The 111187-nt window shown below is 69.2% G+C and carries 113 protein-coding genes (1 of these 113 running past the window's edge); 50 read left to right on the top strand and 63 right to left on the bottom strand.

Annotation, left to right across the window (positions count from 1 at the left end; all coding sequences use genetic code 11):
* On the top strand, positions 1-224 hold the 3' portion of the coding sequence (locus ACIA58_RS26180) for a nuclear transport factor 2 family protein (protein WP_396406395.1). It extends 592 nt beyond the left edge of the window; the window shows 224 of its 816 coding nt (coding positions 593-816); its start codon lies beyond the left edge, outside the window; the stop codon is at positions 222-224.
* Between the two features lie 3 nt (positions 225-227).
* Here the strand turns inward: ACIA58_RS26180 and ACIA58_RS26175 are convergent, their stop codons facing one another.
* Both ACIA58_RS26175 and ACIA58_RS26170 read right to left on the bottom strand, forming a co-directional pair.
* Positions 228-797 carry a redoxin domain-containing protein gene (locus ACIA58_RS26175; protein ID WP_396406394.1) on the bottom strand — a complete coding sequence of 190 codons (570 nt, stop codon included), beginning with the start codon at positions 795-797 and terminating at the stop codon, positions 228-230.
* Positions 703-1935, bottom strand: a complete 1233-nt coding sequence (locus ACIA58_RS26170; RefSeq protein WP_396406393.1) for a sensor histidine kinase — start codon at positions 1933-1935, stop codon at positions 703-705. The genes ACIA58_RS26175 and ACIA58_RS26170 overlap by 95 nt, the downstream gene beginning before the upstream one ends.
* A gap of 179 nt (positions 1936-2114) precedes the next feature.
* On the opposite strand from ACIA58_RS26170, the gene ACIA58_RS26165 reads away from it, so the two are divergent.
* The gene (locus ACIA58_RS26165) at positions 2115-2366 is read left to right on the top strand and encodes a hypothetical protein (RefSeq protein ID WP_396406392.1); all 252 of its coding nucleotides are present in this window, start codon (positions 2115-2117) and stop codon (positions 2364-2366) included.
* Here the strand turns inward: ACIA58_RS26165 and ACIA58_RS26160 are convergent.
* The 3 genes from ACIA58_RS26160 to ACIA58_RS26150 are packed head-to-tail and all read right to left on the bottom strand — an operon-like array spanning position 2329 to position 4750.
* Complete coding sequence (locus ACIA58_RS26160) at positions 2329-3333, bottom strand: Gfo/Idh/MocA family protein (protein WP_396406391.1); 1005 nt, start codon at positions 3331-3333, stop codon at positions 2329-2331. The two genes, ACIA58_RS26165 and ACIA58_RS26160, sit on opposite strands and share 38 nt — an antisense overlap.
* On the bottom strand, positions 3333-4091 hold the full coding sequence (locus ACIA58_RS26155) for an SDR family NAD(P)-dependent oxidoreductase (protein ID WP_396406390.1): 759 nt from the start codon (positions 4089-4091) through the stop codon (positions 3333-3335). Before ACIA58_RS26155 ends, ACIA58_RS26160 begins: the two co-directional genes overlap by 1 nt.
* A gap of 29 nt (positions 4092-4120) precedes the next feature.
* Complete coding sequence (locus ACIA58_RS26150) at positions 4121-4750, bottom strand: TetR/AcrR family transcriptional regulator (RefSeq protein ID WP_396406389.1); 630 nt, start codon at positions 4748-4750, stop codon at positions 4121-4123.
* Positions 4751-4813: 63 nt separating this feature from the next.
* On the opposite strand from ACIA58_RS26150, the gene ACIA58_RS26145 reads away from it, so the two are divergent.
* Positions 4814-6199, top strand: coding sequence for an FAD-dependent oxidoreductase (locus ACIA58_RS26145; RefSeq protein ID WP_396406388.1), 1386 nt, complete (start codon positions 4814-4816; stop codon positions 6197-6199).
* Here the strand turns inward: ACIA58_RS26145 and ACIA58_RS26140 are convergent.
* The 4 genes from ACIA58_RS26140 to vanH form a co-directional block, all read right to left on the bottom strand.
* Positions 6165-7472 (bottom strand): serine hydrolase domain-containing protein, encoded by a 1308-nt coding sequence (locus ACIA58_RS26140; RefSeq protein ID WP_396406387.1) that lies wholly within the window; start codon positions 7470-7472, stop codon positions 6165-6167. The genes ACIA58_RS26145 and ACIA58_RS26140 overlap by 35 nt on opposite strands.
* A gap of 1 nt (position 7473) precedes the next feature.
* A complete protein-coding gene (locus tag ACIA58_RS26135) occupies positions 7474-8211 on the bottom strand; it encodes a VOC family protein (RefSeq protein WP_396406386.1) in 738 nt (245 codons plus the stop codon).
* Between the two features lie 197 nt (positions 8212-8408).
* Positions 8409-9434 carry a D-alanine--(R)-lactate ligase gene (gene vanA, locus ACIA58_RS26130; RefSeq protein WP_396406385.1) on the bottom strand — a complete coding sequence of 342 codons (1026 nt, stop codon included), beginning with the start codon at positions 9432-9434 and terminating at the stop codon, positions 8409-8411.
* On the bottom strand, positions 9431-10387 hold the full coding sequence (gene vanH, locus ACIA58_RS26125) for a D-lactate dehydrogenase VanH (RefSeq protein ID WP_396406519.1): 957 nt from the start codon (positions 10385-10387) through the stop codon (positions 9431-9433). The genes vanA and vanH overlap by 4 nt, the downstream gene beginning before the upstream one ends.
* 161 nt (positions 10388-10548) lie before the next feature.
* Here vanH and murF point away from each other — a divergent pair, with 161 nt between their 5' ends.
* Complete coding sequence (gene murF / locus ACIA58_RS26120) at positions 10549-11892, top strand: UDP-N-acetylmuramoyl-tripeptide--D-alanyl-D-alanine ligase (protein ID WP_396406384.1); 1344 nt, start codon at positions 10549-10551, stop codon at positions 11890-11892.
* Here murF and ACIA58_RS26115 read toward each other — a convergent pair.
* Genes ACIA58_RS26115 through ACIA58_RS26105 form a run of 3 tightly spaced genes read right to left on the bottom strand, consistent with a single transcriptional unit; the run spans position 11885 to position 13874 of the window.
* Positions 11885-12337, bottom strand: a complete 453-nt coding sequence (locus ACIA58_RS26115; protein ID WP_396406383.1) for a GNAT family N-acetyltransferase — start codon at positions 12335-12337, stop codon at positions 11885-11887. The two genes, murF and ACIA58_RS26115, sit on opposite strands and share 8 nt — an antisense overlap.
* Positions 12334-13410, bottom strand: a complete 1077-nt coding sequence (locus tag ACIA58_RS26110) for a lipid II:glycine glycyltransferase FemX (protein ID WP_396406382.1) — start codon at positions 13408-13410, stop codon at positions 12334-12336. The genes ACIA58_RS26115 and ACIA58_RS26110 overlap by 4 nt, the downstream gene beginning before the upstream one ends.
* Entirely contained in the window at positions 13407-13874 is a 468-nt protein-coding gene (locus ACIA58_RS26105; protein ID WP_396406381.1) for a M15 family metallopeptidase, read from the bottom strand. The genes ACIA58_RS26110 and ACIA58_RS26105 overlap by 4 nt, the downstream gene beginning before the upstream one ends.
* 87 nt (positions 13875-13961) lie before the next feature.
* On the opposite strand from ACIA58_RS26105, the gene ACIA58_RS26100 reads away from it, so the two are divergent.
* Both ACIA58_RS26100 and ACIA58_RS26095 read left to right on the top strand, forming a co-directional pair.
* A complete protein-coding gene (locus ACIA58_RS26100) occupies positions 13962-14657 on the top strand; it encodes a response regulator transcription factor (protein WP_396406380.1) in 696 nt (231 codons plus the stop codon).
* 10 nt (positions 14658-14667) lie between these two features.
* Positions 14668-15741, top strand: a complete 1074-nt coding sequence (locus tag ACIA58_RS26095) for a sensor histidine kinase (RefSeq protein ID WP_396406379.1) — start codon at positions 14668-14670, stop codon at positions 15739-15741.
* A gap of 24 nt (positions 15742-15765) precedes the next feature.
* Here the strand turns inward: ACIA58_RS26095 and ACIA58_RS26090 are convergent, their stop codons facing one another.
* The 3 genes from ACIA58_RS26090 to ACIA58_RS26080 form a co-directional block, all read right to left on the bottom strand.
* On the bottom strand, positions 15766-17901 hold the full coding sequence (locus ACIA58_RS26090; RefSeq protein WP_396406378.1) for an MMPL family transporter: 2136 nt from the start codon (positions 17899-17901) through the stop codon (positions 15766-15768).
* A gap of 146 nt (positions 17902-18047) precedes the next feature.
* Complete coding sequence (locus ACIA58_RS26085) at positions 18048-18809, bottom strand: ABC transporter permease (protein WP_396406377.1); 762 nt, start codon at positions 18807-18809, stop codon at positions 18048-18050.
* A 9-nt stretch (positions 18810-18818) separates the two neighbouring features.
* On the bottom strand, positions 18819-19577 hold the full coding sequence (locus tag ACIA58_RS26080) for an ABC transporter ATP-binding protein (protein ID WP_396406376.1): 759 nt from the start codon (positions 19575-19577) through the stop codon (positions 18819-18821).
* Between the two features lie 94 nt (positions 19578-19671).
* On the opposite strand from ACIA58_RS26080, the gene ACIA58_RS26075 reads away from it, so the two are divergent.
* Together ACIA58_RS26075 and ACIA58_RS26070 are read left to right on the top strand one after the other, a co-directional pair.
* Positions 19672-21348: a SulP family inorganic anion transporter gene (locus tag ACIA58_RS26075; protein ID WP_396406375.1), complete on the top strand. Its 1677-nt coding sequence runs from the start codon at positions 19672-19674 to the stop codon at positions 21346-21348.
* Between the two features lie 34 nt (positions 21349-21382).
* On the top strand, positions 21383-21571 hold the full coding sequence (locus tag ACIA58_RS26070; protein WP_396406374.1) for a hypothetical protein: 189 nt from the start codon (positions 21383-21385) through the stop codon (positions 21569-21571).
* On the opposite strand, the gene ACIA58_RS26065 is transcribed toward ACIA58_RS26070, so the two are convergent.
* Positions 21568-22482: an alpha/beta fold hydrolase gene (locus ACIA58_RS26065; RefSeq protein ID WP_396406373.1), complete on the bottom strand. Its 915-nt coding sequence runs from the start codon at positions 22480-22482 to the stop codon at positions 21568-21570. The two genes, ACIA58_RS26070 and ACIA58_RS26065, sit on opposite strands and share 4 nt — an antisense overlap.
* Positions 22483-22631: 149 nt before the next feature.
* On the opposite strand from ACIA58_RS26065, the gene ACIA58_RS26060 reads away from it, so the two are divergent.
* Positions 22632-23807, top strand: a complete 1176-nt coding sequence (locus ACIA58_RS26060) for a heavy-metal-associated domain-containing protein (RefSeq protein ID WP_396406372.1) — start codon at positions 22632-22634, stop codon at positions 23805-23807.
* 1 nt (position 23808) lies between these two features.
* Here the strand turns inward: ACIA58_RS26060 and ACIA58_RS26055 are convergent, their stop codons facing one another.
* Together ACIA58_RS26055 and ACIA58_RS26050 are read right to left on the bottom strand one after the other, a co-directional pair.
* A complete protein-coding gene (locus ACIA58_RS26055) occupies positions 23809-25968 on the bottom strand; it encodes a heavy metal translocating P-type ATPase (protein WP_396406518.1) in 2160 nt (719 codons plus the stop codon).
* A 47-nt stretch (positions 25969-26015) separates the two neighbouring features.
* Positions 26016-28025 carry a cytochrome c oxidase assembly protein gene (locus ACIA58_RS26050; protein WP_396406371.1) on the bottom strand — a complete coding sequence of 670 codons (2010 nt, stop codon included), beginning with the start codon at positions 28023-28025 and terminating at the stop codon, positions 26016-26018.
* 113 nt (positions 28026-28138) lie between these two features.
* Here ACIA58_RS26050 and ACIA58_RS26045 point away from each other — a divergent pair, with 113 nt between their 5' ends.
* Complete coding sequence (locus ACIA58_RS26045) at positions 28139-28657, top strand: DUF5134 domain-containing protein (protein WP_396406370.1); 519 nt, start codon at positions 28139-28141, stop codon at positions 28655-28657.
* Here ACIA58_RS26045 and ACIA58_RS26040 read toward each other — a convergent pair.
* Positions 28643-29977, bottom strand: a complete 1335-nt coding sequence (locus ACIA58_RS26040; RefSeq protein ID WP_396406369.1) for a dihydrolipoyl dehydrogenase family protein — start codon at positions 29975-29977, stop codon at positions 28643-28645. The two genes, ACIA58_RS26045 and ACIA58_RS26040, sit on opposite strands and share 15 nt — an antisense overlap.
* Before the next feature lie 194 nt (positions 29978-30171).
* On the opposite strand from ACIA58_RS26040, the gene ACIA58_RS26035 reads away from it, so the two are divergent.
* Positions 30172-30909, top strand: coding sequence for an SDR family oxidoreductase (locus ACIA58_RS26035; protein WP_396406368.1), 738 nt, complete (start codon positions 30172-30174; stop codon positions 30907-30909).
* On the opposite strand, the gene ACIA58_RS26030 is transcribed toward ACIA58_RS26035, so the two are convergent.
* A complete protein-coding gene (locus ACIA58_RS26030; RefSeq protein ID WP_396406367.1) occupies positions 30906-33671 on the bottom strand; it encodes an ATP-binding protein in 2766 nt (921 codons plus the stop codon). The two genes, ACIA58_RS26035 and ACIA58_RS26030, sit on opposite strands and share 4 nt — an antisense overlap.
* A 168-nt stretch (positions 33672-33839) precedes the next feature.
* Entirely contained in the window at positions 33840-35924 is a 2085-nt protein-coding gene (locus ACIA58_RS26025) for a glycoside hydrolase family 2 protein (RefSeq protein WP_396406366.1), read from the bottom strand.
* A 72-nt stretch (positions 35925-35996) separates the two neighbouring features.
* On the opposite strand from ACIA58_RS26025, the gene lhgO reads away from it, so the two are divergent.
* Positions 35997-37193, top strand: a complete 1197-nt coding sequence (gene lhgO, locus ACIA58_RS26020) for an L-2-hydroxyglutarate oxidase (protein WP_396406365.1) — start codon at positions 35997-35999, stop codon at positions 37191-37193.
* Positions 37194-37214: 21 nt separating this feature from the next.
* A complete protein-coding gene (locus ACIA58_RS26015) occupies positions 37215-38081 on the top strand; it encodes a P1 family peptidase (RefSeq protein WP_396406364.1) in 867 nt (288 codons plus the stop codon).
* Positions 38082-38087: 6 nt separating this feature from the next.
* On the opposite strand, the gene ACIA58_RS26010 is transcribed toward ACIA58_RS26015, so the two are convergent.
* Genes ACIA58_RS26010 through ACIA58_RS26000 form a run of 3 tightly spaced genes read right to left on the bottom strand, consistent with a single transcriptional unit; the run spans position 38088 to position 41983 of the window.
* Complete coding sequence (locus ACIA58_RS26010; RefSeq protein WP_396406363.1) at positions 38088-39275, bottom strand: acetate/propionate family kinase; 1188 nt, start codon at positions 39273-39275, stop codon at positions 38088-38090.
* Entirely contained in the window at positions 39272-41347 is a 2076-nt protein-coding gene (gene pta, locus ACIA58_RS26005) for a phosphate acetyltransferase (protein WP_396406362.1), read from the bottom strand. The genes ACIA58_RS26010 and pta overlap by 4 nt, the downstream gene beginning before the upstream one ends.
* A 12-nt stretch (positions 41348-41359) precedes the next feature.
* On the bottom strand, positions 41360-41983 hold the full coding sequence (locus tag ACIA58_RS26000) for a TetR/AcrR family transcriptional regulator (RefSeq protein WP_396406361.1): 624 nt from the start codon (positions 41981-41983) through the stop codon (positions 41360-41362).
* 90 nt (positions 41984-42073) lie between these two features.
* Here ACIA58_RS26000 and ACIA58_RS25995 point away from each other — a divergent pair, with 90 nt between their 5' ends.
* A complete protein-coding gene (locus ACIA58_RS25995) occupies positions 42074-42823 on the top strand; it encodes an SDR family NAD(P)-dependent oxidoreductase (RefSeq protein ID WP_396406360.1) in 750 nt (249 codons plus the stop codon).
* A gap of 168 nt (positions 42824-42991) precedes the next feature.
* Here ACIA58_RS25995 and ACIA58_RS25990 read toward each other — a convergent pair whose 3' ends face one another.
* The gene (locus ACIA58_RS25990) at positions 42992-43618 is read right to left on the bottom strand and encodes a VOC family protein (RefSeq protein ID WP_396406359.1); all 627 of its coding nucleotides are present in this window, start codon (positions 43616-43618) and stop codon (positions 42992-42994) included.
* 126 nt (positions 43619-43744) lie between these two features.
* On the opposite strand from ACIA58_RS25990, the gene ACIA58_RS25985 reads away from it, so the two are divergent.
* Positions 43745-45460: a cation:proton antiporter gene (locus ACIA58_RS25985; protein ID WP_396406358.1), complete on the top strand. Its 1716-nt coding sequence runs from the start codon at positions 43745-43747 to the stop codon at positions 45458-45460.
* On the opposite strand, the gene ACIA58_RS25980 is transcribed toward ACIA58_RS25985, so the two are convergent.
* Both ACIA58_RS25980 and ACIA58_RS25975 read right to left on the bottom strand, forming a co-directional pair.
* On the bottom strand, positions 45457-46206 hold the full coding sequence (locus ACIA58_RS25980) for a dienelactone hydrolase family protein (protein WP_396406357.1): 750 nt from the start codon (positions 46204-46206) through the stop codon (positions 45457-45459). The genes ACIA58_RS25985 and ACIA58_RS25980 overlap by 4 nt on opposite strands.
* A 184-nt stretch (positions 46207-46390) precedes the next feature.
* Positions 46391-47791, bottom strand: coding sequence for a sulfatase (locus tag ACIA58_RS25975; RefSeq protein ID WP_396406356.1), 1401 nt, complete (start codon positions 47789-47791; stop codon positions 46391-46393).
* A 64-nt stretch (positions 47792-47855) separates the two neighbouring features.
* On the opposite strand from ACIA58_RS25975, the gene ACIA58_RS25970 reads away from it, so the two are divergent.
* Genes ACIA58_RS25970 through ACIA58_RS25960 form a run of 3 tightly spaced genes read left to right on the top strand, consistent with a single transcriptional unit; the run spans position 47856 to position 52044 of the window.
* Entirely contained in the window at positions 47856-49010 is a 1155-nt protein-coding gene (locus ACIA58_RS25970; protein ID WP_396406355.1) for an ROK family protein, read from the top strand.
* Complete coding sequence (locus ACIA58_RS25965) at positions 48986-50458, top strand: sulfatase-like hydrolase/transferase (RefSeq protein WP_396406354.1); 1473 nt, start codon at positions 48986-48988, stop codon at positions 50456-50458. The genes ACIA58_RS25970 and ACIA58_RS25965 overlap by 25 nt, the downstream gene beginning before the upstream one ends.
* Entirely contained in the window at positions 50455-52044 is a 1590-nt protein-coding gene (locus tag ACIA58_RS25960; RefSeq protein ID WP_396406353.1) for an alpha-L-arabinofuranosidase C-terminal domain-containing protein, read from the top strand. The genes ACIA58_RS25965 and ACIA58_RS25960 overlap by 4 nt, the downstream gene beginning before the upstream one ends.
* Here the strand turns inward: ACIA58_RS25960 and ACIA58_RS25955 are convergent.
* The 6 genes from ACIA58_RS25955 to ACIA58_RS25930 all read right to left on the bottom strand — a co-directional run bounded on the left by ACIA58_RS25955 (position 52034) and on the right by ACIA58_RS25930 (position 57033).
* Entirely contained in the window at positions 52034-52609 is a 576-nt protein-coding gene (locus ACIA58_RS25955) for a GNAT family N-acetyltransferase (protein ID WP_396406352.1), read from the bottom strand. The genes ACIA58_RS25960 and ACIA58_RS25955 overlap by 11 nt on opposite strands.
* Positions 52606-54198, bottom strand: a complete 1593-nt coding sequence (locus tag ACIA58_RS25950) for a RecQ family ATP-dependent DNA helicase (RefSeq protein WP_396406351.1) — start codon at positions 54196-54198, stop codon at positions 52606-52608. The genes ACIA58_RS25955 and ACIA58_RS25950 overlap by 4 nt, the downstream gene beginning before the upstream one ends.
* Before the next feature lie 29 nt (positions 54199-54227).
* Positions 54228-54899 (bottom strand): DNA-3-methyladenine glycosylase family protein, encoded by a 672-nt coding sequence (locus ACIA58_RS25945; RefSeq protein ID WP_396406350.1) that lies wholly within the window; start codon positions 54897-54899, stop codon positions 54228-54230.
* A 63-nt stretch (positions 54900-54962) separates the two neighbouring features.
* Positions 54963-55538, bottom strand: coding sequence for a dihydrofolate reductase family protein (locus ACIA58_RS25940; RefSeq protein ID WP_396406349.1), 576 nt, complete (start codon positions 55536-55538; stop codon positions 54963-54965).
* A gap of 84 nt (positions 55539-55622) precedes the next feature.
* Positions 55623-56342: a class I SAM-dependent methyltransferase gene (locus ACIA58_RS25935; protein ID WP_396406348.1), complete on the bottom strand. Its 720-nt coding sequence runs from the start codon at positions 56340-56342 to the stop codon at positions 55623-55625.
* A gap of 43 nt (positions 56343-56385) precedes the next feature.
* Positions 56386-57033: a VOC family protein gene (locus ACIA58_RS25930; RefSeq protein WP_396406347.1), complete on the bottom strand. Its 648-nt coding sequence runs from the start codon at positions 57031-57033 to the stop codon at positions 56386-56388.
* 153 nt (positions 57034-57186) lie between these two features.
* Between ACIA58_RS25930 and ACIA58_RS25925 the strand changes: the two genes are divergently transcribed.
* Entirely contained in the window at positions 57187-58125 is a 939-nt protein-coding gene (locus ACIA58_RS25925) for a helix-turn-helix domain-containing protein (RefSeq protein ID WP_396406346.1), read from the top strand.
* Positions 58126-58127: 2 nt separating this feature from the next.
* On the opposite strand, the gene ACIA58_RS25920 is transcribed toward ACIA58_RS25925, so the two are convergent.
* Positions 58128-58817, bottom strand: a complete 690-nt coding sequence (locus ACIA58_RS25920) for a GAF and ANTAR domain-containing protein (RefSeq protein ID WP_396406345.1) — start codon at positions 58815-58817, stop codon at positions 58128-58130.
* 172 nt (positions 58818-58989) lie between these two features.
* Here ACIA58_RS25920 and ACIA58_RS25915 point away from each other — a divergent pair, with 172 nt between their 5' ends.
* Both ACIA58_RS25915 and ACIA58_RS25910 read left to right on the top strand, forming a co-directional pair.
* Positions 58990-59649: a transglycosylase SLT domain-containing protein gene (locus tag ACIA58_RS25915; protein ID WP_396406344.1), complete on the top strand. Its 660-nt coding sequence runs from the start codon at positions 58990-58992 to the stop codon at positions 59647-59649.
* Between the two features lie 11 nt (positions 59650-59660).
* Complete coding sequence (locus ACIA58_RS25910; protein ID WP_396406343.1) at positions 59661-60290, top strand: DUF1684 domain-containing protein; 630 nt, start codon at positions 59661-59663, stop codon at positions 60288-60290.
* On the opposite strand, the gene ACIA58_RS25905 is transcribed toward ACIA58_RS25910, so the two are convergent.
* Positions 60270-60686: a hypothetical protein gene (locus ACIA58_RS25905; RefSeq protein WP_396406342.1), complete on the bottom strand. Its 417-nt coding sequence runs from the start codon at positions 60684-60686 to the stop codon at positions 60270-60272. The two genes, ACIA58_RS25910 and ACIA58_RS25905, sit on opposite strands and share 21 nt — an antisense overlap.
* A gap of 1 nt (position 60687) precedes the next feature.
* Positions 60688-61197: a DUF2231 domain-containing protein gene (locus tag ACIA58_RS25900; RefSeq protein WP_396406341.1), complete on the bottom strand. Its 510-nt coding sequence runs from the start codon at positions 61195-61197 to the stop codon at positions 60688-60690.
* Positions 61198-61284: 87 nt separating this feature from the next.
* Between ACIA58_RS25900 and ACIA58_RS25895 the strand changes: the two genes are divergently transcribed.
* Positions 61285-61992 (top strand): helix-turn-helix transcriptional regulator, encoded by a 708-nt coding sequence (locus tag ACIA58_RS25895; RefSeq protein ID WP_396406340.1) that lies wholly within the window; start codon positions 61285-61287, stop codon positions 61990-61992.
* A gap of 1 nt (position 61993) precedes the next feature.
* Here ACIA58_RS25895 and ACIA58_RS25890 read toward each other — a convergent pair whose 3' ends face one another.
* The 5 genes from ACIA58_RS25890 to ACIA58_RS25870 form a co-directional block, all read right to left on the bottom strand.
* Positions 61994-64033, bottom strand: coding sequence for a DEAD/DEAH box helicase (locus ACIA58_RS25890; RefSeq protein ID WP_396406339.1), 2040 nt, complete (start codon positions 64031-64033; stop codon positions 61994-61996).
* 334 nt (positions 64034-64367) lie between these two features.
* The gene (locus tag ACIA58_RS25885) at positions 64368-64856 is read right to left on the bottom strand and encodes an SRPBCC family protein (protein WP_396406338.1); all 489 of its coding nucleotides are present in this window, start codon (positions 64854-64856) and stop codon (positions 64368-64370) included.
* Positions 64849-65826, bottom strand: a complete 978-nt coding sequence (locus tag ACIA58_RS25880; RefSeq protein WP_396406337.1) for a TIGR03557 family F420-dependent LLM class oxidoreductase — start codon at positions 65824-65826, stop codon at positions 64849-64851. Before ACIA58_RS25880 ends, ACIA58_RS25885 begins: the two co-directional genes overlap by 8 nt.
* A 96-nt stretch (positions 65827-65922) precedes the next feature.
* Positions 65923-66912, bottom strand: a complete 990-nt coding sequence (locus tag ACIA58_RS25875; protein WP_396406336.1) for an SDR family oxidoreductase — start codon at positions 66910-66912, stop codon at positions 65923-65925.
* Between the two features lie 11 nt (positions 66913-66923).
* Entirely contained in the window at positions 66924-68483 is a 1560-nt protein-coding gene (locus tag ACIA58_RS25870) for a sugar porter family MFS transporter (protein ID WP_396406335.1), read from the bottom strand.
* Positions 68484-68496: 13 nt separating this feature from the next.
* On the opposite strand from ACIA58_RS25870, the gene ACIA58_RS25865 reads away from it, so the two are divergent.
* Entirely contained in the window at positions 68497-70287 is a 1791-nt protein-coding gene (locus ACIA58_RS25865) for a thiamine pyrophosphate-requiring protein (RefSeq protein ID WP_396406334.1), read from the top strand.
* Positions 70288-70292: 5 nt separating this feature from the next.
* Here ACIA58_RS25865 and ACIA58_RS25860 read toward each other — a convergent pair whose 3' ends face one another.
* Positions 70293-70646 carry a hypothetical protein gene (locus ACIA58_RS25860; protein ID WP_396406333.1) on the bottom strand — a complete coding sequence of 118 codons (354 nt, stop codon included), beginning with the start codon at positions 70644-70646 and terminating at the stop codon, positions 70293-70295.
* A gap of 77 nt (positions 70647-70723) precedes the next feature.
* Between ACIA58_RS25860 and ACIA58_RS25855 the strand changes: the two genes are divergently transcribed.
* From ACIA58_RS25855 to ACIA58_RS25840, 4 genes are all read left to right on the top strand, one after another.
* The gene (locus tag ACIA58_RS25855) at positions 70724-71158 is read left to right on the top strand and encodes an SRPBCC family protein (protein WP_396406332.1); all 435 of its coding nucleotides are present in this window, start codon (positions 70724-70726) and stop codon (positions 71156-71158) included.
* Between the two features lie 61 nt (positions 71159-71219).
* Positions 71220-71567, top strand: a complete 348-nt coding sequence (locus ACIA58_RS25850) for a TraR/DksA family transcriptional regulator (RefSeq protein WP_396406331.1) — start codon at positions 71220-71222, stop codon at positions 71565-71567.
* Between the two features lie 11 nt (positions 71568-71578).
* On the top strand, positions 71579-72025 hold the full coding sequence (locus tag ACIA58_RS25845) for a hypothetical protein (protein ID WP_396406330.1): 447 nt from the start codon (positions 71579-71581) through the stop codon (positions 72023-72025).
* A gap of 3 nt (positions 72026-72028) precedes the next feature.
* Positions 72029-73102 carry a YbdK family carboxylate-amine ligase gene (locus ACIA58_RS25840; RefSeq protein WP_396406329.1) on the top strand — a complete coding sequence of 358 codons (1074 nt, stop codon included), beginning with the start codon at positions 72029-72031 and terminating at the stop codon, positions 73100-73102.
* On the opposite strand, the gene ACIA58_RS25835 is transcribed toward ACIA58_RS25840, so the two are convergent.
* The gene (locus tag ACIA58_RS25835; RefSeq protein WP_396406328.1) at positions 73089-73271 is read right to left on the bottom strand and encodes a CDGSH iron-sulfur domain-containing protein; all 183 of its coding nucleotides are present in this window, start codon (positions 73269-73271) and stop codon (positions 73089-73091) included. The genes ACIA58_RS25840 and ACIA58_RS25835 overlap by 14 nt on opposite strands.
* A 53-nt stretch (positions 73272-73324) precedes the next feature.
* Here ACIA58_RS25835 and ACIA58_RS25830 point away from each other — a divergent pair, with 53 nt between their 5' ends.
* A complete protein-coding gene (locus tag ACIA58_RS25830) occupies positions 73325-74320 on the top strand; it encodes an iron-containing redox enzyme family protein (RefSeq protein ID WP_396406327.1) in 996 nt (331 codons plus the stop codon).
* 13 nt (positions 74321-74333) lie between these two features.
* Here ACIA58_RS25830 and ACIA58_RS25825 read toward each other — a convergent pair whose 3' ends face one another.
* Positions 74334-75029, bottom strand: a complete 696-nt coding sequence (locus ACIA58_RS25825) for an ANTAR domain-containing protein (protein ID WP_396406326.1) — start codon at positions 75027-75029, stop codon at positions 74334-74336.
* 72 nt (positions 75030-75101) lie between these two features.
* Here ACIA58_RS25825 and ACIA58_RS25820 point away from each other — a divergent pair, with 72 nt between their 5' ends.
* The gene (locus ACIA58_RS25820) at positions 75102-75542 is read left to right on the top strand and encodes a hypothetical protein (protein ID WP_396406325.1); all 441 of its coding nucleotides are present in this window, start codon (positions 75102-75104) and stop codon (positions 75540-75542) included.
* Between the two features lie 133 nt (positions 75543-75675).
* Here the strand turns inward: ACIA58_RS25820 and ACIA58_RS25815 are convergent, their stop codons facing one another.
* The 4 genes from ACIA58_RS25815 to ACIA58_RS25800 all read right to left on the bottom strand — a co-directional run bounded on the left by ACIA58_RS25815 (position 75676) and on the right by ACIA58_RS25800 (position 77816).
* Positions 75676-75879 (bottom strand): hypothetical protein, encoded by a 204-nt coding sequence (locus tag ACIA58_RS25815; RefSeq protein ID WP_396406324.1) that lies wholly within the window; start codon positions 75877-75879, stop codon positions 75676-75678.
* A 74-nt stretch (positions 75880-75953) separates the two neighbouring features.
* Complete coding sequence (locus ACIA58_RS25810) at positions 75954-76817, bottom strand: NAD(P)-dependent oxidoreductase (protein ID WP_396406323.1); 864 nt, start codon at positions 76815-76817, stop codon at positions 75954-75956.
* Between the two features lie 10 nt (positions 76818-76827).
* Positions 76828-77205, bottom strand: coding sequence for a VOC family protein (locus ACIA58_RS25805; protein ID WP_396406322.1), 378 nt, complete (start codon positions 77203-77205; stop codon positions 76828-76830).
* Positions 77202-77816, bottom strand: coding sequence for a flavodoxin family protein (locus ACIA58_RS25800; RefSeq protein WP_396406321.1), 615 nt, complete (start codon positions 77814-77816; stop codon positions 77202-77204). The genes ACIA58_RS25805 and ACIA58_RS25800 overlap by 4 nt, the downstream gene beginning before the upstream one ends.
* Positions 77817-77902: 86 nt before the next feature.
* On the opposite strand from ACIA58_RS25800, the gene ACIA58_RS25795 reads away from it, so the two are divergent.
* Both ACIA58_RS25795 and ACIA58_RS25790 read left to right on the top strand, forming a co-directional pair.
* Positions 77903-78289, top strand: a complete 387-nt coding sequence (locus ACIA58_RS25795; protein ID WP_396406320.1) for an ester cyclase — start codon at positions 77903-77905, stop codon at positions 78287-78289.
* A gap of 160 nt (positions 78290-78449) precedes the next feature.
* Entirely contained in the window at positions 78450-79145 is a 696-nt protein-coding gene (locus tag ACIA58_RS25790; protein ID WP_396406319.1) for an ANTAR domain-containing protein, read from the top strand.
* A gap of 6 nt (positions 79146-79151) precedes the next feature.
* Here the strand turns inward: ACIA58_RS25790 and ACIA58_RS25785 are convergent, their stop codons facing one another.
* On the bottom strand, positions 79152-80450 hold the full coding sequence (locus tag ACIA58_RS25785) for a cytochrome P450 (RefSeq protein WP_396406318.1): 1299 nt from the start codon (positions 80448-80450) through the stop codon (positions 79152-79154).
* 92 nt (positions 80451-80542) lie between these two features.
* On the opposite strand from ACIA58_RS25785, the gene ACIA58_RS25780 reads away from it, so the two are divergent.
* Both ACIA58_RS25780 and ACIA58_RS25775 read left to right on the top strand, forming a co-directional pair.
* On the top strand, positions 80543-80866 hold the full coding sequence (locus ACIA58_RS25780) for a plasmid stabilization protein (RefSeq protein WP_396406317.1): 324 nt from the start codon (positions 80543-80545) through the stop codon (positions 80864-80866).
* Positions 80867-80881: 15 nt separating this feature from the next.
* The gene (locus ACIA58_RS25775) at positions 80882-83251 is read left to right on the top strand and encodes a phosphoketolase (protein WP_396406316.1); all 2370 of its coding nucleotides are present in this window, start codon (positions 80882-80884) and stop codon (positions 83249-83251) included.
* Here the strand turns inward: ACIA58_RS25775 and ACIA58_RS25770 are convergent.
* From ACIA58_RS25770 to ACIA58_RS25760, 3 genes are read right to left on the bottom strand one after another with little or no spacing between them, the layout of a single operon-like run.
* Positions 83248-83862 (bottom strand): UdgX family uracil-DNA binding protein, encoded by a 615-nt coding sequence (locus ACIA58_RS25770; RefSeq protein ID WP_396406315.1) that lies wholly within the window; start codon positions 83860-83862, stop codon positions 83248-83250. The genes ACIA58_RS25775 and ACIA58_RS25770 overlap by 4 nt on opposite strands.
* Positions 83863-83891: 29 nt before the next feature.
* On the bottom strand, positions 83892-84374 hold the full coding sequence (locus tag ACIA58_RS25765; RefSeq protein ID WP_396406314.1) for a vitamin K epoxide reductase family protein: 483 nt from the start codon (positions 84372-84374) through the stop codon (positions 83892-83894).
* A gap of 2 nt (positions 84375-84376) precedes the next feature.
* Positions 84377-85285, bottom strand: coding sequence for a DUF929 family protein (locus tag ACIA58_RS25760; protein WP_396406313.1), 909 nt, complete (start codon positions 85283-85285; stop codon positions 84377-84379).
* A 151-nt stretch (positions 85286-85436) separates the two neighbouring features.
* On the opposite strand from ACIA58_RS25760, the gene ACIA58_RS25755 reads away from it, so the two are divergent.
* Positions 85437-86063: an SAM-dependent methyltransferase gene (locus tag ACIA58_RS25755; RefSeq protein ID WP_396406312.1), complete on the top strand. Its 627-nt coding sequence runs from the start codon at positions 85437-85439 to the stop codon at positions 86061-86063.
* Here the strand turns inward: ACIA58_RS25755 and ACIA58_RS25750 are convergent.
* Positions 86038-87162 carry an MFS transporter gene (locus tag ACIA58_RS25750; RefSeq protein ID WP_396406517.1) on the bottom strand — a complete coding sequence of 375 codons (1125 nt, stop codon included), beginning with the start codon at positions 87160-87162 and terminating at the stop codon, positions 86038-86040. The two genes, ACIA58_RS25755 and ACIA58_RS25750, sit on opposite strands and share 26 nt — an antisense overlap.
* A 101-nt stretch (positions 87163-87263) precedes the next feature.
* Here ACIA58_RS25750 and ACIA58_RS25745 point away from each other — a divergent pair, with 101 nt between their 5' ends.
* Both ACIA58_RS25745 and ACIA58_RS25740 read left to right on the top strand, forming a co-directional pair.
* Complete coding sequence (locus tag ACIA58_RS25745) at positions 87264-88130, top strand: diiron oxygenase (RefSeq protein ID WP_396406311.1); 867 nt, start codon at positions 87264-87266, stop codon at positions 88128-88130.
* Complete coding sequence (locus tag ACIA58_RS25740; protein WP_396406310.1) at positions 88127-89395, top strand: FAD-dependent oxidoreductase; 1269 nt, start codon at positions 88127-88129, stop codon at positions 89393-89395. The genes ACIA58_RS25745 and ACIA58_RS25740 overlap by 4 nt, the downstream gene beginning before the upstream one ends.
* Here ACIA58_RS25740 and sigJ read toward each other — a convergent pair.
* Entirely contained in the window at positions 89358-90257 is a 900-nt protein-coding gene (gene sigJ, locus ACIA58_RS25735; RefSeq protein WP_396406309.1) for an RNA polymerase sigma factor SigJ, read from the bottom strand. The two genes, ACIA58_RS25740 and sigJ, sit on opposite strands and share 38 nt — an antisense overlap.
* Before the next feature lie 93 nt (positions 90258-90350).
* On the opposite strand from sigJ, the gene ACIA58_RS25730 reads away from it, so the two are divergent.
* Complete coding sequence (locus ACIA58_RS25730) at positions 90351-90791, top strand: YybH family protein (protein WP_396406308.1); 441 nt, start codon at positions 90351-90353, stop codon at positions 90789-90791.
* Here ACIA58_RS25730 and ACIA58_RS25725 read toward each other — a convergent pair.
* Positions 90781-91548 (bottom strand): serine/threonine-protein kinase, encoded by a 768-nt coding sequence (locus ACIA58_RS25725; RefSeq protein ID WP_396406307.1) that lies wholly within the window; start codon positions 91546-91548, stop codon positions 90781-90783. The genes ACIA58_RS25730 and ACIA58_RS25725 overlap by 11 nt on opposite strands.
* A gap of 169 nt (positions 91549-91717) precedes the next feature.
* Positions 91718-93412, bottom strand: a complete 1695-nt coding sequence (locus tag ACIA58_RS25720; protein ID WP_396406306.1) for an ABC transporter ATP-binding protein — start codon at positions 93410-93412, stop codon at positions 91718-91720.
* A gap of 105 nt (positions 93413-93517) precedes the next feature.
* On the opposite strand from ACIA58_RS25720, the gene ACIA58_RS25715 reads away from it, so the two are divergent.
* Genes ACIA58_RS25715 through ACIA58_RS25705 form a run of 3 tightly spaced genes read left to right on the top strand, consistent with a single transcriptional unit; the run spans position 93518 to position 96053 of the window.
* Positions 93518-94831, top strand: a complete 1314-nt coding sequence (locus ACIA58_RS25715; protein WP_396406305.1) for a sensor histidine kinase — start codon at positions 93518-93520, stop codon at positions 94829-94831.
* Positions 94828-95451 carry a response regulator gene (locus ACIA58_RS25710; protein WP_396406304.1) on the top strand — a complete coding sequence of 208 codons (624 nt, stop codon included), beginning with the start codon at positions 94828-94830 and terminating at the stop codon, positions 95449-95451. The genes ACIA58_RS25715 and ACIA58_RS25710 overlap by 4 nt, the downstream gene beginning before the upstream one ends.
* A 56-nt stretch (positions 95452-95507) precedes the next feature.
* Positions 95508-96053: a hypothetical protein gene (locus ACIA58_RS25705; protein WP_396406303.1), complete on the top strand. Its 546-nt coding sequence runs from the start codon at positions 95508-95510 to the stop codon at positions 96051-96053.
* Positions 96054-96055: 2 nt separating this feature from the next.
* On the opposite strand, the gene ACIA58_RS25700 is transcribed toward ACIA58_RS25705, so the two are convergent.
* Positions 96056-96676, bottom strand: coding sequence for a class I SAM-dependent methyltransferase (locus tag ACIA58_RS25700; RefSeq protein ID WP_396406302.1), 621 nt, complete (start codon positions 96674-96676; stop codon positions 96056-96058).
* A 78-nt stretch (positions 96677-96754) separates the two neighbouring features.
* Here ACIA58_RS25700 and ACIA58_RS25695 point away from each other — a divergent pair, with 78 nt between their 5' ends.
* The 4 genes from ACIA58_RS25695 to ACIA58_RS25680 are packed head-to-tail and all read left to right on the top strand — an operon-like array spanning position 96755 to position 99214.
* Positions 96755-97153, top strand: a complete 399-nt coding sequence (locus tag ACIA58_RS25695) for a VOC family protein (RefSeq protein WP_396406301.1) — start codon at positions 96755-96757, stop codon at positions 97151-97153.
* A gap of 28 nt (positions 97154-97181) precedes the next feature.
* Positions 97182-97529 carry a YciI family protein gene (locus ACIA58_RS25690; RefSeq protein WP_396406300.1) on the top strand — a complete coding sequence of 116 codons (348 nt, stop codon included), beginning with the start codon at positions 97182-97184 and terminating at the stop codon, positions 97527-97529.
* On the top strand, positions 97526-98764 hold the full coding sequence (locus ACIA58_RS25685; protein WP_396406299.1) for an RNA polymerase sigma factor: 1239 nt from the start codon (positions 97526-97528) through the stop codon (positions 98762-98764). The genes ACIA58_RS25690 and ACIA58_RS25685 overlap by 4 nt, the downstream gene beginning before the upstream one ends.
* A gap of 12 nt (positions 98765-98776) precedes the next feature.
* A complete protein-coding gene (locus ACIA58_RS25680; RefSeq protein ID WP_396406298.1) occupies positions 98777-99214 on the top strand; it encodes an SRPBCC family protein in 438 nt (145 codons plus the stop codon).
* Here ACIA58_RS25680 and lexA read toward each other — a convergent pair.
* Positions 99211-99864, bottom strand: coding sequence for a transcriptional repressor LexA (gene lexA / locus ACIA58_RS25675; protein ID WP_396406297.1), 654 nt, complete (start codon positions 99862-99864; stop codon positions 99211-99213). The genes ACIA58_RS25680 and lexA overlap by 4 nt on opposite strands.
* Before the next feature lie 69 nt (positions 99865-99933).
* Here lexA and ACIA58_RS25670 point away from each other — a divergent pair, with 69 nt between their 5' ends.
* Positions 99934-100731, top strand: a complete 798-nt coding sequence (locus tag ACIA58_RS25670) for a TIGR02569 family protein (protein WP_396406296.1) — start codon at positions 99934-99936, stop codon at positions 100729-100731.
* On the opposite strand, the gene ACIA58_RS25665 is transcribed toward ACIA58_RS25670, so the two are convergent.
* A complete protein-coding gene (locus tag ACIA58_RS25665) occupies positions 100689-101867 on the bottom strand; it encodes a Cmx/CmrA family chloramphenicol efflux MFS transporter (RefSeq protein ID WP_396406295.1) in 1179 nt (392 codons plus the stop codon). The two genes, ACIA58_RS25670 and ACIA58_RS25665, sit on opposite strands and share 43 nt — an antisense overlap.
* A gap of 35 nt (positions 101868-101902) precedes the next feature.
* Complete coding sequence (locus ACIA58_RS25660; protein WP_396406294.1) at positions 101903-102478, bottom strand: TetR/AcrR family transcriptional regulator; 576 nt, start codon at positions 102476-102478, stop codon at positions 101903-101905.
* A 174-nt stretch (positions 102479-102652) separates the two neighbouring features.
* Between ACIA58_RS25660 and ACIA58_RS25655 the strand changes: the two genes are divergently transcribed.
* Positions 102653-104668, top strand: a complete 2016-nt coding sequence (locus ACIA58_RS25655) for a glycoside hydrolase domain-containing protein (RefSeq protein ID WP_396406293.1) — start codon at positions 102653-102655, stop codon at positions 104666-104668.
* Here the strand turns inward: ACIA58_RS25655 and ACIA58_RS25650 are convergent.
* Positions 104665-105537 carry a LysR family transcriptional regulator gene (locus ACIA58_RS25650; RefSeq protein WP_396406292.1) on the bottom strand — a complete coding sequence of 291 codons (873 nt, stop codon included), beginning with the start codon at positions 105535-105537 and terminating at the stop codon, positions 104665-104667. The genes ACIA58_RS25655 and ACIA58_RS25650 overlap by 4 nt on opposite strands.
* Before the next feature lie 85 nt (positions 105538-105622).
* Here ACIA58_RS25650 and ACIA58_RS25645 point away from each other — a divergent pair, with 85 nt between their 5' ends.
* The 4 genes from ACIA58_RS25645 to ctaD all read left to right on the top strand — a co-directional run bounded on the left by ACIA58_RS25645 (position 105623) and on the right by ctaD (position 109648).
* A complete protein-coding gene (locus ACIA58_RS25645) occupies positions 105623-106432 on the top strand; it encodes an alpha/beta fold hydrolase (RefSeq protein ID WP_396406291.1) in 810 nt (269 codons plus the stop codon).
* Positions 106429-107229, top strand: a complete 801-nt coding sequence (locus ACIA58_RS25640; protein WP_396406290.1) for an LLM class flavin-dependent oxidoreductase — start codon at positions 106429-106431, stop codon at positions 107227-107229. Before ACIA58_RS25645 ends, ACIA58_RS25640 begins: the two co-directional genes overlap by 4 nt.
* 77 nt (positions 107230-107306) lie before the next feature.
* A complete protein-coding gene (locus tag ACIA58_RS25635) occupies positions 107307-107834 on the top strand; it encodes a type 1 glutamine amidotransferase domain-containing protein (RefSeq protein WP_396406289.1) in 528 nt (175 codons plus the stop codon).
* A 206-nt stretch (positions 107835-108040) separates the two neighbouring features.
* The gene (gene ctaD, locus ACIA58_RS25630; protein ID WP_396406516.1) at positions 108041-109648 is read left to right on the top strand and encodes a cytochrome c oxidase subunit I; all 1608 of its coding nucleotides are present in this window, start codon (positions 108041-108043) and stop codon (positions 109646-109648) included.
* Here ctaD and ACIA58_RS25625 read toward each other — a convergent pair whose 3' ends face one another.
* Both ACIA58_RS25625 and ACIA58_RS25620 read right to left on the bottom strand, forming a co-directional pair.
* Positions 109649-110521: a helix-turn-helix domain-containing protein gene (locus ACIA58_RS25625; RefSeq protein ID WP_396406288.1), complete on the bottom strand. Its 873-nt coding sequence runs from the start codon at positions 110519-110521 to the stop codon at positions 109649-109651. It lies immediately after the preceding gene.
* A 44-nt stretch (positions 110522-110565) separates the two neighbouring features.
* Complete coding sequence (locus tag ACIA58_RS25620) at positions 110566-111090, bottom strand: O-methyltransferase (protein ID WP_396406287.1); 525 nt, start codon at positions 111088-111090, stop codon at positions 110566-110568.
* Positions 111091-111187: the final 97 nt, after the last annotated feature.

The raw sequence follows: 111187 nt of genomic DNA, 5'->3' as shown, positions 1-111187 counted from the left end.
CGGCCGAGCTCCGCGCGTTCTACGCCGAATCGCTCAGCGCCGGCGGGTTCGACGTACAGCCGTGTGCCGGGACGGACGACGGAGCGAGCTGCGCGCTCGAGTACAACCTTGTCGGCTGGGGGAGCGCACCACCTCAGGCGGCTCTCGCGATCTTCGAGCGCGGCACGGACGGCCTGCTCGCCGCGGTCCGCCTGTACGACGACGTCACTCGGCCGGCGAGCTAGCGGCTATTTCTTGCTCCACCCGTGGAAGGCGCTGTGGTCGCCGCTGTCCCACGCCTCCCGCAATCCCGGCTTGCTGAGATCCCAGTCCGGACGTACTTCGCTGCTCGCCGTCCGAAGGTCCTGCCACAGTTCGGAGATCGACGGCCGGCCCCAGAACCAGTAGCCGTTGTAGACGCTGTGCACGACGAGCCCGGGCTTGAGCACGAGCGTGTACGGGATCATCGGGTCGTTGTCGGGATCGGTGTACTCCTGGATGTCGAGATCCCGCTGCACGATCCGCCCCGGATCGGACAGGAACGGCCATTGCGCTCCGACCGACGCGCGGAACTCCTGCAACGTGTGGTGCTCGTCGGTCGCGATCGTCACGATCTTGGTGTAGCTGACCGCGATCTTCGGGTAGAACGCCGCAAGCTCGAGGTGTTGCTGATGCTCCTTCGGGCAGTAGTGCCCGCGCGCGAGCGTGAGAATCATCGGATCCTCACCCTGCAGGTCGCTCAGCTTCCGCGGCACGTCGTCCTGGTCGGGAAGCTCGTAGTCCGGAAAGTCGGCACCGGGCACGATGGCAGCTCGCATGATCGATTCCTTCCGTCGCAGTTGAGACCGCGCTCGGCGGCCACTCTAGCTCCCGGTAGGGCAGCTGGACGGTGACCTGAAGGCCGCCGCCCAGGCGGGGGATCAGGTTGAGGGTGCCGTTGTGGGCCTCGGTGATGCTCTTGACGATTGCCAGGCCCAGGCCGACGCCGGGCTGATGGGTGCGGGTGCCGCGCTGGAAGGGTTCTGTGAGGGTGGAGACGAGTTGCCGGCCGAGGATCTCGCCGGTGTTCTCCACGGTCAGTACGACGGTGTTGAAGCGCACCGCGGTGGTGACGCAGATGGTGCCGTGAGCGGGCAGGTTGTGGACGATCGCGTTGTGGACGAGGTTCGTGGCCAGCTGGAGCAGGAGCGCGTGCGAGCCGGTGGTCGGGGTCAGCTCGCTTGAGGTCTCGATGGTGATGCCGCGCTTGTCCGCGAAGGGGAGGAGAGTCTCGGTGGCTTCTTCCGCGATCAGCGAGAGGTCGACCCGTTCTTCGGTGAAGGAGCGTTGATCGGCGCGGCTCAGCAGCAGGAGTGCTTCGGTGAGGTTGATTGCCCGGGTGTTGATGGCGCGGAGGCGTTCGTCGAGATCGCCGCTGTCGCGGTCCGGATCGTTGATCGCAACGTCGAGCAGGGTCTGGGTTATCGCCAGCGGAGTGCGCAGTTCGTGCGAGGCGTTGGCGGCGAATCTCTGGTGCTGCGCGACGTGTTCCTGCAGTTGCGCGAGCATGCGGTCGAAGCCGTCGGCGAGTTCGCGGAATTCGTCGGTGGGGCCTTCGAGTTCGATCCGGTGGGACAGGGATCCGTTCTCGGCCAGGCGGGTGGCGTTGGTGATGCGGGTCAGCGGCGCGAGCATCCGCCCGGCGAGGATCCATCCGCCGAGCAGGCCGAACGCCAGCAGCAACACGAACACCCCGGCTGCCCGCGGAGCGAACACGTCGAGCAGGCGGGACCGGACGGGGAAGACCCCACCGCTGGTCGTCGCCTCATCGGGCACGACCAGCACCGCACGCTCAGGCACGTAGCGCAGCAGGAACACCCACACGGCGGCGAGCAGCAGGGTGCCCGCGAGCGTCAGGAATGCGGCATAGCTGAGGGTGAGCTTGAGGCGGACGCTCATCCCGGGCTGCCTACCCATGACCTTCTTCCCCCGCGAGCAGCACATACATACACACGACGCTACCGGGCGGCGCATATCGTTCGCGTATCCAAAACCGCATACGTTCCGGCAACAGCACGTTGCCTTCACTGGAGGCCGGCACAGACGGAGGTAGCGCGATCATCAGAGGGTGGCACTGGGTCGACACGTTCACCGGCGTGGCTTTCCTGGCGGTGCTCGCACTGCCATTGGCCGCACTTGCGGTGCTCATCCTGGTACTCCGCGGACGCGCGTGGCGGACGTCGGTGGCCGAGGTCGGCATGGTCTACGGGACAGTGCCTTGGGTCTGGTCCTCGGTGGACGACGTGCTGCTCAACACCGCCGGCGCCGGACTGGCCGCCTTGGCGTCGCGTCGCTGGTGGCTGACCAGCTCTAGGCAGACGCCAGCCGAACAGTCTGTCCGGTGCTGAGCGACTCCTCGACCGCGCAGATGATCTCCGTGACAAGTACGCCGTCGTCGATGCCCGGACCGAGCTCGCCGCCGTCCGCGAGCCCTGCCGCGAAGTCCTGAACCATCCACACCGCGGGTCCGACCTGCGACCGTCCGATCCGGCCGGCGACCGGCCAGGCCGACCGATACTTGTCACTGACCACGGTCAGCCCCTGGTGTGACAGGTCTGCGGTCACCGACCCCTCGGTGCCGACCACCTGGAACCGGAAGTCGACGATCCCGTCGCCGGCATCGGGAAGCGTCCACGCCGAGGAGAGCGTCGCGGTCGATCCGTCCTCGAAGCCGACCAAGGCGTGGACGACGTCCCAGGTGTCGATGCCGCGCTTGGCGAGGACTCCACGCGATCCCATCGCGCTGACCGACACAGGCCTCCGGCCGGTCAGCCACAGGATCAGATCGACGGTGTGCGGCATCAGGAACCAGGCCGGCGACGACTGGGCCGCCCAGGACAGCATGGTGGTCGGCACGAAGAGGGAGTTGCTCAAGGTCGCCGACGCCGTGATCGGATCGCCGACGGAGTCCATCGCCGCCTTGGCCTGCACGACGTGCGGGTTCCAGCGGTTCTCGAACCCGACGAGGCACCGGACGCCCGAACGACGAACCGCCGAGGCGATGGCATGCGCGTCGTCCAGATTGGTGGCAACCGGCTTCTCGATCAGCAGATGCTTGCCTGCCTCGGCAACGTCGACCGCGATCTCGCGGTGCGCGAAGTCGGGCGTCGCCACGATCACGGCGTCCGGATCGAAGGTCTCGAGCAACTCGCGGTGCGACGAGGTGACCGGTAGGCCGGTGGCGCTCCGGGCCCCCTCGGCGACCTTGGGCGAGGGTTCCGCGAGGCCGACGACTGTGACGTCGGGCTGGGAGGCCAGTGCCTCGGCGAACAGTCTCCCGCGGAGTCCCGCGCCGACGATACCTATGGTGACCATCAGAACAGTGTGAAGCCGCCGTCGACCTTGACGACAGACCCAGTCATGAAGCTGGACGCCTCACTCGCCAGGAAGATGGCCACCGGCCCAAGCTCCGGCGGCAGACCGTACCGCTTCATGGCCGCCGGATCGACGCACCACTGCTTGAACTCCGGCTGGTCGACCGGCGACATCTCGGTCAGGAAGTACCCCGGCGCCATCGCGTTCACCCGGATCCCGTGCGGTGCCCACTCGGCCGCCAGCGCCTTGGTCAGCTGGTGGACGGCGGCCTTCGACGAGAGGTACGACGCCTGCCAGCGGGGCTGGTTCACGATCTCGGCCGACATCGACCCGACGTTCACGATCGTGCCGCCGCCGCGCTCGGCCATCCGGCGGGCGACCGCGCGGCTGCAGTACCAGAGGCCGTCGACGTTCACCGAGAACACCTCGTGCCACGCGGTGTCCGGCGTCTCGAACGCCCGCCCGGCGACGCCGATGCCGGCGTTGTTCAGCAGTACGTCGATGTCGCCGAACTCGGTGGTCACCTGCTCGACCGCGCGCTCGACGTCCTCGACATCGGACACCTCGAGCTGTACGCCGTACGCGCGGATGCCGAGCGCACCGAGCTCCGCGGCGGCGGCTTCCGCGGCAGCGAGCGTTCGTGCGCTGACCGCGACCGCGGCGCCCGCATCGCCGAGCGCCTCGGCCATCGCGCGGCCGAGGCCACGGTTGCCACCGGTGACGAGAGCAACCTTGCCCTCGAGGGAGAACTTCTGCATTGCGTTCATGGTGACCCTTCTGTGGTGCCTCAGGTGGAGGGCCAGAGGGGCGTCAGGCCGGAGGAGAGCAGGGCGAAGGCTTGGTTGGCTGCTTTGACTGCGGCGGGTAGAGCCCTCGGGGCGGAGGTGCCGGAGGCGCAGCGGTCGAAGTTCGTCATGGCCAGGGCCCAGTGGACCGAGCTGATCTGGGCAGCCGCCAGGCGGGCGGTGAGTTCGGGAGTGTTCGCGGTCTCGTGCAGCGCCGCGGCGAGCTCCCGTTCGGAAGTCTCGTTGAACTGGAGCATACGGGCCATCAGTGCGGGCGTACTCCGGAGCAGCCGGTAGAGGGCGAGCACGCCGGGGTGATCGGTCAGACCGGTGAACGGATCGTGGGCGCGCAGTCGCTCGACGAAGTGGGTATGCAGGGCGACCAGCGGTGACTGGCCGGCCGGGCGGGCCCGGACGACGCGGGCCGGCTCGTCCTCGTGGTCGGCGAACCGGTGGACGACCAGGTCCTCCTTGGTGGGGAAGTAGGCGAAGAGGGTCCGCCGGGAGACGTCCGCGGCCTCGGCGACCTGGGTGATCGACACCTGGTCGAAACCGTGCTCGATGAACAGGTCGATCGCCGCGGTCGAGATCGCCTCCCGGGTGCGGACCTTCTTCCGCTCACGCAATGCCATGGCCAGATCGTAGCACCGAGTGCTAATCTGCACTTAGTCTACTTTTGCACTGAGGAGAGTTTCATGGACGTACTGATCGCGGGAGCCGGGCCGACGGGGCTGATGCTGGCCTACGAGCTGGCACTGGCCGGCGTCGACGTGACCGTTCTCGAACGGCTCGACGCACGGATCGAACAGACGAAGGGCGGGTCGCTGCAGGCCCGCACGGCCGAGGTGCTGGAGATGCGCGGGCTGCTCGGGCCGATCCAGGCTCGCGAGTTGCCGCGCGAGCAGGTCGGCGGGCATTTCGCCGGGCTTCCGGTCCCGCTGGACGCCTCGCCGTGGAACACGCGGCACCAGTACCCGATCTCCGTACCGCAGTGGATCGTCGAGGAGGAACTCGAGCGGGCGGCCGTGGCGCGCGGCGTCCGGGTACGCCGCGGTGTCGAGGTCAGCGCGGTCTCGCCGGACTCGGACGGCGTGACTGTTACCGCCGGCGCTGAGACCTTTCGGGCGCGTTATCTGGTCGCGTGCGACGGCGCGCACAGCACGGTCCGCAAGCTGCTCGACGCACCGTTTCCAGGTCGGGCGGGGACGTTCCGCGCGGTGCTCACCGACGTACGGCTGTCTTCGGTGTCCGACGAAGTGCCGGCGAGCGTCGGTCATTTCAGCACGATGACGAAGCACGCCGGTGACTACTGGGGCATGCTCGTGCCGGTCGGCGAGGGGAAGTACCGGTTCACCTTCGGGCGTGACGGAGTCGCTTCGCCGGACGAGACGCAGTCCGCGCTGACCGTCCTGTACGGCTCGGAAACCAGGGTGGGGGAGGTTCTCAGTTCGTCGGAGTTCGGTGACGCCACAAGGCAGTTGGAGTCGTACCGGTACGGGCGGATCCTGGTCGCCGGGGACGCCGCGCACATCCACCCGCCGTTCGGTGGGCAGGGGCTCAACCTCGGTGTGCAGGACGCGTTCAACCTCGGCTGGAAGCTCGCGGCCGCGGTGCGCGGTACGGCGGAGCTGCTCGACACGTATCAGGAGGAGCGGCATCCGGTGGCGGCGCGCGTACTGCGCCACACCGCGGCGCAACGCGTCTTCGCCCTCCCCGGACCGAGCGAGGACGTCGTCGAACTGCGCGAGATCTTCACCGACCTGATGCGCCTGCCGGACACCAACCGCTACCTCGCCGGCATGATGTCCGGTCTCGACGCCCCGGATCGCATCCCCGACTTCGAGCTGATCACCGACGACGGTCCGACCTGGCTGTCGACCCTTCTGCACCCCGGCCGCGGTCTGCTACTCGACTTCGCCGACCGCACCTGGCCCGCGGGCTGGTCCGACCGCGTCGACGTCGTACGGGCCAAGCCGGACGGCGAACACGACGCCCTGCTGATCCGCCCCGACGGCCTGCTGTGCTGGTCGGGCGGCAAGGATGTCGCTACTGCTCTGACGAAGTGGTTCGGTGGAGCCTGATGTTGGCGTAGGTCGGCGGCGTGCGGGTGAGGTCGAGCATCTCGCCGGTCGACGACAGGTACAGGCCCGGGACGTGTTCGCGGAGGCGGACCGTCTCGCCATGCCAGTGGTCGAAGTACAGCTGTCCGTTCTCCTTCCGTGGCCTGGCGGTCCCGACGCGTACCCCGGAAGCCCGCACGACGTAGTCCCTGTTCCACGGTCCGTCGGGCTTGGCCGGCTGGGGCTTCGGCAAGGCGTCATCGCCAGACTTGGCCGGCGTCGGTGTGCTGCGGGCAGGATGGTCGGGGATGAGGTCTTGGAGGATCTCGCCGGCGAGTTCAAATTGCAGCGGGTGGTCGGTCGAGTTCGTCAGTACGACAACCCCGAGGCCTGCGTGGGGCGCCCAGTACATGTCGGACAGGAAGCCGAAGCCGCCCCCGCCATGACCTCGGACCGGAATACCGCCCGCGTGGGCGAGAGCCAGACCGAGGCCGTAGCCCTCGTCGGTGTCCGGTGCTCCGTACATCTCGCTGAGCAGCGTGGGATCGATCAGACCGGCACCGTCGTTGAGGTGGAGCTGGATGTACCGGATTGCGTCGTTGACGCTCGTGTACAGGCCGCCGGCGGCAACCATCGGGACCCGGACCGGCAACCGTGCATGGCCGGCTGAGTGACCGATCGCCCGACCGGGAGCACGCATGATCTCCCGCGAGTCGAACGTCGTCTGCTTCATCCCGAGCGGCGCCAGCAACTCCCGGCGTACGAACTCGTGGAACGGCGTGCCGCTGATCCGCTGCAGGATGTATCCCGCCAGGTCGATGCCGAGGTTGGAGTACTGGTCGTGGTCTCCCACGGGGAAGCGCAACCACGTGTCGGCGATGCTCTCGCAGTGCGCCTGGAAGGACTCCCGGCCGACCAGGTAGTTGGAGCCGACCGGCGCCTCGTGCGTGAACCCGGCAGTGTGACTGAGGAGATGGCGCAAGGTGATCAGCCGCTCGGGATGCTCCTCGAACGTGCTGTTGACGCGGAACTCAGGCAGGTACTGCGTGATGGGGACGTCCAACTCGACCAGGCCCCGTTGTACGGCGAGAAGCACGGCCGTCGCGGTGTACATCTTCGAACACGACTGCACGCTGAACATGGTGTCTGCCGTGATCGGCTCGCCCCCGCCGGCCCGGGTGGTCCCGAAGCCGGCCGACCACCTGACCGAGCTCGGATCGCAGACGCCGATCGCCACACCTGGGATCAAATGCTTGTCCAGCCGTCGCTGGATCTCGTCGCGGGTGAGTGCCATGTCAGCGTGCGGTGAGGAGGCAGAACTCGTTGCCTTCCGGGTCGGCCAGCACGGTCCAGGGGACGTCGCCCTGACCGATATCGAGATCGGTGGCGCCGAGGGCTCGTAGCCGGGCTGCCTCTGCCTCGTGGTCATCGCCCAAGTACGGGCGCAGGTCTAGATGGATGCGGTCCTGTCCCGTCTTCGGGTCGGTGGAGCGGAGGAACTCGAGGTACGGGCCGACGCCCTTGGACGAGCGCAACGACGCGAAGTCGTCGGTCACCTCGTGCAGGGTCCAGTCCGTCGCCTGGCTCCAGAACTGGGCCATGGCGCGCGGATCCACGCAGTCGACGGCCACCGCGGCGATCGGGCCGGGGTCGCTGTAGACCGGGCGCGGCTCCAGTACGCAGAACTCGTTGCCCTCCGGGTCGGCCAGGACCGTCCACAGGACGTCGCCCTGGCCGATGTCGACAGGCGTCGCGCCGAGCGTCCGGAGGTGCGCGATCAGCTCTTCCTGGTGAGTCGTCGAGGTGGTGGCGAGGTCGAGGTGGACGCGGTTCTTCACCGTCTTGGGCCGGGCACCAGGGACCAGGTCGATGACGATCGCGCTGGGGTCGGGGTAGGTGACGCCCTCAGGCTCGACGTTGGTCTCTTCCGGTTTGTCGCCGGTGACCTTCCACCCGAGCGCCTCCGCCCAGAACCGCCCGACAGCGGAGTTGTCCCGAGCCTGGATCACAACCTGTACAAGTCGCGTCGCCATGTCCCGATCCTAAGCGCAGCTGGGTCGACTTCACGGCGATGCGACCGGGGCCGGCGACGGGATCGGAGACACCGACGGCGGTGCGATCGGCGAGGTCGAGGGCGCCGGCGAGTGCAACTTGAGTACGCCGATCAGCACCGCACTCGCAACCACGACAACCGCAAGCACACTCGACCGAGGCCGGCCGCGCGGCTCGTTCACACCCGAGCCAGTGCCAGCGAGATCATCCGGTCGATCACCTCGGTGCGGGACAGGCCGGTGGCGTCCATCATCCGGGGATAGCGGCTGTACGACGTCAGGCCGGGAAGGGTGTTGACCTCGTTGAGTACGACGGTGCCGTCCGCCTTGAGAAACATGTCCACCCGGGACACCCCTCGGCAGCCCAATGCCCGATAGATGGCCTTGGCCGTCTTCTGGACGAGTGCGCGCGACGCGGCCGGAATGTCCGCCGGCACGATCACCGTCGAGTTGTCGGAGCCGCTTTCCGGCCTACTCTCCTGGTGGATCTTGAAGAAGCCGTGCGACAAAGCGATCTGATCGACTTCGCCGGCGAGCAGGTCAGGGTCGTTGCCCAGGATGGCGCAGCCGATCTCGGTGCCGGCGACCGGCTCCTCGATCAACACCTTCGAGTCGAACTGCCTCGCGACGTCCACCGCTGCCGGCAGGTCCGACGCGTTGGCGACCTTGCTGACGCCGAAGGACGAGCCCGAGCGGGCCGGCTTGACGAAGATCGGATAGGCGAACCGATCGGGGTCGATGTTCTCGTCCGGCGCGAACGTCCAGAACTTCGGCGTCGCGATTCCCGCGCTGCCGGCAACGACGTACGCGAGGGACTTGTCCATGCACAGCACCGAGCTCTGGATGTCGCAGCCGACGTACGGAAGGCCGGACAGCTCGAGCAGACCCTGGATCGCGCCGTCCTCGCCGAACTTGCCGTGCAGGACCGGAAAGAGCACGTCCAGGCCGATCGTCTCGTACTTCCCGTCGTCCAGCACCAGGAGGCCCGGGGCCGTCGCGTCCGGTGACAGCATGACCGGTCGGCAGGCGCCGTTCTCCCAGTCCGGGGAAGGGCCGTCGCACAGCTTCCAGGCGCCGTCGGCGGTGATCCCGAGGTAGAACGGTTCGTGCTTCGCGGTGTCGATGTTGTCCGCGACCTGTTGCGCGGACTTGACCGAGATGGGGTGTTCCTCGGAGCGGCCGCCGAAGATGATTCCGATTCTCATATCCACTGCTGCTTTCTGTTCTCGAATTTCCGGCAGTTGATGATCGAGTTCTCGACCGTGTCACTCAGGGCGTGGTCGGTGTAGTAGGCGGTGTGCGGGCTGACGATCACATTCGGCAGTTCCTGTAGTCGCAGGACCTGTTTGCTCTCGATGGGTTTGTTGCTGCAGTCGGCGTAGAAGACTCCGTCTTCGCCTTCGACGACATCCAGCGCCGCACCGCCCAATCTGCCGCTGTCCAGCGCCGTCAGCAGCGCCTCGGTGTCGATGAGCGGGCCGCGACCGGTGTTCACGATGAACGCACCGGGCTTCAGCTGCTCCATACGTTGCCGATCGAGCAGATGGTGCGTGTCCGCGGTGAGTGGCGTGTGCAGCGTGACGAGGTCGCTCACGCGGAGCAACTCATCGAGCGGCACGTAGTCGGCCGAAGTCGCCGGATGGTTGTCATAGGCAACGGTGCGGCAACCGAAGCCGCGCAGGCGGTCGATCACCGCTGCGCCGATGCGACCCGTTCCGATGACGCCGACGGTGAGATCGCGCAGTTCTTTCCCGCGTACGTCGTTCAGTCGGTAGTCGTGAATATCGGCCCGGCGGATCATGGACTTCGCGCTGCGGACCGCCATCAACATGAGCATCAGGGTGTAGTCGGCCACGCTGTCGGGGGAGTAGGCAACGTTCTCGACGGTGATGCCGACGTTCTGCGCGTACTCGACGTCAAGGTGGTTGTAGCCGATGCTCCGGGTGGAGATGTACGCGATGCCGGCCCGGGCGAGGGCCAGCAGCGTCGGGTTGCTGATCCCGGTCTTGTGCCCGACGCTGACGCAATGATTGCCCAGGGCAAGCTCGACGGTGGACTCGGACACCGCTGCCTGGGTGATGGTCGGTACGACGCCGAAGCGGGGAGCGAGCTCCCGGAACAGAACCGCCTCGTCCGGCTCGCACCCGTAGATCGTCATCCCGACCTCGGGGGCGGTCGCGGAGGACAACCAGGCCGCCAGCGATCGGGTACGGCGGGGTTGGCTGTAGGTCATGCCTCCAGTGAAGAAGACGTGGTGTTGCCAGTCTGTATGCGCTTTTCGATATGCCGACGATATGCCGCGCTTCGTTGACTGGGGTGATGATTCCCCTCAATCTCGATGAGATCGCCGTGGTCGTTGGCGGCACGGTTGCCGGTGACGGCGCGGTGAAGGTGACCGCGCCGGCGGTGCTCGATGGCAGGGAGGCCGAGCCGGGCGGCTTGTTCGTCGCCGTCGCCGGTGAGCAGGTCGACGGGCACGAGTACGCCGGGCAGGCCGCGCAAGCTGGAGCGGTGGCTGTGCTCGGCTCCCGGCCCACGGCGCTGCCGACCGTCGTCGTCAGGGACGCCCAGGCCGCGCTGCAGACGCTTGCCGCCCACGTCACCGCACAACTGCGTGACGGGTTGACCGTTGTCGGGCTCACGGGATCCCAGGGAAAGACGAGCACCAAGGATCTGCTGACGGCGGTGCTCGCCACCCTGGGCCCGACCGTTGCCACGATCGGTTCGCTCAACAACGAACTCGGCGTACCGATGACGATGCTGCGTGCCGACGCGACCACCAAGTACCTCGTCATCGAGATGGGCGCGCGCCGGATGGGCGACATCGCCCGCCTCGCCGGACTGGCCCCGCCGGACGTCGCCGTCGTACTCAATGTCGGGCAGGCGCACCTCGGGGAGTTCGGCTCGCGGGCCGCGATCGCCACGGCCAAGGGAGAGCTTGTGCAGGGACTGGCGCCGGGCGGGTCCGCGGTACTCAACGCCGACGATCCACGCGTTGTCGCGATGCGCGCCCTGACCGATGGCCCAGTGCTCACGTTCGGTCGGGCAGAGCACGCTGATGTGCGGCTTCTCGATCTGGCGCTGGATCGGCTCGGGCGGCCGTCGTTCACGCTGCGAACCGCCGACGCGTCGGCTTCCGTCGTACTGCCGCTGGTGGGTGCCCATCAGGCTTTCAACGCCGCGGCTGCGACAGCCGCCGCGTTGGCGATCGGCGTACCGCTCGACGTGACCGCGGCGGGGTTGGAGAACGTGTCGCTGTCGAAGTGGCGGATGGAGCTGTGCGAGCTGCCTGGTGGTGTGACGCTGCTGAACGACTCGTTCAACGCCAACCCCGACTCGGCCCGTGCGGCGCTGGACGCGTTGGCGGTGGTCGAGGGCGGGCGGCGCATCGCCGTACTCGGCGAGATGCTCGAGCTGGGCCAGGAGAGCGAGGCCGAGCACCGGATCATCGGCGAGTACGCCGCCGCACGCGCAGACGTGGTGATCGCGGTCGGCGAAGGCGCTTGGGCGATCGCCGACGGCGCGGGGGAGTGGGCCGTGAGACTGGTCGACAACAACGCAGCCGTCGACTGGCTCCGCCGTGCGCTCGCCGCCGGCGACATCGTCCTCGTCAAGGCATCCCGGGAAGCCCGCCTCGACGAGGTCGCCGCCGCGCTCACCTAGCCGTGGCCGTCGGTAAGGTCCGTAGGAAGCGAGACGAGCTGCCGGCCTGGTTGGTGTAGCCGCGGTTCTCGTAGAAGGCGTGGGCGTCGCTGCGGTGGTCGGCGCTGTTCAGATCGATGCGGACACAGCCGTGCGCGGTGGCGAAGGATTCGGCGGCATCCATGAGTCGCGATGCGACGCCGCGGCGCCGGGCCCGGTCTGCGACGACGAGGGCCACGATCCGTGCCCAGGAGCCGTCGCGCTGGAAGAACGGCCCGACGTGGACGGCGATGACGCCGAGTACGGCGTTGTCGGCTTCCGCGACATAAGCAGCGATGGACGGATCGTCGGCCCAGCGCTGGATCCGATCGGCTGTCGCGGCCTGATCGTCTTGTGGATATCCGAGTTGCGAGAGCAGCTCGTTGACGGCCGGAGCATCGGCCCGGTCTGCAGTGCGGATGTTCATCGACGCCGCCGTTTCATGTAGAGGTCGAATGCGCGGTACACCATCGGCCGCAGTGGCAGATCCCATTCGCCGACGTACCGGACCGCCTGCCCGCCGGTGCCGACCTTGAACTGGATCAGCCCGACATGCGGATCGCCGGCGTCGAGGGTGGGCGTGATCCCGCGCAGGTCGTACACGTCGCAACCGTCCGCCAGCGAGTCGCGGATCATCGCCCACTGGCACGCGTTCGACCCGCGGACCTCACGCTTCGAGGTGGACGAGGCGCCGTACAAGTACCAGGCGTGCGCGCCGACCCGGACGAGGATCGTCGCCGCGACCAGCTCGCCCTGATGGTGCGCCAGGTAGAGCCTGGCGGAGCTCATCGCCGCGAACAGGGTCTCGAAGTACCGCAGCGGCCGCGGCGTGAAGCGATCCCGCTCGGCGGTGTGGACGTACAGGCCGTGAAACGCCTTCAGATCCGATCCGACCGTGACCTCCACACCCTCCTTGGCTGCCTTCTTGATATTGCGTCGCCACTGCTGATTCATCCCCCGCAGTACGTCGTCCTCGGTCCGCCCTGCCAGCGGAAGCTCATAGGTGTACTGCGGCTGTCCGTCTCCGAAGCCGTCCTCGGGACTCCGCGGCAGCCACCCGGCATTCGCGAGCCAACTCGTCACGCGATCGCCGCCCGCGGCAGCGAGCCGCTTGGTACTCGGGTCGGCGATGCCCTCCTTGACTTGCGCGGCGCTCCATGTGTCCGTCCGCACGGGCGGACCGAGCCGGATCGCGAACGCGCCCTGCGCCTTGAGATAGTCGGCCAACGGGTCGAGCCATCTACCGAGCGGGCCGGTCCAGTCGATGATCGGGCCTTGCGGCAGGTACGCCAGCGTGAAGCGCTCCAGTCGCGGCACCGGCCGATGCAGCACGAGCCCGGCGCCGACGAGCTGCCGGCCGTCGTACCAGCCGACGGACTCGCTGCGCCACTCGGTCTTGACGTCACCCCACTCCGGGATCTGTAAGAAGCTGACCGATCGCTGCGCGTCCACGAACGCCTGATGTTCCGTGGCGCCGAGAGCGGCGACAGTCAGGGTCACCGCTGCAGCCTCGGATCGTGCGTCGGATCGGCGTACATCTGCGGGCAACCGTCAGGACGCAGCTCGTAGTGCCACGGCTCGTTGCGGTAGATCTGGCACAGGCCGTATGCCGCCCCGTGCTCGGACAGCCACGCCTTCGCGTCGGAGTGCCCGATGTCGACCGCCTCCCCGCGCACATGACGGGAGGTCTCGGGAGTGGCGACCCAGCGAGCCGCCTCCTCCTCGGACCCGTACTTCAACACGGCGTCGCCAAGCAGCTCGTTCTGGTACGCAGGGGAACGCCACCCGCTGTTGACGTAGAACGTGACCCCGTCGTCCAACGCGTCCGTGGCGGCCTTGCGGAGCGCCCCGAGCAAGGCCGGGTCGAGGTTGGCGACAGCGGGGTACTCGTCGTCGAAGACGGTCACGCCGGCCGGGACCGCTCCGTCGTCCTTGCTGGGCGCACCAATTGCGGCTCGAGTCATGCCCCCAGTCAAGGCAGCGCGGTGTTGCCGGTACGTATGGGGATTTCGATATACGGACGATACGGTCGATCTCGTAGCATCGGGAGTATGCGGGTGCTGCTGGTCGAGGACGAGCCCGAGATGGCGGGCGCGATCCGGGACGGGTTGCGCCTGGAGGCGATCGCGGCCGACATCGCCGGTGACGGTGACACCGCGCTGGAGCTGCTGAGCATCAACAGCTACGACATCGCCGTCCTGGACCGCGACATTCCCGGTCCGTCGGGAGACGAGATCGCCAAGCGGATCGTTGCCTCCGGCAGCGGTATGCCGATCCTGATGCTGACCGCGGCCGACCGGCTGGACGACAAGGCGTCCGGGTTCGAGCTCGGCGCTGACGACTACCTCACCAAGCCCTTCGCGCTCCAGGAGCTGGTACTGCGTCTGCGGGCGCTGGATCGGCGGCGCGGCCACAACCGGCCGCCCGTGCGCGAGATCGCGGGGCTGCGGGTGGATCCGTTCCGCCGGGAGGTGTACCGGGACGGCCGGTACGTCGCGCTGACCCGCAAGCAGTTCGCCGTACTCGAAGTGCTCGTGGGTGCCGAAGGTGGTGTTGTCAGCGCCGAGGAGTTGCTGGAGCGGGCGTGGGACGAGAACGCCGACCCGTTCACCAACGCCGTACGCATCACGGTCTCCGCGCTGCGCAAACGCCTCGGCGAGCCGTGGATCATCGCCACCGTGGCGGGAGTCGGATACCGCATCGACGCGGCGCCACCGGACGCTGACGTGGCAGGTGACCGTGGATAGGCTGCCCGGGATGAGCGTGCGTCTCAAGCTCACCCTCAGCTATGCCGGGGTGCTGATGCTCGCCGGCTTCTCGCTGCTCGCGGTCGTGTGGGTGTTCCTGCTGCGCTACGTGCCCGACACGCTCGCGCCGTCGCCGATGACGATCCCGGACCGGCACGATCTGCTGGTTGCCTTCGTCCCGAAGGCGGCCCTCATGCTGGCGTTGCTGCTGATCGCCAGTCTCGTGGGCGGCTGGATCCTGGCCGGCAGCATGCTTGCTCCGCTGACCCGCATCACGAACGCCGCCCGCCTCGCCACCAACGGATCGCTCTCGCACCGGATCCAGCTGGAAGGTCGCCAGGACGAGTTCCGTGAGCTGGCCGACGCCTTCGACACGATGCTCGAGCGGCTCGAAGCGCACGATGCCGAGCAGCAGAGGTTCGCGGCCAACGCGTCGCACGAGCTCCGTACTCCGTTGGCGATCACGCAGACCCTCCTCGACGTGGCTCGCAAGGATCCCAGCCGCGATCCCGCCGAGCTCGTCGACCGGCTCGACTACGTCAACACCCGCGCGATCGACCTGACCGAGTCCCTGCTGCTGCTCAGCCGCGCGAACCAGCGGACCTTCACCCGCGGCGACGTCGACCTGTCCCTCGTCGCCGAAGAGGCCGCCGAAACCCTGCTCCCACTCGCGGAGCAGCGCGGCCTGACGATCGAGACCTCCGGCGACCTGGCCCCGACCGTCGGCTCACACGCACTCCTCCTGCAGCTGACCACGAACCTCGTGCACAACGCGATCGTCCACAACCTGCCCACCGAGGGCTCCGTGTGGGTCACCACGACCGTGCATCCCAGGACGGTGGTGCTGACGGTGGAGAACACCGGCGAGCAGCTGTCCGCAGCCGTGGTGTCCACGCTGACCGAGCCTTTCCAGCGCGGCAACGGGCGCGTCCGCACCGATCACGCCGGCGTGGGCCTGGGCCTGGCCATCGTCAACAGCATCACCCAGGCCCACGACGGCATCCTCATCCTCGCTGCCCGCCCAGCCGGCGGCCTCCGCGTCACGGTCCAACTTCCCGCCGTACGCCGATCTACGACGGTGTGACGAGCCGATCAGCCGACGTCAGCCTCACACGGAGGTCAGTTCTTCCTTCCGCTCGGTCCGGTCCGGCTCGCCGCGGGTGTCGGCGTGGCCCGGCCACCAGGCGCGGTGACCGATGAGGGCCGTCAGGGCGGGGGTGAAGAACATCGCCATCACGAACGCCGCGATCGCGATGCCGACGGAGATGGCGAAGCCCATCTGGGACAGCACCGTGTTGCCGGCCAGCATCATCGAGGCGAACGTGCCTGCCAGGATGACGCCCGCCGCGGCAATGGTCGGGCCGGTGTGGTGCAGGGCCAGTGCCGCGGCCCGTTTCGGGTCGTTGCCTTCTCGCGCCTCCTCGCGTAACCGGGCCACCATCAGGATGTTGTAGTCGGTGCCGAGGGCAACCACGAACAGGTACATGATCACCGGGAGGGTGAAGATCAGTCCGGAGTTGTGCTGGAAGTGCTGGAACACGACCACGGACGAGCCCAGCGTGGCCCCGAAGCCGAGGAACACCGACGCCATCAGGTACCACGGTGCGACCAGACTGCGCAGCAGCAACGCGAGCACGATCATGATCAGGATCGCCGCGACCGGGAACACGACCTTGTAGTCGTGGTTCATCGCGTCCTGGAAGTCGACGAACACCGAGGTCAGGCCGCCGACGATCGCGGTGGTCCCGGCCGGCGCGGCCGTGTGGGCCGCGTCGCGGAGCGGACCGCGGACGGTGGCGATGGCCTGGTCGGACTCCGGCGCGGCCTTCAGGGTGACCTTGAAGTCGGCGACCGTGCTGTCCGGAGACAGCGTGGGCTGTGAGACGTCGCCGACCCCGTCGACCTTGGTCAGCGCGGTGCGGTACGTGTCCAGCTGGTCCTTGCTCAGCGGATCCGACGACCGCAGCAGTACGTCGGACGGCTGGGTGACGCCCGCGGGCAGGCTCTTGAGCAGTTCCTTGCTGTAGACGGTGGACTCGGACGTGTCGGACGTCGAGCCCGAGGTGAGGTCGAACGTCGGGTTGAACCCGATCGCGAACGCGCTCAGGACGACGAGCAGTCCGCCGGCGGCGAAGGCGAAGACAGCCGGACGACGCCCGAGGCCGCGACCCATCGCTGCGAACTTGGCGCCCTTCGGCTCCACCTTCCACGCCTTCGACGGCCAGAACACCTTCGTGCCCAGCAGCGAGACGATCGCCGGTACCAGCGTCAGTCCGGCCAGCAGCGCCACCGCCACCGAGATCGCCAGCGCCGGACCCATCGCGCGGAACATCCCGAGCGTCGACAGGGTCAGCGCCATGAAGGCGATGATCACCGCACCGGCCGCGGAGGCGATCGCCTCACCGACCCGGGTGACGGCGCTGACCATCGCGGTCTTGGCGTCCTCGCCGGCCCGCAGGCGTTCCCGGTAGCGGAACATCAGGAACAGGATGTAGTCGGTGCCGACGCCGAAGAGCACCACCAGCAGGATCGACGTGATCGAGCTGTCGATCTTCAGATCGAACGCCTTGCTGACAATGGCGATGAGTCCGTTGACGACGGTCGAGACCGCTCCGATCACGATGATCGGCAGCAGCGCGATCACCGGACTGCGGAAGATGAGCAGCAGCAGGAGCAGGATCAGGCCGACCGTGGCGATGCCGATGATGGCCAAGCCCTTGGTCGAGGACTCCTGTGCGTCGAGCGTCTGCGCGGCCGAGCCGGTCACACCCGCCTTGAGCGACGTCCCGTGCAGCTTGTCCTGCAACGCCGTCCGCAGCGCCTTGACGGCGTCGTTCTGCCGGGTGTCGCTGGGGTTGGTGATCTTGGTCAGCTCCACCGGGGCGATCTGGATGAGCCGGTTGCCCGTCGGAGGCACCGCCTGGATGCCGGTGACGTCCTTGAGCTTGGCCTGGTCGAGCTGGCCGGCGATCGATCCGACCGTCGCCGCGTCGGCCGGCGTGAGCGCGGCGCCGTCGCTGCGTTCGAACACCACGATCGCGGCCGGCGCGGTGGCGTTGGGGAAGGCCTTCTCCTGCAGTTGTGCTGCCTGGATCGACTCGTAGTGCGACGGCAGGAACGCGGATTGGTCCGTGGTCGCGGTCAGTTTAGGGGCCGTCGCGGCGATCGCGGCGATGATCAGCACCCAGGCGCCGATCGTCCACCACGGCCGCCGTACGACCAGCGACCCCAGTCGTGCGAACATGACAGGTCCTTTCAGAAAGAATTCGTTGACCCTGACGATCGCGGGCGACCCTGACACCGGGCTGACACGGCGCAGTCACCGGGTCAGTCACGGGCTCAGTCACTGGGTCAGTCACGGGCTCAGTCACTGGGTCAGGCACGGGCCGGCTAGCTGATCTTGCGGCGGTAGAGCGCGTTCGCGCCGGCGTAGGCGAGGACGAGGAGGCCGACGCACCAGGCGAGGGCGATCCAGATGTCGTTGCCGATCGGCTGCTGGGCGAACAGGTCGCGGATCGTGTTGACGATCGACGTCACCGGCTGGTTCTCCGCGAACGCGCGGACCGGGCCGGGCATCGTGGCGGTGGGTACGAACGCGGAGCTGAGGAACGGCAGGAAGATCAGCGGGTACGAGAAAGCGCTCGCGCCGTCCACGGACTTCGCGGACAGCCCCGCGATCACCGCGAGCCAGGTGACCGCCAGCGTGAACAGGACCAGCATCCCGGCGACCGCGAGCCAGGCGCCGATGCCGGCGCCGGTGCGGAACCCCATGATCAGCGCGACGCCGACGACGATCACGAGCGAGATCAGGTTGGCGACCAGCGAAGTCAGGACGTGGCCCCACAACACGCCCGATCGCGCGATCGGCAGGGACTGGAAGCGCTCGAAGATCCCGCTCTTCAGATCCATGAACAGCCGGAACGACGTGTACGCGACGCCCGACGCGATCGTGATCAGCAGGATCCCCGGCAGCAGGTAGTTCACGTACTTGACCGCGCCGGTGTCGATCGCGCCACCGAACACGTAGACGAACAGCAGCATCATGGCGATCGGCATGATCGCGGTGGTGATGATGGTGTCGGGGCTCCGGAGGATGTGTCGCAGGGAGCGCCCGGTGAGAGTTGCGGTGTCGCCGATGAGGTGTGTGGCCATGGTTGTCCCTTACTTCTGTGCTGCGTCGTCGCCGACGAGGGTCAGGAAGACGTCTTCGAGCGTCGGCTGCTTCTCGACGTACTCGACCTTGGCGGGCGGCAGCAGCCGCTTGAGCTCCTCGAGCGTGCCGTTCACGATGATCCGGCCCTGGTGGAGGATCGCGATCCGGTCCGCGAGCTTCTCGGCCTCGTCGAGGTACTGCGTCGTGAGCAGCACCGTCGTGCCGTGCTTGGCGAGCTCCTTGACGCTGTTCCAGACCTCGATCCGCGCCTGCGGGTCGAGCCCGGTCGTCGGCTCGTCGAGGAAGACGACCGGCGGACTCCCGATCAGGCTCATCGCGATGTCCAGCCGGCGCCGCATACCTCCGGAGTACGTCGCGACCCGCCGGCCGCCCGCGTCCGTCAGCGAGAAGCGCGCGAGCAGGTCGTCCGCGACCTTGCCCGGGTCGTCGATGTGCCGCAGTTTGGCGATCAGGACGAGGTTCTCCCGCCCGGTGAGGATTTCGTCGACAGCCGCGAACTGCCCGGTCAGGCTGATCGATTCCCGGACCTTCGCCGGCTCGTCGAAGACGTCGAAACCGTGCACCCTCGCCGTACCCGCGTCGGCCCTCAGCAGCGTCGACAGGATGCGCACGACCGTGGTCTTGCCCGCGCCGTTCGAGCCGAGCAGGGCGAAGATGCTGCCGCCCTCCACTTCGAAGTCGACGCCGCTCAACACCCGCAGCTCCTTGTACGACTTCTCCAGACCCTGCACCTGGATAACCGCCATCCCGGACTCCCATCCGCTATTCAGTGTCACTGACTACCGGTAGATAGTATCACCGAGTAGCAGCACACTGTGAAGATCGGAGAGAGGGGGCAGGTTGCCGATCGCGGGAGTTGAGACGGTCCGGCAGTACCGGCGGAGCTGGCTGCGGCCGGATGTGATCGCCGGCCTGACGGTGGCGGCGTACTTCGTCCCGCAGGTGATGGCGTACGCCGAGTTGGCCGGCCTGCCCGCGGTCACCGGACTGTGGGTCGCGCTCGGGCCGCTCGTGCTGTACTTCCTGCTCGGATCGTCGCGGCTGATGTCGCTCGGCCCGGAGTCGACGACCGCACTGCTGACCGCGACAGCGATCGGGCCTTTGGCCGCCGGTGATCCAGGGCGTTACGCCGCGCTGGCCGCACTACTGGCGCTGCTGGTCGGTGCGATCTGCGTGATCGGATGGGCGGCGCGGCTCGGATTTCTGGCCGATCTGCTGTCCAAGCCGGTGCTGATCGGCTACCTGACCGGCATCGCGGTGATCATGATGACCGGCCAACTGGGCCGGCTGACCGGTGCTCGGGTGCACGGCGATTCGCCGCTGGCCGACGTGGTGTCCGCGATCCGGTTGATCGGCGAGTGGAAGGTCGCCCCGGTGCTGTTGTCCGTGGTCGCGCTGGCGCTGCTGTTCGCCCTGGCCCGGTGGACGCCCCGGCTCCCGGGACCGCTCGTCGTGGTGGCCCTCGCCGCACTCGTGACCTGGGCGGCGGACCTGGGAGACAAGGGAGTGGCCTTGGTCGGCGCGGTGCCGAGCGGCCTCCCGACGCCGCACCTGCCCTCGCTGTCGGTTCACGACGTCGGTCTGCTCGCGCTCCCGGCAGTCGGCGTGGCGCTGGTCGGCTACACGGACACCGTTCTGACCGGGCGTGCCTTCGCCGGTCGTGGCGGCGGGCGGATCGATCCCGGCCGCGAGTTGCTCGTACTTGGGCTGGCCAACGTCTCGGCCGGCCTGCTGCGCGGCTTCCCCATCAGCAGCAGCGGAAGCCGCACAGCCCTTGCGGAGGCGTCCGGCGCGAAGAGCCAGGTCTACTCGTTGGTCGCCGCCGTCACGATCGTCGCCACGCTGCTGTTCGCCGGGCCGTTGCTGGCCACGTTCCCGATCCCCGCTCTGGGCGCATTGGTCGTGTACGCCGCCGTACGGCTGATCGAGCTGGGCGAGTTCCGCCGCATCGCCGCCTTCCGGCGCAGCGAACTTTTGCTGGCCTTGGCAACGACCCTCGGGGTGATCGCCCTGGACGTCCTGTACGGCGTACTCGTGGCGGTCGCGCTGTCGGTCCTCGACGTACTGCGACGGGTGGCCCGGCCGCACGACGGCATCCTCGGGTACGTCCCGGGCATCGCGGGGATGCACGATATCGACGACTACCCCGACGCCCGCCCCGTACCCGGACTGGTCGTCTACCGGTACGACTCGCCGCTGTTCTTCGCGAACGCCGAGGACTTCCATCGCCGCGCGCTCGCCGCCGTCGACGACGCGCCCGGCCCGGTCCGCTGGCTCCTGCTCAACACCGAGGCGAACGTCGAGATCGACATCACCGCCATCGACGCACTCGACGCGTTGCGCGAGGAACTGGACTCGCGCGGCATCGTGCTGGCCCTCACCAGGGTCAAGCAGGACCTCCGCGACAGCCTGGAATCCGCGGGTTTCCTCGACCGTTTGGGAACCGGCCGCGTCTTCTTCACCCTCCCGACGGCTGTCGACGCCTTTCGGAAACAGTTTCCCGAGGGCGACGGCTAGCCTGGTGCGGGCAGGTTGGCGACGGGAGGAAACAATGGCCGTTCTGAGCAAAGCCGAGGTGCTGGTAATCATTCGCCGCGCCTACGGTCCTGATCTCGCCCAGTCGATCGAACCACGACTGCCCGACCAGATCGATCCGGACAACGACGCGGACGCGGAGTTGATGGCCACGCTCGGTCTGACCCGGGACGGACTGGCGAACGCGATGGGCGGGGAACTCTAGAGGAGATCTCCGCAGAAGGACTGGATGGCGCGGTTGACGACGACCGGGCGTTCCCAGGGCATGAAGTGGCCCGCGCCCTTCACCCAGAACGGCCCGACCCCTTCCGGGAAAGCGAGCGCGCACCGTTCCTCGGCGTGCTCGCCGATCGTCACCTGGTCGGCGCCGATCAGGACCAGAGCGCGCTGCTGGACCGGCCGGTCGATCATCTCCGGCGCCGAGAGCGGGCGGGTGCCCATCAGGACCTCGTAGTCGGCGAAGGACGCACGCAGCCGGGCCGCATCGCCGTACGGCTCGGTGAGGAACGCCAGGTCGTCCTCGTCGAAGGCGTCCGGCGGACACCACAGCCGGTGTCCGTAGAACTCACCGATGTACCGTCGCCGCCGTTCGGGCGTGTCCAATTCGGCGACCAGTTCGTCGGCGTGCTGCCCCTGGCGGCGCTGGTAGTCGTAGACGGCAGGCTTGGGCCGCCCCGGTGGGATGCCGGCTGCCGCGAACGCGTCGGGCAGATCCGGCATCGAGTCGTCCAGGATCACCAGCCGGTCCACGCGCTCGGGGTGCCGGTTGGCCAGGTCGACGGCGATCATCGCGCCCAGGTCGTGCCCGGCGACGACGGCGCGATCCCAGCCGAGCACGTCGAAGAGGCCGGTCAGGTCGGTGTTGAACGCGTTGAAGTCGTAGAAGTCGTCGGGCGCGAAGTCGGAATCGCCGTACCCGCGCAGGTCCGGCGCGACGACGTCGAACCCGGCCTCGGCCAGCGGGATCAGGTTGTGCGACCAGATCCGGCTGGTGCAGGGGAACCCGTGGATGAGCAGCAGCGGTACACCGCCGTTGCCACGACGTCGTACCGCGAGCCGGTGCCCCGGGCGTACTTCGATCAGCTCGGGAGCGACGACCTGAGCAGGAAGAACCATGTGCCCGGTCTACACGATCACCCGGTCAGACGGGCCTCGACCGAGGCCGGCTGCCGCACCGGGTCCGACACGCGGTGTAATCGCGTGACCCCGGGTTGGTTCCTAGACTGGAGGTCACGTTGGGTGACGGGGCGCCGGGGAGGTCGCTGATGGCGGGACTGCCGGCTGGTCGCTACGACCGCGCTGCCGCGGCCAGGGTGCTGGCCGGAGTTGCGGGTGCGAAGGCATTCGCACGGGTTGGAGAGCATCTCGGCGGTGCGCGGCGAATCGTGCCGGACGTGGTGCCGCTCGACGGTCAGCTGACGGGACCCCAGTTGGAGTATCTGCAGAGTCGGATGCGGCCGTGCTCGCCCGACTTGGTGGTGAGTGCCGCCGCGAAGGTCGGTTGGCGCGACAGCGGCGGCGTTGCCAATGTCGCACACTGCGGTCCGCTCGGCGCCGTCGTGCCGGTGGCCGCCCGCGAGGCGACGCTGGCCCTGTGGGGCGCGCTCGCGACGATGGACGGCGCGGAGCTGACGGATCACGAGCGTGCGGTGATGGATGCGACCACTACCGACAAGGATCCGCTGGAGATCCTCCGGGTGGGGATCGACACGACGGCGCGGGCGCTGGTGCAGCACGCGTACCTGGCGGATCAGACGCCGCACCGGACGGCCGCGGAGTTCGCCCGCGGGATGCGGGACTCGGGGATCTTCGCGGTGGTGGCGAACACGTGGTTCTGGGGGCTGCAGTCGTCGACGTTCCGGCGCGGAATGATCCCGGTGCGGCTGGTCGCGCAGGCGGACGGGACCGTGCGGTACGCGGCCGAGACGGTCGAGGTACTGCGGGCGATGAAGCAGACCGCGGTCGCGGACGCGCACGAGACGTTGCGCCGGGCAACGGTCGACGAAGGGCTGCCGGTCGAGGCGGCGTTGCGGAAGTACGACGTACTGCTCGGGCAGATCTCGCGGCAGTACGCGCTGTTGCCGGCGGGGGAGCAGCCGCGCTGCCTGGCCAACATGTCCGTGGACGGCGTCCGGTTGCTGCCGGGCGTGGTGGACACGTTCGTGGAGACGTTCGTTCAGTTGCTGGACCTGGTGGAGCTCGAGCCGGCGGAGATTGAGGAGACGGGCGTGGAGACTGCTGACGAGGTTTTCGAGGTGCCGGACATGACGTGCTCGCACTGCACGAACACGATCACCGGCGTGCTGGAGGCGCTCGGGGTCCGGGTCGCGGGGATCGACCTGGACACCAAGGAGGTCGTCGCGGCGTTCCCGTCGGACGAGGTCCGCTCGCAGAGCTTCGAGGCGATCCGGGGGCGCGGGTACACCGTCGTACCGCGCTGACCTACTCCGGGTCCGTGCCGAAGTCGCGGAGGCGGAGGCTGTTGTAGGTGACGAACAGGGACGACAGCGACATCGCGGCGGCCGCGATCAACGGGTTGAGCAGGCCGGCGGCCGCGATCGGGACGGCGGCGAGGTTGTAGCCGAACGCCCAGATCAGGTTGCGGTGGATGGTCTGCCGGGTCCGCCGGGCCAGGGCGATCGCGTCCGGGATGACGCTGAGGTCCTCGCGTACCAGGATGATGTCGGCCGACTTGAGCGCGATGTCGGTCCCGGTGACGACCGCCAGCCCCAGATCCGCGGTGGCCAGCGCAGCGGCGTCGTTGATGCCGTCGCCGACCATCGCGACCCGGTGCCCGTCCGCCCGCAGCCGCTCGATCACGGCGGCCTTGCCGGCAGGCAGCACGCCGGCGCGAACGTCATCGATACCGAGCTCCGCCGCTACGGACCGTGCAACCGGCTCGGTGTCTCCGGTCAGCAGGATGGTCCGCAGGTTCTGGCTGTGGAGCGTCTCGATCGCGGCGGCCGCAGTTGGCTGCAACCGGTCGGCGAGGGTGAAGGTGCCCGCCGGTCGGCCATCGATGCCGACATGGACGAGCGAAGCGGCGCCGCCCTCCTGCGCCGGTGCGGCGATGCCTTCGGAATCGAGGAGGGCGGCGTTTCCGACGACGACGCGCCGGCCGTCGACCACGCCGACCGCGCCCAGGCCGGGGCGGACTTGGAAGTCGGTGACCGGCTCGGGTTCGATGCCGTAGGCCTCGGCTCGGCGTTCGACGGCGCGGGCTATCGGGTGTTCGGAGTTGTGCTCGATCGAAACGACGTATCGGAGCAGGTCGGGGTCGATCTCTTCGACGACCAGTTCGCCGGTTGTGAGGGTCCCGGTCTTGTCGAGGACGATGGTGTCGATGACGCCGCTCGCCTCGAGTGCGTCCTGGCCCTTGATCAGGATGCCGAGCCTGGCGCCCCGGCCGATGCCGACCATCAGCGCGGTCGGCGTGGCCAGCCCGAGGGCGCACGGGCACGCGATGACCAGGACGGCGATGCCTGTGCCAACAGCTTGCTGAACAGGTGCTCCGGACAGAACCCACCCGACGGCAACGGCGATCGCCAGCACGATCACGGCCGGAACGAACCACACGATGACCCGGTCGACCGTGTGCTGGATGCGAGCCTTGCGCTCCTGCGCCTGCTCGGCGACAGCCGCCATCTGTGCGAGCTGCGTATGCGCCCCGACAGCGGTCGCGGTCAGCACCAGCCGCCCGTCCGTGCTGATCGTCCCGCCGATCACAGCGTCGCCGGCCTGCACGCTGCGCGGCACCGGCTCACCGGTGACGACGCTGGTGTCGACCGCCGCCGACCCTTCGAGAACGGTGCCGTCGACCGGGACGATCTCACCGGCCTTGACGACGACCACCTCGCCCTTGACGACCTCACCCGTCGGTACGTCGACCTCCGCACCGGCCCGCAGCACCCGGGCCGTCGGAGTCGCCAACCGGCTCAGCGCGCCGAACACATCAGCCGCCCGCCGGCGTGACCGCGTCTCGAAGTACCGGCCGGCGAGCTGGAAGACGGTCATGCCGGCCGCAACGTCGAGGTAGAGGGCGCCGGTGTCGAGCGGGATCGAGCGCAGCCCGGGCCAGTGGGTGCCCGTCGAGGTCGATGCACCAGGCAACAGAACCGACAGTGCGGCCCAGCCGAACGACACGGCGATGCCGAGCGACACCAGCGTGTCCATGCTGACCGCACGATGGCGCAGATTGCGGATCGTGGCGCGATGGAACGGGTACGCCGCCCAGGTGACGACCGGCAGCGCGACGAGGAGCGACGCGATCTCCCAACCGGGGAACCGCAGCGACGGTACGGCGGCCAGGACGATCGTCGCGTCCATCAGCGGAATCGCCAGCAGAACCGCGACGACCAGCCGGCGCCGCAGCGCGGTGACCCGCTTGATGGTCATCTGCTCCGCGAGCTCGTCCGTGGAGTCGGGATCGCGGACCGTCGCGTCGTAGCCGGCCTTGTCGACCGCTGTGGTGGCGCGGCCGGCCAGGTCCGGTCCGATCCCGGTGACGATCGCGCGCTCGGTGGCGTAGTTCACGCTGGCCGTGACGCCGTCGAGCTTGTTCAGGGCTCGCTCGACGCGGTTGGCGCAGGCCGCGCACGTCATCCCGCCGACCAGCAGTTCGACGGAGCTCGTCTCGGGCCGGGTCAGCGTCACCGTGGCTCCCTGGTCCGGTCGGCAGTTCTGTCGGCAGTTCGTTCGGCAGTTCGGTCGGCAAGGCGTTCGAGCATCGCGTTGTAGGCGTCGAACGAGTCGTCGAGGCCGCTGTCGAGGTGACGGTCGATGCGCTTGGCAAGCTTCCCGTCCTGGACCGCCCATTGCAGCGCGAGTACGACGACGACGATCAGCAGCGGGATCTCGCCGCCGGCCCAGGCGATGCCGCCGGCGGTGTGCTGGGTGGCGGCGAGGTCGGTCTTCCACGGCAGCTCGAGGTGCTGGTAGAACGAGTCGCCGATGATCGCGCCGTCGGACATCAGGATGACCCCGAAGAAGGCGTGGAACGGCATCGCCGCGAACAGGAAGCCGAGCTTCGCCAGTGACGGAAGCTTCCGCGGGGTCTGGTCGACGCCGATCACGAGCCCGAAGTACAGACAGCCGACCAGCAGGAAGTGGGCGTTCATCAGTTGATGCGCCCAATGGAACTTCATCAGCGTGCCGAAGGCGTTGGTGAAGTACAGGCCGTAGTACGAGCCGATATAGATGCCGAAGACCAGGAGCGGGTGGTACAGCGCCTTCAGCGCGCGGGAGTGCAGGACCGCGACGATCCACTCGTGCGGGCCCGGCTGGGCGTCCTTCGGAGCGGTCGGCAGAGCTTTGAGCGCGAGGGTGAGCGGTCCGCCGAGGACGAGTGGGATCGGAATCAGCATGCTCAGCGCCATGTGCATGGCCATGTGGACGGCGAAGTCGGCGCCGGAGTACTTCCCGAGGCCGGAGCTGGTCACCACGACGATGAGCAGCCAGCCGATGACCCAGGCGATGGTGCGGCCGACCGGCCATGACTCGCCGCGGCGGTGGAGCCTGCGCGCACCGGCGAGATAGGCGGTGATGGCTGCGACGGCGGCGGTCACGAAGAGGAGGTTCGGTCGCCACTGGCTCACCAGCGTCGCGAACGCCGGCGGTTTGTGGAGGTCGAAGCCGAAGAAGATCTGGCTGATCGAGGTCGGCACGAAGAACTGCGGCGGAGGAATCCGGGTCATCGCGATGCCGCAGGCAACGAAGACCGCTGTGCCGGTGACGAGGAGTACGGCGCCGAGCGGGAGTTTGCTGCGGGCAACGGAGTACAGGCCGGCGGCCACCAGTCCGAGCGCCGCCAGCCGGGTCAGCGTGAGCCAGCCGGTCGCCGAGGCGAAGGGGGAGGAGCCGGCCATCTTGAACCAGAGCAGGACGACTTCGGTGGCCACCAGGAGCCCGGCCGCGCCGATCGCGACGCTGCGCCAGTGGACCCGGTCGAGGGCTCGGTTGCGGCGACCGGTGGCGAGTCTGAGGGTCTGGATGACGGCCAGGCCGAGGAGGAGTTGCGTGGCGATGGTCTGGACGACGGCCGAGTCGCCGGCGAAGTCGTGTCGCGGGCCGACCAGGACCTGGCCGACGACGACCGGGGCGAGCGAGCCGGCCAGGGCCGCGCAGAGCGCGATGAGGTACGCGACCCAGCGCACGGTGAGAGCGCTGGTGACGAGGGCCACGATCGCGGCCGCGCAGGTGATCATCCAGGCGCGGCCGAAGTCGCCGGAGAACATCGCGAACCAGAGCGCGCCCGGGTCGGTGAACCGGCTGAGGGACAGGCCGTTGGAGTCGGCCGAGTCGAGCACGATCAGGAGGCCGGAGCTGATCACCCAGACGGCGGCGGCCCGGCGTACGACGATCGGCTCGAACCACTCGGCGATCTCCAGCTGCCGGCGCGAACCCGACTCGCGGACCGGTCGCGCCTTGCCCGCGACGAGCGCCGACGCCAGCCCGCCGACGGTCACCAGCGAAGCGAGCTCGGCCACGGCACGGACGAAGGTGGCGAGGAGCCCGGTCACGCGGCCGGGATAGTCCCGGGAGATCGGCACGTAGCTTGCCGTGCCCATCAGCGCGGTGGTGACCAGCGATACGGCCAGGACGAGTACGCCGAGCAGGACGACGTACCCAATCAGCCACCGCCGGCGGCGCGTCGTACCCACGTCACTCCTGATCGATTGGTTGCCACAACCCCCAACTGGTGCATACGAAGCAGATCTGGGAACAGTTCCCAGGATTGGAACTTCTTTGCGGCGACCGAAGTTAGAGGGGCGTGGTGACTGGAGCCTGGACGACTGTCCTGACCGTGGTCTTCGCTGCGACCGGGCTGTACGGCGTGTGGCGGCTGGGCACACGGCGCTGGCAGGGGATCGAGACCGTCGTCGATCTGAGCCATGTGCTGATGAGCCCGGCGATGCTCGTCATGCTGTGGTGGCCGATGGCGGCGACCGGGCAGTGGGTGCAGATCGCGGTCTTCGCGGGGCTGGCGGGCGTCTTCTTCTACCACCTGTCCGGATCGGAGACGGTGCCGGAGCGCGCGGGCGCGATGGCACACGCGTGGATGAACCTCGGCATGGTCTGGATGCTCGCCGCGATGCCCAGGCTGATGTCCGGCGACGCCTGGGCGACCATGCTCAGCTGGTCCGCCGTCGGCCTCCTCGTCATCACCGCCGGCTGGTGGCTCGTCCATGCCGCCCGGACCCCGGGTCACCGGACCGTCTGCGGCTGCCACGGCCTGTCCTGCGCCGGCATGGCCACGATGCTCGCCCTGACGACTCCGTCACTCGTCGGCTAGTTGGCGGAGGGCCTGGAGGAAGGCTTCGGAGAACGTCGGGAAGGGCTGGATGACGTCGAGAAGGACCGGGATCGGGATCTGCGCGCGGATGGCGAGGGTCGCTTGCTGGAGCCATTCGCCGGCCTCGGGGCCGACCGCGTAGGCGCCGGTGATCACGGTTCCGTCGGAGACCAGGGTGAGGAAGCCGGGCTGCGTGTCGTACGAGCGCAGGTACGTCGCCGTGCGCGGTACGCCGGACAACTGGATCGTGCTGACGTACGGCCCGTCCGCGTCGCCGACCGAGGCGGCCTGCGGGTAGCTGTACACGACACGAGGCACCGCCCGGTAGTCCGCCGTCCGCGGCTTGCCCAGGATGTTGCTCGCGGCCACCCGCCCTTGGTACTCGCCGACATGGGTCAGTTGCCACAGGCCCGTGACGTCGCCGATCGCCCAGAGGTCGGGGCCCGCGGAGAGTTTGTCGTCGACCGCGATGCCGCGCGGATCCGCGACGATGCCGACCGTCTCCAGCCCGATGTTGCCGACGCGCGGCCGGCGGCCCGTCGCGACCAGCACGCGGTCGCCCTCGACCTGGGTCCCGTCGCTCAGCTCGATCACGTACGTCGACCCGTCGAGGTGAACCCGCTCCGCGCCGGTACCGGTCCGTACGTCGACGTTGTCGGCCGTGAGCGCGACCGCGATCGCCTCGCCGACCGCTCGCGGTTCGCGCGGCATCAGGTGATCGTCGCGCTCGATCAGCGTGACGGCCGAGCCCATCCGCGCGAGCGCCTGGCTCATCTCGACGCCGGTTGCCCCGCCGCCGAGCACGAGCAGCCGGTCGGGTATGTCGACGAGCCCGGTGACGTCCCGGTTCGTCCACACGCCCGGCACCTCGCGCAGTCCCGGAACGGGTGGAATCACCGGGTCCGCGCCGCACGCGATCACGATGTGTTCGGTGGTATGGGTGCGGTCGTCCACCGCCACGGTGTGGGGACCCGCGAGCCGCCCGTGACCTCGCAGTACCTCGAGGCCGACGCTCTTGGCCCACGACATTGCACCGGCGTCGTCGTAGTTCGACACCATGAAGTCGCGCCATCCAAGGGCCGCGTGCGTGTCGAGCGAGCCCGTGACGGCCTCCCGTGCGCCGGGCGCGTCGAGCGCGGCGGCCAGCGCTTCGCCGGGGCGCAGCAAGGTCTTCGAGGGGATGCACGCCCAGTACGAGCACTCGCCGCCAAGGAGTTCGCGCTCGACGATGGCGACCTTCGCGCCGCCTTTGGTCAGCGCCGCCGCACAGTGTTCACCCGGAGCACCGGCTCCGAGGACGATCACGTCGTACTCACTCATCACGGGGTCCATTTCTCTTCGAACCGGCGGAACCAGGCTCACCCCGGCCACGCACCGCCCGGGCCAGGGAGTGACCCTGGTTTCGTCCGACCAGGGACCGCCCGGGGGCGGTGACATGTTGGCGAACAGGTACCGGGCGGCGATGCTCGTAACGGTTGCGCCGTACCGGTATCCACTTGAATCGAGGAGAGCAGATGGCTGAGTCAACGGCGAGTCTCGCCGGGCAGGTCGTCGTCGTGATCGGCGGCAGCGCGGGCATCGGGCTGGAGACTGCCCGGCAGGCGCGCGAGTCCGGTGCGCGGGTCGTCATTACCGGGCGCGATCGCGAGCGGCTCGAGAAGGCCGCGGCCGGGATCGGCGCGGAGAGCGCGGTGACACTGGACCTCGGCGAACCGGGCCGGCTCGAGCAGGTCTTCGCCGAGCTGCCGCAGGAGCTCGATCACATCCTCGTGGGCGGTAGCGGTCCGTTCTACGCGCCGCTCGCGGAGCTCGACCTGGACGACGCGGAGCGGTTCATGAACCAGCACCTGGTCGGCTCGCTGCGCATCGCCCGGCTGTGCATCGGGAGGGTCCGGGCGGGCGGATCGCTGACGTTCATCAGCGGCACGGGCGCACGGCGGCCCGGGGTCGGGTTGGTGATCGCCGCCATCGCGACGGCCGCGCAGTCCGCGATCGTCGCGAATGCCGCTGTCGAACTGGCTCCGATCCGGGTGAACACGGTTGCCGCCGGCTTCGTCGACACACCGTTGTCCGCCCGGCTGCTCGGGGATCAACTCGAAGAACGCCGCGCAGGGCTCCGCGCCACGCTGCCGATCCGGCGGGTCGTCGGCCCGGAAGATGTGGCGGCGCTGGTCGTCCACCTGATGACGAACACGGCGCTGACCGGTGCGACGTACGACGTCGACGGCGGTCAGCAGCTGATCCCGGGTTAGCCCGCCTCGGGGAGTGCGTCGCGGAGCTGGCGGCGGGAGCTGATCGAGAGCTTGTCGAAGATCTTGCGGAGGTGCCACTCGACCGTGCGCGGGCTGAGGAACAGGCGGGTGCCCACCTCCGGATTCGACAGGCCGTCGCGGACGAGCAGGGCGATCTGGCGTTCCTGCGGGGTCAGTTCGTCGCCCGCGGTCGAGGCGGTCGCGCGCCGGCGTACCGTCTCGCCGGTCGCCTGCAGTTCGCGCCGGGCGCGCTCGGCGAACGCGACCATGCCGATCTGGGAGAACATTTCGTAGGCGGTGCGCAGTTCCGTCCGGGCGTCGCCTCGGCGCGTCTGCCGACGCAGCCATTCGCCGTACAGCAGGTGCGCGCGGGCCAGGTCCGGGCGGAGTCTGGTGCCGTCAAGGTGCTGGATCGCCTCGAGGTGCGCCTTCTCGGCATCGGCGCCCTTGTGCACCAGGCCGCGGGCGCGTGCCTCGATGCCGAGGCCCCAGGGCTCGTCGGTGCCGCGCGTCTTCTCCTGCAGTCGGGCGAGGGCGGCGGCGGCCTCGCGGGGATGTCCGCTGCGAGCGGCGGCTTCGATCTCCTCGCTCAGCGCCCAGGACGAGACGAACAGCTCCGGTGTGTCCTCGCCGGCGAGAGTTGCCCAGGGCAACGCTTCGTCGTGGTGGCCGAGTCCGTTCAGCACGACCGACTTCGCCCAGCGCGCGTACTGCGCCGCCGTACCCTGCCCCTCGGCCGTCGTCCGCGCGATGGTGTCGTCGATCAACGGGAACGCTTCCTCCGGGCGGCCTTGGAGCGCGGCGAGCACGAGTGCGCCGTACGGGCCGATGTGGGTGCCGGTGGCCTCGCGGACCGCGTCGGCCTCGGCTCGGAGCGAGGTCGCCTCGGCGAAGTCGCCCGCCATTGCGTACACCTGGCCGAGCACGTTGACGCCGACCGCGAGGACGGCGAGCGCGCCGGCGCCTCGCGCGGTGTCCACCTGCCGGATCGAGGCCGCCAGACACGCCTCGAAGTCCCACGCCGTCGCCGCCGCGGCAGTCGCAAGCCACCCCCACCGCAGTATCTCCTCGGCCGAAACCGCCCCGGCGCCGAATGCAACCGCCGCCTCCTTCAGCAACGGCACGCCACGCTCCCGACCCTCCGCAAACAACAACCCGAACCCGTCCAGCAACACATCAGAACTCCGTGCCGGTGATCCGGGACGCGGGGCAGCCATGGCAGCCTCGGAGACTTCGCGGAGGCCGGTGCCGGCGGCCAGCTGACCTGCGAAGAGGGCGGCGCTCCAGGCGTCGAGGTAGGTGTCCCGGGCCAGCCGGACATCGAGCGACTCGAGCGCTTGAGCAGCGCGCAGCAGCAGCCCCGGCGCGTCCCGCCCGCGTTGCTGTGCGAACGCCGCCTCTGCCCGAAGCAGGTCGATCCGCGCCCTGCCGAGATCGTCCAGCTGGCCCGCCTCGGCCGTCGCGAGCAGCTCCCACGCGGTCCGGAACGCACCAGCCTGCACACTCGCCTGCGCCCCGGCAAGCGCACGCGCGGTACGCCGTACCGGATCCCGCGTCAGCGCCACCGCCCGCTGCAAGAACGCCGCGGCCGCCGCGAACCCACCCCGCGCCTGAGCCCGATCAGCCGACCGCTCCAACTCCACGGCCACCGCTTCATCCGGCCCAGTAGCGGCGGCCGCCAGATGCCACGCCCGCCGGTCAGGATCCGTCGCCGAGTCCGTCGCGCCCGCCAACGCCAGATGTACTGCGCGACGCTCCGTGTCAGACGCCGACCCGTACAGCGCCGACCGCACCAACGGATGCCGGAACGTCACCCGCTCGCCGAGGCTCAACAGCCCGTCGATCTCCGCGAACGCCGCGTCGATCCCGAGCTGGTCCGCGGCCCGCCGTACCAGAACCGGATCACCCACGGGCTCGGCCGCAGCCACGAGCAAGAGCTGCCGTGTCGGCGGCGGCAGCGCATCGGCCTGCCGCAGGAAGCTCTGCTCGATCCGCCCGGGCAGGCCTTGCCCACCCAGCAGCCCGAACCCGGCAGCGAGCTGGGTAGCCGTCAGCCCCCGCGGCAGCTGCAGCAACGCCAACGGGTTGCCACCGGTCTCGGCCACGATCCGATCCCGGATCGGAGCATCCAGCAGGAACTCGACAGCCGACCCCAGCAACGCCCGCGCCTCGTCGTCCGGCAGACCGTCGACCTTCAACTCCGGGAGGCCGTTCAACTCGACGCGGACCTCGCGTGCGCCGAACAACAGACCGACCGCCTCGTTCCCGACGCGGCGGGCCACGAACCCGAGCGTCTGCGCGGTCGCGGTGTCGAGCCACTGCGCGTCGTCGACGACGACCAGCACCGGCTGCTCGTCCGCCAGGTCCGAGATCAGGCTGAGTACGGCGAGCCCGACCATGAACCGATCCGGAGCAGGCCCGGGCGCCAGCCCGAACACCGTCGCCAGCGCCCGCCGCTGCGGCTCCGGAATCCGCTCCATCCGGTCGAGGAGTGGCACACACAACTGGTGCAGAGCCGCGAACACCAGCTCCATCTCGGACTGCACACCGACCGCCCGCAACAGACGAAGGTCCCGCGCGGAGTCGGTCGCGTAGCTGAGCAGCGCGGACTTCCCGACCCCCGCCTCGCCGCGTACGACGAGCACGCGGCTGCCACCCCCGCGGACATCAGCGAGTAAGCGGTCGAGGACGGCACGTTCCGGCCGCCGTCCGAGCAGCGCCGACCGGTTCCGTCCCGCCTCCAGGCCGTCTCCATGCTCCACCGCCCGCCCACCCTCCCAGCCGCCAGACTGCGGCGCCCTTTCCGGTACGCCGCAGTTGCCGAACCCGATCCAGCCTAAGCCCGCCGGCCCCGCTTGCCTATGACGCCGCCATCCCGCCGACCGACACGACGAACGGCCCGGCGCGCCAGCGCAGGCCGGCCCCGTCCATCAGGCGGATGTCGCGGTCCCAGCGCGCGGACGCTGAGGGGGAGTGGCGGTCACGGTGACTGTTGTGGTGCCGAGGGTGGTGTGGTGGGCGGTGAGGTGGACCTCGCCGGGGTGGGCGGCGCGGAGCCAGACTGCGGTGGCGCCGCCGTTCGACTCCAGTGGGAAGGTGGTGTCGCCGATCAGCTCGGCCGGGCCGTCCAGTTGGAACGTGACCTCGCCGGTGGCTGATGGGCGGAGGTTGCCGTAGTGGTCGGTGGCGCGGAGTGTGACCCTGGTCATGTCGGTGCCGTCGGCCACGATTTCGTTGTCATCGGCAACAAGATCCAGGCGGTCCGCGGTCCGGTCGGCCGAGAAGTGCCGGGCGAGTACGCACTGATCGCCCAGGTAGCCGTCGATGCGAAGGTCCACCCCGAGGGTGAGATCGACGAAGGACGGCGGGTACGGCAGCGAACCGAAACGGTCGGTGTCGGGCCGGACCGTGGCGACGTGCGCGTCGTCGACGAAGAGCTCGAGCCGGGTGCAGTTGGAGCAGATCATCACCTCGCCGTCGAGCGGCGCGTCCCAGTGGAACGCCGCGGCGATCACCGGACGACGCGAAGGATCGACCTGCGCCTGGTAGATCGCCGCGCCCAGCTTCGGAATGCGGAACGTGTCCGCCACCCCGTTGCACTTCAACGAATGGTCGACGTACCCGTTGCACGAGTCGTAGTCGAACGCCTGCCAGGCCAGCACGCCCAGGTAGCGGTCGTCGGCCGCGGCCTGCTGATGCACCTGCGCGTGCAGGAACGCCTGCCGCGCCTGGATCGCCTGCGGATCGGTCCGGCGGTAGAAGTGCGGTCCGGCCAGCGCCCCGATCGCCTCGGTGACCAGATACGGGATGCCCGGCAGAGGTGGAAGGAGCGTCGCGCCGGTCTCGTCGTTGGCGTAGTCGTTGTAGCTGAACACGTCCTGGTAGAAGTCGGCCGTCGAGTACTCCGACGCGAGCATCGCGCCGCTCGTCGCCCGGTCCGGATCGAGCCGCTTGGCGACCTCCTGGGTACGGCGGTACAGCTCGGGACGGTTCCCGGACTCGTTGACGCGCACGCCCCAGATCACCACCGACGGGCGGTTCCGGTCGCGGCGGATCATCCGCTCCACGTCGGCCACCACCAGATCCTGCCAGGCGGCGTCGCCGACGTACTGCCAGCCGGGGATCTCCTCGAAGACGAGCAGCCCGAGCTCGTCGCAGGCGTCCAGGAACGCCGGCGACTGGGGATAGTGCGCACAGCGGACCATCGTGCAGTTGAACTCCTCGCGCAGGATCTGCGCGTCCCGCCGCTGCACCCGGTCCGGCATCGCCATGCCGGTCCACGGGAAGATCTGGTGGCGGTTGAGCCCGAACAGTTCGAGCCGCGAGCCGTTCAGGTAGAACCCGTCGAGCTCGAACCGCGCCTCCCGGAAGCCGATCCGCACGCTTCGCTCAGCGCCCGTGTCGAGCCGGGCGACGACGTCGTACAGCACAGGGGAGTCGGGCGACCAGAGCTCGACGTCCTGGAGACCGGTCAGCGTCTGACCACGAGCGACCACCCGGCCGTCGGGCGCACGCAGTTCAAGCGTCACCGCTCCGTCGTACGGGCCGTCGACCGTGCAGGTGACCTCCACCCGCCGTGCCGACGGATCGAGTACGTCGACCGGCCGCGCGTACACGTCGGAGATGAACGTCGACGGCTCGAAACGCACCTCGACGGACCGGGTCAGGCCGCCCGGCTGGAAGTAGTCGACCGCGCTGTGCCCGTCGGGATGACCGTTCGGCGGGACCGGCAACCACCGCGAGTCGAGCTCGATCGCCAGGTGGTTCGTGCCCGGTCGGACGAGGTCCGTCACCTCGTGGCTGAACGGCAGGTACCCGCCCTGCTGGACGCCCGCCAACGCGTCGTTCACAAAGACCGAGGCCGCGTGCAGCGCCCCGTCCACGTCCACGAACAGCCGCTGGCTATCGGTCGGTACGTCGAACTCCCGCTGGTAGGACCAGCGGCGTTCCCACGTGTCGGCGTCCCAGTCGCGCCAGGACAGCGGGACGACCGTGTGCGGGAGACTGACTGGCATGGACCCGTCGAACGACCACATGTTCCGAGGTTATCGATGTATTTCTGACGGCCGGAACGACCTCTCTACACCGTGACGAGATCAGCGGTAGTGGTCGGCGGCGGCATCGTCGGATTGGCGGTGGCGCGCGCCTTGCAGCGGCGCGATCCGGGTACGCCGGTCGTCGTACTGGAGAAGGAGCCGTCGGTCGCCGCGCACCAGACCGGGCACAACTCGGGCGTCGTGCACTCCGGCCTGTACTACCGGCCGGGCTCGCTCAAGGCACGGTTCGCCGTGACGGGCGGGGCGGCGCTCAAGGAGTACTGCGAGGAGAAGGGCATCCCGCTCGACGTCCCGGGCAAGCTGGTCGTGGCGACGTCCGAGGCCGAGTTGCCGCAGCTCGACCGGCTGTTCGGCATCGGCCAGGAGAACGGCGTACCGGTCCGCCGGCTGACCCTCGACGAGGTGGCCGAGCGTGAGCCGCACCTGCGCGTCAAAGGCGCCCTGGCCGTCGACTCCACCGGCCGCGTCGACTTCAAACTGGTCGCGGCTGCCCTCGCCGAGGACGTCAAGGCCGCGGGCGGCGAGATCCGCACCGGCATCTCCGTGACCTCGGTCGAGAACGCGGGCTCCATCGCCCGGGTGCGCACGACGGACGAGGTGATCGAGGCCGACCGCGTCGCCGTCTGCGCCGGACTGCACAGCGACCGTCTTGCGCGGGCGTCCGGACTCGAGCCCGGCGTGCGGATCCTCCCGTTCCGGGGCGAGTTCAGCGAGATCGTCCCCGAGCGCGACTTCCTCGTGAAGGGTCTGGTGTATCCGGTGCCCGACCCCGACCTGCCGTTCCTCGGCGTCCACCTGACCCGCGGTATCGACGGCGGCGTCCACGTCGGCCCGAACGCCGTACCCGCGCTGTCCCGCGAGGGCTACAAGTGGTCGAAGATCGCCCCGCGCGACGTGTGGGAGGCCGCGACGTACCGCGGTTCGTGGCGCCTGGCCCGCCGGTACGCGCGGACGGGCGCGAAGGAGATCGTCCGCTCACTCACCGGCCGGGCCCTGGTCCGCGAGGCCCGCCGGATGCTCCCCGAGCTCGAGGTCAAGGATGTACGCCGCTCCGGCGCCGGCGTCCGCGCCCAGGCCGTCACCCGGGACGGCAAGCTGGTCGACGACTTCCTGTTCCTCCGCGACGGCCGCGTCCTGCACGTCCTCAACGCACCCTCACCCGCTGCCACCGCCTGCCTGGTCATCGGCAACCGCATCGCCGAGGAACTGTCCGCCGACCGAGCCTGACGGTGTGGCATGTTGGACCGCATGACGACGTTCGGAATTCCTGGGGTCCAGGTCGGACATTGGAACGACTTCGAAGGCCGCACCGGCTGCACCGTGATCGACCTGCCGGAGGGCACGATCGCGTCGTACGAGGCACGCGGTGGCGCTCCCGCGTCGCGGGAGCTGGAGTTGCTGGAGCCGGGTAAGGCGGTCAATGCGATCGACGGCGTCGTACTGACCGGTGGATCGGCCTTCGGGCTGGCGGCGGCGGATGGTGTCATGCGGCACTACCGCGAGCTGGGCAGGGGAGTGCGGACACCCGCGGGCGCAGTGCCGATCGTCCCGACCCTGGCGCTCTTCGACCTCACCGCCGGCGATCCGTCGGCCGCGCCCACCGCGGACGACGGCTACGCGGCCGTCCAGGCGTGCCAGGCCGAGCAGGTCCTCGAGGGGCAGTTGGGCGCGGGCACCGGGGCGTACGTCGGTCATTGGCGCGGACCGGACGGCCGACGCCCCGGTGGGCTCGGGTACGCCGAACACCGGCTCGGTGAGCTCGTGGTGGCCTGCCTCGCGGTCGTGAACGCCTTCGGGGACATCGACGACGGCAGCTCGCACGTGTCGTTCGATGCGGTCAAGGTGCTGGCGGAGCCGTTCGAGTTCAGCGAGAGCCGAGCGCACACGACGATCGGGATCGTCGTGACGAACGCGCGCCTGGACAAGGTCGGCTGCCGGATCGTTGCCCAGGGCGCGCATGACGGTCTGGCCCGGGCGATCACGCCGCCGCACACGCAGTTCGACGGCGACGGCTTCATCGCGGCGGCGACCGGTCAGGTCGAGGCGCACATCGACATCGTCCGTCTGCTCGCCCTCGCCTCCGTCACCGACGCGGTCCGAAGCGTCGCCGCCTGACCGGCCTCAGCTCTGCTGTACGACGGTCAGGGCTTCGCGGGCGATCTGCCATTCCTCGTTGGTGGGGATGACAAGGACCGCGACGCGGCTGTCGTCCGTGGACACGAAACGGTCCGAGCGGGCGTTGCGATCGGCGTCGAGGTGGATGCCGAGGGCATCGAGGCCGTCCAGCGCGGCGGCCCGGACTTCGGCGGAGTGCTGGCCGACGCCGGCGGTGAAGACCACCGCGTCCACAGTCCCGAGTACGGCGTAGTACGCGCCGATGTACTTCTTGATCCGCTGGCAGTAGATGTCGAACGCCAGCTGAGCCCTCTCGTCGCCGGCCGCCCGACGTCGCGAGACCTCACGGAAGTCGTTCGCGCCGGTGAGGCCCTTGAGCCCGGACTCCGAGTTCAAACAGTGGTCGGTGTCCTCGGCGGACCGTCCCGCGACCCGAGCGAGCAGGCCGTGGATCGCCGGGTCGACGTCGCCCGAGCGCGTGCCCATCACGAGACCCTCCAGCGGCGTCAGGCCCATCGACGTGTCCACCGACTCCCCGCGGCGGATCGCCGCCGCCGAGCAGCCGTTGCCCAGATGCAGCACGATCACGTTGACCTCACTCGGCTCGCGACCGAGCAGCCGCGCGGCCTCGGCCGAGACGAACGAGTGCGACGTACCGTGGAATCCGTACCGGCGGATCCCGTACTCCGCCTGCCACTCGTAAGGCACCGCGTAGGTGTAGGCGTACGGCGGCAGCGTCTGGTGGAACGCGGTGTCGAACACCGCGACATGCGGCAGATCCGGCAGCAGCCGCCGCGCGACCTCGATGCCCTCGAGGTTGGCCGGATTGTGCAGCGGAGCGAGCGGCACGAGCTCGGTCACCGCCGCGATCAGTTCGTCGTCGACGAGCGCGGGCGCCGCGAACCGGTCGCCGCCGTGCACGACCCGGTGCCCGACCGCCACGATGTCGACGTCGGCAAGCGCCGGTCCCTGCGTCTCGAACGCCTGTACGGCGGCCTCGAGCGCGGCCTCGTGGTTCGCGATCGGCTGCTCGTCGTCGAACTCGCCCTTCGGCCCGTGATGCACGTGGTGGCTACGGTCCTCGCCGATCTGCTCGACGAGCCCCGTCGCCGCGGCCTCGCCCGACGCCGAGTCGACCAGGCTGTACTTGAGCGAGGACGATCCCGCGTTGATCACCAGCACGTGATCGGTCACCGCACACCACCCTGCTGAGCCTGGATCGCGGTGATCGCGACCGTGTTGATGATGTCCCGGACCGTGGCCCCGCGCGACAGGTCGTTGACCGGTTTGCGCAGTCCCTGCAGCACCGGGCCGACCGCGACCGCGTTGGCCGAGCGCTGCACGGCTTTGTACGTGTTGTTGCCGGTGTTCAGGTCCGGGAAGATGAAGATCGTGGCCCGGCCGGCGACGGGGGAGTCGGGCAGCTTCGTTCTCGCCACGGCGCTGTCGATCGCCGCGTCGTACTGGATCGGGCCCTCGACCAGGAGTTGCGGCGCCCGCTCGCGAACGATGTTGGTTGCCTTCGACACCTTTTCCACGTCGGTCCCGGTGCCCGAGCTGCCGGTGGAGTACGACAGCATCGCGACCCGCGGGTCGACTCCGAAAGCCACCGCGGTCGCGGCCGACGAGATCGCGATGTCGGCGAGCTGCTCCGCGGTCGGATCCGGGTTCACCGCGCAGTCGCCGTACACGAGGACGCGGTCCTGCAGGCACATGAAGAACACCGACGAGACGACGGAGACGTCCGGCACGGTCTTGACCACCTCGAGCGCCGGCCGGATCGTGTGCGCGGTCGTGTGGACCGCGCCCGACACCATCCCGTCCGCGAGACCCAGGTGGACCATCATCGTGCCGAAGTACGACACGTCCCGGACCAGCTCGCGCGCCCGGTCCAGGTCGACGCCGCGATGCTGGCGCAACCGGTGGTACTCCGCGGCGAACCGCTCGGTCAGCTCGCTGTCTTCCGGATGTACGACGGTCGCGGTGGACACGTCCACGCCGAGGGACGCCGCCTTCGCGCTGATCGTGGTCGCATCGCCGAGCAGGGTGAGGTCGGCGACGCCGCGTCGCAGGAGTACGTCGGCGGCGCGAAGGATCCGCTCCTCCTCGCCCTCCGGCAGCACGATGTGCCGACGGTCGGACACGGCCCGGTCGACCAGTTGGTGCTCGAACATCAGCGGCGTCACCGCGCTGCTGCGCGCGAGGGCGAGCTGGTCGAGCAGCGCCTGCCCGTCGACGTACTGGTCGAACAGCGCCAGAGCCGTGTCGATCTTGCGCGGAGCGTCCTTGGTCAGCCGGCCGCGGACCGCGCTGAGCCTGGTCGAGACTGCCTGCGTGCCGAGGCCGGTCTCGATGATGGGCAACGTGACGCCCAGCCCCTCGATCAGTCGCTGCACCTGGGGCGGCAGCTCGAAGCCGCCGTTGAGCACGATCGCCGAGATCTGCGGGAAGGTCCGGGAGGCGTGCGCCATCAGTACGCCGAGGACGACCTCGGGCCGGTCGCCTGCCGTCACGACCGCGGCGCCCTCGAAGAGCCGGTCGAGGACGTTCGGCATCGTCATGCCGGCGATCATCAACCCCGTGACCTCGCGGACGAGCAGTTGCGGGTCACCGCTCACCAATCGGCCGTCGATCGGCGCCATCAGGTCGGCGACCAGCGGCTGGTTGAGCAGCGGCTCCTCCGGAATCGCGAACGCCGGAGCGCCGACGCCGTCGAGCGCCGCGACCAACGGGCCGCCCTCGGACACCCGGTTCGCGATCACGGCGAACAGCGAGCCGTGGTTGGCGGCGAGCTCGGCCGCGGCCAGGTCGGCGATCGTGCGCACGTCGTGCGGTGTCCGGCCGAGCCCGTTCAGAACGAGCAGGACCGGCGCGCCGAGGTTCGCCGCGATCTTCGCGTTGTACGAGAACTCGGTCGGCGTGCCGACATCGGTGTAGTCGCTGCCTACCACCACCACCGCATCGGCCTGCTCGGCGATGGCGCGGTACCGCTGGACGATCGTGTCCAGCGCGGCGTCGGGATCGTTGTGCACGTCCTCGTACGAGACACCGACCCCGTCGTCGTACGACTGCGTGACCGCGTCCTGCGAGATCAGCAGCTCGAGGACGTAGTCACGACCGCCGTGGGTCGCGGTGTCCGCCCGGACGATCGGCCGGAACACGGCCACCCGCCCGACCCGCCGCGACAGCTGATGAAGCACCCCAAGAGCCACCGTCGACTTCCCGGTCGTCCCCTCGACCGACGCGACGTACACGCTGCTGCCCATGGGTGAACCCTACTAACGGGTCAAGGCGCGCAGATGCTCGATCATCGTGTCGACGGCGATCCGCAGCGGAGCAGGATCACGGCGTACCTGGCTCAGCAGCAGACCGCCCTGAACCGCGGCGAGCATCGCGACGGCGAGCGCGGCAGGATCGGCGGACCCGGCCAGCTCGCCGCGCTGCTGCATCTCGGTCAGGCCGCCCCGGATCAGCGCCTCCCACTGTGTGAAGGCAGCGTCCAGCTGGGTCCGCGCGACCGGATCGCTCTCGGCCACGTCGACCGCGAGTGATCCGAGCGGGCAGCCGCCGACGCACTGCATCTCGGTCAGGATGCCGACCATCAGGTCACGCCAGTGGCCCAGCGAGTCGATGGTGTCGAGCCGGCCCAGACAGTCCTGCTGCACGTCCAGGACATACGTCGTCTGGTGATCGATCACGGCCGAGACCAGCGCGTCCTTGCCGGGGAAGTAGTGGTACAGCTGCGAGGCGCTCACGCCGGCCGCGGCCTGGATGTCCTCGATGCTGGTCCGGGCGACGCCGTGCTCCAGCATCAGCCGCGCGGCCGCGGTCACGATCCGGTCCCGCGTCGCCTGTCCCTTCCTCGTCAATCGCTTGGTCGGTCGGGGCGCGATCTCCGTCATACCTCCACCGTACGGATTTTGGAGTTGATACTCCAATTTCTGCGGTGAATTCTTGGAGCAATCACTCCAATACTGAGGATCGGAACCGATATGACACAGGACTTCGCCGGCCGGACAGCACTCGTGACCGGGGGCAACAGCGGGATCGGCCGGGCCGTGGCCGAGCAGCTCGCGCGGCGTGGCGCGCACGTCGTGATCAGCGGGCGGGACGTCGCGCGCGGTACCAAGGCGGCCGAGGAGATCCGGGCCGGGGGCGGTACGGCGGACTTCGTCCGGGCCGATCTGGCCGACCTGGAGGATGTGCGGTCGCTGGCCAAGCAGGCGATCGAGCTCGGCGGCGGGAAGGTCGACGTACTGGTCAACAATGCCGGGATCTTCCCGTTCGGGCCGACGGCCGAGCTGGCGGACAGCGACTTCGACGCGGTGTACGCCGTGAATGTGCGGGCGCCGTTCTACCTGGTCGCCGAGCTCGCCCCGGGGATGGCGGCCCGGGGATCCGGCGCGATCGTCAACGTGACCACGATGGTCGCGTACTTCGGGATGGCCGGCATGGCGGCGTACGGCTCGAGCAAGGCGGCCGTGGAACTGCTGACCAAGGCGTGGGCCGCCGAGTTCGGTGCGGCCGGTGTCCGGGTGAACGCGGTCAGCCCCGGCCCGACGCGCACCGAGGGCACCGCGGTGATGGGCGACAACCTCGACGGCCTGGCCGGCACGACCCCGCTGCAACGGGTCGGCCGGCCCGAGGAGATCGCCGCGGGCATCGTCTTCCTCGCCTCCGACGAGGCCTCACTGATCCACGGCGCCACCCTGCCGATCGACGGCGGCCGCCTCGCGGTCTGAAAGAGGAAAGATCTCGCCGAGTCGTGGAGAGGGGTTCTGAGAATCTGCCTTGATCCACGACTCGGCGTTCGGGATCGGGACCATTCGCCACGACTCGGCGAGGCTGCGCGCCAGGGGCACGGTCAAACCCGCGGCTGAACGCCGAAGCCAGCCGGCACCCATCGACACTTATTGCGGAAGCTCGGTGCCGGTGCCTTCGGCGAACATGTAGGCGGCGTACCAGGCCGGCCAGTTCTCGTCCGCCTCGCCGGTGCGGGCCTCGTGCTCGCCGTGGGCGGCGGCCGCGCGCTTCAGCGCGGCTTCGAGGTCCTCGACCGACCTGTACGTCGACTCCTCGACGCGCCCGGGCAGCCGGGTGGTGACCTCCTGCAGCAGCCAGGTGTTGCCGTCGGGGTCGCTGAACGTGGCGAACGAGCTGTAGCTGGACCGCTCGTCCGCCGGCCCGTCCACCCGCCCGCTCGCATCGGCGACCTCGAACTGCGCACCGGGCGCGCCCGGGTGGAAGACGTCGCTGACCTTGGCTCCGTGCGCGAGCAGCTCCGACCGTGCCGCGTCGACATCGGTGACGACCAGGTAGAGCCCCTGCGCCGTACCGGGCGTGGCCGACGTGATGTCCGTACCGAACTGGACCGAGGCCGGGGAACCCGGCGGCGTGAACTGGATGACGCGGAACCCGTTGTCGAAGGCGAAGTCCGCATCGAGCCGCCAGCCGAGGCCGCTGTAGAACTCCTTCGACCGGTCGGCGTCGGCCACCGGAATGACTACGGCCTCGAACTTCAGGTCGGTGCTGCTCATGACGTCCTCCAGAGATGTTCTCGGTTCGTTGACGCCTAATCTGCCGCCCCGGGGCCGCGATGACACCAGTGAGAATCCCTGGTCATTACCCTGGCACGCCAGGGCCTGCCTCTAGAGTGCCGTCGTGTGGACCATCAGTTCGTGCTGATTGCCGGTGCGGGGCTCGCGATCATGATCGCGGCGTCGGTGTTCGCGCGGCGGACGGGGCTGGCGGCGCCACTGCTGCTGGTGGCGCTCGGGATCGGCGCGAGCTACCTGCCGAGTACGCCGGCGATCCACATCGATCCGGAGATCATCCTCGCGGGCGTCCTCCCGCCGCTGCTCTACGCGTCGGCGGTCCAGCTGCCGGTCCTTGACGTACGGCGGAACGCCGGGCTGATCGCGTGGCTGTCGGTCGTGATGGTGATCGTGTCGGCGCTCACGATCGGGGCGTTGGTGCACGCGGTGGTCCCGAGCATCTCGTTCGCGCTGGCGACCGCGCTCGGCGCCGTGGTGAGCCCGACCGACGCGGTCGCGGCGACCGCGATCGGGCATCGCGTCGGGTTGCCGCCCCGGCTGATGACCGTGCTCGAAGGCGAGAGTCTCGTCAACGACGCGTCGGCGCTCGTCGTGCTCCGTACGGCGGTTGCCGCCCTCGCCGTCACCACGCACTTCAACCTCGGGCGCTCGGTCCTCGACTTCGCCTGGGCGGTCGTCGGCGCGATCCTGATCGGGCTGGTCGTCGGAGTGCTCACGGTACGGCTGCGGCAACGGCTCGACGATCCGGTCCTCAACACGACGATCTCGTTCGCCGTACCGTTCCTCGCCTACTTCCCGGCAGAGGAACTGAAGGCCTCCGGCGTCCTCGCCGTGGTGATCGCCGGCTTGCTCACCGGCGCCGTCGGGAGCCGGAGGTTCAGCGCCCGCGATCGGCAGACGCAGGCGACGACGTGGACGACGATCAGTTTCATCCTGGAGAGCGGCGTCTTCCTTGCGATGGGCTACCAGCTGCCGGAGCTCGTCAACGACGCCCGCAGAGAGACGACGGTCGGCCAGATCACGGGGCTCGTGCTGCTGGTGGTCGGTCTGCTGGTCGTACTGCGGTTCCTCGGGCTGGCCTGGCCCGCGCTGCAGTTCCGGTTCGGCGCGAACAATCGCACCGAGCAGACGCGGGCCAAGCTGAGCCAGTTCGAAGAGCGCCTGGACGCGATGGAGCCGTCGGGGGACCGGGAGGAGAGCCGCCTGGCCTGGGCCCGCAAGCGGCTTGCGCGCGGACACGCGGACGCGGACTTCGAGGAGCGCGAGCCGATCACGGCCCGCGGCATGCTGGTGCTCGCCTGGGCCGGGATGCGCGGCGTCGTCACGGTGGCCGCCGCGCAGACCATTCCGGTCGGTACGCCGCACCGCGCGACCGTCGTACTCGCCGCGTTCATCGTCGCGCTGATCACGCTCGTGCTGTTCGGGCTCTCGCTGCCCGCGGTGATCGCGCGGATGCGCTTCCGCCCGGAGACCGCCGAGGAGAAGCGGGACTCCGTGCAGGCGCTGATGCGGCAGATCGGCGAGGCCGCGATCGACATGCTCGGCCCGCTCGAGGAGCAGACCGTCGACGGCGAACCCCTCGACCCGGCCGCGGTCAGCGCGCTGAAGGACCGGATCGTGCCCCGCCTGGTGTCCGGGAGCCGGCAGCTCCGGGACACCAAGCCGGACACTCGCGAACAGATGGCCGTCCTCCAGCGACGGTATCTGGACGCGATGCGCGAAGCCCTCGAGGCCGAGCGGAGCATCGGTGCGTACAGCTCAGCTACCTACCGCCAGGTCCAGGGCTTCCTCGACACCTTCGAGCAGCGCTTCACCACCTCCTAACGCAGGTGGCGGGTGAAGAACCGGAGCATGCTGTCGGCCTCGAACCTCGGGACCTCTTTGTGAGCGCCCGAGTTCGCGTGCAGGCTCTTCTCCGGTGACGCGAACGCGTCGAACAACGCCATCGCGGACTGGCGTGGGATGTGCTGGTCGTCCCACTGCAGGGCGAACTCGACCGGCACCTTGATCCGGCGCGCCTGCTCGGCGAGCGTCTCGTCGTACCAGAAGATGCCGAACACCGCGGCCGCGATCCGCGGATCGTTCGCCGTCAGCGGGATGCCGATCGCGGTGCCCATGTTGAGCCCGAAGTACCCGAACGGACCCTCGATCCCGGGGAGTTGCTCGAGCGCGTCGAGGGTTGCCCGCCACTCGGGTACGGCGCGCTCGGCGAGGTGGAGGTTGTAGGGGACAACGATCGGGCCGACGGGTTCGCCGACCTCCATCGCGTGCTGCATCGCGACGGTCTCCCGCTCGTCGAGTGCCGTCCGCGGCCGGTCGCCGTGGCCGGGAGCGTCGATGGACACGGCGTGGAACCCGGCCGCGGTGAGCATCCGGGCCCGGCCGACCATCGGGGCCGCCTTGCTGTCGCGCCCGCCGCCGTGACCGAGAAGGACGCATCGGGCCGGCGCCGTGGCTGGTCCGGCGCCGACGGGCGACCAGAGCATGCCGTGGACGTCGCCGAGGGTGAACTCGCGCTCGAGGACGCCGTTCGTGGTGGTGGTGCTGATGAACTGCAGAGAAGTAGTCATGATCGTGCCTTTCCAGGAGTGCCTGCCTGTCGGCGCTCCTGGCGACACCTACTTCGGTCGCCGCTCCGTGACGGTGAGAGGGAGCACCCATCTCGATCCAGCGCGCATGGTGCTCACCTCCTCCTGTGATGTCACGTTCGCCGGGTACGGTACTCGCCGGCCGGCCAGGCCTGCCACCGAATTTTCACCAGTCGGCGACGCGCTCCTGGCTGCGGTCCTCGGTGGCGACCAGGACGTCGAGCAGGAACTCCTGCAGCTCGGTGCGGATGTCGCGGTGCAGTGGATCGTCCCAGAGGTTCTGCTGCTCGGCCGGGTCTGCGCCGAGGTCGTACAGCTCGCCGGTGCGGTCGCGGGAGGTCGCGGGGAAGCCGTGCTGGACGACGAGCTTCCACTGGTCGCGGCGGAGCATGGTGAGGTGGACCGGGGGATCGTACGGGTGGCCGCTGTTGCGGTACTCGCTCAGCGCCCAGCCGCGGCCGGTCGCCCGGTTGGTGGCCAAGGGCAACAAATCCTGACCCTGGCCGCGCGGCTCGAGGCCTGCGGCGGTGAGGATGGTCGGGGCGAGGTCGATCCATTGGACGAGCCCGGCGCAGCGGGTGCCGGCCTCGATCTCGGTGGGCCAGCGCAGGATGAGCGGGACGCGGATCGCCTGCTCGTACATCATCGGGCCCTTGAGCATGAGCTGATGGTCGCCGAGCATCTCGCCGTGGTCGCTGGTGAAGACGACCAGGGTGTTGTCGGCCAGGCCCTCGGCGTCGAGCGCGTCCAGGATGCGGCCGACCTCGTCGTCGACGAGGGTCACCATGGCGTAGTACGCCGCCTTGACCTCTTGGAGCTCGTCCGGGGTGTACGACGTGTAGCCGCGGGCGTGTCCGGCGTACGACGCCTTCGACGCCTCGGTCTGGATCGGGGGCTTGCCGGCGAGATCGTCGGGGATCGGGCGGGTAAGTGCCTTCTCGCGGTACCGGCGTACGTAGTCGTCGGGGGCGCCGAAGCCGTGGTGGGGGTCGAAGAAGTTCGCGATGAAGAGGAAGGGCTTGTCGCGATCGCGGGAGTGGGTGAGGAAGTCGATCGTCTGGTTGCCGATCCAGCGGCTGTAGTGGAGGTCGGTCGGGAGCGTGTCGTAGTCGACGTCCTGCCCGGCCAGGTCCGGGCGGAGGGTGTGGAGCCAGCGGTGGTACTCGTTCTCGGAGGAGCCCGGGTACGGGTCGTGGGCCCAGCGGAAGACGCGGAAGCCGTCGTCGTGGCGCTTCTCGGAGCGGCCGCCGAAGCAGGCGTTCAGGTGGAACTTGCCGACGAGTCCGCAGTCGTAGCCGGCGTCGGCGAGGTCCTTGCTGAACAGGCGCTCGTCGTCGGGCAGGCCGACGCCGTTCGCCCACAGGCCGTGGGCGTGGACGTACCGACCGGTCATCAGGCTCGCGCGGGAGGGGGCGCAGACCGGGCTCTGGACGTAGCAGTTCTCGAACACGGCGCCCTGGGTGGCGAGGCGGTCGAGGTTCGGCGTCTCGATCTCGTCGTTGCCGTAGGCCCCCAGTGCGGAGAACCGTTGCTGGTCGGTGCAGAGGAGCAGGACGTTGGGCGGCATGCGTCCCAGTGTATTAAATCCGGACTGTTGACAAAAATGCGCCACACCGACCAGAGTCGGATTCGTGGGAACCACGTCGCCCGGTCCGCTGCGCCTGCTCCGGGAATCACACGAGGAGCGGGTCCTCACTGCCCTACGCACCCAAGGCCCACTCACCCGGGCCCAACTGACCACCCGCACGAACCTCTCCCGAGCCACCCTTTCCTCGATCGTCCAGACCCTCCTCGCCAAGCAAGCCGTCACCGAGGCGGCGGCCGGTGGACCCACGGGTGAGGCGGTGGAGGTGGCCGCCGGCCGGGTTCGCGGGCGCGGGCGGCCGGTGTCGTTGGTCGGGTTGAACCCGGCGGGTGGGCTTGCGGTGGGGATGGACCTGGGGCACCGGCGGATTCACGTGACTGTCGCGAACGTCGCGCACGAGATCGTCGCATCGGACGGGATCACGTGTGCGGAACGCACGCCATGGGCGCGGCGGGTCGAGCTCGCGATCGGGCTGGTTGATGAGCTGACCGCCCGCCACCAGCTCTCACTCGCGTCGCTCGCCGGGCTTGGAGTAGGAGTTGTCGGTCCCGTTCCACCAGCCGGTACATCCGACCGGAGCGCGCTGGTGCGCGATGAGCTGGCTGCGCGGTTCGGCGTACCGGTGTTCGTGGACAACAACACTCGGCTTGCCGCGTTGGCGGAGGCTACCTGGGGCGCCGGGGCCGGGGTGGAGAGCGTGCTGTACCTGCGGCTCTCGTACGGCGTCGGTGGCGGGCTGGTGCTGGGTGGGCGTCTGCTGGCCGGGGCCGGGGGAGCGGCAGGGGAACTGGGTCACATCAGCGTCGACCGCGACGGGCCGCGGTGCTCGTGTGGCGGTCGCGGTTGCCTGGAGCAATATCTGTCCGGTCTGATCGACGAGTACGGCGGCTTCGAGAAGCTGATCCAGGCCCGAGACTCGATGACGACCGTGGCGACCCGCATCGGGGAGGTCCTGGCTGCGGCTTGCAACACCGTCAACCCGGAGGCGGTCGTCGTCGGCGGTGAGATGACCGGCGCCGGGGAGGATCTGTTCGACCCGCTCCGCGCAGCCCTCCGCGAGTACACCCACACACAGGTCCACCGCAGCCTGCGAGTCGAGCAAGCAGCGCTCGGGTACGACGCCGCCGCCCGCGGCGGGATCGCGCTCGTGCTCACCACCCCACCCGAGGAGGCCGAGTGGCGAAGAACATCCTGCTCCTGATGACCGACCAGCACCGCGTCGACACATTAGGGTGCTACGGCAACCAAATCTGCGAGACCCCGTCGCTCGACGCCCTCGCCGCGTCCGGCACCCGCTTCACCAACGGCTTCACCCCGACCGCGATCTGTACGCCGGCCCGCGCCACCCTGCAGACCGGCGTACTCCCGTACCGCCACACCCTGCTCGCGAACTACGAACGCAACGTCGGCTACCGCGAAGAGCTCGACGACACGTTGCCCGTCTTCGCCCACTACCTGCCGGACTACCAACGCGGCCACGTCGGGAAGTGGCATGTCGGCAAGGACAAAGGCCCGCGCGACTTCGGCTACGAAGGCGAGCACTACCCGGGCTGGGGCAACGCCGTCGATCATCCCGACTACCTCAGCTACCTCGCCGAGCACGGCTACCCACCGTTCAGCGTACGCAACCCCGTCCGCGGGACCTTCGCCAACGGCGAGCCGGGCAACCTGCTGGCCGGCATCCTCGAGCAGCCGGTCGAGGCGACGTTCGAGTACTTCCTCGCCGAGCGCACCATCGAGCAACTCCGCCGCTTCGCCGCCGACGGCCGCCCGTTCTACCTCACCTGCAACTGGTTCGGCCCCCACCTGCCGTACCTCCTGCCCGAGGACTACTACTTCCGGTACGACGCCGCGCGGGTCGAGCTCCCCGCCTCGGTCGCCGAAACCTTCGCCGGCAAACCACGCGTCCAGCAGCACTACTCGTCGCACTGGACCTACGACAGCATCGGCCCCGACCGCTGGCGCGAGCTCGTCGCGGCGTACTGGGGGTACGTCACGCTCATCGACGAGCAGATCGGCCGCATCGTCGCCGTCGTCGGCGAACTCGGACTAACCGACGACACCGCCGTACTGTTCACCGCCGACCACGGCGAGTTCACCGGCGCACATCGCCTGCACGACAAGGGACCGGCGATGTACGACGACATCTATCGCGTTCCGCTGATCGTCAGTGTCCCGGGTCTGCCGGCCGGGCAGGTCGAGGACGCGTTCGCGACCTTGACCGACCTGACGCCGACGTTCCTCGAGCTGGCCGACGTCGAGCCGCCGGAGCACTACCAGGGCCGGTCGCTGCTGCCGTTGATCGCGGGGGAGCGTCCCGGCGACTGGCCGACGGAGGTCGTCGCCGAGTTCCACGGCCACCACTTCCCGTATCCGCAGCGGATGATCCGGACCGACCGCTACAAGCTCGTCGTCAACCCGGCCGACGTCAACGAGCTGTACGACCTGTCCACCGATCCGGACGAACTGCACAACCGCTACCGGCATCCCGAACTGGCGGCGGTACGCCGTGAGCTGACAACCCGCCTGTACGACGTACTCCGGGAGCGTGGCGACAACTTCTACCACTGGATGACCTCGATGTTCGAGGTCGGCGGCAAGAGCTACGACACCGCGCTCAGCGCACTCGACCAGGAGGCAAGCCGGTGACTGAGCCCGCACAGATCAACGTCCGGCCCGACCGGAGCCACTCCATCGATCCGATGATCTACGGCCATTTCCTGGAGTCGGCCTTCTTCGGCAACATCCAGGGCGGCGTCTTCGACGAGGGCTCTCCGCTCGCGTACGACGGGAACGACGTACGCAGTGGTCTGCGGACGGACGTGATCAAGCTGTGCCAGGAGCTGGGTCTCCCGATCGTGCGCTGGCCGGGCGGCAACTTCACGTCGGCGTACCACTGGGAGGACGGGATCGGCCCGCGCGCGTCCCGGCCGCGGCGGCTCGAGCTGGCCTGGGGCTCCGAGGAGGACAACCACTTCGGCACCGACGAATTCCTTGCCTGGTGCCTCGAGGTCGGCACGGAGCCGTATCTCGCCCACAGCTGCCGCGATGTCGACGAAGCGGTGCGCTGGGTCGAGTACACCAACTACGGCGGCGACACGGAGTACACCCGCAAGCGTGGGCGGGAGCCGTACGGCGTGAAGTACTGGGGACTGGGCAACGAGGTGTACGGCGACTGGCAGATGGGGCATCGCAGCGCCGAGGCCTACGCCGCCGATGCCGCCGAGAACGCCCGCTTCATGCGAGCAGTCGACCCGGGGCTGAAGTTCATCGGCGTCGGGAAGCTGGACGAACGCTGGACCGAGACCGTACTAGGTGCCGTCGGCAACCAGATCGACTATCTGTCGTTCCACCTGTACGGCTCGACGACCCAGCTGGTCGACGGTGCGACGGAGTACGACGAGATCGTTGCCCAGTCACTCTATTTCGAGCAGCAGATCGTGGAGTACTCCGACCTGGTCGCGGCACGCGCGAGGCGACCGATCGGGCTCGCGCTGGACGAATGGAACATCCGCCACGTCGAACCGGCCGGTTGGCCCGTCCCGCGGCCGTCCGACGACGGGGGCACCGTCGCGCGCGACGTCGACGGCCTGCCGACGTACCCGGCGCATCGGGTGAACCGCTGGAGCCCGAGAACGCTCGCCGACGCGCTGTTCTACGCCGGTGTCTTCCACGCACTGCACCGGGCCGCCGGCCGCGAGGTCCCGGTGACGATGGCCAACACGGTCAATCTGCTCAATGCCAACGGTGTCGTCGTCGCCCGCCCGGGTGGTGCCGTCCGAGCGGCGACCTACCACGTCTGGGATCTCTACCAGAACCACCTCGGACCGATCGCGCTCGACGCCGACGTACGCTCGCCGAGCCGCCTCGCAGCCGTTCGCCAGGGTGACGAGCGGGACCGCCAGGGCGACTTCCGGACGCGCCCAGCCACCGTCCCGGACCTCGACGTCTCGGCGACTCGATCCACCGACGGCAAGACGCTCCAACTGGCCGTCATCAACCGTCACCGCGACGCGGCGATCCGCGCCGGCCTGACGCTCGACGGCCATCGAGACGCCTTGCCGACGCGGGCCGGCGTGAAACAACTGGGGGCCGACGACGTCCTCGCCTCCAACACCCTCAGCCACCCGGACCAGGTCGTACTCCGCGACCTCGGGGTGATCGACCTGCCCGACAGCAGCTACGAGTTCCCGCCGCACAACATCACGTTGCTGTCGTTCGCACTCAGGGGCTGATGTCGAAGCGCATCAGGATACGGGGGTGGCCGGCCAGGACGGAGGTCGTGTCGGCGGACTTGGTGAAGCCGGCCTGCTCGAAGTTCTTGCGGATACCGGCGTACGCCATGGTGAGGTCGACCTTCTCGTCGCCGTTGTCGAGGGGATAGGCTTCGACGACCGGGGCACCGTTGGCGCGGGCGAAATCGACGGCGCCGGCGATGAGTGCGTGGGAGATGCCCTTGCCCCGATGGCCGGGACGGACCCGGATGCACCAGAGCGACCAGACCGGCAGATCGTCGACGTGCGGGATCTTCCGGTTGCGGGCGAAGTTCGTCGCCGCGCGCGGTGCGATCGCGGCCCAGCCGACCGGGGTGTCCCCGTCGTACGCCAGGACTCCGGGTGCGGGCCTCGCGTTGCACAGCTCGGCGACGTACTCAGCGCGGGCCTGACCCTTGAGCGAGTTGTTCAGCTTCGACGGGATGCGGTAGCTCAGGCAGAAACAGACCGTCGCGGTCGGCGACTTCGGGCCGATGACCGCGCGGACGTCCTCGAAGACAGTCGCGGGACGTACGTCGATCGTCATTCGGCTTCCAGGAGCTGGTTGTGGATCATGAACGCGGTGCGGAGTTCCTTGTAGCCGAGGCGATCGAACAGGACGGTCATCGTCGTGCCGTCGTAGTGCTCGACCAGACCGGGCCCGAAGGTCCGGTGGGTGACACGGCTGCCGACCGGGAACGGCTGCTCCTCGGGCGGCGCCGCCGTACGACCCGCCAGATCGTTGTCGCAGTTCCCGCACGGGCCGTCGTACTGCTCGCCGAAGTAGCTCAGCAGCCACTCGCGGCGGCAGCCGCCGTACTCCGCGTACGTCGACATCATCTCGACCCGGGACCGGGCGACCTCACGGCGATCGTGCTCGACGGCGGACGCGGCGGCGACGGCCTTGTCGACGTCGACGCGCGGGGCCAGGTGGAACTGGTGGCCGATGGCAACAACCCGCGCGTCGGTCAGCCGGCCGAGCGCGCGCTCGACCCGGGCGGCGCTGAGGTGGGTCGCGGCGGCCAGGTCGGCGATGTTCGCGGGCCGGTGCTCGTGGATGGCGCTCGCGACGGCGAGCAGGTCCTCGTCGGTGACGCCGCCCGAGGCGAAGAAGCGGTTCAGGCCGAGGTCGGCGTGCCGGAAGAAAAGCTCGATGTCGGCCGGTTCGCCGTCGCGGCCCGCGCGGCCGATCTCCTGGTAGTAGGCGTCGATCGACGCCGGCGCCTCGGCGTGACTGACCCAGCGGATGTCGGGCTTGTCGATCCCCATCCCGAACGCGATCGTCGCCACCACCACGCGGCAGTCGCCGGCGAGGAACGTGTCCTGCACCTCGCGACGCTGCTTGGCCGACAGCCCGGCGTGGTACGCCTGCGCGGACACGCCGGCGGTATTGAGATCACTCGCGAGCTCCTCGGCGTGCCGGTGCGTGGCGACGTACACGATGCCTGGGCCGCGGGCCGACCGGACGTGGCTCAGCAGGCGGCGGTTCTTGGTGTCGTCGTCGGCGAACGTGAACACGGCGAGGTTGAGGTTCGGCCGGTCGAACCCGCCGACGACGACCACCGGCTCGGTCAGCTCGAGCCGGTGCACGATCTGCTTGCGCACCGGCGGGGCGGCCGTCGCGGTCAGGGCAAGCACCGGCGGACGCCCCATCGCGTGAATCGCGGCTGCCAGCCGGAGGTAGTCCGGCCGGAAGTCCTCACCCCACTCACTCACCAGGTGCGCCTCGTCCACCGCGACCAGCCTCGGCCGGGAGGCGGCCAGCAGCTCGAGTACGTCGGCATGCGTCAGCTGCTCCGGCGACATCAACACGAATCCCGGCCCGCCACTGACCAGCAGCTCCCGCGCCGCCCGTCCACCGGCACGGTCGGTCGCATTCAGCTCAGCAACCTCGACGCCGCCTTTGGACAGCGCCCGCAGCTGGTCGCGCTGGAGCGCCACGAGAGGGCTCACGACGACCGTCACGCCGCCGAGTGCCAGCCCGGCGAGCTGGTAGATCGCGGTCTTACCCGTCCCGGTGGCGAGGACCGCAAGCGTGTCGCGTCCGTCGAGCACCGCGCGCACGGCGTCCTCTTGGCCCGGCCGCAGCGCGTCGAACCCGAGCCGCTCCCGGGCCAGGCCGGCGATATCGCTCATCGATCTCTCATCGACACATCACCGCGCCATCATCCCTCCGCCCGACGGACCGCTCGCCAGCGCCAGAGATACAGCCCGGCCAGCGTGCGCTGCGGCCGCCACGCCTTCCCCAGCTCCTCGACCTCGGCAGGCTTGGGCAGCTCGGACAAGCCGTACGCCGTCTCGACGGTCCGCCGGATCTCCAGGTCTCCGACGGCGAGCACATCCGGCCGGCGCAGGTGGAAGATCAGGAAGATCTCCGCCGTCCATCGCCCGATCCCTTTGATCGCGGTGAGCTGAGCGACCACCTCGTCGTCCGGGAGATCCGGCAGCTTGTCCAGCTCCAGCTCGCCCGAGATCACGTGCTCGGCCAGCGACCGGAGCGAAGCGGTTTTGGCATGCGACAAGCCCACCGCGGTCCGGAGCTCGTCAGGCTCGTCGGCCAGCAGCTCCTCGGGCGTGGGCGCGCGACCGCCGTACCGCTCGACAATCCGCCGGAAGATGGCCTGAGCGGCGAGGTTCGAGATGTTCTGCCCGACGATCGCCCGCAGGAGTACGCCGTAGTGCTCGGAGGGCAGATCGGGCACGCCGGTGTCAGGGCTGTCCGACAACGGTGTGCCCTCGGCCCGGATCACGTCGTCGACAATCTTCGCCAGCACCGGATCGACCCGACGCAAGTAGTCCTCGGGGGTTTCACCGGGCATGGCGTGCCGTCCGGGCATGTGGTGGTTCCTCGAGTCTCCCCATGCCGGAACCGTAGAGCACGGCCCGGACAATCCGGTGAGTCAGTGCTTGACGTCGTAGACGAGTTTCTGGATGCCGTTGGGGTAGGAGGCGCTGGCGGCGAGGGTCAGGTTCAGCTTGTCGCGGTCGGCGTCGCTGAAGAGACGCTTGCCGGCGCCGAGGAGGACGGGGAAGACGAGCAGGTGGTAGCGGTCGATCAGGCCCGCGTCGGAGAGGTTGCGGTTGAGGGTGGCGCTGCCGTTGACGATGATCGGGCCGCCCTCGGTCTCCTTGAGCGCGGCGACGTCGTCGAGCGATCGCAGGATGGTGGTCTCGCCCCAGTTCGCCACCAGGTCGCTGTCCTGCAGTGTGGTCGACACGACGTACTTAGGCATCGCGTTGTAGCCGGCGAAGTCCTCGGTCATCCCCGGCCAGACCGGCGCGAACGACTGGTAGCTGACCCGGCCGAGCAGCAGCGCGGTCGCCTCGGCCTGCTCGCTGCCCTTGATCTCGTACGCGGCCTCGTCGAACGGGACGTCCTTGAAGGTCCAGCCCGAGTTCCGGTAGCCCGGCTCGCCGCCGGGAGCCTCGACGACACCATCGAGAGAGACGAAGGCGGTGGTGATGAGGGTACGCATCTGATGCTCCTTGGTCGATTGACTGCCTATGCCACCGCGTCGAGCAGCACCCGGCGGATGCGACACACCAAGATGTGACGCGCGTCACTCGGCCCGGATGATCCAGGCGGCCGAGTCGAACAGGACGCCGTTGCCGGTGTCGTGAGCCGCGAGCGTCGCACGCAAGGCCTCCCGCGCCTTCTCGGCGGCCACGGGCGAGAGCTCTGCCAGCAGCGCCTGCGGCTCACGGAGCCGGAGCACGTTGTCGTACGCCGTCTCGGCATCGGCGCCGTAGTAGAGCCGCTCGCGAACCGACGTGAAGCTCGACCCGGCGAACCCCGCGGCTGTCAGGATCTCCCGCGTGACGGTCTCCGAACCGAGCGCGAACGGCGACTCGTCCCGGAACGTCCCGCCGATCGCCTCCGGAATCATCCGCGCCCACTCGTTGTCCGCGCGCGGCTGCCACACCAGCGCCACGAGCCGGCCACCTGGACGGAGCGCCCGCCGCAGATTGGTGAAAGCGCCGACCAGGTCCTCGAAGAACATCACGCCGAACCGGCTGATGATCAGGTCGAAAGACTCGAAGTCGTACGTCGCGGCGTCGGCCAGCAGATAGGTCACGTTCGGCAACGGTTGACGGCGGGCGTGTTCGAGCATCCGCTCCGAGAGGTCGACACCGAGCACCCGCGCCGCATCGGCCGCCGCGTCCCGCGTTGTCTGCCCGCCACCGCAGCCGACGTCGAGCACCCGGTCTTCGGCCCGGACCGCACACGCCGCCTGGAAGTGCGGGCGGTAGAACTGCATCTCGGCGTCGTAGTCGAACACGACCCCCAGGCTAGACGCGCGACAGGCTGGCGTTATGGGGCGGCTACGCGGCGGGCAGGAACACGACGCGGTTGCCGTCTGGATCCTGTGCGTCGGCGCCGGGCTTCGAGGCAGTCAGGCCGAGGTGATCGATCGACGCCTTGGCTGTCGGCACGAGCTTCACCGCATCCGCGCCCAGCCGGAACGTGTCGTCGGCGACGCGCTGCATGCCCAGATGAGTGCCGTAGAACTCGACCGCCGCGTCGACGTCGGGCGCGGCCAGGCCGACGTACGACAGGCCCTGCACCGGACCCGAGGTGATCGGCGGGACGCGGAACTCCTCGGAGCGCTGCAGCAGCTCGACCCGGACGCCGTTCGGGTCGGACAGGAACGCGAGTCGCCCCTGACCGCTGCCCGCGACCCGGGGCGAGGAGATCTCGCCGTACCCGAGCGCCGTCAACCGGGCGTAGTCGCCGTCGAGATCGTCGGTCATGAAGCCGACGTGGTTCAGCCCGTACGTCGCCTGTGGGTCGGACGCCTCGTGGTGGAGCAGTTCGACCAGGCCCGTGGCGACCTGCAGATGCACCCGGTGGACCCGCGAATTGGTCATGAACAACCGGTCGACCACCTCCGCGCCGAGGCGGTCGTAGAACGACAAGCTCGCATCGAGATCCTGCACCCGGCCGCCGACGTGGTTCAGCTCGTAGATCACCCGCTCACTCTAGCAAGCGCTTTCCAATGTGTCGCCGGCGCTCGGCGGCTGTCGGGCAACGCCTGATTGAAACAAACGCATGGCTACCTGGCGCTAAGAATCGGAGGCCATGCGCCGGTGGTGAAGCGGGCGGTCGGCATGCACTATGGGCCGATGGAGTCGATGCATTTCGAGAGCAGGGACCTCGCCAAGACGGAGGAGTTCCTCAACCGCGCCTACACCAAGATGCAGATCGGTGGCCGGGCGAGCGACGTACGGACGCGGATCTCACGGGCGGCCGCGGACTCGATCAGCATCGACCGGCTCGAGATCGGCTTCGAGATGAGCTACGACGCCGATCCGCTCGGCAAGATCTGCCTGTGCGAGGTGGTGTCGGGCAGCATCGAGGACCACGCCACCGACGGGTGGGAGGACGGATTCGGGCCGGGGGACCTGGTTTCGTTCGCGCCGCCGGACCGGTCGTACGCGGGCAAGGTCTGCCGGTCGGGGTACACCATCACGATGTTCGATCCCGCGCTGCTGACCCGGGTCGCGGGCGCCGGCCGCAAGGACGACGCGCCGGTCCGGCTGCTGTCGCACCGGCCGCACTCCCGCCCGGCGGCCCGCCATCTGTCCAGGACGATCGCCTACATCGGCGATCAGGTGCTGCCCAATCCCGCCGTCCAGGCATCTCCGTTGGTGCTCGCGTCGGTCTCGCAGTTGCTCGCCTCGAGCGTGCTCGCAGCCTTCCCGAACACCGCGATGGACGAACGGGGCAGCGCCGACCCGCGTCCCAGTACGGTCCGGCGGGCGCTGGCCTTCATGGAGTCGCACCTCGATCAGGCCATCACGATCGCCGACATCGCGGCCGCGGCCGGCGTCACCGTCCGGGCGGTGCAGACGGCCTTCCAGCGACACGTCGGGGCGACGCCACTCGGCGAGCTGCGCCGGCTGCGGCTGGCCGAGGTCCGTTCGGAGCTGGTGGCTGCCGTTCCGGCCGAGCGCACGGTCGCCGAGATCGCGGTCCGTTGGGGCTTCCATCATCACGGCCGGATGGCGGCGGCGTACCTCGAGCAGTACGGCGAACTGCCGAGCACCACGCTGGCCCGGTAAGGCTAAGGCAGCCTGCGGGTGTCGATCAGCTGCTGAGCGACGTCACGCAGCTTGGTGTTGGTGTCCTGCGAGTACCGCTTCAGGACGGCGAACGCCCGTTCCCCGTCGATGTCGAAGCGTTCCATCAGGATCCCCATCGCCTGCCCGACGAGCTTCCGGGCATCGATCGCCTGCGCCATCGTCGCCTCGTGGCGGGCGGACGCGAGCGCGACCGACGCGTGCCGGGCCAGGATGTGCGCGACCGCCTCGTCGTCGGCGGCGAAGGCGTCCGGATCCGGGCTGTACAGACCCAGCACACCGACCGTCCTGCTGGTCGCCAGCGGTACGTCGAGAACGCTGCGGACCCCGAGCGCCGCGACCTTCGCCGCCCACTCCGGCCAGCGATCGTCGGCGAGCGTGTCCCGGATCAGCACCGGCCGCCGCTCCCGCATCGCGGTCATCAGCGGGCCGCTCTGGTGGTCGATCTGCAGCCCGTAGACCTCGGCGACCACGGGGTCGGTGACCGCCGCGATCTCCGGCCGCGCGCCGCGGGCGGTCAGGGCGATGCCGGCGTACGTGCAGCTGAGTGCCTGCAAAGCGAACTGGACGACGGCGTCGACCGTCTCCTCGAGCCCGGTCGCGTCGTGCAACTCGACCGCGAGGTGGGCGAACGCCGAGGCGGCGCTCTCCTCGGTCGGGTCCATCAGAGTCATCTGGGGGTCGTCCCTCTACTGAACGGCAGAGGGTGGCCCCCCTCCGGACCACCCGGCTGCCGTCGTCACATCATGCGGCCAGGATGTCCGCGTCGGCGCGGATCTGCCGCAGTTGGTGGAAAAGTTGCGTTCCTTGGACAGCGAGGCTTCGCCGTACGGCTAAGTTGGTGGGGTGCAGGTGGCGAAGCGCTGGTCGTGGGTGGCGGTCGGGGTCCTTCTGGTCGGCGTCTGGGCGGCGTGCTCGGACAAGGACCCCAAGCCGGTTTCCGCGCCGAAGACGCAGCCGACAGCCACCAAGCCGGCGCCATCGGCGGCCTCCGCCACGAGCGCGAAGCCCTGGTATGACGACTACGATCCGGCCCGGTTCGCGCCCGAGGTACGCCGTTACGCCAAGCAAGCCGGGATCAACCCACAGTTGCTGATGGCAATCTTGTACAACGAGGCCTACAAGCCGCACGACCCGAAGTTCGAGCGGCAATGGGCCCAGGTCGACTCCGACCCGGCGTTCGGGATCGCCAACATGCACCGCCCCGCGTTCGACGAGACCAAACGCGGGCGGGACTTCGCGAAGCGCAAGTGGGAGGAGTTGCCGGACAACCCGGCGCTCGCGGTCGAGGCCGCCGCGTGGCACCTGCACGATCTGGCCGGGCGGCTGCCGAGCAAGCGCGCCGGCCTCTACACCAAGGACGAACTGCTTGCCCTCGGCTACAACGCCGGCGGCGGCAACATGCGGATCTTCGCCCGCGGCCGGAAGGCCGGCTCGCAGGCCCGGTCCTACCTGGACCGCCTGCACGACAACTGGGCGAAGTCCGCGCAAGCCCTCAAGAGCTAACGGGAGACATAGTGGATTTCGCCGTACCCGCGCTGGCCGTCGCCGATTGGCGGCGGCGCGTGTTCGCGCTGTACCAGTCGGTCCGCGCCGAAGGCGACCCGGTCGCCGGACACGCACTGTGGCGGGCCGGCCGGGACGACCTCCTGATGAATCACCCGGCCTCGCCGGTGCCGCTCGACCAGCGTTCGGCGTACAGCGGTGCGCCGGTGGGTGCCTATCGCCCTGAGTTGCGGTTCGACGCGGTGATCGACACCGACGTGAAGCCGGATCGGTGGGAGTTCGAGTCGGCCACCGACGGCGTGATCCCGTTCTCACTGGTCGGCGTACTGCACCTGCCGGGGGTCGGGGACCTCGACGTGTGGTGGCTGGAGTCGTACGGCGGGGGTCTCTTCGTCCCGCTCAAGGACAGCCTGGCCGGCAGGTCGACGTACGGCGGCGGCCGCTACCTGATCGACAGCGTCAAGGGTGCCGACCTCGGCGGCGACCTCACCGAGGGGCGACTCGTCGTCGACCTGAACTTCGCCTACAACCCGTCGTGCGCCTACAGCCCCGAATGGACCTGCCCGCTCGCCCCGGCCACCAACCGGGTCGACGTCGAGCTGCCGGTGGGGGAGCTGACTTCAGCTCCCGCCGACCTCTAGCGCCGTCAGCAGGACCAGCACGACGGTGATCACGGCGAACAGCCCGTGCCCGCCGACGATCGCGACCGGGAAGTGTTTCTCGGCCGGAGCGTCCGCGGCGGCTGCGGCCCGGTTCCGGTACGTCGGCAGCCACCGACGGAACATGGCCAGACCGAGCAGAGCCACCGGGACGAGCAGGACGAATGCGATCCAGGCCAGCGTGTCGTTGTCGACGATCACGTAGATGATCCACAGGACCAGCCCGATGGCGGCCAGGGCGAAGTGGCTGAAGATCAGCGCGGGCCGGAAGCGGCTCGTGCTGGGCTTGTTCGGCCCGCCCTTGCTGATCCAGGTGAACAGCAGGTAGAAGCCGCCGAGGGCGGTGATGAGCCAGGTGATGAGTGCTGCGATACCCATGTCAGCTCCTCGATTCGAATCCTTCGGCCTGGTCGTGCTCCTCGGCCACGCGTACGCCGTACCGGAACGCCAGCTTGCCCCCGAGGTAGCCCGAGACCGACAGGGCTATCAAGCTGACGGCCGACAGGACGATCGGGCCGATCGCGACCTGGTCGTCCTCGCTGCGGCGCCACAGCGCGTTGCCGGCGTACGCCGCTGTGATGGCGACGTTCAGGACCAGGTGGATCAATCCGGTCCGGAACGCCGGCGTACCGGCCGGGATGGTGAAGAAGTCGAGCAGGCCGATGCTCGCCGCCGCCAGCGCGGCGACGATACCGATCACGATCAGCCAGACCGACGACCTGACCAGGTACGACGCGTCCGGCGCCGCCCGCGACCCGATGTCGAAGACGAAGCTCGCCACCCACGTACCGATCGGGACCGTCACCAGGATCGGGTGGAACGGGTGCCCGTACGGGCCGGTGAGCAGGCCGCTCACAGGGTGTTTAGCTGCCGTCTGCCGGTCGGACATCGGGCCTCCTTTTCACCAACCGAGTTTGGTCTTATTCACGTCGAACGGTCAAGATCTCGCTTCGCGCCGATGTACATTTCCGTTATCGTGAGCAGGGTGAACGACCGGGCGATCGAGGCGGTCGCGGCGCTCAGCGACGCGACCCGGCGCCGGATGTTCGAGTTCTGCCGGCGGGCCGGGCGGCCGGTCAGCCGGGACGAGGCGGCCGCCGAGGTGGGGATCTCGCGGAAGCTGGCCGCGTTCCATCTGGAGCGGCTGGTCGGGGCCGGGCTGCTGCGGGCGCATTTCGACCACGCGGGACGGCTGCGGAAGGTCGGGCGGGCGCCGAAGCTCTACGAGCCGGTCGACGCCGACCTGAAGGTGTCGATCCCGCCGCGGCTGCCGGACCTGCTCGCCGAGATCCTGCTCGACGGGGTGCTGAGCGACGAGCAGGGCAGCCCGCTGGAGTCCGCGCGGCACGCGGCGTTCCGGCGCGGGGAGCGGGCGGGTGCGGAGGAACGCACCCGGTCACGCCCGGGCCGGCTGAGTGCCGAGCGGGCGCTGACCTTGTCCGAGGCAACTCTGACGCGGGCAGGGTTCGAGCTGGTGCGGCCGAGGCCTGCCTGTGTGCGGTTGCACAGCTGCCCGTTCCATCCGCTGGCGCAGGCGCAGCCGGAGGCGGTCTGCGGCATCAACCACGCGTTCCTGACCGGGATGCTGTCCGGTCTGCAGGCGAACACGGTCGAGGCGGTCCTGGATCCCGACGGCGGTGAGTGCTGCGTGGAGATCACCGCCGCCGGGAACACGTCTGGCTAGATCAACCAGCAGACTCCAGGGCCTGGGTGAGGAGGGCGGCGAGGGCCTCGAGCTGGAAGTCCGCCGAGGCACCCACCTCCTCGTCGGAGCCGTCGAGGGCCTTGGCGGCGAGGCCGGCCTTGGCGTCGATCAGGTCGGCGATGCGGGTGTCGATGGTCTGCGCGGCGATGATCCGCCACGCGGTGACCGGCTCGTCCTGTCCGATCCGGTGCACCCGGTCGATCGCCTGGGTCTGCTCGGCGTTGGTCCAGGACAGCTCGGCGAGGACGACGTTCGAGGAGACCTGCAGGTTCAGGCCGACGCCCGCGGTCAGCAGCGAGCAGACCGCGATCGAGACCTCGGGATCGTTGACGAAGGCATCGATGTTCTTCTGCCGGGTCCGCGCCGTCTGGTCGCCGCGGATCGAGGAGAACCGGATGCCGCGCTCGGCGAACAGCTCCTCGGCGGCGTCCATCACCTCGATGTGCCGGGCGAAGAACACCACCTTGCCGACGTTCTGCGCCAACTGGGCGGCGTAGTCCGCGGCCAGGCCGGCCTTGGCCTGACCGATCCGGCGGAACAGGCTGAACACGTTCTCGCCGGTCTTCTTGGTCGCCATCTCGGCCCGCTCCCAGCCGGCCACCTGGCGGACCAGGTCGTGGTCGATACCGTCCACGACGACACCGGACCGGCGGGTCTCGAGCGCGGTGCGGTACCGCTCGACGAGGCGGTCGGCGAGCTCACGCTCGGCGGCCCGGATCGAGCGGCCGACGGCGCCGTCCAGCTCGACCGGCAGGTCGGCGATCCGGCGGGCCGGGATGTCCGCGGCCACGTCCACCTTGCGGCGGCGGACGATGCCCATGTCGATCACGCTCGCCCGCGCGGCCGCGGCGAAGCCCGGGTCGGCCGGCGTCAGGTCGGTGTCGTCGAGCTTCTCCATCAGCTCGGCGCGCGGGGCCTTCTCGTCGATCCAGCCGAGGTACTCCCAGATCGCGGTGAAGTCCTCGATCGAGTTGATCAGCGGCGTACCGGTCAGGGCCATCAGCAGCGGGCGGACGGTCCGGTTGCGGATCCGGCTCGAGAGCTCGAGCACGTTGCGTGAGCGCTGGGACTTCTTGTTCTTGATGAAGTGCGCCTCGTCCACGACCATGCCGCGGAAACCGAGGTCGCCCAGCCAGCCGACGTGCCGGTCGAGGACCTCGTAGTTCACCACGACGATGTCGGCGAAGCCGTCGATGGTGTCGCCGTCACCGTGGATGACAGTCGGCGTACGGCGCGGCGTCCAGAGGCCGGCCTCCCGGGCCCAGTTCGTCTTCACGACGTTCGGGACGACGGCGAGCAGGGGGTACGCGTCGGCGGCCTGGGCGGCGAGCAGGGCCTGCGCCGTCTTGCCGAGACCCGGCTCGTCGGCGAGCAGGAAGGTCCGGTGACCGGCGGCCGCAGCCGCGATCAGGCCGGCCTGGTGGGGCATCAGCTCAAGACCGCGGAGCCGGAGCGAGTCGATGCCACCGCTCAGCTGCAGGGACGTCGAGTCGGGCAGGTGCATGCTCGCGGAGGCGCCGGCGTGCTCGAACGACCGGAGCAGCGGGCCGATCAGCTCCCAGCCCGCCAGCCGGCCGGTGTGGGCCGGGCGGGGCGGAGCGCTGGAGAAGTCCGGGGCCAGGAACGGGTTGGCGAGCTGCCGGGACACGACGGCCTGCGGCACCACCCGCCGGGCCTGGGTGTCCGGGGGAGTGACCGGCTGGGCCGGCTCCGGCTCCTCGGGCACCTCGATGCCCGCGTCGTCCAGCATCTGCCGCCGCAGGGCGGCCGCGGCTTCCGAGATCACCGCGTCCTCGGCCAGCAGGCCGAGCAGCGTCGGGTCCAGCGCGGCGGTCTTCGCCAGGATCGTGGCGATGCCGTCGAGCCGCCGGAGCTGCTCGGTGCGGTACGCCTCGGTGGCGGACTCCGCGCCGTTGACCCGGGCCCGCTCCTCGCGGACCAGCAGCGCGACGACCTGGAACTTCGTCCGGGTCGACGGCTTGCTCGCGCCGCGGGTGACCGCGCCTTCGACCTCGCGCACGGCCTGTGCGAGGACCTGGATCAGACCGTCTGACTCGCCGTCGCGGACACGACGCCGTCGACGGGGTGCGGAACGGGTAGCGCCGGGTTGGCGCTGACCTCGTCGGGCCAACGTTTCCTCCTGTGTCGTGCCACGACGGAGCCGTGGCGGAACGCCGGACCGCGCGAGGACCGAACCACCGACGAGACGCCACGCAGTGACATGCAGTGGGCCGTCCAGAAGGTCCCCCAGGAACACGGCTCAGAATTCACCGCTCCTGAATGCGCGATCGAGAGACCATCCTACCCTCTGTCAGCACCGACGACCGCTACCGGGACCCCACCAGGTTCCGCAATCAGGCTTCCGGGGCGCTCTCCGGGGTCGCGCTCTCCTGCTCCAGGGTGGTCTTGAGCTCCGTCAGCACCTGCCCGAGCTCCGCGTCGACGCCGTCGTCGTGGCTGGTCCGGAGGCGGACCGTGAGCTTCGACGTGCCGTCGGCGACGAAGTCGACCACCAGTTCGCCCTGGTAGTCGCTTGGCTCCTCCGTACCCCATCGCAGGATGCGGTCCTCGTCGAGGACGTCGACCCACCCCTCCTGGCGCGAGTCGCCGGCGGTCATGTCAACCTCCTGGTGCACGGCCTGGTGCGGCCGGCGCGCCTCCGGGCCCTGGGCCTCGACCGGGCGGGACGCCGTCGGGTGCAGCTCGGTGAGCCACGGCAGGTAGCCGGGGAGGCGGTCGAGGTCGGACAGCCGGTCGAAGACGATGTTCGGCGCGACGTCGATCGTCGTCCACGCTTCGTGCTCGCTTAGTTTCTGGTCGGACCGGTCGGTCTGGTCAGTCATGGGGGTGCTCCTTGCGGAGGCGGAGTTCGGGGAGGATCTCGGTGCGGTAGAGGTTCATCATGTCGACGGTGTGCGGGCCCATGTTGGCGACGTACACCTCGTCGAAGCCGGCCTCGAAGTACGGCGTGAACGCGTTGACGTGGACGTCCGCTTTCGGGCCGCAGGCGACGGACTGGGCCGTGGACTCCTTCGTCACCAACTGGCTGGCCTGCTCGAAGTGCCGGGGTGAAGGGAGCACCTGGGAGAGCTCACCGGGCAGGCCCGAGTTGCCCCAGATCCGGTGGGCCTGGTCGACGCCTTCGGCCTCGGTCGGCGCGTAGCTGACCTTGAAACCGGCCTGTGTCGGCTTGTCCCCGCCGCCGTGGTCGCGGAACCGCCGCAGTAGGTCCCGGTCCGGGGTCGTGGTGATGTAGCCGTCGGCGATCCGCGCCGCGACGTCGGTTGCCTCAGGCCCGAATCCGGACATGTAGATCGGCAGCGGCTGCTGCGGCCGGGTGTAGATCCGGGCCGTGTCGACGGTGTAGTGCTTGCCGTGGTGGCTGACGAACCCGTCCTCGGTCCACAGCCGGCGCATGATCTCGACCGCTTCCTCGAGCATCTCCAGCCGGACGTCGATCGTCGGCCAGACGGACCCGAGCACGTGCTCGTTCAACGCCTCGCCGGTCCCGACCCCGAGCGTGAACCGCCCGTTCAGCAGTACGGCGCTGGTCGCGGCCGCCTGGGCGATCACGGCCGGGTGGATCCGGACCGTCGGACAGGTCACCGCCGTCGTCACCGGCAGCTCGCACACCTGCGAGAGCGCGCCGATCGTCGACCAGACGAACGCGCTCTGGCCCTGCTCGTCGTTCCACGGATGGAAATGGTCACTGATCCACAACCCGTCGAACCCGGCCTCCTCGGCCATCCGAGCCTGTTCGATCAGCTCGGCGGGCGTGTACTCCTCGCTGGAGAGGAAATATCCGATCTTCACGCGCACCTCCGATGACGTCGCTCACCCATCGGGTGCCCGATGCCACGGTCCCCAATCGCGCCGTTCCCGATCGCGCCGTTCCCGATCGCGCGACGGCTATCGCTGGCTGCGAGCCAAGTAGACGGTCGCGGCGGCCGCGCCGGCGGCGAGTGCGCCGACCACGCCTCGGTGCCGTGACGCCCAGACCTGGTAGCTGCGGTTCGTCGAGCGGTCGTCGAACACGCCGTGCGCACCGTAGTCGCGGTCTTCATCTGCGGGAGCCCACAGATTCGCCGGCTTCTCGGCGGGCGCGTCGCTCTGCTGCGACTTGTACCCGGTCCGGGCCAGATAGCGGTCCAGGAGCCCGGCGGCGAACTTGTTCGCGATCAGGGTGGCGGCCGTCGAGGCGCCGACCCAGTACTCGCGCCGCCGCGGATGATCCGCGGCGTACACAACGGCGTCCGCGGCGACCTCGGGCTGGTAGATCGGCGGCACCGGCTGCGGGTGCTTGGGCAGCCGGGAGAGCACCCAGGAGAACTGAGGTGTGTTCACGGCCGGCATCTGCACCATCGTGACGCGCACGTTCGACTTGTCGTGGAGCAACTCGCAGCGGAGGGATTCGTGGAACCCCTGGATGGCGTGCTTCGCCCCGCAGTACGCCGACTGCAGCGGGATCCCGCGATAGGCCAGCGCCGAGCCGACCTGGACGATCGTGCCGTGATCGCGTGGCTTCATCCGGTCGAGCGCCGCGCGGGTCCCGTACACATAACCGAGGTACGTGACGTCCGTGGTCCGCTGGAACTCCTCAGGCTCGATCTCGAGGAACGGCGCGAAGACCGAGCTGAAGGCGACGTTGACCCAGACGTCGATCGGCCCGAGTTCCCGCTCGACCTGTCCGGCCGCGAGGTCCACCTGCTCGTGGTCGGCGACATCCACCTCGATCGGCAGCGCCGTACCGCCGGCTCTCTCGACCTCCTGTACGGCGGCCGCGAGGCCGGTCTCGCCGCGCGCCAGCAGCGCGACCTTCGCCCCGCGGCGCGCGAACGCGACCGCGCTGGCCCGTCCGATCCCGCCACTCGCCCCAGTCACCACGACGACCTGTCCCACCTGATTCTCCTTCACTTGGCGGCCTGACGATCGAAGATCTCGGTGATCTCCTCGACCGACAGCTCCTTGGTCTCCGGCAGATACGCGACCACGAACACCACCGCGATCGCGGAAAGCACAGCGAACAGCACCATCAGCCAGGCCAGCCCGAAGCCGTTCAGCATCGTCGGCACCAGCAGGATCAGCGCGAAGTTCGCGATCCAGTCGGCCGAGGCGGCGATGGCGGCGGCCCGGCCGCGAACGGCGGTCGGGAAGTACTCGCCCTGGATCAGCCAGCCGGTCCCGCCGACACCGATCGCGAAGGCGGCGATGAAGATGTCCAGTGCGACCAGGATCAGCACGACCCGGGTGATGCCGTCGGTGAGCCCGACGCCGATCCCGCCGAGCAGCATCGCCGCGGCCATCACGGCGTACCCGCTGATCGCGAGCTTCCGCCGGCCGACCTTGTCGACGAACTTGAAGGCGAAGTACGTCGCGATCACGTTCACGGCGCTCATCACGGCCGTGACCGCGACCGCGGCGATGGCGGCCTTGACCTCGTCGTCACCGGTCTTCAGGTACGGCGCCATCAGCTTCGGCCCGTAGTAGAACGTCAGGTTGATACCGGTGATCTGCTGGAAGACGAAGAACACCGAGACGACGACCAGCGCGCGTTTCACCCCGCGGGTCCACAGCTGTTTCCCCTTGCCCGCCGTACGTTCCTGCTCGTCGACGGCCTGTGCGCTGCGCTCGATCTGGTCGGCGCTCACCTCGACGCCCAGCTTGCCGAGCGCCGCCCGGGTGTCGTCGTAGCGTCCTTGCCGCATCAGCCAGCGCGGCGACTCGGGCATCCGGGTCCGCAGGACGAGCGCGAAGAGGGCCGGTACGGCGCCCAGACCGAGCAGCAGGCGCCAGTCGAAGCTCTGCGCGTGCTGGGGGAGCGGGATCAGGACCGCGAGGGCGATCAGGTACGACACCAGGATGCCGACCGTGATCATCCACTGCTGCAGGATGCCGAGCGCTCCGCGGCGGGCCTTCGGCGCGTACTCCGCGATGTAGGCCGTCGCGATGGCGGAGTCGGCTCCGATCGCGAGTCCGATCAAGGTCCGGGCGAAGAGCAGAACCCACGCGTCCCAGGCGAACGCGGACAGCAGCGCACCGAGCGCGTAGATGCCGGCGTCGACGATGAGCAGCGACTTGCGTCCGAGCCGGTCGGACGTCGGTCCGGCGGCGAGGGCGCCGACCGCGGCCCCGATGGATGCGCCGGCGACCAGATAGCCGAGCGCGAGCGAGCCCAGATCCCACGGCAGGAAGTTCACCACCGAGCCGATGTTGGCCGTGTCGTACCCGAACAGGAACCCGCCGACGGTCGCGAGCAGCGTCAGCGACCAGTAGAACGACGTCGGCACACGAGTATCCAGATGACTGAGCACATCGGCAGCCGACTCAGGAGCCGACTGATGCTGCTGCGACGCCACGATGACGCGCCTCCTCGACAGAGCGGAGTTTCCCTCCCCGGTGACCACGGCGGCGCAGCCGAAACCCGGTTTGTCCAGGTACGCCTCGGGTACTGGCGGATGGCCTCGGGCCATCAGGAGGATTGATATGAGCACGACAGTTGGCGACTACGTACTCCAACGCCTGCGCGACTGGGGCGTCGACCATGTCTTCGGGTACGCCGGTGACGGCATCAACGGACTGCTCTCGGCGTGGGAGAAGGCAGAGAACCAGCCGCGGTTCGTGCAGGCCCGGCACGAGGAGATGGCGGCCTTCGAGGCGGTCGGGTACGCGAAGTTCACCGGCCGGGTCGCAGTGTGTGCGGCGACCAGCGGCCCGGGCGCGATCCATCTGCTCAACGGCCTGTACGACGCGAAGCTGGACCATGTGCCCGTGGTGGCGATCGTCGGCCAGACGGCCCGGAGCGCGATGGGCGGCAGCTACCAGCAGGAGGTCGACCTGCACACGCTCTACAAGGACGTCGCCTCCGACTACTGCGAGACGGTGATGGTCGCCGAGCAGTTGCCGAACGTGCTCGACCGGGCGATCCGGATCGCCGCCTCCCGGCGTACTGTCACGGCGCTGATCATCCCGTCGGACCTGCAGGAGCTGGAGTACACGGCGCCGTCGCACGCGTTCAAGATGGTGCCGTCGAGTCTGGACCTGAGCTGGTCGGCGCCGGTCCCGGCCGCGGACCAGCTCGACCGGGCCGCGGAGATCCTGAACGCGGGGGAGAAGATCGCGATCCTGGTCGGGCAGGGCGCGCGCGGCGCGGTCGACGAAGTCACGGAGCTCGCGGAGATGACCGGCGCCGGTGTCGCGAAAGCCCTGCTGGGCAAGGATGTTCTGAGCGATGACCTGCCCTGGGTGACCGGCTCGATCGGGCTGCTCGGCACCCGGCCGTCGTACGAGATGATGATGGACTGCGACACGCTGCTGGTCGTCGGGTCCAACTTCCCGTACTCGCAGTTCCTGCCGCCGTTCGACCAGGCGCGGGCGATCCAGATCGACCTCGACCCGACGATGATCGGGATGCGGTACCCGTTCGAGGTTAACCTGGTCGGCGACGCGGCCCGCACGTTGCGCGAGCTGATCCCGCTGGTCCAGCGCAAACAGGACCGATCGTGGCGGTCGGGGATCGAGTCGAACGTCGAGCGCTGGTGGGAGATCATGGAGCGGCGGGCGCACACGTCGGCCGATCCGATCAACCCGGAGCTGGTGTTCCACGAGTTGTCGGGGCGGCTGCCGGGGAACGCCATTCTCGCGGCGGACTCCGGTTCGGCCGCGAACTGGTACGCGCGGCACATCAAGTTCCGCGACGACATGAGGGGATCGCTGTCCGGGACGCTGGCGACGATGGGGCCTGGAGTTCCGTACGTCATCGGCGCGAAGTTCGGGCTGCCGGACCGGCCGTGCTACGCGCTGGTGGGGGACGGCGCGATGCAGATGAACGGGATCAACGAGCTGATCACGATCGCGAAGTACTGGCAGGACTGGGCGGATCCGCGGCTGGTGGTCGCCGTCCTGCACAACAACGATCTGAATCAGGTGACGTGGGAACTGCGGGCGATGGGAGGCTCGCCCCAGTTCCTGCCTTCTCAGCAACTGCCGGAGTTCCCGTACGCCGGGTACGCGCGGCTGCTCGGGCTGCACGGGGTGACCGCGGAGAAGCCGGAGGAGGTCGCGCCGGCCTGGGACGAGGCGATGCGCGCGGACCGGCCGTGCGTGGTCGAGTTCCGCACCGATCCCGCCGTACCGCCGATCCCGCCACACGCGACCTGGGACCAGATGGAGAAGGCACTGGAGTCGATCGTGCGCGGTGACAGCGATCGGGTCGGCATGGTCAAGGAGGGCGTGAAGGCCAAGGTCCAGGAGTTCCTTCCTGGCAAGTCATCCTGATCTGCTCAGGCGTGGTCGCCGTCGAGGAGTGCGTGGATCTTTTCGAGGGCTTCCTGGATCTCGGGGTGCTTGTACTGCGCAGCGCGTGACTCGGCGCTGATCACGCCGCAGCGGTGGACGCGGCGGAAGTCGCCGTACGGGAACTCGTAGTGCCCCTTCGTCTCCTCGCCCATCTCGTCGTCGACGCCGAGGAACCACAGGCTGTAGTCGCCCCAGCCGTGCTTGTCCAGGTACTCGTTCTGCTCGGCCGCGGTCGGGGCGTGCTCGCTCCAGTCGTCCCGCTCGTCCTTGGTCGTCTGCCCCTTCCGGACCAGGTCCTTCGCGTGCTCGAACGCCTTCTTGTTCAGCTTCACAGTCATGCCGGACCGGTTCCCGCCCGACGGCGGCCGAATCAGCCGGAGCGTTGGCGGGATAGGGACGGGGTACCGGGTGGGGCGTGAGCGAGAACGAGTGCCAGATCGAGGCGAGCGTCGCGGATGTGTTCGCCATTCTGACCGACGGATGGTCGTACGCCGCATGGGTGGTGGGGGCATCGAGGATTCGCGATGTCGAACCGCCCTGGCCGGAGCCGGGTGGCCGGATCCATCACTCGGTGGGCGCGTGGCCGTTCCTGCTGGACGACCGGACGACCGTCCTGGAGTACGAGCCCCTGCATCGGCTCCGGCTGCAGCTCCGCGTGTGGCCGGCGGGACACGGTGAGGTGGAGTTCCGGGCGACCGAGACACCGACCGGGTGCCGGCTGGTGATGACCGAGAAGACGACCAGCGGTCCGATCTCGCTCCTGCCGGACGCAGTGGCCGACCTGGTGCTCCACCCTCGCAACGCCGAGGCCCTCCGCCGCCTCAAGCTCCTCGCCGAGAAGCGCTCCTAGCCTCGCGGCCACTTGCCGACAACAACTACGCACCGCCCCGCAGGACAAGGAGATCGGGTCGATGGTCGTTTCGGATCACGCGCCGATGGGCGAGCGCTCGCTGGACGTGGCGTGGTTCCGTCACGAACTCGAACAGGAACGGGAGTTCAGGCTCGAGCAGCTCATCAGCCTGTCGTACGACGTGGAGGTGCCGTGCTCGGCCCCCCTCGCCGAGGTCCGGGCGACGCTGACGGCCGGTGCACGGCGCGCGCTGGCGGAGATCGACGCCGCACTGTTCCGCCTCGCCCGGGGCACCTTCGGCGGTTGCGAACGTTGCGGACGCCGGATCCCCGCCCACCGCCTGGCAGCGATCCCGACGACCAGGCTGTGCCTGCGCTGTGAGCGCTCTCAAACCCACCACGACACGTAGCGAGCCGCCCCATGCCGACCTACCGATGGATCTGGCGAACGATCTCAGGACTCCTGATCGCCTGTGGTGCCGCGGCCGGCGCCATCATCGTTCCGCTTGCGGTCTGGGTCGCTCTGGGGCTACTCGTGGCGGTCCTCTGGCTGGCGTCCCAGGTGCGGGATTCGGCCACCGACGACGCCAAACCCTCGCCGCTGTGGAACGCGAGGTTGGTGATCGCCTGCTACCTCGGCGCAATTGCTAACGCCGGTACAACTGAGCTCTGCAGGCAATGGCTGGAAAGCTACGGTGAATTGCGTCGAGCGACGTCGCAGGCTGCCCGCCTTCGGGTGGTGATGGCGCGGCAGCGCTGCCTGGACGAACTCGAGCGGCGCGATCCCGATGGCCTGCAGGCCTGGCTGGCCTCGACCGCCAGCGCGGGCGGAGACCCACGCCGCTTCTTCCCCGACAGCGGCCGGTAGGACGTGGAGCCGCTCCGCGAACTGTTTGCCGGCACTGTCGCCGGGACGGTGGGCCTCGAGGAAGAGCTGCTGCTGGTCCACCGGGGGAGCTGGTTGCCGGCCGAGGCCGCTCCATTGGTAGGAGGACTCGGGGACCCTCGGGTGAAGCAGGAGCTTCCCGCTTGTCAGCTCGAGATCGCGACGTCCGTCCACGCGAACGCGATAGAGGCCGTGGAGGAGCTGCGTGCGTGCCGGGCGATGGTGGCTGCCGCCTGCGGCTCCGAGCTCGCAGTGATCGCGGCGCCGGTTCATCCCTTGGTCGACGGACCTGTCGCGCTGGCCCGGACAGATCGGGCGGACGGGCTGGGAGCCCGCTATCGCGAGGTTATTGGCCGGCAGCTGGTCTCGTCGTTGCAGGTGCACCTGGCGTTCGGTGACGCCGATTGCACGCTGGGTGTCTATCACGCGCTACGGAATCTTCTGCCGGAGCTGGCCGCGCTCGCCGGGGCGGCGCCGTTCGCGGCGGGCCGAGACACCGGCCTGTGCTCCGTACGGCCGGTGATCGCCTCCGAGCTGCCCCGCCAGGGCGTGCCTCCGGCCATCAGCTCGTGGGAGCAGTACGCCGACGACCTAGCCTGGGCGGTCCGAGGGGGTGCGCTCACGGACGCGTCGGAGTGGTGGTGGGAACTCCGCCCGCATGTCCGGTACGGCACGCTGGAGCTGCGGGTCCTCGACGTCCAGGCGACCGTGGATCGGACCAGCGCGATCGTTCGGTTCGTGCAAGCGCTCGCAGCAGGCCTTGCCGAGCTGCACTGTCGGGGCGAGCTGTCGCCACCGGCGCCGACCTGGCGGATTGCGGAGAATCGTTGGATTGCCCTACGTGACGGCGTTCGCGGCGAGTTGCTCGACCTTCACACCGGCGTACCGCGGTCCACTCGCGGCTGCCTGCACGTGCTGATCGATTTCGCGGAACCCCATGCGCCGGGCGGACTGGACGACGCGCGGGCGTTGGTGGACAACCCGCCGGTCGAGCAGCTTCGAGCGCTCGGCCCGGACGGTGTGGTCCCCTGGCTGGCCGAGGTGTTCAGTGCCGTTTGATCGGCAGGGTGTGGGTGCCGTCGCAGAACGGCGGGATGCCGGTCCGTCCGCAGCGGCACAACGCGACGGTACGCCGCGACGCCGGAATCGGCTCGCCGTCCTCGTCCACGAGCTGGAAGTCGCCGCGGACCAGCAGCGGACCGTCCGGGTAGGCACGAATCTCGTTCATGAAATCGCTGTACCCACAGGTGAATCAGAGGTTTCCGGCGGGTACCGGGACGCATGCAACTACCTTTCCCGCGGGGGCCGCTCAGCGCCTGGTTGAACAACCGGCTGACGGGACACGACAACGCAGCACTCACCATCGAGATCGAACCGCTCGATCGCCCGTACGCCGACGAGGACCTGCAACTCGCGCTGTGGGTCGCCTACGAGCTGCAGTACCGCGGTTTCGACGACGTGAGCCCTGACTGTCAATGGGATCCCGACGTCATCGCGTTCCGGTCGAGGCTGGAGCGACCCTGGAGCGACTGGCTGGAGACGAACTGCCGGGTCACGCCCAGCACGGAATCGGTCGCGGTGCAGTTGAAGGCATTGATTGCTTCCGACGACGGTCCGCGCCTGGCGCCGTACCTGCGTCGGCATGCCACCGAGGAACAGTTCCGCGACTTCGTGCTCAACCGGTCCGTGTACCAGCTGAAGGAGGCCGATCCGCACAGCTTCGGCATCGCGCGCCTCGACGGCGCAGCCAAGGCGGCTCTGGTCGAGATCGAGGCCGACGAGTACGGCGGCGGTCGGCCCGAACGCATGCACTCCGAGCTGTTCCGTACGACGATGCGCTGGCTCGGCCTCGACGACAGCTACGGCTCGTACGTCGGCGTCGTACCGGCCGTCACGCTCGCCGTGTCGAACGTGATGTCGCTGTTCGCGATCCACAGCCGCTGGACGGGCGCGCTCGTCGGTCATCTGGCAGCGCTCGAGATGACGTCCACCCTGCCCAACCGCCAGTACGCCGCGGGAGCGTTCCGGCTGGGCGCCTCCGAGGACGAGGCGCGCTACTTCACCGAGCATGTCGAAGCCGACGCCGTCCACGAACAGATCGCCGCCCACGACCTGTGCGGCAGCTACGTGCAACAACATCCCGATGCACTCGGCGACGTGCTCTTCGGCGCCTGCTGCTCGCTAGCGATCGACAACCTCTTCGCCGATCACCTGCTGACCAAGTGGAACCAACGCACCGGCACCTCGCCGGCAACCGAGAAGCAGAACCATCTCTAGAACCGCGACGCCGTCAGTGCGGCAGCTTCCGGGTCTCGATCAGTTGCTGCGCGACGTCACGCAGTTTGGTGTTGGTGTCTTGGGAGTAGCGGCGCAGTACTTCGAACGCCCGGTCGCCGTCGAGGTTGTAGCGCTCCATCAGGATCCCCATCGCTTGGCCGACGAGTTTGCGGGCGTCGACGGCTTGGGCGAGGTTCCTTTCGTGGCGGGCGCTGGCGACGGCGACCGATGCGTGGCGGGCGAGGATGTGGGCGATGGCTTCTTCGTCGGGGCCGAAGGCGTCGGGTTGGGTGCTGTAGAGGCCGAGTACGCCGACGGTGCCGGCCGCGGTGGTGAGCGGGACGTCCAGGACGCTGCGAACGCCTAGCTCGAGGACCTTGCCGGCCCACTCCGGCCAACGGTCATCTGTGGTGGTGTCGCGGACTAGCACGATCGTGTGCTCGCGCATCGACACCGACAGTGGACCCGTGTCGCCGCCGATCTGCAGCGCGTAGATCTCGGCCACCACCGGGTCGGTGGTCGCAGGAATCTCCAGCCTTCCACCACGGACGATCAGCGCGACCCCGGCATGAGAGCATGCCAAGGCTTGTAATGCGAAGTCGACGACTGCCTGGACGGTCTCCTCCATGCCGCCGGAGCCGTGCAGGTCGACGGCGAGCTGGGCGAACCGCTCGGCCCCCACACCACTGGTCAGATCTATCACGCTCACGCCTGCTCCTCCGGGCTGCCCATAACGTCAAGGTAGCTTGACGCCATTATGTCGTCAAGCTACCTTGACGTGATGGGTGGTGACACGACGGAGGCTGCGGGGTCGGCGGAGTCGGCGGATGTCCGGAGCCTGGAAGAGCTGCTCGAGGTCCTGCGAATCAGCGATCAACGGGAGCTCTATGAGCGCGGGATCGAGCAGGAGCAGGAAGCAGGCCATCCGGTGGCGGTTCTTGTGAAGGCACTGGCGGACTTGCCGGGCGTCTCCGGGTTGGAGGCGTTGCGGGCAAGCCGGCGTGTGGTTGAGCTGCTGACGGGGGCGCGGTGGCACATGATGCGCCAAGCCCGCGAAGAAGGCTCCAGCTGGAGCCAGGTCGGCACCGCCTTGGGCATGAGCAAGCAGGCGGCCTACGACTTCTACCGGCGCAAGCTCGACCAGCAGGACGAGTCGGCCGACGCTGGTCCCCACAACGCCGCAAGGTCACGAGCAGCGCTCGGCGACAACGCGAGCGGCTGACGCGGGAGATTTTGCGGGGCTTCGCGCCGGACCCAACCCCGGGCGCCAGGACGAGACCCGGCTTTCGAGCTTGGCTGCACTCGGCCTGGCCGTGTGCTGCCCAGCGCGAAGCGCTCGTATGTCAGCCGGTGTTCTACCGGCCGACCGTCTCAGCCGTCGCCCGCGCAGACGTGTGCGGCGTACGGCGGCGTGTCGGCTTCGTCTGGTCGTCGACGTCCGAGGGGCGAGGCTCGGGACAGGCGACGGTGGCGCGGACCGGACCGCCGCCCAGGCGCCTGTACTTCCACTGACCCTCGTCGTAGTCGTAGTACGTGTCGACGCCGCCGACAGTCATCATCAACCTCCCACCCCAGGTGCGCTCATGTGAGCGCGGCTGCCTACGAGTTCCCACCTACCGAAGTACCCAAACCTCTAGCCGCGCCAGAGTTGCTCGAGGTGGATGACCGCGAGCAGTTCGCCGTCTACGGGGCCGAAGCGGGTCAAAGCGTCGCGGTGTACGGCGCTCACCAGTGCGGTCAGGCCGGCCGGGACGTCGTGCAGGCGGGCGAAGTCCTGGAGCGACTCGAGTTCTTCGACGATCCGATCCAGCCCGAACGTCGCCAGCTGATCGCCGGCCAGCATGCGCGGTACGACGTCCTCGAGAAAGGCCGATGCCGCCGGGCCCTCCCGCAGGATCTGCCTGAGCCGGGCGGGTTCGAGCCCGCCGCTCCGGCCGAGCATCAGGACCTCCCCGAAGGCAACAACTTGGTTGAACCAGAGGAGATTGACCAGCAGCTTGGTCAGGTAGCCGCTGCCATGGGGCCCGGTGTAATGCATCTGCTTGGCGAAGACTCGCAGGATCGGCTGGAGTCGGTCGAAGGTCGGGAGTTCGCCGGCGGCATAGAGGGTCAGTTCGCCGGCCTCAGCCGCGTCGGGACCGCCGCCCACGGGCGTCTCGAGGTAGTCGATGTGGTGGTGAGCGGCGGCCGGGGCGAGTTCGGCTGCAAGGGCGGGGGAGGCGCTGGTGAGGTCGAGCCAGACGGTTCCGGGTCGGAGGCGGTTCAGCAGGCCGGATTCGCCGAGCATCGCCGCGCGGAGTTCCGGGCTCCCAGGGAGGACTGTCAGGAGCAGGTCGGTCTCCGGCAGCGGCTCACCCCAGGTCGCGCCGAACGCCCTGACCTGATGTTCGACCTCGGCGCGTACGTCGTGAACCCGGACAGACTGTTCGGCCGCGACGAGCTGCCGGGCCACCGGGAGCCCGATCCGGCCGGCGCCGACGAGTGCGATCTCAACCATGACGGCACTATCAGAAGCCCGGGATGTACAAGCAGACGAGGTGGCCGTGCGGGTCTCGGATGACGCGGACGCCCTCGGGCTGCGGTTGGTGTGACTCGACAGTCGCGCCCAACTGGACAGCGCGCTCGACCTCGCGCTCCAGGTCGTCGACCTGGATATCCAGATGGGCCTGCATCTGCTGGGCGCCCGGAGCCTGCGGCCAGACCGGGGGAACGTGGTCTGTTTCCAGCTGGAAGCTCAACCCCGGTCGTTCCTGCTCAGGCGCCCGCAACCGCACCCATCCCGGATCCCGGCTCATCTCGACCCACCCCAGCAGCTCGCGATAGAAGTCCGCCAACGCCGGCGGATCGGGAGTCCCCAGCACCGTGGCCGTAAGACTCGCCGTCATGAGTCGATCCTCGGGTACTGCTCCTTGTGCAGGAGCCGAGCGAGATGAGCGGCGTTGGCGGCGGCGGTCTTCGTGGTGAGGCCGGTGGTGTCGGGCTTCGGACCGGCGTCCTGGTAGTCCTCGGAGCCCATCGCCTCGCCGACCCAGTACGTCGCGCCGGCCGCGGGGATCGTGAATCCGACGTCGTTCAACGCCTGGAACACCTCGGCGCTGACGTGATGTGCGCCGTCTTCGTTGCCCACGACACCGACCATGGCGACCTTGCCGTACACCAGCGGCCGGCCCTGCTCGTCCTTCTCGGACAACTCGGCGTCAAGACGCTCGAGAACCACCTTGCACACGCTGGCCGGCTGTCCCATCCAGATCGGCGTCGCGATGATCAGGATGTCCGCCGCCAGCACCTTCGCCCGCAACGCCGGCCACTCGTCCCCGTCACCCTCGTCGGTGCTGACCCCGAACCGGACATCGTGGTCGGCCACCCGGACGAGCTCGCCCTCGACGTCGTGGTCAGCCAGCGCTGCGAGCACCTCCCGCCCGATCAGCTCCGAACTCGACTTCGCCGGCGACTTCTTCAGCGAACAACTCAGCACCAGCGCCTGCAGCGTCGTCATCTGCGCCCTCCCTCTCCACGTGGTCAGAGCCGCCCCGGTAGCCATTCGCGGGCACTCGGAAACGGAGAGGTGGGTACTGGCCGCACATGGAACGCGCAGACCTGGAAGAGTTCTATCGCAGCTATTTGGGGCGTTGTAACGAACACCGGTTCGAGGAACTCGGCGAGTTCGTCGACGACAGAGTCGAGGTGAACGGAGCGCCGCACGACGTCGGACACTACGCCGCCGGCCTGCGGACCGTCGTACAGCAATATCCGGATTTCCACTGGGAGCTGAAGCACCTTCTGATCGACGGCGACTGGCTGAGCGCGCACCTGATCGACACCTACTCGACTCTCGACGGTCGGAGGGCGAGCCTGCAGGAGTTCGCGACGTACCACGTGACGGAAGGCCGGATCGTCCAGGTCTGGGGCGATCTGGAGCAGGCCCGCCTGCTCACGGCTGCGGAAGACGCCCGGGTTTCGATGACGTGACAAACTTCGGATGACGCGGCTACTGGGTGTGTCGATCTGCCATCGGAAGGTCTCAACTCGGTTGCGTCAGGTGCGGTTCGGTCGCTGCCGGGGGACGATTTCAGTGGATCGCGTCGGCCAGGCCCTGGCTCCGGATTCACGAGTGCCGAGGAGCCGTCCGATGTCGCTGCTTGATCTGCCAGGAGGGGGCGTCGCCGAGCGGTTCGCCCAGCTTGCCATCGACCTGCACGACTCCGGTGGCGTGGAGGAGACGGTTGAGGCGGTCGTCGGGTTCGCGTTGCAGGCGCTGGCCTGTTCTCACGCCGGGGTCGCGCTGATCGTCCGTGGTGGAAGGCTGGAGATTCCTGCGACCACCGACCCGGTGGTGGCCGAGATCTACGCGCTGCAACTCGCCGGCGGGAAGGGCCCGCTCGCGGAGTCGATGGGCAATCACGTGGTCGTCCTGGTGCGTGACACCACCACAGATGACCGTTGGCCGGAGTGGGCCGGCAAGGTCCTCGAGCTAGGCGTTCGCAGCGTCCTGGACGTCCCGCTCACCACCGCGGCCGGCACCGTCGGCGTACTCGGCCTCTACAGCACCCAACCCGACGCCTTCGGCCCCGACGAAGAAGCCATCGCCCACATCCTCGCCCGCCACGCCTCGGTCGCCGTCGCCAGCGCCCGCCACGAAAAGAACCTCGCCCAAGCCGTCGACGCCCGCAAACTCGTCGGCCAAGCGATGGGCATCCTGATGGAGCGCTACAACCTCGACGGCGACCGAGCCTTCGCGATCCTGCGCCGCTACTCCCAGACCACCAGCACAAAGCTGCAGGACGTCGCGGCCCAGCTGATCGAAACCCGAAAACTGCCGCACTGAACGGGCTCAGGTTCGCCAGAAGCCCAGGCGGACCGTGGCGTGGTTGAACGTCGCGGGTAGCGGGCCGGCCAGCTTCGCGCGGGTGGCCGGGGCGACGTCGAGGTCGTAGTTGGCGGCGACGTGGCTGACCGCCGTGCTCGTGGCCAGGAGTACGACGTTGCGGCCGGGGCACTCGGCCGGGCCGGCGCTGAACGGGATGATCGGCCAAGGTCCGTCGGCGCGGCCGTCGAGCCAGATGCCCGGCTCGAAGGAGTTGGCGAAGTCGAGAGCCTTGTCGTCGCGGTGGAAGACCGAGCTGACGATCGCGAACTCGGTGCCTGCCGGTGCGGCGCGGTCACGCCACACGGTGCCGGCGCGCGACTCACGCAGTACGACGAGGGTTGTCGGCCACAGCCGGAGCGACTCCTGCACCGCGGCGCCGGCGTGCGCAAGCAGGGGAGATGCGTCTGGATGACGGGCTTCGTTCACGATCGGCTCGAGCTCGCCCGGATGCGTAGCGAGCACGGCGAACAGCCGCCAGAGCGCGATCCCAGCGGCATCGAACGCGAACAACCAGTGCGGCACCTGGCCGGCCGGATCGAGGGCCCCGTCGTGGGGTTCGAGCGCGCTGACCAGCGACCCAGGCTCCGCCTTGGCGACGTACGCCGCGAGCACATCGAGGAAGCGTTCGCGGACGTCGTCACGAGGCGGACGGAAGTCGGCCCAGTTCGCGTCGGCGCGCAGCCGGTCGAGATCGTCGGTGAGATCGGTGTCGTCACGCGCCGCGTCGCCGAGGACGATCCGGCGTACGACGCGGGACCAGATCGAGCGGAACTCCTCCCAGCCGAGGGTCCCGGTCAGCGTGTCCAGCTCCTCGCGGACGACCTCGAGCATGCGGTGTCCGTGCTGATGGACGGGCTGGTGACTGCCGAGCGCCTTCTCGTTCAGCGCCCGCCGGCCGGCTCGCATCGGCGGATCGGTGACGAGCACCGCGTGCGGCTGGAAATGCCGCAGGGCACCGGCCTTGTCTGCGGTCGCCGCAGAGAAGGGTTCGGGGGTCTCGGCCAGCAACCGATGTACGTCGTCCGCCGCGAGCACGAGCCCGATCGTCCGGCCGGAGAAGCGGAACAACAGCGGCCCGTCGCCGTACCGGTCGCGGAACTTGCGCACCAGCCGCAGCGCACGGTCGTCGGCCTGGAACCGCTCCGCGAGCGTGCCCACCCGGGGCCGTCGGAGGATGGCGCCCTGCGCGGCCATCGGCAGGAAGATGTCTCGCACCGCACGTCCGGTGTCGAGGGGCGAGGCGGTCGGCAGCTCGATCGGCATGCGTTCCGGTGTCCGCCCGGGGGAGCGCGAAACCCCGGCGATTGGCTGTGGTGCGGGCGGGTACTGGCGGGACGGGTGAAAGGAGCAACGACATGCCTGCAGGATCCAGCCCGAAGCGTGAGCGGCAGTACGAGCACATCAAGGCGGGCTTGAAGAAGCGGGGCCGCAGCGAGGACACCGCCGAGGAGATCGCGGCGCGGACGGTGAACAAGGAGCGAGCGCGGTCCGGCGAGGCCAAGCAGAAGAGCCGGACGTCGACGGACGACATCTCGTCGGGGCGGCGCGGTGGCCTCCGGTCGCACAGCGGCTCGAAGGGGCGCACCAAGGACCAGCTTTACAATGAGGCGAAGCAGAAGAACGTCAAGGGTCGCTCGAAGATGACGAAGGCCGAGCTCGCCAAGGCGGTCGGCCGCTAGCTGGGGGAGCCAGCCGTGCAGCAGATCGACACCAGCCCGCTGACCGACGACGAACTGCAAGGCCTCGACGCCTACTGGCGGGCCGCGAACTACCTTTCCGTCGGGCAGATCTACCTGCTCGCCAATCCACTGCTGCGTGAGCCGCTGAGGCCGGAGCACATCAAGCCCCGGCTGCTCGGCCACTGGGGTACGACGCCGGGCCTCAACCTGATCTACACCCACTTCAACCGGCTGATCAGGCAGCGCGACCGCGAGGTGCTGTTCGTCACCGGGCCGGGCCATGGCGGTCCGGCCCTCGTCGCCAACACCTGGCTCGAGGGCAGCTGGACCGCCGAGTACCCGAACACGACGCAGGACGAGGTCGGCATGGGCTGGCTGTTCAAGCAGTTCTCGTTCCCCGGCGGCATCCCGAGCCATGTGGCGGCGGACGTCCCGGGATCGATCAACGAGGGCGGCGAGCTCGGCTACTCGCTCAGTCACGCGTACGGCGCTGCGGCGGACAACCCCGAGCTCGTGGTGGCCTGCGTGGTCGGCGACGGCGAGGCGGAGACGGGCCCGCTCGCGGCGTCCTGGCACTCGAACAAGTTCCTCGACCCGGTGCGGGACGGCGCCGTACTGCCGATCCTCCATCTGAACGGGTACAAGATCGCGAACCCGGCGGTGCTGGCGCGGATCGGCGACGACGAGCTGACCGCGCTGCTGCAGGGCTACGGGTACGAGCCGTACCTCGTCGAGGGCTCCGAGCCGGCCGAGGTGCACCAGGCGATGGCGGCGACGCTGGACAGCTGCCTGGACCGGATCGACGACATCCAGCGCGAGGCACGCTCCGCGTCCGAGGCCCCGCCACGACCGGCGTGGCCGATGATCGTGCTGCGTACGCCGAAGGGCTGGACCGGCCCGCGGACCGTCGACGGCGAGCCGGTCGAGAACACCTGGCGGGCCCATCAGGTCCCGCTGTCCGGCGTACGGACGAACGAACAGCATCGGCATCAGCTCGAATCGTGGATGCGGAGCTACCGCCCGGAGGAGCTGTTCGACGAGCAGGGCCGTCCCGTCGCGGCGCTCGTCGAGCTCGCGCCGGGTCCCGACCGGCGCATGGGGTCGAATCCGCACGCGAACGGTGGCGTGCTGAGCCGTGACCTGGAGCTTCCTCCGGTCGAGGACTACGCCGTGCCGGCGAAGGTGCCGGGCGCCGAGGACGGGGAACCGACGCGCGTCTTCGGCGCGTTCCTTCGGGATGCCTTCCGTCTGAACAACGACAACCTGCGACTGTTCGGCCCCGACGAGACCGAGTCGAACCGGTTGAGCGCGGTGTACGAGACGACCGGCAAGCAGTGGCAGGCCGACCTGCTCGACACCGACAACCACCTGGCCCGCGACGGGCGAGTGCTGGAGATCCTCAGCGAGCACACCTGCCAAGGCTGGTTGGAGGGTTATCTGCTGACGGGGCGGCATGGGCTGTTCTCGTCGTACGAGGCGTTCGTCCACATCGTCGACTCGATGGTCAACCAGCATGCGAAGTGGCTGAAGACGATCAACCGGCTGGAGTGGCGCCGGCCGATCCCGTCGCTGAACTACCTGCTCACGTCGCATGTGTGGCGGCAGGATCACAACGGCTTCTCGCATCAGGACCCGGGCTTCATCGACCACGTGGTGAACAAGAAGGCCGAGGTCGTCCGCGTCTACCTGCCGCCGGACACCAACACCCTGCTGTCCACGATGGACCACTGCCTGCGCACCAGGAACTACATCAACGTCGTTGTCGCAGGCAAGCAACCGCAGCCCAACTGGCTCGACTGGGACGCCGCGGCCCTGCACTGTGCGCGCGGTGCCGGCGTCTGGGAGTTCGCGAGCAACGACGAGGGCGACCCGGATGTGGTGATGGCCTGCGCCGGCGACGTACCGACGATGGAGACGCTCGCCGCGGTCGACCTGCTCCGCGAACACCTTCCCGAGCTGCGGATCCGGGTCGTGAACGTCGTCGACCTGATGCGGTTGCAGTCGGAGGGCGAGCATCCGCACGGGCTGCCGGATGCCGAGTTCGACGCGCTGTTCACCACGGACAAGCCGGTGATCTTCGCGTACCACGGCTATCCCTGGCTGATCCACCGCCTCACGTACCGCCGGCGCGGACACGACAACCTGCACGTCCGCGGGTACATCGAGGAAGGTACGACGACCACGCCGTTCGACATGGTCGTGCGCAACAACCTCGATCGCTATCACCTCGCGATGGATGTGATCGACCGGGTGCCGTCGCTGGGTGGCCGGGCGGTGACGACCCGGCAGCACTTCGCCGATCAGCGCACCCGCCACCACGCGTACGTCACGAAGTACGGCGAGGACCTGCCGGAGGTCCGCGACTGGCGCTGGACGCCGCGCTAGCCGAGCAGTGCGACCGCGGTCCGCAGATCGTCCACGAACTGGTCGAAGTCGCGGCGGAACTGGTCGGAGCGCACGACAGCGGAAGGATGAACGGTTGCGACAGCCGGCCGCCCGTCGGCGAGCTCGACCCGCTTGCCACGCTCCTGGGTGACACGGAAGGACGAGCCCAGGAGCGCCTTCGCGGCCACCGATCCCATCACGACGACCAACGACGGTTTGACGATCTCGAGTTCGCGCGTCAGCCAGGGATGACAAGCGGTGATCTGACTGGCCGCCGGTGTCTTGTGGATCCGCCGCTTGCCCTCCCGCTCGAACCGGAAGTGCTTGACCGCGTTCGTGAGATACACATCCGTCCGGTCGATCCCTGCCTCGTCCAGCGCCTTGTCGAGCAGCCGTCCGGCCGGGCCGACGAAGACGTGTCCCTCCTTGTCCTCGTGGTCGCCCGGGGTCTCGCCGACCAGCATCATCCGCGAGCGGACCGGCCCCTCACCGCCGACTACCTGCGTCGCGTCCTTCCACAGATCGCACCCGCGGCAGTCCGGCAGGGCCGCCCGCACCCGTCGCATCCCACCGTCGTGCGGCACCCACTGCTCAGCTCCAGCAGTTCGCATGACGCACTTGTACCCGGGGCAGCGCTAAATCATGATGTGGGCGGGATCAGCGCCTGCCGGATGATGACGAGGGCGAACAGGACCAGCGTCAGGCCGTGGACGACCGTGCACCACAAGCAGATCGCGTTGATCTGGAAGAGCTCGGCCCAGATCAGGTAGCAGATGAAGACCACGCCGACGAGTACGGCGGCCAATCGAAGGCGTCCCGGCCAGGGCGACGGAGTACGCCAGAGCGGCGGCACGGACAGTGCCGTCATGCCGACGAAGAAGGCGAGCCCGAGTAGTGCGACCGGGATGCCGAAGACCTTCGAGTACTGGCTGCTGGTGACCTTGGCGCAGTTGACCACGCCGGTGTCCGGGCAGGCCAGCGTCGTGCCTGCCGTGAAGTGCTCATAAGTCAGGTACGCCGCGACCGCGAGTCCGGCGATCGACACCACCAAGGTGGCCCATGGGATCCAGCCCAGGGACGTCCGGGAGGACCGCTGTTCTGTGTCGCGCACTGTGTCGCTCACGCTCAGCTGTTCCCGCTGCCGAGCTTCGAGGCCGCACCGGTCACGGCCGAGCTGGTGCACACGTTGGTGGGCTGGTTGTTGGTGATCTTGCAGATCGCGGCCGTGTACACGTTGGCCGAGGCGATGACGGCCTTGGAGATGTCGTTCGACGGGTCCTTCAGGGCGTCGGCGACCTGTGCCTGCGTCTTGCCGGCCAGCACCTGCGGGCTGTACGTCGCGCCGGACGACACATACTTGCCGCCGATGTCGATGAACGGGATCGAGCCTTCACTCGAGACGTACGGCGGCTTGTTGTACGTCTCGAACGTCGTCTCGTCCTCGGCGGCCGGGGTGTCCAGCGGCTTGTAGCCGTTGCCGACCTGCTCGTTCGTCGTCGTCTCGACGCCGGTGAACGCCAGGTACTGACTCGTGAACGTCGCGCCGTGGAACGACAGCGTCGGCGTGTTCGGGAACTCGTCGCCGGACGCCGAGTGCGTCGTGCCGAGGTTGCTGAACGTCCCGAACCGGGACAGCGCGACCGTGACCGGCCAGCGCTCCGCGGCACAGAACGGGCAGAACTCGGCGCCGATGTAGAGGACCTTCGGCTTGCCGTTCGCGGTCAGCGCCGGAGCGGTGATCGCGGACGGCGTCGCCTTGACGCCCTCGGTGCCGACCGTGGAGAACGTCGACTCCGGGATCGAGGAGAGCGCGGTGATGAGCGACGCGTCGGCCGCGCCGGTCGGACCGGTCGCCGTCTTCTTGCCGCCGCCGAACACCCGGATCGCGACCAGCCCGCCGACGATCACGAGGACGAGGACGACCGCGCCGACCGCAAGCAGAAGGCGCCGCCGTCGCTCCGCCGCCTGCTGGGCGGCGAGCTGCGCTGCGATCCGTTCCCGGGCCGCAGCCTTCTGTTCGACACGCCTTGCCATGACTCTCCTCTGATCGCGCACGGGCTCCTGAAAGACAACTATCCATCGGGCCCGGAAGTTCCTGTCCTTCTGTCACCGCGAGATTACAGATCGGCAGAGTCGGGGCAGCCAGGAGGTCACCGTGTCGGTGGTCGCCCCTACCCTTCCGGCTATGGATTGGCAGACCTGGCATGAGCGGTACGACGACCCCGAGTCCGAGCTGTCCCGCCGGCTGGAGGCGGTGAAGGAGCACGTCCGAGCAGCACTGGATCGAGCGCCGGCCGGGCCGCTGCCCGTGGTCAGCCTTTGCGCGGGCCAGGGCCGGGATCTCCTCGAGGTGCTGGCGGATCACCCGCGCCGGGCCGACGTACAAGCGAGACTGGTCGAGTTGGATCCCGGGTTGGCTGCGTCGGCCCGCGAGCGGGCGCGTGGCTTCGACCAGGTCGAGGTTGTCACCGGTGACGCGTCGCTGACCGATCAGTATATCGGTCTGGTGCCGGCCGAGCTGGTCCTGCTGTGCGGAATCTTCGGCAACATCTCCGCCGCGGACATCCAGCGCACAATCGACGCGAGCCCGCAGCTGTGCCGCACGGGCGGGACGGTGATCTGGACCCGGCATCGCGAAGACCCGGACCTGGCGCCGTCGATCTGCGACTGGTTCGAGGCGCGCGGCTTCGAGCGCGTCTGGCTGTCCGACCGCGACGCCGGCTTCGGCGTCGGCGTCCACCGCCTCACCGGCGTACCCAAACCACTGATCACCGGACAAAGCCTCTTCAGCTTCGTCTCGGGCCCAGTGTGACCAGACCCAGAAGAAGCAGCACTCCGAGCGCGAGGTAGCCGGCGTCCAGCACGGCGACGGTCGCGATCGCGGCGACGAGGAGCGGGCCGCCGGCATCGCCCAGCTCGCGACCGATCTCGGCCGTGCCCATGGTCTGGCCCAGTCGCTCCGGCGGAGTGCTCGCGGCCAGCGCGGCGAAGCCGAGCGGTGTGATCACGCCCGTTCCGGCGCCGATGAGCGCCGCAGCGATCAGCAGGAACACGACACCCGGAAGCGCCGCGCAGCCGAATCCGAGTGCGGCCAGGCCAAGGCCGGCGGCGATCCCGGTCCTCATGGTCAGCCGGCCGGCGTCGAGCGCTCGGCCGGCGCGGGGCTGCGCGACCGCCGCGGTCGCGGCCAGCAGCGAGACCGCGGCCCCGGTAGCGATCGTCCCGAGACCGTCGGACGCGCCCGTGACGGGAAGGAAGCCGACGCCGACCGACAAGGCCGTCGTCGCGGCCGCCAAAGCCGCGGTCGGGCGAAGGAACTGCGGATCGGTGATCCGCCGAGCCAGATCGACCAGCGTCTGCCGGGCCCGCGGCAGCGGAGGCACAACGGGTACGGCGACCAGCGCCCAGACCGCCACGCCCACGGCAAGCACCGTCATAACGCCGAACAACAACCGGAACCCACCGAGCCACACGAGCCCGCCACCGAGCAGCGGCCCGGCGGTGTACCCGATGCTCTTGTAGAACCCGTAGCTGCCGAAGGCCCGCCCGTGCTTCGTCGATGGATTCAGCCGGGCGACGAGCGTCGAAGCGGCAGGGGAGAAGGCCGACGCGGCGGCCCCCTGACCGAGGCGAGCGACCCACAGCCAGCTCGGTCGGTCCACCAGCACATAGGTGCCTGAGGCAACGGCAAATCCCGCCAATCCGAGCAGCAGCACCGGGCGTGCGCCGATCCGGTCCGCGATCGTGCCGAACACCGGCTTCAGCAGGACCTCGGCGCCGTCGTACAACGCCAGCAGGACACCGAGCGTGAGCAACGAGGTGACCGCATCGCTCGACGATCCGCCAAGGTTGGCGGCCACCGCGTGCGCGCCGAAGGCAGTGGTGAAACCCGCCGCGTACAGCGGCCACATCCGCGTCACAAGACCCGAGGGTATCTGGGTGGGCGGCTTGCCGGATGGTAGGACAGCGGTTATGTTACATAGAGAGTGTCATATCGCGTCGGAGGTGTCGGATGCACGAGACCGCTCAGCGGTTGACCGGGTCGGCGACCCGGCTGTCCCGGGATCCGGAGACGGAGATCGACTGGAACGCGCCGATCGGTGACGGGTACGGAATGTCGCCGGAGTGGAGCACGCTCTACGGGACGCCGTACTGGGACGAGCTGACCGAGGCCCAGCAGCGGGAGCTGACGCGGCACGAGTCCGCGTCGGTGGCGACGACCGGGATCTGGTTCGAGCTGATCCTGCAACAACTGGTACTTCGGGATGTGTACGACAAGCCGGCCCGGAGCGCGGAGTTCCAGTGGGCGCTGACCGAGATCGCCGACGAGTGCCGGCACTCGATCATGTTCGCGCGGGCCACGGAGCGGATGGTCGAGCCGTCGTACCGGCCGGGTTTGCTCGCGCGGGAGCTCGGGCGGATGTTCAAGACGGTCGCCACCGGCGAGTCGGCGTACGCCGCGATCCTGGTGGCCGAGGAGGTTCTGGATGTCATGCAGCGCGACTGGATGCGGGACCGCCGGGTCGAGCCGCTGGTGCGGCAGGTGAACCACATCCACGTCGTGGAGGAGTCGCGGCACATGGTGTTCGCCCGCGAGGAGACCCGCGAGCGGCTCGCGGGCGCCGGGCGTGGGCGGCGCTGGGTCAGCGCGCTGGTGATCGCGATCGCCGCGGACATGATCGTGTCGAGTATGGTCGGGCGCGCGGTCTACGCGAATGTCGGCCTGGACGTCGGCCGGGCGGTCCGCGAGGCCCGGCGGAACGAGCACCACCGGTCGTTGCTGAGGACAAGCTGCGCGAACCTGATGGACTTCCTCGGGTCGGTCGGCCTGCTGACGACGGCGGCGTCCCGGGTGTATCGGCGGACCGGACTGCTGTGACGTACGCGATCTCGGGGGAGTGCTGCTCGGACGCGAGCTGCGTCGCGGTCTGTCCGATGAACAGCATCCATCCGTCGCCGGGCGAGCCCGGGTTCGGGACCGGGGCGAGCCTGTTCATCGATCCGCGGACCTGTATCGACTGCGGGGCGTGCGCCGGCATCTGCCCGGTCAACGCTGCCCAGCCGGCTGATCAGGCCGCCCCCGAGGATGTCGAGCGGAACGCCGCGTACTTCGCTGACCGGGAGCCGTTGGAGGCGACCGACCTGGATACGTGGGAGGCGCCGTCGTACCAGGTCTGGGGCGGTGGACCGCGACGGGTGCTGGTGGTCGGCGCCGGCCCGGCCGGGATGTACGCGACCCGTGAGTTGTTGCTGCGGACAACGGCCGAGGTGACGCTCGTCGACCGCCTCGAACAGGTCGGCGGGTTGGTGCGGTACGGCGTCGCGCCGGATCATCCGGGGACGAAGCAGATCATCGAAACCTTCGAACGAATCACCCGTCACCAGCGGGTGCGGTGGTTGCCGGGCGGCGATGCGAGGGAGCTGCGGGGTGCTGATGGTCAGCTGCCGGACGGATTCGACGCCGTGATCCATGCCGTCGGAGCCCGCGGGAGCAGGCGGCTGGTGATCGATGGCGAGGATGCGGCTTGCAGCGCGGAAGAGTTTGTTGCCTGGTACAACGGGCGGCCGGGCGCGACGCTGCCGGTGGAGCTGGCCGGACCGCGCGCGGTGATCGTCGGGAACGGCAACGTCGCGCTGGACGTCGCACGGATCCTGCTGAGCGACGAGAAGCGATTGCGGGCGATGGACGTGTCGCCCGGGGTGCGCAGCGTGCTCGCGGCGAGCGGCATCAAGGAGGTCGTGCTGCTCGGCCGGCGTGGGCCTGGCGAGGCGGCATACACGGAGCCGGCTCTGCGGGAGCTGTTTGCTGCCGCGGGTGATCGGGTCGAGCTGCGGTACCACGCCCGGCCGGCGGCCTGGACCGCCGACGGGCTGAAGCTGGAGTCCGGGGAGACGATTGCTGCGGGCAACCTGTTTACCGCGATCGGGTTCGAGGGCACGCCGATCGACGGGTTGCCGTTCGACCGCGACCGCGGGATCGTCCCGAACGTCCGCGGCGCCGTCGTCGGCCGGCCCGGGCACTACGTGGCGGGCTGGATCAAACGCGGCGCTCGCGGCGGGATCGGCGTGAACAAGGCCTGTGCCCAGGAGACCGTGATGACGCTGGTCAGTTCGTCCAGGGTCCCAGCTTCTCCGGGTTCCTGATCGCCCAGATGTTGCTGATGTGGTCGCCGTCCACGTCGAAGGCGATCACGGTCTCGATGACGCCCTCGAACTGGATCACCAAACCGGGCTGACCGTTCACCGTGCGCTCGACGAGCTCGCGACCGAGCTGGAACACCGGCAGGCCGGCGAAGTAGTGCGCGACGTCCGTGCCGCCGTGCACCGGCTCGAGGGCCGCCGTCACGACTCCACCGCCATCGGCGACCGCGGTGACCTCGGGGTCGAGCAGGCTGACCAGCGCCGGGATGTCGGTCGCCTCCCAGGCCTGCTTGAACTGCCGGATCAGCTCGGCCCGGTGTGCCGACGGCGCGGTCGGCAGCTGAGCGTCGCGGATCCGCCTCCGAGCCGACGACGCGAGCTGGCGGCAGGCCGCCGAGGTCCGGCCGACGATCTCGGCCACCTCCGGGAAGGGGTACCGGAAGACGTCGTGCAGGATGAACGCGACCCGCTCGGCCGGTGTCATCGCGTCGAGGACGACGAGGAACGCCATGTTGACGGACTCGTCCAGCGTCACCCGGTCGGCCGGATCGGTGGTGCCGCCAGGCTGACCGGTGTGCCACTCGGTGCTCTCCGGAAGCGGCTCGGGGATCCACTCACCGACGTACCGCTCGCGCCGGGACCGGGCCGAGCGGAGCAGATCGAGGCAGATCCGGCTCGCGACCTTGGTCAGCCACGCGGCCGGGTTGTCGATCGCGTCCTGCTCGGCGGGCGTCATGGCGTACCACCGGGCGTACGTCTCCTGGACCACGTCCTCGGCGTCGGCCAGCGATCCGAGCAGCCGGTAGGCGAGGTTGATCAGCTGCCGCCGCTCGCTCATGATCGCGCTCAGGCCAGGCTCGCTCATGTCGGTCCTCTCCTCGTTCATACACCGTACGACGGGATAGCCCGGCGGACTGTGAGGTCTGACAGTCCGCGTCGCTGTCTCGTCGTACCGATCATGACAACCCAAGACGCAGTAGCCGAAGTGGATATCCGTGAGCGTATCGACAGCCTGCTCGACGCGGTCCGTACCGGGGATCTGGAGACGTTGCGGACGGTCTTCGCCCCGAACATCGTCTCGTTCGACATCGAAGCGCCGCTCCGGCACCTCGGCGCGGAGAAGAAGATGTCGAACTGGGAGCAGATGTTCACAGTCCTCCAGGTGCCGTTCGAGTACGAGACCCGCGACCTGACCGTGTTCGTCGACGGCAGTCTCGCGGTCGCCTACAGCCTCAACCACATGAACGCGAGCATCGGTACCGGCGGCAAGATCGACTACTGGCTGCGCTGGACGTCGGCGTGGCAGAAGATCGATGGACAGTGGCTGGTCGTGCATGACCACGTGTCGGTCCCGACGTACTTCCCGGACGGCCGCGCGGCGATGGACCTCATGCCCTGAGCCACGCCGGCCACGGCCGCAGCTCGCCGGCTGCCTCGGCCAGCGCGGTCAGTGCACGCTGGGTGGTCGGATGCGGGGCGAGGAGGAACCGGAGGCTGTCGGGTAGGTCGCCACACGCCTCGGCGAGTGTCCGGCCGAGACTGTAGAGGTCCATCTCGGCGGAGACCGGCTCGCAGGCCTCCTGCGCGGGCGAGGCATAGCCTTCGGTGCCGACCGGATGACCGGCGGGCTGCTCGCTGCCCAGCCGCCGGGCGCTGCCGTAGTCGATCAGCACCGGTCGACCGTCCCGCAGGACCACGTTGTCGGGTTTCACGTCGAGGTGCGCGAGTCCGCGGTTGTGGAGGGCCATCAGCGCCGGAAGCAGTTGGGCGCCGAGCAGTGCGGTGTCGGGCCCGGTGAGGAGGCCGTTGTCCTCGAGTTCGTCGGCCAGAGACGGCCCGTCGACGTACTCGACCAGGATGTGGGGGATCGAGCCGTCGGTGCCGTCGGCAAGCAGCCGCGGGAGAGCCGGGTGCAGGTTGCCCGCGAGCGCGGCGGTCTCGCGGCGGAGGGACTTGACCGCCCGAGGGTGATGGATCTGGTGGGGGCGCGCGGCCTTGAGTACGGCGGGCGCCCACAGCTGGACCGACCACACGAGCCAGGTCTCGCAGCGGTGGCCGACGCCGAGGCGCTCGATGGCGAACGTTCCGCCGGGCAGCTCGCAGCCCTCCGCCCAGTCCCAGACGGCGAGGCCGTCCTCGGTGTCGACGAGCATCATGCGTCTCTCCTCAGCAGGTGAAAGCCTGCCGCCGGGATGCTCCCCGGCGGCAGGCTGGTGGGTCAGCCGCGCGAGCGGCTGCGGGAACGGCTGCGGCTGCGCGACCGGGACCGGCTACGGGACCGGCCGTGGTGCATGACGGGCTTGATACGCGGGATCTGCATGGTGCTCACCTCCTTCCGGCGAGTTGGTGGTCGAGGGTGACGACCCGGTCGGCGATGGCCGCCAGGTCGCGATCGTGGGTGACCATCAGGACCGTGCGGTGGGCCGCTCCGGTGGTCATGGCCCGGATGGCCTTGATGACCGCGGCCGCCGAGACCGGGTCGAGCGAGGCGGTCGGCTCGTCGAGCAGGACCATCGGCGCGGGCGAGACCGCGGCCCGGGCCAGCGCGACCCGGCGCCGTTGACCGCCGGAGAGCCGTACGCCGCCCTCGCCGAGCGGGGTGTCGTAGCCGAACGGCAGCCGGTCGGCGAACTCGTCCACCAGGGCGGTCCGTCCGGCCGCGATCACGCCCGCCCGGGTCGCGTTCTGGTTGCCGAAGGCAATGTTCTCGGCGACCGTGGCGTCCAGCAGCCACGGGTCCTGCGGGACGAACGCGAACCGGTCGCGCAGGCTGCGCTGGTCGCAGTCGCGCAGGTCCACGCCGTCGATCAGGATCCGCCCGGCGTCGACGTCGTACAGGCGGAGGAGCAGGTGCAGCGTGGTGCTCTTGCCGATCCCGCTCGGGCCGAGCAGACAGACGGTCTCGCCGGCGGTGATGTCGAGGTCGAAGTGGTCGAGGACCGGGCGTCCGGGTTCGTAGCCGAAGGACACTCGCTCGAACCTGACGCCGGCCCGCAGACGGGGCGCCGGGCGGGCGTCGTACCGGTCCTCGACGGCCTCGTCGCAGTCGAGGACCTCACGGACCCGGACCGCGCTGGCCCCGGCCTTGGCGAGTACCACGGACAGCCGGGTCAGGCCGCGGACGGGGGAGTAGAGGTCCCGGAGGTAGGCGAGGACGACGAGGAGTCCGCCGACCGACAGGGCGCCGGTCAGGACGTGTCGTCCGCCGACCACAAGGACGAGGGCGGCGCCGATCGCGAGGACGATGTCGGCCATCGGGGTCCAGCGGGCGTCGACGTCGATGGCGCGGAGCTCGACGTCGAGGACGGCACGGTTCCGGGTGCCGAAGATCGCGGCGGCGCGGTCGATCCGGCCGAACGCCTGGACGGCGCGGACGTTGCGGAGCAGGTCGGTCGTTGCCCCGGCCAACCGTCCGGACTCGGTGCGGGCGGCGTGCTGCGCGGCCCGGATCCGGCGGCGTTGCCGGACCGCGAGGACGGCGAGGACCGGTGCGACGGCGAGCCCGATCAGCGCGAGTCCGGGGTCGAAGGCAACGAGGAGGGCGAGTACGCCGGCCAGCATCACCGCATCGGGCAGGAACGAGGTGGTCACCGCGACGACCGCGTCGAGCAGGCGACCGACGTCGGTGGTGAGGCGGGAGACGAGCTCGCCGCTGCGCATCCGGTCGTGCCAGCGGAGCGAGCGCGTCATCGTACGCTGGAACATGGTTGCCCGGAGCGAGGCGCCGATCCGCTCGGCGGCGCCTTCGACCGTGCGCAGGCTCGCCATGTCGAGCAGACCGACGATCGCGGAGAGCAGGACGCCGGCGGCGGCCGCGAGGACCAGCACGGCGATGGGGTTCGAGGCGACGGTATCGGCCTGCGTAGGGCGGAGGGCGTGGTCCACCGCGAGGGCGAGTGGCCAGGGGCGGAGCAGGACCGCGCCGACCCGCAGTACCACCAGGCCGGACGCGGCGGCGAGTGCAGGCAGCTCCACTCGTGCGGCGGGCCCGGCGACTGCGAGCGACAGCGGAAGTTTCATGCCGACTACGCTCGCCGCCGGCTGGTCGGCTTCGGTAGTGCACCTTGGTACTAGGACCGTTGTCGGGCTGCCGTCCGGAGGTGGGCGCACCCTACGATCCCAGGCATGGGGAAACTCCGACGCGCGGACCGCGACTCGACAGTCGGCCTGCTGGTGCGCTTCACAGCTGCCGGCTTGATCGTGCTGCTCTCGCTCGCCGCACTGATCGCGTTCGTGGCGAGGCAGGCCGGTGTAGAGCAGGCGACGGAGTCGGCGCGGCAGGTGACGTACGTGACCGCCCGAGGTGTGGTCGAGCCACGGCTGGACGCCGCCGTCATCGCCGGCGACCGGGCGGCGCTCACGGCGTTCGACGAGGCGATGCGCAAGTACGTCCTGCAGGGGTCGCTGGTCCGGGTGAAGCTGTGGAACGCGGACGGGCGGATCGTGTACTCGGACGAGCCGCGGCTGATCGGTCAGCAGTTCCCGCTGGGATCCGAGGAGCAGGAGGCACTGCAGCGACAGGGCAGCAGCGCATCCGAGGTCAGCGACCTGAGCCGGCCGGAGAACAAGTTCGAGATCCCGTATAAGAAGCTGCTCGAGGTGTACGTCGGCATGCGCGGCCCGAACGGGGAGCCGATGCTGTTCGAGGCGTACTTCGAGTACCGGGCGGTCACCGACGCGGGACAGGCCGCGTGGCGGCGGTTCGCACCGCCTTCGCTCGGTGCGCTGCTGGTCCTCGAGCTGGTGCAGATCCCGTTCGCGTGGTCGCTGGCCCGACGGGTGCAGCGGCAGCAGCGGGAGCGGGAGCGGTTGCTGCAGCACGCGGTCGACGCTTCCGACGCGGAGCGCCGGCGGATCGCGGGGGAGTTGCACGACGGCGTCGTACAGGAGCTGACCGGGCTGAACTATGCGCTGGACGCGATGCGGCTCGGGCACCCGACCGAAGGCCAACGGGCGGAGCTGATCGCGGACAGCGCGAGCCGTTTGCGGGGGAGTATCGGGTCTCTGCGATCGTTGCTGGTCGACATCTATCCGCCGAACCTCGCCGAGGAGGGGCTGGCTTCGGCGTTGGCCGAGTTGGCGGGCGGACTCGAGCGGGCGGGGATCGAGGTGCGGCTGGAGACCGACGGCGCTGAGGAGCTGCCACCACCGGTTGCCGCCTTGCTGTTCCGTACTGCGCAGGAGGTCGTGCGGAACGTCGCCGCGCACAGCGGAGCCGGCGAGGTACTGATCAAGGCCGGTCGGGTCGATGGGCGCGGGGTGCTGATCGTGGACGACGACGGGCGCGGATTCGACGAGTCGCGGCTCGGTGAGCGCAGCAGCAACGGGCACCTCGGGCTACGCTCGATCGGCGATCTGCTCGCGGAGTCGGGCGGCACGCTGACAGTCCGGGCCGCGCCCGGTCAGGGGACACGGGTGGAAGCCGAGGTACCAGTGTGATCAGGGTGCTGATCGCGGACGACCATGCGATCGTCCGTACCGGCTTGTCCCAGTTGCTCGGTACTGCGGATGACATCGAGCTGGTCGGTGCCGCGGGTGACGGGGCTGAGGCGGCGACGATGGCGGCGGAGTTGCGGCCGGACGTCGTACTGATGGATCTGTCGATGCCGGGCACGGACGGGATCTCGGCGACCGCGCGGATCGTGGCGGCTTCGCCCGAGGTGCATGTGCTGGTGCTGACGTCGTTCAGCGATCAGGCCCGCATCCTCGATGCGCTGCAGGCCGGGGCCGAGGGGTACTTGCTGAAGCACAGCGAGCCCGAGGTGATCCTGGCGGGGATCCGGGAGATCGTGTCCGGTGGTTCGCCGCTGGATCCGAAGGCGGCGCGGGTGCTGCTGACGAACCGGCGCTCGCCGGGGCCGGAGACGAAGCTGACCGACCGCGAGCAGGAGGTGCTCGACATGGTCGGGGCCGGACTGCCCAACAAGACGATCGCCCGCCGGCTGGGCATCAGCGAGCGCACGGTCAAGGCGCACCTCACCAACGTGTACCAACGCCTGGGCGTCACCGACCGGACTCAGGCCGCCCTCTGGTCCCAGCGCCAACACCGCGACCAGTAGGTACTAGTACCAACGTCCGATAGCCCCCGGCCCACCCGTTACGACACGATCGAACCATGGACGACCAGATGGGCGACACGCAGAGCACCGGCGGGGTGGATGATGTTCGTCGACGGCCCGTCGTCCTGCAGGCCGGCCGGCCCGGCGACGACGTCCCGCGCCGGTCGCGTCGGTATCTGGCGTGGGCAGGCACCGGTTTGCTTGGTGTGGTTGCCGCGGCCGGCTTGGTGGCCGGCGGCACCGCGGTCTGGTCGGCCTTCGACCCGGGGACGCCGGGGCAGTCGCCGGCTCCGCTCTGGTTTCCGCCACCGGAGAAGATCACCCCGCAGAGCGAGCGCATCACACCGACGCCGACCGTCGACGACCACGGCGGCGACCGCACCCGTACTCCGAAGGCGAGCAGCACGACCGAGCAGGGGGACGACAAGGGCGGCACCCGTCCGACCACCGGGACGTCGACCACCGGGAAGTCGACGACCGGGAAGTCGACGACTGGAAGGTCGACCAGCGGGAAGTCGACCACCGCGGAGTCGACCTCCGGCAAGCACGGCTCGGACGACTCCGGGAAGTCAGGTTCCGACGACGGGCCCGGCCACAACTGAGCTCAGCGCCGGGCCCGGCCGAGGATGTGCGGGCTGGCCGGGTTCGCCCGCTCCGGTGGGAAGTCGAACCGCTCGATCTCCTCGATCACGAACCCGGCCGCCTCGATCGCGGCCGCGGTGTCTCGATGCACATGGCAACCACCCGCGAACAGCGACCAGACGGTCGCGTCCGCGATCCGCTGCACCGTCTCCAGCCGCCCACCGTCCGCGGCGACATGCTCGTAGAACCTGAGCTCGCCGCCCGGCCGGAGCACCCGGAAAGCCTCGGCGAGCGCGACCTGCTGATCCGGCACCGAGCAAAGCACAAGCGACACCACGACCACATCAGCTGACGCATCAGCGATCGGCAACCGATCCGCCGTACCCTCGACGATCTCCACCGGCACAGGCGCGGCCGCAGCCGACCGCTGGGCCTGCGCTCGCAGGTACGGCTCCGGCTCGACGGCGAGAACGCTCACGACCTCAGCCGGATAGTGCTCGAAGTTGCCCCCGTCACCCGCGCCGATCTCGACCACCTGCCCGGCAGCCCCGGCCAGCAGCCGGCGGCGGTGCTCGGCCGCGCCTTCCCGGTCCATCGCCGGGCGGACTCGCGTGTACATCCGGGCAAAGATCGGCCGCTTCATGATGTCAGAGTGTCGCATTCGCGGGTCCGTCGATCGTCTCCCTGATGACAGTTTGTTCATCATCGCTAGGAGACAGCAGTGCCTACGACTGTGAAAGCCATCGACATCGTCGTGTCGGACCTCGGGGCCGCGATCGAGTTCTACGGCCGCCTCGGCCTCGAGTTCGTGCGCGATCCGTACATGCCGGACAACCACGCCGGCTGTGACCTGCCGAACGGGCTGCACCTGATGCTCGACACCGAAGAGCTACGGAGCAAGACCACCGAGCACTGGACGCCGCCGAACCAGGGGCGGACCTTCCTGACCTTCGAGTACGACGGCCCGGCAGACGTCGATACGAAGTACGCCGAACTGGTGGCCGGCGGCGTCACCGGGTTGCAGGAGCCGTTCGACGCGCCGTGGGGTATGCGTTACGCGACCGTCGCCGATCCGTCCGGGAACGGTGTCGATCTCTACGCCAACCTGGCCGCATCCTGAGCAAGACTGTCCGGAAGGAGGTTCGGGTGTGAAGTACGTGCTGATGTTCATCGAGACCGAGGAGTTCGCCAAGGAGTTCGAGGCGAAGGGACCGGCCGAGCGGGAGGAGGCGTACCGGCGGGTGTACCAGTGGTTCGAGGACCACCGGGACAAGATCACCGACCGCGGGAACAAGCTGCAAGGTCCGGAGACCGCGACCACGGTCCGCCTGGACGGCGGCGTGGCGATGACCACCGACGGTCCCTTCATCGAGGGCAAGGAGGTCGTGTCCGGGTTCACCGAGATCGACGTCGCGGACCTCGACGAGGCGCTGCGGATGGTGCGGACCTGGCCGGCCTGCCCGGTGATCGAGATCCGTCCGGTGGCAGAGATGTGAGTACCGAGGACGAGCTGGCTCGCGTGGTGCGTGACCACGCGGGCCGGTTGGCCGGCGCGCTGGTGTCGCTGCTGGGTGACTTCTCGGCGGCCGAGGATCTGGTCCAGGACGCGGTCGAGATCGCGCTGAAGCGCTGGCCGGTCGAGGGCGTGCCCGATCGGCCGGACGCGTGGCTCTTCACGGTCGCGAAACGCCGAGGACTCGACGTACTGCGCCGGCAGCAGAACTACCGCAGCAAGCTGGCCGCGTTCGAGCCTCCCGTGCAGCCCCCGCCGGACGACCGGCTGCGGCTGATCTTCACGTGCTGTCACCCGGCGCTTGCTCGCGAGGCACAGGTCGCGCTGACCCTGCGAGTCGTGTGCGGTCTGACGACCGCACAGATCGCGGCCGCCCTGCTGGCCTCGGAGTCGGCTGTCGCGCAACGGATCACCCGGGCGAAGCGCAAGATCACCGACGCCGGCATCCCGTACCGGATCCCGCGCGACGACGAGCTGCCCGAGCGCCTCACCGAAGTACTGACCGTCATCTACCTGCTCTTCAACGAGGGTTACCTGTCCAGTACGGCGGAACGCGCGCACTCCCGCGACCTCGTCGACGACGCCGAATGGCTGACCGCCCTGCTCCACGGCCTGCTCCCCAACGAGCCCGAGGTCGCCGGACTCCTCGCGCTGATCCGCCTCCATCGAGCCCGTACGGCGGCCCGCTTCACACCCGCCGGCGAGCTCGTCCTGCTCGAAGACCAGGACCGCACGCTCTGGAACCACACCGCTATCGCCGAGGCGACGACTCTGCTGACCAGAACGGCCTATCGTCACCACGCGCCCGGCCCGTACCAACTGCAAGCCGCGATCGCCGCCTGCCACAGCGAGGCCTCGACCTGGGCCGAGACCGACTGGCGGCAGATCCTCGTCCTCTACGACATGCTCCTCACCCTGCAGCCGAGTCCTGTGACCTGTCTGCACCGCTCGGTCGCGCTCTCCTTCGTCGAGGGACCAGCGGCCGCCCTGAACGAGCTCGATCGCCTCGCCCTCGACACCTATCCGTTGTTCCACGCGACCCGAGCTCAGTTCCTGCGCGACCTCGATCGGGACGCCGAGGCACACGTCGCCGACGAACGGGCCGCCGAGCTGACAGCCAACCCGGCACAACTCGACCTGCTGCGCGAGCGCCTGGCAAACGTGTCGGATCCGGGGGTACGCCGATCGTCAACAGATCGAAGGCAGCCGACTGAGTAGGAGACTGGGGTAATGGGATCGATTGTCACGAAAATCGAGGTCGAGCGGACAGCGGACGAGGTGTTCGCCTACGTCACCGACCCGAACCACTTCACCGAGTGGCAGGCAAATGTCACCGGCGGACACCTCGAGGGTGGCGAGCCGGTCGTCGGCGCGAAGTGCATGACGCGCCGCAAGATCGGTGGCCGCGAACGCGACGTCACGTCGCGCCTGACCGAGTTCGACCCGCCGCGGGCATGGGCGGTGCACGGGGACGAGGGGCCGATCCGCTCCACCGTCAAGGTGTCTGTCGAGCCGATCGCCGGCCGGGACGCCAGCACGGTGACGATCGACCTCGACTTCGAGGGCCACGGCATCGGCAAGCTGCTGGTCCCGCTGATGGTCGTCCCCCAGTCCCGCAAGGAGATGGTGCGCAACATGGCCCGCCTGAAGACCAACCTGGAGCGCTAGACGCTCCGCAGGACCGAAACGACGATGCCGAGGATGGTGGCGTTGTCGCCGTCGATGACCTCGTACGCCGGGTTGCGCGGCTCGAGGTACACGTGGCCGTTGCGGCGGCGGTAGACCTTCACCGTCGCCTCCTCGTCGATCATCGCGGCCACGATCTGGCCGGAGTGGGCCTCGGACTGCTGGCGGACCACGACGATGTCGCCGTCGCAGATCGCGGCGTCGATCATCGACTCGCCGCGGACCCGCAGCCCGAACACCGTGCCCCGGCCGGTCAGGCCGCGGGGGAGTTGCATGACGTCGTCCACGTGCTCGACCGCGGAGATCGGCGTACCGGCCGCGATGTCACCGACGACCGGCACCGGCACGTTGTCACCGTTCGTGTCGCGCCCGGCCGGCTCCTGCAGGAACATCCGGACGTCGATCGGCCGCGACACCGACGGGCTCCGGCGCAGGAATCCCTTGTCCTCCAGGCTGGCCAGGTGCTTGGACACCGAGGACGAGGAGCGCAGTCCGACCGCGTCGCCGATCTGCCGGCTGCTCGGCGGGTACCCGTGCCGGGTCACCCAGTCGCGGATCACCACCAGGATCCGTTGCTGCCGCTCCGGAAGGGCAGCGGTGTCGAGGTCGCCGAACAGGTCGAGATCAGTCACCGCAGAACCCTATCCGTCCCCGAGCTAAAACCTGGTGAGCCCGCGCGCTGTTGATGGCAGGGTGCGGGCATGGATGGTCCTTCTGAGGAAGTGCTGGACGCGTTCGGTCTGTCGGAGCCGGCGATGTTGCTGCCGGGCGGTCAGGGCGAGACGTGGCGGTCCGGTGCCGTCGTACTGAAGCGTGCCGTGTCGGAGAGCGTGTGGCGGGCAGAGGTGTTGGCAGAGCTGCCCGAGTCCGAGGCGTTCCGGGTGCCTCGGCCCGTGCGGAGCCTCCGCGGTGAGTGGGTCGAGTTCGGGTGGGAGGCCGGCGAGCTGCTCGCCGGTGCGACCGACGTCCGGCGGCAGGACGAAGTACTGACGGTAGCTGGGGCTTTTCACGAGGCCGTTGCCGGGTTGGCGCGGCCGGACTTCCTTGATGGGCGCAACGATCCTTGGTCCGACGGTGATCGGGTCGCGTGGTGCGAGCAGTCGTACGACGGCAGCCCGGCGTACGTCGAACTCACCGCGCCGCTCGTGGATGCGTGGCGACCGGTCGAGCTGGTGGCCCAGGTCGTGCACGGTGACCTGCCGGGGAACGTGATGTTCGCCGACGGGCTGCCGCCGGCGATCATCGACTGGCCGGTGTACTGGCGGCCGCCGTCCTGGGCGTCGGCCGTCGCCGTCGCGGATGCGCTGTGCTGGTACGGCGCCGAACCCGAACTGGCCGCCCGCTGGGCCCATCTGCCCGAGTGGGGCCAGATGCTGATCCGCGCCCTGATCTACCGCATGACCACCGAGGACGTCGTCCGCGGCTCGGAGTTCTGGGAAGGCCCGGCCCGCACGTCCTACGAGCCGGTCATCGAGCTGGCCCTCTCGTACGCCGGCTGACCAGCGGCCCGGACCGCGAGCGGAATGGTGCCGAAGGCAAGCACTCCGAGCCCGGCGCCGATCCAGCCGACCGACGAGTACCCGGCTCCCGCGTCCAGCGCCAGCCCGCCGAGCCACGGGCCGACCGTGATCCCGACGTTGAACGCGGAGATGTTGAACGCCGCGGCCAGCGTCGGCGCGGACCCGGCGACACTGAACACCCGCGAGTTCACCGCCGGGTTGGTCGCGAACCCGAACGTCCCGACCGCGATGATCGCTGGTACGGCGAGCCACGGGGTGCCGGTCGCTAGCGCCAGGACCACCGCCGCCGCGATCACCCCGGACAGACTCAGGACGAGCGTGGTGAACGGTCGCTGGTCCGCGGTCCGTCCGCTGACGGTGATGCCGATGAGCGCGCCGACGCCGTACAGCGCCAGGATCGCCGGCACCCAGCCGTCGGACAGTCCGGTGGTCTCGGTGAGCAGGGGCGCGAGGTAGCTGAAAATCACCAGGATCGCGCCGGTCGACAACGCCGTGGTGCCGTACGCGAGCCACAGCTGCGGATTCGCCATGCTGCGGAGCTCCTGCCGCAGCTCCGGGGTGCGCTCCGCCCGGCCGCGCGGGATGGTCGCGACGATGCCGATGATCGAGAGCGCCGAGAACACCGCGACCGCCCAGAACGCGGAGCGCCAGCCGAGGTGCTGGCCCAGGAGCGTTCCGGCGGGCAGGCCGACGATCGTCGCGACGGTCAGACCGCCGGCGAGGATGCTCATCGCCTTGGCGCGGGCCTCCGGTCCGGCGAGCTCGATCGCGGTCACGGAGGCGACCGCCCAGAATCCGGCGTAGACGAACGCGCCGGCGACGCGGGTCGCGAGCAGGACGCCGTACGACGACGTCAGCGCGCCGGCGACGTGGGTGAGCGCGAAGATCGTCAGGAACGCGAGCATCGCGGCGCGGCGCGACCAGCGCAGCGTCGTGACGGCCAGGATCGGCGCGCCGACGAGCATGCCGACCGCGAACGCCGAGATCAGCAGACCGGCGGCGGGGATCGATACGTCCAGGTCGGTCGCGATCTCGGGGAGCAGACCGGCGAGCATCAGCTCGGAGGTGCCCTGGGCGAAGATCGCCAGGCCGAGCAGATAGACAGCGCGAGGCATGATGTCCTCTCGGATTGGATCGGTGGGGGAGAGCGTCAGAAGCTGCGCAGAGTCGCCTCGACGACGGCCCGCTGGCTCTGTGGGTCTGCGCCACGCCGGGCAGAGACCCGCAGGCCGCCGAGCACGGTGAAGACGTACGTCGCGAGTCCGGTCGGGTCCTGCGCCGGGTCGACGTCGCCGGTCGCCTGCGCCGCCCGGATGGCGGTCGCCAGCGCGGCCAGCTTCGTCTCGTGGTCCCGGTCCAGCAGGTCGACGACGTCGGCGTCCGTCGGGCCGAGCTCCACGATCGTGTTGATCACGAAGCAGCCGGCCGGATCGTCCGGCTCCGGCTCGACCGCGGCCCACAGGATCCGCCGGACCCGCTCCCGGATCGGCACGGCGGTGTCCTGGATCAGCTCGAGCTGAGCAGTGGTGAACCGGTCGACATACCGCCGCAGGGCGCGGTCGAACAGGTCGCGCTTGCTCGTGAATGTGTTGTAGATGCTGCTGCGCCCGAGGCCGGTCGCGTCGCAGAGGTCCTGCGTCGACGTCGCCTCGTAACCGGCCGTCCAGAACACCCGCATCGCGGCGTCGACGGCGCGATCCTCGTCGAATGTCCTCGGCCTCGGCATGCCGCCGAGCATAGCACGTTATGGACTGATCGATCCAAAATGGGCCGACGAACGTTTGAACCACCTGCGCCGATAGCATCTGGGCATCGAGGCGAGTGCCGGATGCTCTTCGACAAGAGCACAGGCGCTCGCTTTCACTTGGGGGCTCCGATCATCGAACAAGTGGGGAGCACTGTGAGGTTGTTCAGACCTGGGGGGCTGGCAATCGCCTTCGCCCTGGTGGCGGGCGTCACCGCTGCCAATTCAGCGGTCGCGGACGAGACCAGGACCGTCTCGTACCGCGGCTACCAAGTAACCGTCCCGGCCAACTGGCCTGTGGTCGACCTGACCGCCGACCCGGCCGCCTGCGTCCGGCTCGACCGGCCCGCCGTGTACCTGGGCCACAGCACGACGCAGGCCAACTGCCCGGCGCGTCTCGTCGGCCGCAGCTCCGGCCTGATCCTGGAGCCGCTGACCACGACCACGCCGTCCAGCGACGGTCTGCTCCGGCGCGCGATCACCGATGCCGGCGTCCTCGCGACCGCGTACTACGCACCGGGTGCGGAGCGCGCGGCGAGCGACGTGCTCGCCACCGGTCGCGTGGTGACGAAGACGCCGTCCGCCCGGGTCGCGCAGCCCGCCGCGGTCACCCCGACGGTGGTTGCTACGGGCAACTTCGCGGGGAACGGCTTCGACACCTGCGCGGCGCCGGCGCAGTCGACGATGGACGCGTGGCGCCCGGCGTACCAAGGGGTCGGCATCTACATCAGCGGCGGCCTCCGGGCCTGCGCCCAGCCGAACCTGACCGCCAGCTGGGTGGCCACGAACGCGAGCAAGGGCTGGCAGTTCCTGCTGATCGACGTCGGCCTGCAGGCGCCCTGCACGACGTACAACAGCCGGATGTCGCCGGTCGCGTCGACAGCTCTGACCCAGGGCCGCAACGCGGCGATCAACGCGGTCGCTGCCGCGCAGGCGCTCGGGTTCGCGCAGCGGAGCGCGATCTACAGCGACATCGAGGCCTACACCTCGACAGCTGCGTGCAAGGCGTCCGTGCTGTCGTACCTCAGCGGCTGGACGCAGGAGCTGAACTCGCGCGGGTACGTCGGCGGCGCGTATGTCGGTGCCGCGTCGGGTGGCGCTGACCTGAACAGTGCCTACACGAGCACGGCGTACACGCGGCCGGACAACATCTGGTTCGCGCACTGGGGATCTCCGGTCGGGACCAGCCGGTTCATCAATGCGGCGTACTGGAGCAACCACCAGCGCGTGCACCAGTTCGCCGGTGATGTCAGCGAGACCAACGGCGGCGTCTCGATGTCGATCGACAAGAACTACCTGAACCTGACCGCCCCGCCGCCACCCGTCAGCAGCTTCAGCGTGACCGGTGGAGTCGCGGCCGCCACGCTGCGGTGGACGAAGCCGGCCAACACGACACTGGGCCAGATCATGGTCCGCAGTGCGGTCGGATCGGTCTCGCCGGCGCTGCCGACGTCCGGTACGGCGGTGTACAACGGCGGGGCCAGCCTGTTCACCCAGACCGGCCTGTCCAACTCGGCCAGCTACGCGTACCGCGCCTGGGTGAAGGACAGCAAGGGCAAGATCGGGCCCGGGGTCGACGTGAAACTCGTCGGGTCGAAGGCGACGATCGGCGCCGGCGCGGCCTCGATCATGTACACGCAGGCAGTGACTCTGTCGACGGCGGTCAGTCGGCTCGACGGCGTGAAGCTGGCCGGCGTACCGGCGGTGCTGTACTCGAAGGCGAAGAACGCGAGCAAGTGGTCGACCGTCGGATCGTTCACCACCGACGCCAACGGGATCGCGTCGACGTCGCAGAAGCCGGCTGTGTCGACGTACTACATGTGGGGCTACAACGGCGGCGGAGCGGTGCTCGGGACGCGGAGCACGGCGCCGCTCGTTCAGGTGCATCCGGCGCTGTCGGCGTACCTGACTCCGGCTGCGATCAAGCTGGGCGGGTCCACGCTGCTGTACGGGTACCTGAACCCGCCGCACGCCGGGACGACGGCGTACCTGCAGCGGCGCTCCGGCACGACGTGGGTGGCGGTGACGACCGGGAAGCTGACGACGAACGGGAAGTACGCGTTCGCCATCAAGCCGACCGCACGCGGCACCTACACGTACCGCGTGGTGTGGCTGGCAGACGCAGACCACCAGGGGACGCAGACCGCGTCGAAGGTCCTGACCGTCAGCTAACTGGCGAGGCCGGCCGCCGCACTCCGCGCGAGTTCGATCGCGTGTGCCGCAAGCGGTGAGTGCGTGCGGCCGGCCTGCCACAGCAAGAAGATCTCCCGGGCCGGCAGGTCTGGCGACAGTTCGTGAAGCGTCAGGCTCGGGTCGTCACGGAGTACGGCCAGACGCGGCACCAGCGCTGCACCGAGGCCGGCGCGGACCATCGCCAGCAGGGCCTCGTTGCCCTCGGTACGGAACACGAACTGCGGGCGGATGTCACGGGCGCGCAGGAAGTCCTCGACCACCGCCTGGTGGCAGATCGCCGGATGGGCGACCAGCGGCAGACCGTCGAGCATCTTGAGCGGGACCGGTCCGGCCGGGAAGTCGCCGGGGCGAGCCACCAGAACATACGGATCGTCGAGCAGTTTGAGGTCCTCGATGCTGTCGCCGGTGCGGCCGTCGAAGAACATCAGGTCGAGCCCGGTGAGATCGGGATCGTCGGTCTCCTCCTCGAACAGCCGGATGTCACAGCCCGGATGCGCGTCCCGAAGTCCGCGAATCACCTGCGGCAGCAACGTGTTCGAGACGGTCTGGAACGTGCCGATGTCGATCCGGCTGTCGCCGGCCCGGAACCGCTCGATCCCGTCGCTCAACTCGTCGGCGCGACGCAGCAGCTCGCGGGCGTGCTGCAGCAGGACCGCGCCGAGCGGAGTGATCCGCACCGGCTTCGGTCCGCCGGGCCGGTCGAACAGCGGACCGCGGGCGGCCTTCTCGAGTACTGCGATCTGCTGGCTGACGCTCGACTGGGTGTACCCGAGCCTGCTCGCGGCACGGCCGAACGACCCCTCGTCGGCGACGGCTGCCAGCGTCGCCAGATGACGCAACTCGTACATGAAGGCACTCTATCGCCGCAAGCGATCGCTTCGATTAGAATCAATCGCTTTTCACGATCACCCGTCCACTTCTACGGTCGATCGTATGGAGAGCATCTACTCGGTCAACGACCTCGAACTCTGCGCGGAGACGTACGGCGACCCGGCTGATCCCGCCGTTCTGCTGATCCATGGCGCCACCGCCTCCATGCTGTGGTGGGACAGCCGGCTGTGCACCGACATCGCCGCCCGTGGGCGGTTCGTGATCCGCTACGACCAGCGCGACACCGGCCGCTCGACGTCGTTCCCTGTCGGAGCGCCCGGCTACGCGATGAGCGACCTGGCCGCGGACGCCGTCGGCCTCCTCGATGCCCTCGGCATCGAGCGGGCGGATGTGGTCGCCCAGTCGATGTCCGGCGGTACGGCGCTGATCCTCGGCGTCGACCACCCGGACCGGGTCGCGTCGCTGACCTTGGTGTCGACGAGCACCGGCGACGAGGGCCTGCCGCCGCCGTCGCCGGACATGCCCCACCTGGGTACGCCGGACTTCGACGCCCCCACCGCCGTCGAGGAGTACGTCGTCCGCGCGATCGAGGCGGAGGCCGCCGGCCACTTCGACGAGTCGGCCGCCCGGGCTCTCGTGGTACAGGACATGGCTCGGACGAGGAACTACGAGGCAGCGATGACGAACCACTATGCGATGACCTTCGATGCCCCACGCAACGGCTCCTTCGCGGACCTGACGATGCCCGTTCTCGTCATGCACGGAGACGCCGACCCGTTGCTCCCGTTGCCACACGGTGAGGCTGTGCGCGACGCGGTACCGGGCGCCCGGCTCGTGGTGCTGGAGGGCATGGGGCACGGGCTCTCGGCGCCGTACTGGAAGGCGTTCGTGGACGAGGTGGTGGCGCGATGAAGTTCGCGATCTGGCTGCCGTTGTTCGACGAGTTGTCCGATCCGCTGGAGGTTGCGCGGCTCGCGGCAGCGGCCGAGGAGGCCGGGTGGGACGGGTTCTTCCTCTGGGACCAGCTGTGGTGGCGGGAACCGGTCCGCGAGGTGTCGGACCCGTGGATCACGATGAGCGCGATGGCGACCGCGACGGAGCGACTGCGGATCGGTCCGATGGTCACGCCGGTCGCGCGCCGGCGGCCGACGAAGTTGTTGCGCGAGACAACGACGCTGGACCGGTTGTCGGGTGGACGGCTGACGCTCGGGGTCGGGTTGGGCAGCGACCGGTTCGCGGGGGAGTACTCCAGGACCGGCGAGGAGGTCGACGACCGGGCCCGGGCCGAGCAGATGGACGAGACGCTCGACATTCTGACCGCCGGGTGGACGGGGGAGCCGGTGAAGTATCGCGGCAAGCACCACGTGGTCGACGACGTGCAGTTCCTGCCGCGGCCGGTGGCGGGTCGGGTGCCGGTGTGGATCGCCGGGTTCCCGGGCAACGCCAAGCCGATCCGCCGCGCCGCGAAGTACGACGGCTTCTTCCCGGTCAACCTCACCTCGCCGGAGCAGCTCGCCGAACCGGTCGCCGTACTCCGCGAAGCGCGCGGCAACCTCGACGACTACGACATCGCGGTGGCGCTGGAGCCGTCGTTCGATCCGCGCCCGTACGCCGAAGCCGGCGCCACCTGGTGCTTGATGGACGTCGACCCCGCCACGCTGCGGCTGACCGACGTCCGCGCGGTGATCGCGGCCGGACCTCCACGCTGACTCAGGCTGGGTCGAGCCGTGTGCCGAGCAGCGCACGGGGTACCGGCGAGAGGTCCGCTGATCGAGAGGAGAGTGTGATGCCTGACCGCAAGATCGCGTTCCTGGTCGCCGCCGAGGGGATCGAGCGGGTCGAGCTGACCGAACCCTGGAAGGCCGTCAGCGAGGCCGGCTACCAGCCGGTGTTGCTGAGCCCGAAGGCCGGTGACGTGCAGACCTTCAACCACCTGACGGCCGCGGAGACGGCCCCGGTGGATCAGGTCGTCTCCGATGCGTCGGTCGACGACTTCGCGGCCTTGGTGCTGCCGGGCGGCGTCGCGAACCCGGACGCGCTGCGGACCGACGCGCAGGCGGTCGGCTTCGTGAAGTCGTTCATGGAGTCGGGTAAGCCGGTCGCAGCGATCTGTCACGCTCCGTGGACGCTGGTCGAGGCCGACGTGGTCCGCGGCCGGAATGTGACCTCGTGGCCGAGTCTGCAGACCGATCTCCGCAATGCCGGCGCCGAGTGGGTCGACGAGACCGTCGTGACGGACGGTAACCTGATCACCAGCCGCAACCCGGACGATCTCCCGGCGTTCTGCAAGACATTGCTGGCGGCACTTGGCTGACAGGTCGCATCCATAGGTGTCTAATCGAAGGGATGCGGTAACTGGGAGGTCGCATGGCCAGTGTCAGTGGGCAGGCCGGGATCACCGAGCGCACCGGAGCGGCTGCAGTTGGACTCCGACGGCGGCCACTGGGCCAGGTGATCGGCCGACTCCTGTCGACCACCGATCACAAGGTGATCGGCCAGTTGTACCTCGTGACGTCGTTCATGTTCTTCCTGATCGCGGGCGTGATGGCGCTGGTCATGCGCGCCGAGCTCGCCGAGCCGGGGCTGCAGATCGTGAACGAGGAGACGTACAACCAGCTCTTCACCATGCACGGCACGATCATGCTGCTGCTGTTCGCGACCCCGTTGTTCGTCGGGTTCGCCAACGTGATCATGCCGGTGCAGATCGGTGCGCCGGATGTGGCGTTCCCACGACTGAACATGTTCAGCTACTGGCTGTTCCTGTTCGGTGGGCTGATCACGCTGGGCGCGTTCCTCACCCCGGGTGGCGCGGCCGACTTCGGCTGGACGGCGTACTCGCCGTTGTCGAGCGCGATCCGGTCGCCGGGTGTCGGCGGTGACCTGTGGATCATGGGTCTGTGGATGGCCGGTCTGGGCACCATCCTCGGTGCGGTCAACTTCGTCACGACGATCGTCACGATGCGGGCGCCGGGGATGACGATGTTCCGGATGCCGATCTTCTGCTGGAACATCCTGGTCACGTCGATCCTGGTGCTGATCGCGTTCCCGATCCTGGCGGCGGCCTTGCTGGTCCTCGAGGCGGACAGAGCCTTGGGAGCGCACGTCTTCGATGCCGCGAACGGTGGTGCGATTCTCTGGCAGCACCTGTTCTGGTTCTTCGGACATCCAGAGGTCTACATCATCGCGCTGCCGTTCTTCGGCATCATCACCGAGATCCTGCCGGTCTTCAGCCGCAAACCGATCTTCGGGTACTACGGCCTGGTCGCGGCGACGCTCGGCATCGGGGCGCTGTCGATCGCGGTGTGGGCGCACCACATGTTCGTCACCGGAGCGGTGAACCTGCCGTTCTTCTCGTTCATGACCTTCCTCATCGCTGTGCCGACCGGGGTGAAGTTCTTCAACTGGATAGGCACGATGTGGGGCGGATCGCTGTCCTTCGATACGCCGATGCTCTGGTCGGTCGGCTTCCTCGTCACGTTCCTGTTCGGCGGTCTGACCGGGATCATCCTGGCGTCGCCGGCCTTGGACTATCAGCTGTCCGATACGTACTTCGTGGTCGCGCACTTCCACTACGTCGTGTTCGGGACTGTGGTGTTCGCGATGTTCGCCGGGTTCTATTTCTGGTGGCCGAAGATGACGGGGCGGATGCTCGACGAGCGTTGGGGGAAGCTGCACTTCTGGCTGCTGTTCATCGGCTTCCACACCACGTTCCTGGTGCAGCACTGGCTCGGCGTCGAGGGCATGCCGCGCCGGTACGCCGACTACAAGGCCTCCGACGGCTTCACGACCCTCCACCAGGTCTCGACCGTCGGCGCGTTCCTGCTCGGGCTCTCGACGCTGCCGTTCCTCTGGAACGTCTACAAGTCGCGGCGGAGTCCACGCGTCGAGGTGGACGACCCGTGGGGCTGGGGCCGCTCGCTGGAATGGGCGACCAGCTCGCCGCCACCCCGGCACAACTTCGACCAACTGCCCCGGATCCGGTCCGAGTCCCCGGCCTTCGACTTCCACCACCCGGACATCGCACTCGCCGAGTACGTCGACAACCGGACCGGTGACGACGGCTTGCTCGACGCGGGCGAGGACCAGGGCCGGGTCGGGCACCTCGAGTCGACCGACACCGAGGAGTAGTCAGCCCGGCAAGCGCTCGAGCAGTCGGGTCAGCTCGTGCTGAGTCTCCTGCGGTGACGGGCTGCTGGACGCCAGCAGGTCCAGGGCTTGCGTATAGGCCTCGACGTCGTCGCGCTTGTCGAGGTACAGCGCGCTGGTCAGGTGCTCCAGGTAGACGACGTCGGGCAGATCGCGCTGCGGGAACCGGAGCAGGGAGAACGCCCCGCCGGTCGCGGCGTGCCCGGTGCTGGTGAGCGGGATGATCTGAAGCGTCACATTCGGCCGGGTGATGGCTTCGCGGAGAGCGTCGAGCTGGTTGCGCAGGACGTCGGTGCCGCCGATCGGGCGATGCAGGACCGACTCCTCGATCACCGCCCAGAGCTTGAGCGGCGGCTCGCGGTCGAGCACCCGCTGGCGACGCGTGCGCAGCGCGACGATCTTCTCGATCTCGTCGTCGGTCGGTGCCCCGGACGGGGTCAACCGCGCCACGGCCCGCGCATACTCCGCGGTCTGCAGCAGGCCCGGGACGAACTGGATCTCGTACGTCCGGATCAGCTCGGCGGTCGCCTCGAGCCCGAGATACGCATCGAACCAGCCGGGCGTGACATCGCCGTACCGATGCCACCAGCCGGGGTCGTTGGCCTCGCGGGCGAGCTCGAGCAGGCGATCGCGCTCGCGGGCGTCGTGCACGCCGTACAGCGTGAGGAGGTCGGAGACGTCACGCTCCTTGAACCCGACCCGGCCGAGCTCGAGCCGGCTGATCTTCGACTCCGACGACCGGATAGCCCAGCCGGCGTCCGTCCGGGTGACGCCGGCGCGCTCGCGCAGCTCCCGCAGATGACCGCCCAGCATCATCCGCAGCGCCGTCGGCCCCACCACGCCCCGTCCTGCCATGAACCGAGTCTACATGATTTTCGAACAGATGTTCCCATGCGATCTCAGCGCACGCGGGTGCCCACCAGGAGTGAATTCCGCAGATCCGGGAGCACCACTTCGGTCGCCACCAGTCGCGGATCGGTGAAGAAGAAGTCCCGCTTCGGATCGTTCGTCCGGTACGGCGAATCCGCCGGCAGCGCCTCGACCGGCGTCACGTCGTCGAACACGAGCCGCCCACCGATCCGCAGCAACTCCACCGCGCGATCCGACCGCCCGCCGTCGACGAAGACCAGATCGAACGGCGCCCGCCGCTGCAGCTCGTCGAACGAATCGCCGTGGACCACCTCGACCCGCTCGTCATCGGCAAACACCCGCCGCGCCGCCGCCACCCGGACCGGATCCAGCTCCACCGTCACCAGCCGGCAATCCACAGGCATCGCCGACGCCATCCACGCCGCGCCGACCCCGACACCAGTGCCCATCTCACCGATCCGCCCACCAACACACCCAGCCGCCAACACAGCCAAAAACCGCCCGACACCGGGCAAACACGCCGACGGCCCATCACCCCGCCGCTCCAACGCCATCCCAACCTCCGCCGCAACACCCCGAGCCCGCCCCACCAACACCGGCATCTCCTCCACAAGCCCCCCATAACCACTCGACCCCCACCAGGTGCGCCCC

The sequence above is a fragment of the Kribbella sp. NPDC051586 genome, assembly GCF_044453965.1.
GTDB lineage: Bacteria > Actinomycetota > Actinomycetes > Propionibacteriales > Kribbellaceae > Kribbella.
This window is presented reverse-complemented; position numbering and strand designations above follow the sequence as displayed.

Bases quoted from the DNA above. Each gene is read 5' to 3' on its own strand.
- ACIA58_RS26105 (WP_396406381.1), bottom strand. From the start codon at position 13,874: ATGACTCGAGCCGCAATTGGTGCGCCCAGCAAGGACGACGGAGCGGTC.
- ACIA58_RS26090 (WP_396406378.1), bottom strand. From the start codon at position 17,901: ATGTTCGCACGACTGGGGTCGCTGGTCGTACGGCGGCCGTGGTGGACG.
- ACIA58_RS25990 (WP_396406359.1), bottom strand. From the start codon at position 43,618: ATGAGCAGCACCGACCTGAAGTTCGAGGCCGTAGTCATTCCGGTGGCC.
- ACIA58_RS25670 (WP_396406296.1), top strand. From the start codon at position 99,934: ATGGATGGTCCTTCTGAGGAAGTGCTGGACGCGTTCGGTCTGTCGGAG.
- ACIA58_RS26055 (WP_396406518.1), bottom strand. From the start codon at position 25,968: ATGACGTGCGCGGCCTGCGCCAACCGCGTCGAGCGAGCCCTGAACAAG.
- ACIA58_RS26095 (WP_396406379.1), top strand. From the start codon at position 14,668: ATGAGCGTGCGTCTCAAGCTCACCCTCAGCTATGCCGGGGTGCTGATG.
- ACIA58_RS26155 (WP_396406390.1), bottom strand. From the start codon at position 4,091: ATGCAGAAGTTCTCCCTCGAGGGCAAGGTTGCTCTCGTCACCGGTGGC.
- ACIA58_RS25730 (WP_396406308.1), top strand. From the start codon at position 90,351: ATGACAACCCAAGACGCAGTAGCCGAAGTGGATATCCGTGAGCGTATC.
- ACIA58_RS25635 (WP_396406289.1), top strand. From the start codon at position 107,307: ATGCCTGACCGCAAGATCGCGTTCCTGGTCGCCGCCGAGGGGATCGAG.
- pta (WP_396406362.1), bottom strand. From the start codon at position 41,347: ATGGGCAGCAGCGTGTACGTCGCGTCGGTCGAGGGGACGACCGGGAAG.
- ACIA58_RS25830 (WP_396406327.1), top strand. From the start codon at position 73,325: ATGCAACTACCTTTCCCGCGGGGGCCGCTCAGCGCCTGGTTGAACAAC.
- ACIA58_RS25770 (WP_396406315.1), bottom strand. From the start codon at position 83,862: ATGCGAACTGCTGGAGCTGAGCAGTGGGTGCCGCACGACGGTGGGATG.
- ACIA58_RS26140 (WP_396406387.1), bottom strand. From the start codon at position 7,472: ATGGCACTCACCCGCGACGAGATCCAGCGACGGCTGGACAAGCATTTG.
- ACIA58_RS25995 (WP_396406360.1), top strand. From the start codon at position 42,074: ATGACACAGGACTTCGCCGGCCGGACAGCACTCGTGACCGGGGGCAAC.
- ACIA58_RS26160 (WP_396406391.1), bottom strand. From the start codon at position 3,333: ATGGTCACCATAGGTATCGTCGGCGCGGGACTCCGCGGGAGACTGTTC.
- ACIA58_RS25975 (WP_396406356.1), bottom strand. From the start codon at position 47,791: ATGCCGCCCAACGTCCTGCTCCTCTGCACCGACCAGCAACGGTTCTCC.
- ACIA58_RS26060 (WP_396406372.1), top strand. From the start codon at position 22,632: ATGGCGGGACTGCCGGCTGGTCGCTACGACCGCGCTGCCGCGGCCAGG.
- ACIA58_RS25715 (WP_396406305.1), top strand. From the start codon at position 93,518: ATGGGGAAACTCCGACGCGCGGACCGCGACTCGACAGTCGGCCTGCTG.
- ACIA58_RS25625 (WP_396406288.1), bottom strand. From the start codon at position 110,521: ATGGCAGGACGGGGCGTGGTGGGGCCGACGGCGCTGCGGATGATGCTG.
- ACIA58_RS26080 (WP_396406376.1), bottom strand. From the start codon at position 19,577: ATGGCGGTTATCCAGGTGCAGGGTCTGGAGAAGTCGTACAAGGAGCTG.
- ACIA58_RS26025 (WP_396406366.1), bottom strand. From the start codon at position 35,924: ATGCCAGTCAGTCTCCCGCACACGGTCGTCCCGCTGTCCTGGCGCGAC.
- ACIA58_RS25785 (WP_396406318.1), bottom strand. From the start codon at position 80,450: ATGCCGATCGAGCTGCCGACCGCCTCGCCCCTCGACACCGGACGTGCG.
- ACIA58_RS26115 (WP_396406383.1), bottom strand. From the start codon at position 12,337: ATGAACATCCGCACTGCAGACCGGGCCGATGCTCCGGCCGTCAACGAG.
- ACIA58_RS25955 (WP_396406352.1), bottom strand. From the start codon at position 52,609: ATGACGATCGACGTACGTCCCGCGACTGTCTTCGAGGACGTCCGCGCG.
- ACIA58_RS25885 (WP_396406338.1), bottom strand. From the start codon at position 64,856: ATGACTGACCAGACCGACCGGTCCGACCAGAAACTAAGCGAGCACGAA.
- ACIA58_RS25800 (WP_396406321.1), bottom strand. From the start codon at position 77,816: ATGACGACGCTGCAGGCGCTGGTGCTGAGTTGTTCGCTGAAGAAGTCG.
- ACIA58_RS25705 (WP_396406303.1), top strand. From the start codon at position 95,508: ATGGACGACCAGATGGGCGACACGCAGAGCACCGGCGGGGTGGATGAT.
- ACIA58_RS25760 (WP_396406313.1), bottom strand. From the start codon at position 85,285: ATGGCAAGGCGTGTCGAACAGAAGGCTGCGGCCCGGGAACGGATCGCA.
- ACIA58_RS25870 (WP_396406335.1), bottom strand. From the start codon at position 68,483: ATGGCCCGAGGCCATCCGCCAGTACCCGAGGCGTACCTGGACAAACCG.
- murF (WP_396406384.1), top strand. From the start codon at position 10,549: ATGATTCCCCTCAATCTCGATGAGATCGCCGTGGTCGTTGGCGGCACG.
- ACIA58_RS25640 (WP_396406290.1), top strand. From the start codon at position 106,429: ATGAAGTTCGCGATCTGGCTGCCGTTGTTCGACGAGTTGTCCGATCCG.
- ACIA58_RS25620 (WP_396406287.1), bottom strand. From the start codon at position 111,090: ATGGCGTTGGAGCGGCGGGGTGATGGGCCGTCGGCGTGTTTGCCCGGT.
- ACIA58_RS26085 (WP_396406377.1), bottom strand. From the start codon at position 18,809: ATGGCCACACACCTCATCGGCGACACCGCAACTCTCACCGGGCGCTCC.
- ACIA58_RS25645 (WP_396406291.1), top strand. From the start codon at position 105,623: ATGGAGAGCATCTACTCGGTCAACGACCTCGAACTCTGCGCGGAGACG.
- ACIA58_RS25835 (WP_396406328.1), bottom strand. From the start codon at position 73,271: ATGAACGAGATTCGTGCCTACCCGGACGGTCCGCTGCTGGTCCGCGGC.
- ACIA58_RS25925 (WP_396406346.1), top strand. From the start codon at position 57,187: ATGGAGTCGATGCATTTCGAGAGCAGGGACCTCGCCAAGACGGAGGAG.
- ACIA58_RS25820 (WP_396406325.1), top strand. From the start codon at position 75,102: ATGGGTGGTGACACGACGGAGGCTGCGGGGTCGGCGGAGTCGGCGGAT.
- ACIA58_RS26175 (WP_396406394.1), bottom strand. From the start codon at position 797: ATGCGAGCTGCCATCGTGCCCGGTGCCGACTTTCCGGACTACGAGCTT.
- ACIA58_RS25920 (WP_396406345.1), bottom strand. From the start codon at position 58,817: ATGACTCTGATGGACCCGACCGAGGAGAGCGCCGCCTCGGCGTTCGCC.
- ACIA58_RS25945 (WP_396406350.1), bottom strand. From the start codon at position 54,899: ATGCCCGGACGGCACGCCATGCCCGGTGAAACCCCCGAGGACTACTTG.
- ACIA58_RS25815 (WP_396406324.1), bottom strand. From the start codon at position 75,879: ATGATGACTGTCGGCGGCGTCGACACGTACTACGACTACGACGAGGGT.
- ACIA58_RS26015 (WP_396406364.1), top strand. From the start codon at position 37,215: ATGACGACGTTCGGAATTCCTGGGGTCCAGGTCGGACATTGGAACGAC.
- ctaD (WP_396406516.1), top strand. From the start codon at position 108,041: ATGTTCTTCCTGATCGCGGGCGTGATGGCGCTGGTCATGCGCGCCGAG.
- ACIA58_RS25860 (WP_396406333.1), bottom strand. From the start codon at position 70,646: ATGACTGTGAAGCTGAACAAGAAGGCGTTCGAGCACGCGAAGGACCTG.
- ACIA58_RS25805 (WP_396406322.1), bottom strand. From the start codon at position 77,205: ATGACGGCGAGTCTTACGGCCACGGTGCTGGGGACTCCCGATCCGCCG.
- ACIA58_RS25700 (WP_396406302.1), bottom strand. From the start codon at position 96,676: ATGAAGCGGCCGATCTTTGCCCGGATGTACACGCGAGTCCGCCCGGCG.
- ACIA58_RS25980 (WP_396406357.1), bottom strand. From the start codon at position 46,206: ATGACTACTTCTCTGCAGTTCATCAGCACCACCACCACGAACGGCGTC.
- ACIA58_RS25905 (WP_396406342.1), bottom strand. From the start codon at position 60,686: ATGGGTATCGCAGCACTCATCACCTGGCTCATCACCGCCCTCGGCGGC.
- ACIA58_RS25780 (WP_396406317.1), top strand. From the start codon at position 80,543: ATGCCTGCAGGATCCAGCCCGAAGCGTGAGCGGCAGTACGAGCACATC.
- ACIA58_RS25810 (WP_396406323.1), bottom strand. From the start codon at position 76,817: ATGGTTGAGATCGCACTCGTCGGCGCCGGCCGGATCGGGCTCCCGGTG.
- ACIA58_RS26065 (WP_396406373.1), bottom strand. From the start codon at position 22,482: ATGGTTCTTCCTGCTCAGGTCGTCGCTCCCGAGCTGATCGAAGTACGC.
- ACIA58_RS26000 (WP_396406361.1), bottom strand. From the start codon at position 41,983: ATGACGGAGATCGCGCCCCGACCGACCAAGCGATTGACGAGGAAGGGA.
- ACIA58_RS26145 (WP_396406388.1), top strand. From the start codon at position 4,814: ATGGACGTACTGATCGCGGGAGCCGGGCCGACGGGGCTGATGCTGGCC.
- ACIA58_RS25940 (WP_396406349.1), bottom strand. From the start codon at position 55,538: ATGCGTACCCTCATCACCACCGCCTTCGTCTCTCTCGATGGTGTCGTC.
- ACIA58_RS25720 (WP_396406306.1), bottom strand. From the start codon at position 93,412: ATGAAACTTCCGCTGTCGCTCGCAGTCGCCGGGCCCGCCGCACGAGTG.
- ACIA58_RS25755 (WP_396406312.1), top strand. From the start codon at position 85,437: ATGGATTGGCAGACCTGGCATGAGCGGTACGACGACCCCGAGTCCGAG.
- ACIA58_RS26150 (WP_396406389.1), bottom strand. From the start codon at position 4,750: ATGGCATTGCGTGAGCGGAAGAAGGTCCGCACCCGGGAGGCGATCTCG.
- ACIA58_RS25660 (WP_396406294.1), bottom strand. From the start codon at position 102,478: ATGCCGAGGCCGAGGACATTCGACGAGGATCGCGCCGTCGACGCCGCG.
- ACIA58_RS26035 (WP_396406368.1), top strand. From the start codon at position 30,172: ATGGCTGAGTCAACGGCGAGTCTCGCCGGGCAGGTCGTCGTCGTGATC.
- vanH (WP_396406519.1), bottom strand. From the start codon at position 10,387: ATGACGATCTACGGGTGCGAGCCGGACGAGGCGGTTCTGTTCCGGGAG.
- ACIA58_RS26170 (WP_396406393.1), bottom strand. From the start codon at position 1,935: ATGGGTAGGCAGCCCGGGATGAGCGTCCGCCTCAAGCTCACCCTCAGC.
- ACIA58_RS26135 (WP_396406386.1), bottom strand. From the start codon at position 8,211: ATGGCGACGCGACTTGTACAGGTTGTGATCCAGGCTCGGGACAACTCC.
- ACIA58_RS25650 (WP_396406292.1), bottom strand. From the start codon at position 105,537: ATGTACGAGTTGCGTCATCTGGCGACGCTGGCAGCCGTCGCCGACGAG.
- ACIA58_RS25795 (WP_396406320.1), top strand. From the start codon at position 77,903: ATGGAACGCGCAGACCTGGAAGAGTTCTATCGCAGCTATTTGGGGCGT.
- ACIA58_RS25745 (WP_396406311.1), top strand. From the start codon at position 87,264: ATGCACGAGACCGCTCAGCGGTTGACCGGGTCGGCGACCCGGCTGTCC.
- ACIA58_RS25725 (WP_396406307.1), bottom strand. From the start codon at position 91,548: ATGATGCTCGTCGACACCGAGGACGGCCTCGCCGTCTGGGACTGGGCG.
- ACIA58_RS26070 (WP_396406374.1), top strand. From the start codon at position 21,383: ATGGCCGTTCTGAGCAAAGCCGAGGTGCTGGTAATCATTCGCCGCGCC.
- ACIA58_RS25665 (WP_396406295.1), bottom strand. From the start codon at position 101,867: ATGCCTCGCGCTGTCTATCTGCTCGGCCTGGCGATCTTCGCCCAGGGC.
- ACIA58_RS25865 (WP_396406334.1), top strand. From the start codon at position 68,497: ATGAGCACGACAGTTGGCGACTACGTACTCCAACGCCTGCGCGACTGG.
- vanA (WP_396406385.1), bottom strand. From the start codon at position 9,434: ATGAGAATCGGAATCATCTTCGGCGGCCGCTCCGAGGAACACCCCATC.
- ACIA58_RS25950 (WP_396406351.1), bottom strand. From the start codon at position 54,198: ATGAGCGATATCGCCGGCCTGGCCCGGGAGCGGCTCGGGTTCGACGCG.
- ACIA58_RS26040 (WP_396406369.1), bottom strand. From the start codon at position 29,977: ATGAGTGAGTACGACGTGATCGTCCTCGGAGCCGGTGCTCCGGGTGAA.
- ACIA58_RS25750 (WP_396406517.1), bottom strand. From the start codon at position 87,162: ATGTGGCCGCTGTACGCGGCGGGTTTCACCACTGCCTTCGGCGCGCAC.
- ACIA58_RS26100 (WP_396406380.1), top strand. From the start codon at position 13,962: ATGCGGGTGCTGCTGGTCGAGGACGAGCCCGAGATGGCGGGCGCGATC.
- sigJ (WP_396406309.1), bottom strand. From the start codon at position 90,257: ATGAGCGAGCCTGGCCTGAGCGCGATCATGAGCGAGCGGCGGCAGCTG.
- ACIA58_RS25900 (WP_396406341.1), bottom strand. From the start codon at position 61,197: ATGTCCGACCGGCAGACGGCAGCTAAACACCCTGTGAGCGGCCTGCTC.
- ACIA58_RS25845 (WP_396406330.1), top strand. From the start codon at position 71,579: ATGCCGACCTACCGATGGATCTGGCGAACGATCTCAGGACTCCTGATC.
- ACIA58_RS25790 (WP_396406319.1), top strand. From the start codon at position 78,450: ATGTCGCTGCTTGATCTGCCAGGAGGGGGCGTCGCCGAGCGGTTCGCC.
- ACIA58_RS25850 (WP_396406331.1), top strand. From the start codon at position 71,220: ATGGTCGTTTCGGATCACGCGCCGATGGGCGAGCGCTCGCTGGACGTG.
- ACIA58_RS25680 (WP_396406298.1), top strand. From the start codon at position 98,777: ATGGGATCGATTGTCACGAAAATCGAGGTCGAGCGGACAGCGGACGAG.